The sequence below is a fragment of the Halomonas sp. R57-5 genome (genome assembly GCF_900070345.1).
In the GTDB taxonomy this organism is placed as follows: Bacteria; Pseudomonadota; Gammaproteobacteria; order Pseudomonadales; family Halomonadaceae; genus Vreelandella; species Vreelandella ventosae_B.
In genome coordinates, this window is the sequence record NZ_LN813019.1 from 2,363,451 (window position 1) to 2,478,793 (window position 115,343).

Annotated in this window: 106 protein-coding genes, 4 tRNA genes and 3 rRNA genes (2 of these 113 cut by a window edge); 76 read left to right on the forward strand and 37 right to left on the reverse strand. The window is 55.0% G+C overall.

Features of this window, described 5'->3' with window-relative positions:
* The 14 genes from HALO_RS10815 to HALO_RS10880 all read left to right on the forward strand — a co-directional run.
* Positions 1 to 393, forward strand: partial view of a DUF899 domain-containing protein gene (locus tag HALO_RS10815; protein WP_035579755.1) — the 3' portion only. 354 nt of this gene lie to the left of the window's left edge; the window shows 393 of its 747 coding nt (coding positions 355-747); its start codon lies beyond the left edge, outside the window; it ends in the stop codon at positions 391 to 393.
* Between the two features lie 58 nt (positions 394 to 451).
* Complete coding sequence (locus tag HALO_RS10820) at positions 452 to 1,084, forward strand: LysE family translocator (RefSeq protein WP_035579752.1); 633 nt, start codon at positions 452 to 454, stop codon at positions 1,082 to 1,084.
* Positions 1,047 to 1,274, forward strand: a complete 228-nt coding sequence (locus HALO_RS10825; protein WP_081899078.1) for a DHCW motif cupin fold protein — start codon at positions 1,047 to 1,049, stop codon at positions 1,272 to 1,274. The genes HALO_RS10820 and HALO_RS10825 overlap by 38 nt, the downstream gene beginning before the upstream one ends.
* A gap of 37 nt (positions 1,275 to 1,311) precedes the next feature.
* Complete coding sequence (locus HALO_RS10830) at positions 1,312 to 1,935, forward strand: SagB/ThcOx family dehydrogenase (protein WP_050713420.1); 624 nt, start codon at positions 1,312 to 1,314, stop codon at positions 1,933 to 1,935.
* A gap of 14 nt (positions 1,936 to 1,949) precedes the next feature.
* Entirely contained in the window at positions 1,950 to 2,564 is a 615-nt protein-coding gene (locus tag HALO_RS10835; RefSeq protein WP_035579749.1) for a LysE family translocator, read from the forward strand.
* A 75-nt stretch (positions 2,565 to 2,639) separates the two neighbouring features.
* Complete coding sequence (locus HALO_RS10840; RefSeq protein ID WP_050713421.1) at positions 2,640 to 3,113, forward strand: hypothetical protein; 474 nt, start codon at positions 2,640 to 2,642, stop codon at positions 3,111 to 3,113.
* 220 nt (positions 3,114 to 3,333) lie between these two features.
* Entirely contained in the window at positions 3,334 to 3,789 is a 456-nt protein-coding gene (locus HALO_RS10845) for a GFA family protein (RefSeq protein WP_035579746.1), read from the forward strand.
* A gap of 248 nt (positions 3,790 to 4,037) precedes the next feature.
* Positions 4,038 to 4,367 carry a DHCW motif cupin fold protein gene (locus HALO_RS10850; RefSeq protein ID WP_081899077.1) on the forward strand — a complete coding sequence of 110 codons (330 nt, stop codon included), beginning with the start codon at positions 4,038 to 4,040 and terminating at the stop codon, positions 4,365 to 4,367.
* A 15-nt stretch (positions 4,368 to 4,382) separates the two neighbouring features.
* Complete coding sequence (locus HALO_RS23740) at positions 4,383 to 4,550, forward strand: addiction module protein (RefSeq protein ID WP_442905669.1); 168 nt, start codon at positions 4,383 to 4,385, stop codon at positions 4,548 to 4,550.
* A 332-nt stretch (positions 4,551 to 4,882) separates the two neighbouring features.
* Positions 4,883 to 5,257 carry a VOC family protein gene (locus tag HALO_RS10865; protein ID WP_035579736.1) on the forward strand — a complete coding sequence of 125 codons (375 nt, stop codon included), beginning with the start codon at positions 4,883 to 4,885 and terminating at the stop codon, positions 5,255 to 5,257.
* Between the two features lie 61 nt (positions 5,258 to 5,318).
* The gene (locus tag HALO_RS10870; RefSeq protein WP_035579733.1) at positions 5,319 to 5,891 is read left to right on the forward strand and encodes a nicotinamidase; all 573 of its coding nucleotides are present in this window, start codon (positions 5,319 to 5,321) and stop codon (positions 5,889 to 5,891) included.
* A 115-nt stretch (positions 5,892 to 6,006) separates the two neighbouring features.
* On the forward strand, positions 6,007 to 6,555 hold the full coding sequence (locus HALO_RS10875; protein ID WP_035579731.1) for a macro domain-containing protein: 549 nt from the start codon (positions 6,007 to 6,009) through the stop codon (positions 6,553 to 6,555).
* A gap of 118 nt (positions 6,556 to 6,673) precedes the next feature.
* Complete coding sequence (locus HALO_RS23100) at positions 6,674 to 7,180, forward strand: GFA family protein (protein WP_094584611.1); 507 nt, start codon at positions 6,674 to 6,676, stop codon at positions 7,178 to 7,180.
* A 212-nt stretch (positions 7,181 to 7,392) separates the two neighbouring features.
* A complete protein-coding gene (locus HALO_RS10880; protein WP_035579728.1) occupies positions 7,393 to 7,812 on the forward strand; it encodes a GFA family protein in 420 nt (139 codons plus the stop codon).
* Positions 7,813 to 8,003: 191 nt separating this feature from the next.
* Here the strand turns inward: HALO_RS10880 and HALO_RS10885 are convergent, their stop codons facing one another.
* Positions 8,004 to 8,900: a LysR family transcriptional regulator gene (locus HALO_RS10885; RefSeq protein WP_035579725.1), complete on the reverse strand. Its 897-nt coding sequence runs from the start codon at positions 8,898 to 8,900 to the stop codon at positions 8,004 to 8,006.
* A 158-nt stretch (positions 8,901 to 9,058) separates the two neighbouring features.
* On the opposite strand from HALO_RS10885, the gene leuC reads away from it, so the two are divergent.
* From leuC to HALO_RS10960, 15 genes are all read left to right on the forward strand, one after another.
* Positions 9,059 to 10,510 carry a 3-isopropylmalate dehydratase large subunit gene (gene leuC, locus HALO_RS10890; protein WP_050713422.1) on the forward strand — a complete coding sequence of 484 codons (1,452 nt, stop codon included), beginning with the start codon at positions 9,059 to 9,061 and terminating at the stop codon, positions 10,508 to 10,510.
* Between the two features lie 3 nt (positions 10,511 to 10,513).
* Entirely contained in the window at positions 10,514 to 11,161 is a 648-nt protein-coding gene (gene leuD / locus HALO_RS10895; RefSeq protein WP_035579722.1) for a 3-isopropylmalate dehydratase small subunit, read from the forward strand.
* 99 nt (positions 11,162 to 11,260) lie between these two features.
* Positions 11,261 to 12,340, forward strand: coding sequence for a 3-isopropylmalate dehydrogenase (leuB, locus tag HALO_RS10900; protein ID WP_035579719.1), 1,080 nt, complete (start codon positions 11,261 to 11,263; stop codon positions 12,338 to 12,340).
* Between the two features lie 221 nt (positions 12,341 to 12,561).
* Positions 12,562 to 13,674, forward strand: coding sequence for an aspartate-semialdehyde dehydrogenase (gene asd, locus HALO_RS10905; RefSeq protein ID WP_035579717.1), 1,113 nt, complete (start codon positions 12,562 to 12,564; stop codon positions 13,672 to 13,674).
* A 191-nt stretch (positions 13,675 to 13,865) separates the two neighbouring features.
* Positions 13,866 to 15,845: a FimV/HubP family polar landmark protein gene (locus HALO_RS10910; protein ID WP_035579714.1), complete on the forward strand. Its 1,980-nt coding sequence runs from the start codon at positions 13,866 to 13,868 to the stop codon at positions 15,843 to 15,845.
* Positions 15,846 to 15,854: 9 nt separating this feature from the next.
* Positions 15,855 to 16,793, forward strand: a complete 939-nt coding sequence (gene truA, locus HALO_RS10915) for a tRNA pseudouridine(38-40) synthase TruA (RefSeq protein WP_050713423.1) — start codon at positions 15,855 to 15,857, stop codon at positions 16,791 to 16,793.
* Positions 16,790 to 17,428: a phosphoribosylanthranilate isomerase gene (locus HALO_RS10920; RefSeq protein ID WP_035579709.1), complete on the forward strand. Its 639-nt coding sequence runs from the start codon at positions 16,790 to 16,792 to the stop codon at positions 17,426 to 17,428. The genes truA and HALO_RS10920 overlap by 4 nt, the downstream gene beginning before the upstream one ends.
* A gap of 147 nt (positions 17,429 to 17,575) precedes the next feature.
* Positions 17,576 to 18,763 carry a tryptophan synthase subunit beta gene (gene trpB, locus HALO_RS10925; protein ID WP_171051224.1) on the forward strand — a complete coding sequence of 396 codons (1,188 nt, stop codon included), beginning with the start codon at positions 17,576 to 17,578 and terminating at the stop codon, positions 18,761 to 18,763.
* An 8-nt stretch (positions 18,764 to 18,771) separates the two neighbouring features.
* Positions 18,772 to 19,575, forward strand: a complete 804-nt coding sequence (gene trpA / locus HALO_RS10930) for a tryptophan synthase subunit alpha (RefSeq protein ID WP_035579702.1) — start codon at positions 18,772 to 18,774, stop codon at positions 19,573 to 19,575.
* A 94-nt stretch (positions 19,576 to 19,669) separates the two neighbouring features.
* Positions 19,670 to 20,689, forward strand: a complete 1,020-nt coding sequence (gene accD, locus HALO_RS10935; RefSeq protein WP_035579698.1) for an acetyl-CoA carboxylase, carboxyltransferase subunit beta — start codon at positions 19,670 to 19,672, stop codon at positions 20,687 to 20,689.
* Positions 20,682 to 22,025: a bifunctional tetrahydrofolate synthase/dihydrofolate synthase gene (gene folC, locus HALO_RS10940; RefSeq protein ID WP_035579696.1), complete on the forward strand. Its 1,344-nt coding sequence runs from the start codon at positions 20,682 to 20,684 to the stop codon at positions 22,023 to 22,025. The genes accD and folC overlap by 8 nt, the downstream gene beginning before the upstream one ends.
* Positions 22,012 to 22,749 carry an SPOR domain-containing protein gene (locus tag HALO_RS10945; protein ID WP_035579693.1) on the forward strand — a complete coding sequence of 246 codons (738 nt, stop codon included), beginning with the start codon at positions 22,012 to 22,014 and terminating at the stop codon, positions 22,747 to 22,749. The genes folC and HALO_RS10945 overlap by 14 nt, the downstream gene beginning before the upstream one ends.
* A gap of 3 nt (positions 22,750 to 22,752) precedes the next feature.
* Positions 22,753 to 23,328, forward strand: coding sequence for a CvpA family protein (locus HALO_RS10950; protein WP_035579691.1), 576 nt, complete (start codon positions 22,753 to 22,755; stop codon positions 23,326 to 23,328).
* Between the two features lie 80 nt (positions 23,329 to 23,408).
* A complete protein-coding gene (gene purF / locus HALO_RS10955) occupies positions 23,409 to 24,929 on the forward strand; it encodes an amidophosphoribosyltransferase (RefSeq protein WP_035579689.1) in 1,521 nt (506 codons plus the stop codon).
* A 12-nt stretch (positions 24,930 to 24,941) separates the two neighbouring features.
* Entirely contained in the window at positions 24,942 to 26,153 is a 1,212-nt protein-coding gene (locus HALO_RS10960) for an O-succinylhomoserine sulfhydrylase (RefSeq protein ID WP_035579688.1), read from the forward strand.
* Between the two features lie 117 nt (positions 26,154 to 26,270).
* Here HALO_RS10960 and HALO_RS10965 read toward each other — a convergent pair whose 3' ends face one another.
* Complete coding sequence (locus tag HALO_RS10965; RefSeq protein ID WP_035579686.1) at positions 26,271 to 26,549, reverse strand: hypothetical protein; 279 nt, start codon at positions 26,547 to 26,549, stop codon at positions 26,271 to 26,273.
* 354 nt (positions 26,550 to 26,903) lie between these two features.
* Here HALO_RS10965 and HALO_RS10970 point away from each other — a divergent pair, with 354 nt between their 5' ends.
* From HALO_RS10970 to HALO_RS10980, 3 genes are all read left to right on the forward strand, one after another.
* Entirely contained in the window at positions 26,904 to 27,476 is a 573-nt protein-coding gene (locus HALO_RS10970; protein WP_035579683.1) for a cytochrome b, read from the forward strand.
* A 93-nt stretch (positions 27,477 to 27,569) separates the two neighbouring features.
* On the forward strand, positions 27,570 to 28,154 hold the full coding sequence (locus tag HALO_RS10975) for a YceI family protein (RefSeq protein WP_035579682.1): 585 nt from the start codon (positions 27,570 to 27,572) through the stop codon (positions 28,152 to 28,154).
* Between the two features lie 93 nt (positions 28,155 to 28,247).
* A complete protein-coding gene (locus tag HALO_RS10980; RefSeq protein ID WP_050714163.1) occupies positions 28,248 to 29,582 on the forward strand; it encodes an MATE family efflux transporter in 1,335 nt (444 codons plus the stop codon).
* On the opposite strand, the gene HALO_RS10985 is transcribed toward HALO_RS10980, so the two are convergent.
* From HALO_RS10985 to HALO_RS11000, 4 genes are all read right to left on the reverse strand, one after another.
* Positions 29,579 to 31,063: a uracil permease gene (locus HALO_RS10985; RefSeq protein ID WP_050713424.1), complete on the reverse strand. Its 1,485-nt coding sequence runs from the start codon at positions 31,061 to 31,063 to the stop codon at positions 29,579 to 29,581. The two genes, HALO_RS10980 and HALO_RS10985, sit on opposite strands and share 4 nt — an antisense overlap.
* Positions 31,064 to 31,215: 152 nt before the next feature.
* Positions 31,216 to 32,406 (reverse strand): amino acid aminotransferase, encoded by a 1,191-nt coding sequence (locus tag HALO_RS10990; RefSeq protein WP_035579677.1) that lies wholly within the window; start codon positions 32,404 to 32,406, stop codon positions 31,216 to 31,218.
* Positions 32,407 to 32,745 carry a 4a-hydroxytetrahydrobiopterin dehydratase gene (locus tag HALO_RS10995; protein WP_035579674.1) on the reverse strand — a complete coding sequence of 113 codons (339 nt, stop codon included), beginning with the start codon at positions 32,743 to 32,745 and terminating at the stop codon, positions 32,407 to 32,409. It lies immediately after the preceding gene.
* Between the two features lie 29 nt (positions 32,746 to 32,774).
* Positions 32,775 to 33,677: a GGDEF domain-containing protein gene (locus HALO_RS11000; protein ID WP_035579672.1), complete on the reverse strand. Its 903-nt coding sequence runs from the start codon at positions 33,675 to 33,677 to the stop codon at positions 32,775 to 32,777.
* 245 nt (positions 33,678 to 33,922) lie between these two features.
* Between HALO_RS11000 and cobA the strand changes: the two genes are divergently transcribed.
* From cobA to dcd, 4 genes are all read left to right on the forward strand, one after another.
* Entirely contained in the window at positions 33,923 to 34,744 is an 822-nt protein-coding gene (gene cobA, locus HALO_RS11005; RefSeq protein WP_050714164.1) for a uroporphyrinogen-III C-methyltransferase, read from the forward strand.
* 203 nt (positions 34,745 to 34,947) lie between these two features.
* Positions 34,948 to 36,150, forward strand: a complete 1,203-nt coding sequence (locus HALO_RS11010; RefSeq protein WP_050713425.1) for a hypothetical protein — start codon at positions 34,948 to 34,950, stop codon at positions 36,148 to 36,150.
* A 174-nt stretch (positions 36,151 to 36,324) separates the two neighbouring features.
* Positions 36,325 to 37,125, forward strand: coding sequence for an iron-sulfur cluster carrier protein ApbC (gene apbC, locus HALO_RS11015; RefSeq protein WP_050713426.1), 801 nt, complete (start codon positions 36,325 to 36,327; stop codon positions 37,123 to 37,125).
* Positions 37,126 to 37,136: 11 nt separating this feature from the next.
* On the forward strand, positions 37,137 to 37,703 hold the full coding sequence (gene dcd / locus HALO_RS11020; RefSeq protein ID WP_035579668.1) for a dCTP deaminase: 567 nt from the start codon (positions 37,137 to 37,139) through the stop codon (positions 37,701 to 37,703).
* Positions 37,704 to 37,789: 86 nt separating this feature from the next.
* Here dcd and purN read toward each other — a convergent pair whose 3' ends face one another.
* Both purN and purM read right to left on the reverse strand, forming a co-directional pair.
* Complete coding sequence (gene purN / locus HALO_RS11025) at positions 37,790 to 38,557, reverse strand: phosphoribosylglycinamide formyltransferase (protein ID WP_035579666.1); 768 nt, start codon at positions 38,555 to 38,557, stop codon at positions 37,790 to 37,792.
* A complete protein-coding gene (gene purM / locus HALO_RS11030; RefSeq protein ID WP_035579665.1) occupies positions 38,554 to 39,621 on the reverse strand; it encodes a phosphoribosylformylglycinamidine cyclo-ligase in 1,068 nt (355 codons plus the stop codon). Before purM ends, purN begins: the two co-directional genes overlap by 4 nt.
* Positions 39,622 to 39,920: 299 nt before the next feature.
* Here purM and HALO_RS11035 point away from each other — a divergent pair, with 299 nt between their 5' ends.
* Together HALO_RS11035 and hda are read left to right on the forward strand one after the other, a co-directional pair.
* The gene (locus HALO_RS11035; protein WP_050713427.1) at positions 39,921 to 41,051 is read left to right on the forward strand and encodes an AI-2E family transporter; all 1,131 of its coding nucleotides are present in this window, start codon (positions 39,921 to 39,923) and stop codon (positions 41,049 to 41,051) included.
* Positions 41,048 to 41,755, forward strand: coding sequence for a DnaA regulatory inactivator Hda (hda, locus tag HALO_RS11040; RefSeq protein WP_035579662.1), 708 nt, complete (start codon positions 41,048 to 41,050; stop codon positions 41,753 to 41,755). Before HALO_RS11035 ends, hda begins: the two co-directional genes overlap by 4 nt.
* A gap of 102 nt (positions 41,756 to 41,857) precedes the next feature.
* Here the strand turns inward: hda and HALO_RS11045 are convergent, their stop codons facing one another.
* Positions 41,858 to 42,232: a phasin family protein gene (locus HALO_RS11045; protein WP_035579661.1), complete on the reverse strand. Its 375-nt coding sequence runs from the start codon at positions 42,230 to 42,232 to the stop codon at positions 41,858 to 41,860.
* 266 nt (positions 42,233 to 42,498) lie between these two features.
* Here HALO_RS11045 and HALO_RS11050 point away from each other — a divergent pair, with 266 nt between their 5' ends.
* Positions 42,499 to 43,875, forward strand: coding sequence for a class II fumarate hydratase (locus HALO_RS11050; RefSeq protein WP_035579659.1), 1,377 nt, complete (start codon positions 42,499 to 42,501; stop codon positions 43,873 to 43,875).
* Between the two features lie 36 nt (positions 43,876 to 43,911).
* Here the strand turns inward: HALO_RS11050 and HALO_RS11055 are convergent, their stop codons facing one another.
* Positions 43,912 to 44,982, reverse strand: a complete 1,071-nt coding sequence (locus HALO_RS11055) for an endonuclease/exonuclease/phosphatase family protein (protein WP_035579657.1) — start codon at positions 44,980 to 44,982, stop codon at positions 43,912 to 43,914.
* A 220-nt stretch (positions 44,983 to 45,202) separates the two neighbouring features.
* Here HALO_RS11055 and HALO_RS11060 point away from each other — a divergent pair.
* Together HALO_RS11060 and HALO_RS11065 are read left to right on the forward strand one after the other, a co-directional pair.
* Positions 45,203 to 45,279: transfer RNA gene (locus HALO_RS11060), tRNA-Val, on the forward strand.
* Positions 45,280 to 45,302: 23 nt separating this feature from the next.
* A tRNA-Val gene (locus HALO_RS11065) sits at positions 45,303 to 45,379 on the forward strand.
* A gap of 55 nt (positions 45,380 to 45,434) precedes the next feature.
* Here HALO_RS11065 and HALO_RS11070 read toward each other — a convergent pair.
* From HALO_RS11070 to HALO_RS11085, 4 genes are all read right to left on the reverse strand, one after another.
* A complete protein-coding gene (locus tag HALO_RS11070) occupies positions 45,435 to 45,920 on the reverse strand; it encodes a GAF domain-containing protein (protein ID WP_035579655.1) in 486 nt (161 codons plus the stop codon).
* A 100-nt stretch (positions 45,921 to 46,020) separates the two neighbouring features.
* A complete protein-coding gene (locus HALO_RS11075) occupies positions 46,021 to 46,812 on the reverse strand; it encodes a MetQ/NlpA family ABC transporter substrate-binding protein (protein WP_007114419.1) in 792 nt (263 codons plus the stop codon).
* A gap of 103 nt (positions 46,813 to 46,915) precedes the next feature.
* The gene (locus HALO_RS11080; protein ID WP_050713428.1) at positions 46,916 to 47,569 is read right to left on the reverse strand and encodes a methionine ABC transporter permease; all 654 of its coding nucleotides are present in this window, start codon (positions 47,567 to 47,569) and stop codon (positions 46,916 to 46,918) included.
* Complete coding sequence (locus tag HALO_RS11085) at positions 47,550 to 48,593, reverse strand: methionine ABC transporter ATP-binding protein (RefSeq protein ID WP_035579653.1); 1,044 nt, start codon at positions 48,591 to 48,593, stop codon at positions 47,550 to 47,552. The genes HALO_RS11080 and HALO_RS11085 overlap by 20 nt, the downstream gene beginning before the upstream one ends.
* 316 nt (positions 48,594 to 48,909) lie before the next feature.
* On the opposite strand from HALO_RS11085, the gene HALO_RS11090 reads away from it, so the two are divergent.
* The 10 genes from HALO_RS11090 to moaE all read left to right on the forward strand — a co-directional run bounded on the left by HALO_RS11090 (position 48,910) and on the right by moaE (position 56,804).
* The gene (locus HALO_RS11090) at positions 48,910 to 49,557 is read left to right on the forward strand and encodes a riboflavin synthase (protein WP_035579651.1); all 648 of its coding nucleotides are present in this window, start codon (positions 48,910 to 48,912) and stop codon (positions 49,555 to 49,557) included.
* Positions 49,558 to 49,770: 213 nt separating this feature from the next.
* Positions 49,771 to 51,069: an NCS2 family permease gene (locus tag HALO_RS11095; protein ID WP_035579648.1), complete on the forward strand. Its 1,299-nt coding sequence runs from the start codon at positions 49,771 to 49,773 to the stop codon at positions 51,067 to 51,069.
* A gap of 38 nt (positions 51,070 to 51,107) precedes the next feature.
* Complete coding sequence (locus HALO_RS11100) at positions 51,108 to 51,653, forward strand: adenine phosphoribosyltransferase (protein WP_035579646.1); 546 nt, start codon at positions 51,108 to 51,110, stop codon at positions 51,651 to 51,653.
* Positions 51,654 to 51,659: 6 nt separating this feature from the next.
* Positions 51,660 to 52,139, forward strand: a complete 480-nt coding sequence (gene gpt / locus HALO_RS11105; protein ID WP_009286932.1) for a xanthine phosphoribosyltransferase — start codon at positions 51,660 to 51,662, stop codon at positions 52,137 to 52,139.
* A gap of 2 nt (positions 52,140 to 52,141) precedes the next feature.
* Entirely contained in the window at positions 52,142 to 52,825 is a 684-nt protein-coding gene (ung, locus tag HALO_RS11110; RefSeq protein ID WP_172821709.1) for a uracil-DNA glycosylase, read from the forward strand.
* A 95-nt stretch (positions 52,826 to 52,920) separates the two neighbouring features.
* On the forward strand, positions 52,921 to 53,550 hold the full coding sequence (gene upp / locus HALO_RS11115; protein ID WP_035579641.1) for a uracil phosphoribosyltransferase: 630 nt from the start codon (positions 52,921 to 52,923) through the stop codon (positions 53,548 to 53,550).
* 87 nt (positions 53,551 to 53,637) lie between these two features.
* On the forward strand, positions 53,638 to 54,870 hold the full coding sequence (locus tag HALO_RS11120) for a uracil-xanthine permease family protein (protein ID WP_050713429.1): 1,233 nt from the start codon (positions 53,638 to 53,640) through the stop codon (positions 54,868 to 54,870).
* 84 nt (positions 54,871 to 54,954) lie between these two features.
* On the forward strand, positions 54,955 to 55,533 hold the full coding sequence (mobB, locus tag HALO_RS11125) for a molybdopterin-guanine dinucleotide biosynthesis protein B (RefSeq protein WP_035579637.1): 579 nt from the start codon (positions 54,955 to 54,957) through the stop codon (positions 55,531 to 55,533).
* Positions 55,534 to 55,537: 4 nt separating this feature from the next.
* Positions 55,538 to 56,335 carry a cyclic pyranopterin monophosphate synthase MoaC gene (gene moaC / locus HALO_RS11130; RefSeq protein WP_035579635.1) on the forward strand — a complete coding sequence of 266 codons (798 nt, stop codon included), beginning with the start codon at positions 55,538 to 55,540 and terminating at the stop codon, positions 56,333 to 56,335.
* Between the two features lies 1 nt (position 56,336).
* Positions 56,337 to 56,804, forward strand: coding sequence for a molybdopterin synthase catalytic subunit MoaE (gene moaE, locus HALO_RS11135; RefSeq protein ID WP_268746283.1), 468 nt, complete (start codon positions 56,337 to 56,339; stop codon positions 56,802 to 56,804).
* A gap of 25 nt (positions 56,805 to 56,829) precedes the next feature.
* Here moaE and HALO_RS11140 read toward each other — a convergent pair whose 3' ends face one another.
* Positions 56,830 to 58,440 carry a ribonuclease J gene (locus HALO_RS11140; protein WP_050713430.1) on the reverse strand — a complete coding sequence of 537 codons (1,611 nt, stop codon included), beginning with the start codon at positions 58,438 to 58,440 and terminating at the stop codon, positions 56,830 to 56,832.
* A gap of 230 nt (positions 58,441 to 58,670) precedes the next feature.
* Between HALO_RS11140 and purU the strand changes: the two genes are divergently transcribed.
* Together purU and HALO_RS11150 are read left to right on the forward strand one after the other, a co-directional pair.
* On the forward strand, positions 58,671 to 59,525 hold the full coding sequence (purU, locus tag HALO_RS11145; RefSeq protein ID WP_035579631.1) for a formyltetrahydrofolate deformylase: 855 nt from the start codon (positions 58,671 to 58,673) through the stop codon (positions 59,523 to 59,525).
* 24 nt (positions 59,526 to 59,549) lie between these two features.
* Complete coding sequence (locus HALO_RS11150) at positions 59,550 to 60,221, forward strand: energy-coupling factor ABC transporter permease (protein ID WP_035579629.1); 672 nt, start codon at positions 59,550 to 59,552, stop codon at positions 60,219 to 60,221.
* A gap of 18 nt (positions 60,222 to 60,239) precedes the next feature.
* Here the strand turns inward: HALO_RS11150 and lexA are convergent, their stop codons facing one another.
* A complete protein-coding gene (lexA, locus tag HALO_RS11155; protein WP_035579627.1) occupies positions 60,240 to 60,920 on the reverse strand; it encodes a transcriptional repressor LexA in 681 nt (226 codons plus the stop codon).
* 267 nt (positions 60,921 to 61,187) lie between these two features.
* Between lexA and HALO_RS11160 the strand changes: the two genes are divergently transcribed.
* From HALO_RS11160 to HALO_RS11175, 4 genes are all read left to right on the forward strand, one after another.
* Positions 61,188 to 61,880, forward strand: a complete 693-nt coding sequence (locus HALO_RS11160; protein WP_035579625.1) for a TetR/AcrR family transcriptional regulator — start codon at positions 61,188 to 61,190, stop codon at positions 61,878 to 61,880.
* Positions 61,858 to 62,394, forward strand: a complete 537-nt coding sequence (locus HALO_RS11165) for a L,D-transpeptidase (protein WP_035579623.1) — start codon at positions 61,858 to 61,860, stop codon at positions 62,392 to 62,394. Before HALO_RS11160 ends, HALO_RS11165 begins: the two co-directional genes overlap by 23 nt.
* 63 nt (positions 62,395 to 62,457) lie before the next feature.
* Positions 62,458 to 63,489 (forward strand): beta-N-acetylhexosaminidase, encoded by a 1,032-nt coding sequence (gene nagZ / locus HALO_RS11170; protein ID WP_035579621.1) that lies wholly within the window; start codon positions 62,458 to 62,460, stop codon positions 63,487 to 63,489.
* A gap of 48 nt (positions 63,490 to 63,537) precedes the next feature.
* Positions 63,538 to 64,116: a hypoxanthine-guanine phosphoribosyltransferase gene (locus HALO_RS11175; protein ID WP_050713431.1), complete on the forward strand. Its 579-nt coding sequence runs from the start codon at positions 63,538 to 63,540 to the stop codon at positions 64,114 to 64,116.
* A 31-nt stretch (positions 64,117 to 64,147) separates the two neighbouring features.
* Here HALO_RS11175 and ppsR read toward each other — a convergent pair whose 3' ends face one another.
* Positions 64,148 to 64,981: a posphoenolpyruvate synthetase regulatory kinase/phosphorylase PpsR gene (gene ppsR, locus HALO_RS11180; protein WP_035579619.1), complete on the reverse strand. Its 834-nt coding sequence runs from the start codon at positions 64,979 to 64,981 to the stop codon at positions 64,148 to 64,150.
* Positions 64,982 to 65,252: 271 nt separating this feature from the next.
* On the opposite strand from ppsR, the gene ppsA reads away from it, so the two are divergent.
* Both ppsA and ggt read left to right on the forward strand, forming a co-directional pair.
* Complete coding sequence (gene ppsA / locus HALO_RS11185) at positions 65,253 to 67,628, forward strand: phosphoenolpyruvate synthase (RefSeq protein WP_035583407.1); 2,376 nt, start codon at positions 65,253 to 65,255, stop codon at positions 67,626 to 67,628.
* A 107-nt stretch (positions 67,629 to 67,735) separates the two neighbouring features.
* Entirely contained in the window at positions 67,736 to 69,526 is a 1,791-nt protein-coding gene (gene ggt / locus HALO_RS11190) for a gamma-glutamyltransferase (protein WP_035579617.1), read from the forward strand.
* An 8-nt stretch (positions 69,527 to 69,534) separates the two neighbouring features.
* Here ggt and HALO_RS11195 read toward each other — a convergent pair whose 3' ends face one another.
* The 3 genes from HALO_RS11195 to acnB form a co-directional block, all read right to left on the reverse strand.
* A complete protein-coding gene (locus tag HALO_RS11195) occupies positions 69,535 to 71,478 on the reverse strand; it encodes a glycerophosphodiester phosphodiesterase family protein (RefSeq protein WP_035579615.1) in 1,944 nt (647 codons plus the stop codon).
* Between the two features lie 42 nt (positions 71,479 to 71,520).
* Entirely contained in the window at positions 71,521 to 72,018 is a 498-nt protein-coding gene (gene rraA / locus HALO_RS11200) for a ribonuclease E activity regulator RraA (RefSeq protein WP_050713432.1), read from the reverse strand.
* A 186-nt stretch (positions 72,019 to 72,204) separates the two neighbouring features.
* Positions 72,205 to 74,808, reverse strand: a complete 2,604-nt coding sequence (acnB, locus tag HALO_RS11205) for a bifunctional aconitate hydratase 2/2-methylisocitrate dehydratase (RefSeq protein ID WP_035579611.1) — start codon at positions 74,806 to 74,808, stop codon at positions 72,205 to 72,207.
* 608 nt (positions 74,809 to 75,416) lie between these two features.
* Here acnB and HALO_RS11210 point away from each other — a divergent pair.
* Together HALO_RS11210 and HALO_RS11215 are read left to right on the forward strand one after the other, a co-directional pair.
* Positions 75,417 to 76,046: a tRNA-(ms[2]io[6]A)-hydroxylase gene (locus tag HALO_RS11210; protein WP_035579609.1), complete on the forward strand. Its 630-nt coding sequence runs from the start codon at positions 75,417 to 75,419 to the stop codon at positions 76,044 to 76,046.
* A gap of 27 nt (positions 76,047 to 76,073) precedes the next feature.
* On the forward strand, positions 76,074 to 79,973 hold the full coding sequence (locus tag HALO_RS11215; protein WP_035579607.1) for an AAA family ATPase: 3,900 nt from the start codon (positions 76,074 to 76,076) through the stop codon (positions 79,971 to 79,973).
* On the opposite strand, the gene HALO_RS11220 is transcribed toward HALO_RS11215, so the two are convergent.
* The 4 genes from HALO_RS11220 to queC are packed head-to-tail and all read right to left on the reverse strand — an operon-like array spanning position 79,970 to position 82,439.
* A complete protein-coding gene (locus HALO_RS11220) occupies positions 79,970 to 80,227 on the reverse strand; it encodes a YkgJ family cysteine cluster protein (RefSeq protein ID WP_035579605.1) in 258 nt (85 codons plus the stop codon). The genes HALO_RS11215 and HALO_RS11220 overlap by 4 nt on opposite strands.
* Before the next feature lie 6 nt (positions 80,228 to 80,233).
* The gene (locus tag HALO_RS11225; protein WP_035579603.1) at positions 80,234 to 81,082 is read right to left on the reverse strand and encodes a 6-pyruvoyl trahydropterin synthase family protein; all 849 of its coding nucleotides are present in this window, start codon (positions 81,080 to 81,082) and stop codon (positions 80,234 to 80,236) included.
* On the reverse strand, positions 81,082 to 81,726 hold the full coding sequence (gene queE, locus HALO_RS11230; RefSeq protein WP_035579601.1) for a 7-carboxy-7-deazaguanine synthase: 645 nt from the start codon (positions 81,724 to 81,726) through the stop codon (positions 81,082 to 81,084). Before queE ends, HALO_RS11225 begins: the two co-directional genes overlap by 1 nt.
* The gene (gene queC, locus HALO_RS11235; RefSeq protein WP_035579599.1) at positions 81,726 to 82,439 is read right to left on the reverse strand and encodes a 7-cyano-7-deazaguanine synthase QueC; all 714 of its coding nucleotides are present in this window, start codon (positions 82,437 to 82,439) and stop codon (positions 81,726 to 81,728) included. Before queC ends, queE begins: the two co-directional genes overlap by 1 nt.
* Before the next feature lie 221 nt (positions 82,440 to 82,660).
* Between queC and HALO_RS11240 the strand changes: the two genes are divergently transcribed.
* Positions 82,661 to 83,077, forward strand: a complete 417-nt coding sequence (locus tag HALO_RS11240; RefSeq protein ID WP_035579597.1) for an SRPBCC family protein — start codon at positions 82,661 to 82,663, stop codon at positions 83,075 to 83,077.
* Positions 83,070 to 83,735 carry a TVP38/TMEM64 family protein gene (locus HALO_RS11245; RefSeq protein ID WP_035579595.1) on the forward strand — a complete coding sequence of 222 codons (666 nt, stop codon included), beginning with the start codon at positions 83,070 to 83,072 and terminating at the stop codon, positions 83,733 to 83,735. The genes HALO_RS11240 and HALO_RS11245 overlap by 8 nt, the downstream gene beginning before the upstream one ends.
* 10 nt (positions 83,736 to 83,745) lie before the next feature.
* On the opposite strand, the gene HALO_RS11250 is transcribed toward HALO_RS11245, so the two are convergent.
* The 9 genes from HALO_RS11250 to HALO_RS11290 form a co-directional block, all read right to left on the reverse strand.
* Complete coding sequence (locus HALO_RS11250) at positions 83,746 to 83,985, reverse strand: DUF2789 domain-containing protein (protein ID WP_035579593.1); 240 nt, start codon at positions 83,983 to 83,985, stop codon at positions 83,746 to 83,748.
* 87 nt (positions 83,986 to 84,072) lie between these two features.
* Positions 84,073 to 85,143: an asparaginase gene (locus HALO_RS11255; RefSeq protein WP_035579591.1), complete on the reverse strand. Its 1,071-nt coding sequence runs from the start codon at positions 85,141 to 85,143 to the stop codon at positions 84,073 to 84,075.
* A gap of 17 nt (positions 85,144 to 85,160) precedes the next feature.
* Positions 85,161 to 86,372, reverse strand: coding sequence for an MFS transporter (locus HALO_RS11260; RefSeq protein WP_035579589.1), 1,212 nt, complete (start codon positions 86,370 to 86,372; stop codon positions 85,161 to 85,163).
* 25 nt (positions 86,373 to 86,397) lie between these two features.
* Positions 86,398 to 86,901, reverse strand: coding sequence for a hypothetical protein (locus HALO_RS11265; RefSeq protein WP_035579587.1), 504 nt, complete (start codon positions 86,899 to 86,901; stop codon positions 86,398 to 86,400).
* 95 nt (positions 86,902 to 86,996) lie between these two features.
* Complete coding sequence (locus HALO_RS11270; RefSeq protein WP_035579586.1) at positions 86,997 to 88,253, reverse strand: DEAD/DEAH box helicase; 1,257 nt, start codon at positions 88,251 to 88,253, stop codon at positions 86,997 to 86,999.
* Between the two features lie 279 nt (positions 88,254 to 88,532).
* A complete protein-coding gene (locus tag HALO_RS11275; protein ID WP_035579584.1) occupies positions 88,533 to 89,039 on the reverse strand; it encodes a helix-hairpin-helix domain-containing protein in 507 nt (168 codons plus the stop codon).
* 65 nt (positions 89,040 to 89,104) lie between these two features.
* On the reverse strand, positions 89,105 to 89,692 hold the full coding sequence (locus tag HALO_RS11280) for a PqiC family protein (RefSeq protein ID WP_035579583.1): 588 nt from the start codon (positions 89,690 to 89,692) through the stop codon (positions 89,105 to 89,107).
* A 10-nt stretch (positions 89,693 to 89,702) separates the two neighbouring features.
* A complete protein-coding gene (pqiB, locus tag HALO_RS11285; RefSeq protein ID WP_050713434.1) occupies positions 89,703 to 91,388 on the reverse strand; it encodes an intermembrane transport protein PqiB in 1,686 nt (561 codons plus the stop codon).
* On the reverse strand, positions 91,381 to 92,754 hold the full coding sequence (locus HALO_RS11290) for a paraquat-inducible protein A (protein WP_231896840.1): 1,374 nt from the start codon (positions 92,752 to 92,754) through the stop codon (positions 91,381 to 91,383). Before HALO_RS11290 ends, pqiB begins: the two co-directional genes overlap by 8 nt.
* Before the next feature lie 342 nt (positions 92,755 to 93,096).
* Here HALO_RS11290 and HALO_RS11295 point away from each other — a divergent pair, with 342 nt between their 5' ends.
* The 11 genes from HALO_RS11295 to rrf all read left to right on the forward strand — a co-directional run bounded on the left by HALO_RS11295 (position 93,097) and on the right by rrf (position 106,809).
* Positions 93,097 to 94,074, forward strand: a complete 978-nt coding sequence (locus HALO_RS11295; RefSeq protein WP_050713435.1) for a calcium/sodium antiporter — start codon at positions 93,097 to 93,099, stop codon at positions 94,072 to 94,074.
* A 256-nt stretch (positions 94,075 to 94,330) separates the two neighbouring features.
* On the forward strand, positions 94,331 to 95,746 hold the full coding sequence (locus HALO_RS11300; RefSeq protein ID WP_035579577.1) for a cytochrome ubiquinol oxidase subunit I: 1,416 nt from the start codon (positions 94,331 to 94,333) through the stop codon (positions 95,744 to 95,746).
* Between the two features lie 2 nt (positions 95,747 to 95,748).
* Positions 95,749 to 96,750, forward strand: a complete 1,002-nt coding sequence (cydB, locus tag HALO_RS11305; protein ID WP_035579575.1) for a cytochrome d ubiquinol oxidase subunit II — start codon at positions 95,749 to 95,751, stop codon at positions 96,748 to 96,750.
* 3 nt (positions 96,751 to 96,753) lie between these two features.
* The gene (gene cydD / locus HALO_RS11310) at positions 96,754 to 98,427 is read left to right on the forward strand and encodes a thiol reductant ABC exporter subunit CydD (RefSeq protein WP_050713436.1); all 1,674 of its coding nucleotides are present in this window, start codon (positions 96,754 to 96,756) and stop codon (positions 98,425 to 98,427) included.
* Positions 98,424 to 100,130 carry a thiol reductant ABC exporter subunit CydC gene (gene cydC / locus HALO_RS11315; protein WP_035579572.1) on the forward strand — a complete coding sequence of 569 codons (1,707 nt, stop codon included), beginning with the start codon at positions 98,424 to 98,426 and terminating at the stop codon, positions 100,128 to 100,130. Before cydD ends, cydC begins: the two co-directional genes overlap by 4 nt.
* Positions 100,131 to 100,172: 42 nt before the next feature.
* The gene (locus HALO_RS11320; RefSeq protein ID WP_035579571.1) at positions 100,173 to 101,165 is read left to right on the forward strand and encodes an adenosine deaminase; all 993 of its coding nucleotides are present in this window, start codon (positions 100,173 to 100,175) and stop codon (positions 101,163 to 101,165) included.
* Between the two features lie 355 nt (positions 101,166 to 101,520).
* Positions 101,521 to 103,052, forward strand: a 16S ribosomal RNA gene (locus HALO_RS11325).
* A gap of 84 nt (positions 103,053 to 103,136) precedes the next feature.
* Positions 103,137 to 103,213: transfer RNA gene (locus HALO_RS11330), tRNA-Ile, on the forward strand.
* Between the two features lie 119 nt (positions 103,214 to 103,332).
* Positions 103,333 to 103,408, forward strand: a tRNA-Ala gene (locus tag HALO_RS11335).
* A gap of 260 nt (positions 103,409 to 103,668) precedes the next feature.
* A 23S ribosomal RNA gene (locus tag HALO_RS11340) occupies positions 103,669 to 106,559 on the forward strand.
* Between the two features lie 134 nt (positions 106,560 to 106,693).
* Positions 106,694 to 106,809, forward strand: a 5S ribosomal RNA gene (gene rrf, locus HALO_RS11345).
* The 16S, 23S and 5S rRNA genes sit together here with 2 tRNA genes alongside, the layout of an rRNA operon.
* Positions 106,810 to 107,041: 232 nt before the next feature.
* Here rrf and guaD read toward each other — a convergent pair.
* Genes guaD through xdhA form a run of 4 tightly spaced genes read right to left on the reverse strand, consistent with a single transcriptional unit; the run spans position 107,042 to position 113,096 of the window.
* Positions 107,042 to 108,361 (reverse strand): guanine deaminase, encoded by a 1,320-nt coding sequence (gene guaD / locus HALO_RS11350; RefSeq protein ID WP_035579570.1) that lies wholly within the window; start codon positions 108,359 to 108,361, stop codon positions 107,042 to 107,044.
* A 1-nt stretch (position 108,362) separates the two neighbouring features.
* Positions 108,363 to 109,235: a xanthine dehydrogenase accessory protein XdhC gene (xdhC, locus tag HALO_RS11355; protein ID WP_035579568.1), complete on the reverse strand. Its 873-nt coding sequence runs from the start codon at positions 109,233 to 109,235 to the stop codon at positions 108,363 to 108,365.
* Positions 109,232 to 111,655, reverse strand: coding sequence for a xanthine dehydrogenase molybdopterin binding subunit (xdhB, locus tag HALO_RS11360; RefSeq protein WP_035579567.1), 2,424 nt, complete (start codon positions 111,653 to 111,655; stop codon positions 109,232 to 109,234). Before xdhB ends, xdhC begins: the two co-directional genes overlap by 4 nt.
* Positions 111,639 to 113,096, reverse strand: a complete 1,458-nt coding sequence (xdhA, locus tag HALO_RS11365) for a xanthine dehydrogenase small subunit (protein ID WP_035579566.1) — start codon at positions 113,094 to 113,096, stop codon at positions 111,639 to 111,641. Before xdhA ends, xdhB begins: the two co-directional genes overlap by 17 nt.
* Positions 113,097 to 113,285: 189 nt before the next feature.
* Between xdhA and HALO_RS11370 the strand changes: the two genes are divergently transcribed.
* Positions 113,286 to 113,948, forward strand: a complete 663-nt coding sequence (locus HALO_RS11370) for a TetR/AcrR family transcriptional regulator (protein ID WP_050713437.1) — start codon at positions 113,286 to 113,288, stop codon at positions 113,946 to 113,948.
* 7 nt (positions 113,949 to 113,955) lie between these two features.
* Positions 113,956 to 115,343, forward strand: the 5' portion of a protein-coding gene (gene hrpB / locus HALO_RS11375; RefSeq protein WP_035579563.1) for an ATP-dependent helicase HrpB. 1,051 nt of this gene lie beyond the right edge of the window; only the first 1,388 of its 2,439 coding nucleotides appear in the window; its start codon is at positions 113,956 to 113,958; its stop codon lies beyond the right edge, outside the window.

The window sequence follows — 115,343 nt, forward strand, 5'->3', positions numbered from 1 at the left end:
CCGTTGGAAAAGCTGGAAGCCTATCGGAGGCGTATGGGCTGGACAGCCCAGTGGGTGTCCTCCCAGGGCAGCGATTTCAATTTTGACTTTCAGGTCTCTTTCGCACGGGAGGATCTTGAGGCTGGTCGGCTCCACTACAATTATCAAACTATCGAGGATCCGAAATACTTCAGCGAAGAATTGCCCGGTCTTAGCGTTGTCTACAGGGATGAAAGTGGCGCTGTGTTCCATACCTACTCCAGCTACGCCCGTGGCAATGAAGAGGTTATTGGCGCCTTCGTTTATCTCGATATCACGCCGAAGGGCCGCAACGAGAAGGAAATCATGGACTGGGTTCGTCGCCGCGATGAGTACGATGTGAGTCCGGCAGAAGCGGTCTGTCACACCTGCTGATTGCCGCCCGTCGCCGTTAGCTCCATCCCAGGGGGGTATAATAATAGAAGGAAGGTAAATGGGCATTGAGCTTATTGGCTTCATCGCAGTCGTATTGCTGGCATACCTTATTCCCGGTCCGGATTTTCTGCTAGTCAGCCGATATGCGGTACAGCATCGTCGACTCGGTTTAGCTGCTGCGCTGGGTGCTCAGAGCGGACTCTGTATACACATGCTGACGGCCGCTCTGGGCCTTTCGGCCATTGCGGCTCGCTCCGCTGAGCTGTTTATGCTGATTCGATGGGCAGGTGCGGCTTATTTAATCTGGATGGGGCTAGCAGTTCTGTACAGCAGTCGTAGCCAGCACCGTAGTGCACAGGCAGACGCGCAAGAAAACATTGATGCCACTAGCCGTAGCCGTGCTTTTGCCAATGGCTTTTTGTGCAATTTGCTCAACCCCAAGGCGGTCATCTTTTTCCTCAGTGTCTTACCCCAGTTCATCGATCCCACGGTTAGTGCCGCTCGGCAAATTTTGATACTCGGGGTGCTTGATGTACTGATTGGTGTCGCTTGGTGGTGGGGCGTTGTCATACTTATGGAGCGCGTAGCACAGGCATTACGCAGGCCGCGCATTCGGCAGTGGTGGGATTGGGTTACAGGCAGTTTGATGATCGGTGCCGGCGCTCTCTTGGTGCGCAACAGTCCGAGTTAATAATGCCATATACGATCACTGGTGTGCTAAAGGGCACATATTACTCTGCCTAGAAGGTGAGCTTCTTACTGAGCTAGACGATGGGCGTTGCTTTGTTCTTACGCCTGGTTCGAGCTATCAAGTTGCCGACAATGCCGAACTTCATCGTTCGTCGACGGAGCTGGGAGCTAAATTGTTTGTCGTCGACTAGCATCACATAATCACTGTTATACATAGGGAGTAAACGCATGGTCTTCGACTTACCTGCTCCAGAACAGCAAGGCTCCAAGTCATTGGTTGGTAGTATTGCGGCTCGGCGCAGCGTGAGGGAATACACGAATGCACCGCTCCCTATCGGTGTTTTGTCTCAATTGCTTTGGTCGGCCCAGGGCGTAACAGGGCCGGATACAAAAAGAGCAGCGCCATCGGCAGGTGGATTATACCCGCTACACCTAAAAATCTTGGTGCAGCGGGTATCGGAACTTGAGCCCGGTATCTATGAGTATCAGGCTGATAATCATTCGTTAAAGTTAATTGGGAACCGTGTTCCGGAAGGTGCAGTGCAAGCGCTAGGGATTGGCGATCAACCATGGTTGAAAGAAGCGGCTCTTGTCATTGGAGTTGCCGCGAATCTTGGAGAGGCAGTTCGGCACTTTGAAGCTCAGCCACCCCAGGGAGAGCGCGGCGCTCGCTATGTCTATATGGAAACGGGGGCTCTAGCACAAAATGTTCATCTTCAGAGTACAGCGCTCGGAGTTGGTTGTGTTTTAGTGGCAGGTTTCGATGATCCAGGGGTGAAGGAAGTATTGAGATTGCCTTCAGACTTGGAGCCTACTGCGCTGCTGTGCATCGGGCAGCGGCGTGTCCCATAGAGGAGTCGTCATTCATGTTCTCTGCTGAGTTCTTGCTTACCTCGTTGGTTGTCGTACTTATCCCAGGTACAGGCGTTATCTTTACCGTTTCCATTGGCTTAATGTATGGGCGCCTGGCAAGTCTCTATGCTGCTATCGGTTGCACACTTGGTATTGTGCCTCACCTGCTGGCTACTGTTCTGGGCCTAGCGGTCATCATGCATACGAGCGCGATAGCATTTCAGGCGCTCAAGTATGCGGGGGTCGCATATCTTCTGTACCTTGCCGTCGTTACTTGGCGTGATCGAAGCGCTTTCTCTGTTCATGAGTTGAGGCGAAAAGGTGATGCCTTTTCGCTTATGAGCAAGGCGTTCCTGCTGAATATCCTAAACCCCAAGCTGACCATTTTCTTCTTGGCCTTCTTGCCGCAGTTCGTTGCAACTGACGCCCAGTCATCATTAGGGCAGCTACTCGGACTGAGCGCTATTTTCATGGCGATGACCTTTGTTGTCTTCGTCATCTACGGGCAGCTTGCCCATGCGTTTAGAGCAGTCGTTATTGAGTCACCGAAGATTCAGAGTTGGTTGCGCAGGAGCTTCTCAGCAGCGTTCGCGGGATTAGGCTTACAGCTCGCTCTGACTGAGCGGTAAGGCTTAACAATTCATTTAAACCGACGCCGCAAAGCGGCGCGGCTTAATTCAGCGCTAGGTAAAAAGAGAGAGGGAATGAGCGCGACACGAATAATGATCATCGGGGGCCCTGGCGCAGGTAAATCTAGGTTGGCTCTTAGACTGTCGAGAATTCTAGACATAGCTGTTTATTGTGTTGATGAGGCCGTTCATGATGAGAAGGGGAAGCTTCGGCCAAGCTCCGAAATTGATTGCACAGTAAGATCCTGGGCATCAAAACATCAATGGATCATTGAAGGAGGAAACTCCAGAACCTATTCGGATAGAGCATCGAGAGCTACCATTCTTGTATTCATGAAGCCGCCACGTTGGCTAAGAGTCTATCGAGTGGCTATTCGGGATAAGCTCAAATTTTCATTGATTTATTGGCCTTTTAAGTATGATGAGATTTTTGGGTTGAAGGATGAGTTGATATTAGGCTCATCAGGCAAAGATATTGCCACTTATACGATTAGAACAAACAAGGATGCAGATGAATTGTTGAAAATATTGGGGCATAAAAATTGTTAGTCTTGCTGTGAATGAAGGTGTTGTAGTAAAGGGACAAGATTTCCATTGTTCGAAACCAATGATCGTAGCCTAAAAACGCGGACAACGGATACTACATTGCGGCTTCGCACCATATTGTAGCCACGCGTGCTGAGCGGCGTTACGTGCCCTACAGCGGCTAGCATTTCCCAGGCGAAGAATGGGTAAGGCCCTAAAAGATTGAACTTGGAGATAGAATACGATGAACAGTGCGTCTCATAATATTAAAGGTCGTTGCCGTTGCGGACAGGTTGAATTTGAGGTTAGCACAAAGCCAATGGTCACAATGGCTTGTCACTGCACAGGGTGTCAGCAAATGACTTCCAGCGCGTTTAGCCTTAGTTCGTTATTTTCGAGCGCTGCCTTTTCGATTACCTCTGGGGTGCCTGTTATCGGTGGGCTTCACGGTAAAACGCGTCATTTTTTCTGCGGGCATTGCATGAGCTGGCTGTTCACGCGTCCTGAAGGTATGGATGACTTTGTAAATGTACGTTCAACGATGCTAGAGAACTCTCGAACCTATAAGCCGTTCATTGAAACTTACACGGATGAAAAACTGGAGTGGGCGATTACTGGTGCAGAGTATAGTTTTGGTAAGTTTCCACCACAGGAAAAATTCCCAGAATTGCTCCAGGAATATGCGCAAAAACATGAGTAAATATAGCATTTAAAAGTGGGGTTGAGCACACAATAATCAGTTGCAGCGGAGTAATTTACGCGGCACTTCAATCGCCCACTGAGCTGTGTGTTAGATTGCATGCGAACCCTTCCAGTCTGATCTTGTGGAGCCTCAAATGACGGCCTCAGTAATTACCTTCGCAGCGTATGCTTTCGACTCCCGACTCAGTGACTCCTGCGCGCTCTGGCGCAGCTCAAACTCATGTTATGTGCCAATGAGGAAGAACTTTGAACATTACAGATTTACCTTTCGGGGTCACCGATTGGTCTGAAGTTGAGAGGACTGAACACTCCGGAGAGCATGGAGTTGCTTATTGGAGGACTCGAAATTTCGGGGATATTCGGGTTCGTATGGTTGAGTATAGTCCTGGGTATCTGGCTGATCATTGGTGCGCTAAAGGGCACATATTGCTCTGCCTTGAAGGTGAGTTGCATACTGAGCTAGACGATGGGCGTTGCTTTGTTCTGACGCCTGGTTCGAGCTATCAAGTTGCCGACAATGCCGAACTTCATCGTTCTTCGACGGCGCAGGGTGCTAAGTTGTTCGTTGTCGACTAGCATCGCATAAACGCTGTGTTGATCCGGCGATTGGTCTTTAGTCTTGAATCTCCGACAGAGGAAGAGCTGAAATCCGACTGGTTATTTGAGGCTCGCAAGAGAGCAGAAGAACTTGATAATGGGTCGGTGCAAGCTGTGCCCGGTGACGACGTTACGAGGACGGCTCGAGCACTGATCAAATGAACTATTTTTTTCACCCGGCAGCGGAAGCCGAGTTTCTGGAATCAGTCGGTTACTACGAGTCGAAAGTTCTAGGGTTGGGTGGTGCCTTTGTAGAGGAATTTGAGGCCCTGGCCGTATTGATTGACGAGTCGCCAGAAGTTTGGCAAATCCAGCTTGAGCCAGACATTCGCAGAGCTCCCCTTCATCGATTTCCACTATCAATCGTCTACCGAAAGCACCCTGGAGGTTTCCAGGTTCTTGATGTTGCACATGACCGACGACGCCCATATTACTGGCTGACCAGGCTTTAACAAGGGCGTTATGAGTGAGCATCCACGAGGAAGGAGCCAACGATGTTTGAGGTAAAAGCAACCCAACATGTGCTGGCGGTTAACGATCTTGAGGCGACCGAGAGCTACTTTCTCGACAAGCTTGGATTTTCCCTACGTTTCCGTGTGGATGGCTGGTCGTTCCTTAGCCTTGGCAGTTTTCACATTATGTTGGGGCACTGGCCGGACGAACTTCCTGCCCGTGATACGCACGAGCATTCCTATTTTGCGTATCTAAACTGTGAAGGTATAGATGAACTTTACCAAAATTATCAGCAGCGTGGCGCCGAAATTTTCCAGGCAATAGCTGATAAGCCTTGGGGGCTACGTGAGTTTGGTGTAGCAACCCCAGAGGAGCATCGAATCATGTTTGGTCAAGATCGCCAACTGGGTAACTGATGCCTGCGGCGTTATTATGTCGGTACGTGTTGCAACGCCGATAAGCTAAAAGGAGCTGTTTATGCGTGCTGCGGAAACACTTTGCTCACAGGATGCGGTGATCGCCGTGGATGTGCAGAACGATTTCTGCCCTGGCGGCGCGCTGGGTATTGACGGTGGCGATGCGGTGGTGCCGGTGCTGAATGATTGGTTGGAAAAGGCCGCCCAGCAGGGTGCTCTGGCCGTGGTTTCCCGGGACTGGCACCCGGTGGATCATTGCTCCTTTGAGTCCCAAGGAGGTCCTTGGCCACCACATTGCCTTCAGGATACAGAAGGCGCTGCTTTTCATCCGGACCTGCAATTGCCGCCGAATACCGTGCGCGTTAGCAAGGGTACGGCATTTGATCGCGACGCCTACTCCGCTTTTGATGGCACCGGCCTTCAAGGCTTTCTAGAAAGCCGGGGGATCAAACGCGTTTGGATTGGAGGGCTGGCCTGCGATATCTGCGTTAAGGCTACCGTGCTAGATGCCTGCAAGTTCGGTTTTGAAACCCACTTAATCGCCGATGCCACCCGCGCAGTCAATGCGGAGCAATTGGGCGCCGTGATGGATGAAATGCGCGAAGCCGGGGCGATTATCGAAGACAGCGCGTGAACTGTAGTTGAGCGGAGCTGCTCTGTTCAGACCGCATTTCCGGTATTTGCCGCAGTAAAGGATGGCCTTCATCAGCGAGTGTGACGCAATGCATCGTATATAGACGGGGGAGTTTATGAGCGATAAGAGCCGAGTCAGCGTTCAGTGCGTGGTGGGCGATATTGCCCAACAGTCCGATGTAGACGCTGTGATTAATGCTGCCAATGCGCAATTGCGAACCGGTGGTGGTGTAGCAGGGGCGCTTCATCGCGCAGCCGGGCCCGGCTTAGCGGAAGAGGGGCGGCTTATTGCGCCCATCGTCCCGGGCCAAGCGGTACTCACTGGCGGCCATAACCTGCCCAATCGCTGGGTGATTCACTGCCTGGGCCCGGTATACGGCGTCGACAAGCCGGGGGATCAACTGCTGGCGGACTGCTACCGCAACGCGCTGAAACTTGCCGAGGAGAATGATATTGAGCGGCTGGCTTTCCCGGCACTCTCTACTGGCGCCTTTGGCTATCCAACGGAAGAAGCCGCTCAAGTGTGTGCGGCTACCCTTGAAGCCACACTCCCCAGCTTGCATAAAGTGCGCCTGATCCGTTTCGTACTGTTTAACGAAGCGGCTCGGCAGACTCTCCACAAAGCATTGGCTCAACGCTTGACCATTGATCCAGTAGAACCGTAGTTTCGGTGTCTTTTGGGCGAGAGTTACATAACCCTGCGCAGTGATTGGATTATTTGTCAGCAGGCGCTTTATTGCCGCTGGCGAGCTTAGACGCTAGTGTCCACTTGGAGGTAATCGGATGCCGGTTGATCAATCTTTAGTTGAGTGTTCATGTGGCCAAGTTGCCGTTGAGCTAGAGGGCGCGCCAATCTATTGCACTGTGTGCCATTGTGATGATTGCCAATTTGCGGCAGATGAACTTGCAAAACTCTTGCCGCCGGAGCCCATCATGGACCCATTTTTAGGTACCCAATATGTGCTTCATCGTAATGACCGATACGCCGTAGTGCGCGGTCATGAGTATCTCCATCCTTATAAATTTCGGGATAAATCGCCAACGAGTCGTATGGTGGCAACATGCTGCAATTCACCTCTTTTTGTCTCCTTTGAAAATTCGCAGCACTGGATCTCGTTGTATCGCCAACGATTTGTAGACGAAGCACCGCCTCTCCAGTCACGTATCGCCACCAAGTTTCTCAAGGATCCCAGCACTCTTCCAACTGATCCGCCTGCCTATAAGTCATTTCCTTTGAAGCTGATCGTACGCCTAGTTGTCAGTAGGCTTCAGATGATTATTGGCCGCTAACGTGAGACGCACCAACAGGGATAGGCCATCTTCGTTGCGCCAGTGCCTTGGCGACAAAGCTAAGCGTGCTGTTATCTACCCATTTGATCCAAGATACACGCGCTCTTAGCGGAAGTTCTCATAGATTAAAGGGGGGGGGGCAATATTGAAGGATCAATTTTGAGCTATCTTGGCTTTTGAGGGTTGAACACGAATATCTGAAGGAGATAAATATGGCATCCACCACACAGCTTCATGGGGCCTGTCTTTGCGGGATTGTCAGCGTTACTGTTGCCACCAAAAGCAACCATGTCGGCGTTTGTCACTGCTCGATGTGTAGAAAGTGGGGTGGTGGCCCGTTGTTTGCGGTTGAGTTTGCCGGTGGTGTGGACTTTAAAGGCTCCGAGTATATATCCACCTTCAGTTCCTCTGAGTGGGCTGAGCGTGGTTTCTGCCAGAAATGTGGCACCCACCTTTTTTATCGCTTAAAGCAGGATGGGCATTATGCGCTTCCCGTTGGGCTTCTTGATGGTGCGGATGATTGGAAAATAACCGAGCAAATATTTATCGATCAAAAGCCGCGTTACTATTCACTAGCAGAAAAAACCAAGCAGTTGACCGGCGAAGAAGTGTTCGCCCAGTTTGGTGAATAGGGAGGCAATTCAGGAGCCGGCTGAACGACGCCCGGTGGCACCTCAGCTAAACCCCGGCACCGCTTCGCGCTGCTCCCGCGGGTGCGCCTGAGGCTTACCACGCGCTACAAAAACCCACAAAGCCAGATGTGTGCACATACCGTAGCGTGTGGCCATGAGAAAGCGAGTTCTACGAGCGCTACACATAGGGCTTATTTTATAGGGCTCTCACCCCGCGTATTTTCCAGCTCCTCAATCATCATTTGCGCCGCATTGGACAGCGTTCGGTTGGTATGCACCAAGTACCCCAGCGGGCGGTAAATAGGCGGGGTGTCTACTTTTAGCTCAACCAGTTCGCTGTCGATCATTTTTTCCGGTAGCAGGCTCCAACCTAAGCCCACGCTGCACATCATCTTTAGCGTTTCTAAATAGTTGGTTGCCATGCTCACCGGCAGTTCCAGGCCCGCTTGGCTAAAACGCTGCGCGATAAGGGATCCTGTAAAGGTCTTCGCCCCCGGCATCACGCAGTTGTATTCGCATAGATCGGTCAGTGACAGAACGCTTTGAGAGACCTGGTGGGTAAGAGGGTGATCGATAGCGCAGGCAAAACAGAGCCGGTCGCGCCACAGCTCTACCACCTGCAGTTGCTCATGAGGGTGGGGCGCCAGCGTCACCACGGCCATTTCCAGGGTGCCGTCCAGCACTCCCTGGTAAGCCTGTTCGGAATCCAGAAAGTGCAGGTCTAGCGTAACCTCTGGGTGGCGCTGGGTGTACTGCTTTAATAGCGGTGGTAAGCGATGCAGGCCAATATGGTGGCTAGTGGCCAGGGTGAGTTTGCCGCCTACTTGGCCAGAAAGGTTGGCCAACGCGCGGCGGCTATCTTCTACGCTAAACAGTATCCGCCGCGCTTGGGGTAGCAGCACGCTACCGGCTTCGGTTAACGCAATACGCCGACTAATACGATCAAACAGCCGTGTACCCACCTGGGACTCTAGCGTGGCAATGCGTTTGCTTACCGCAGGCTGGGTTAGGTGCAGCTGTTCAGCCGCGCGTGAGAAACTTTGCGTATCTGCCACGGCCAAAAAGGCTTGTAAGCTTTGGGTATCCAAGGGCTGCTCCCTAATTAGCTATTCCAGTTTGGAATCTAAACTATGAATAACATGAATTGCTTTTATGCGCGAGTCGCGTGACACTGACCCACAAGCAATTTAAGCAGCCCATAGAGGCGGCCATACCGAACTAGCAGTGCACTGCCCAGGAGAGTCACATGTCAGGTCAAACCCTTTACGACAAGCTTTGGAATCAACACTTGGTGAAGCAGCTCGATGACGGCACTGCGTTGATCTACATCGACCGCCAGTTGCTTCATGAAGTGACCTCGCCTCAAGCGTTTGAAGGCCTGCGTTTAGCTAATCGTAAGCCGTGGCGTTTGGATGCCAATTTAGCCACGCCCGACCATAACGTGCCAACGACCATTAAAGAGCGTGCCGAGGGCAACAGCGGGATTAAAGATCCGGTGTCACTGATTCAGGTGCAAACCCTGGACGACAACTGCCTTGAGTACGGCATCGAAGAGTTCAAAATCAACGATCCGCGCCAGGGCATTGTGCACGTGGTTGGCCCCGAACAGGGCGCAACGCTGCCAGGAATGACCGTGGTGTGTGGCGACTCTCATACCGCCACCCACGGGGCTTTTGGTGCCTTGGCCCATGGTATTGGTACCTCGGAAGTTGAGCACGTCATGGCGACCCAGTGCTTGCTGGCGCAAAAAATGAAGAATATGCAGGTGCGCGTGGAGGGTGAATTAGGCCTGGGCGTGACTGCCAAAGACGTAGTGCTGGCGATTATCGGCAAGATCGGCACCGCAGGCGGCACTGGCTACGCCATTGAATTTGCTGGAAGTGCCATTGCCTCGCTCTCTATGGAAGGCCGCATGACTGTGTGCAATATGGCCATTGAAGCGGGCGCACGGGTCGGTCTGATCGCCGTAGACGACACCACCATCGATTATCTTGGTAAGCGCCCCTTTGCGCCGACCGCAGAACAGTGGGAAGCCGCAGTAGCCGACTGGCGCAATCTGGTCTCTGATGACGATGCGCAGTTCGATAAAGTGGTTACTTTGCAGGCTGAAGAGATCGAGCCACAGGTGAGCTGGGGTACCAGCCCGGAAATGGTCACCGGCATTTCCGGCCAAGTGCCCGACCCGTTAGCCGCGCTGGATGAAACCGTACAGCGCAGCCATACGCGAGCGCTTGAGTATATGGGCCTTCAGCCCAACCAGAAAATTACCGACATTAAGCTGGATAAGATTTTTATCGGTTCCTGCACCAACTCGCGTATTGAAGACTTGCGTGAAGCCGCCAAGGTGGCCAAGGGCAAAAAAGTCGCTGACTCTATCAAACTGGCCATGGTGGTGCCGGGCTCTGGCTTGGTGAAGCGCCAGGCAGAAGCGGAAGGGTTGGATAAAATCTTTATTGAAGCGGGTTTTGAGTGGCGTGAACCGGGCTGCTCCATGTGTTTGGCCATGAACGCGGATAAGTTGGGTGCCGGCGAACACTGCGCTTCGACCTCTAACCGTAACTTTGAAGGGCGGCAGGGCTACGGTGGCCGCACCCACTTGGTCAGCCCTGCCATGGCAGCGGCAGCGGCAATCGCCGGTCACTTTGTCGATGTCCGCAGCTTGCCCGCTAACGACGCCACTCACGCTCAGGAGGCCTAAGCCATGAAAAAATTTGAACGTTTTGGAGGTGTGGTTGCGCCCCTTGATCGCGCCAACGTCGATACCGATCTGATTATCCCGAAGCAGTTTTTGAAATCAATCAAGCGCACCGGCTTTGGCGTTAATCTGTTTGATGAATTGCGTTATTTGGATGAAGGCCAGCCGGGGCAGGATTGCTCGCAGCGCCCGCTCAATCCTGATTTCGTCTTGAACCAGCCGCGCTTCAAAGGTTCTGAAGTGCTGCTGGCGCGGCGTAACTTTGGTTGCGGTAGCTCCCGCGAACACGCGCCTTGGGCGCTGGAAGATTTCGGTTTCAAGGTGGTGATTGCGCCTAGCTTTGCCGATATCTTCTACAACAACTCGTTCAAGAACGGCATTTTGCTGATCACCTTCCCAGAAGATGTGGTCGATCGCCTGTTTGCTGAAGTGGAAGCCAACGAAGGCTACCAGTTGGATGTGGATTTAGAGAACCAGCGGGTGGTTACTCCCAGTGGTGAGATTTTAGAGTTTGAAGTGGATGAGTTCCGCAAACACTGCCTGCTGGAAGGGCTGGACGATATTGGCCTGACGCTAAAAGACGAAGACGCCATTCGTGCTTTTGAGCAGAAGCATAAAGCCGCGCGCCCCTGGTTGTTCCGGCAGTCTGCCTAAACGCTTTCCAGTTTTCACAGTCAGTTTGATAGCGCGTTGCAACCCCATTGCAACGCGCAAAGCGGCCAAAGTCGCTTGATAACACGTTAAGGATTCAGCATGACGCATAAGGTTTTATTGCTGCCGGGTGATGGTATCGGCCCCGAGATTGCTGCTCAGGCGGCACGTTTGTTGAAGGCGTGCCAGGAAGCGGGCTTGGATATTGAAGTCGAAGAAGGCCTGGTGGGCGGCTCGGCCTATGATGTGCACGGCGAGCCGCTGCCTGCGGAAACCCTTGAAAAAGCCAAAGCCGCCAGCGCTATTCTGCTGGGGGCTGTGGGTGGTCCCAAGTGGGACAAAATTGAAGACCTCTCCAAGCGTCCTGAAAAAGGCCTGCTGGGTCTGCGTAAAAACCTGGGATTGTTCGGCAACCTGCGCCCAGCAATGCTTTACCCGCAGTTGGCCAGCGCTTCCAGCCTGAAGCCTGAGCTAGTGGCCGGGCTGGATATTATGATTGTCCGTGAACTCACCGGCGGTATCTATTTCGGCCAGCCCCGTGGCATTGAAGTGCGCAACGGTGAGCGAGTGGGCTTTAATACCTATATCTATTCTGAAAGCGAGATTGAGCGTATTGGCCGAGTGGCGTTTGAAATGGCCCAAAAGCGCGGCAAAAAACTTTGCTCAGTAGATAAAGCCAACGTGCTGGAAGTCACCATCTTGTGGCGGGAAGTGATGGAGCGTTTGGCGCCAGAGTACCCAGACGTAGAGCTCTCCCATATGTACGTGGATAACGCCGCCATGCAATTGGTGCGCGCGCCCAAGCAGTTTGACGTAGTGGTGACGGGCAATATGTTTGGCGACATTCTTTCCGATGCTGCCGCCATGCTCACCGGCTCCATTGGGATGCTGCCTTCAGCATCGCTTAACGAAAGCGGACAGGGCATGTACGAGCCTTGCCACGGCAGCGCGCCGGACATCGCCGGTCAAAACGTGGCTAATCCGCTGGCCATGATGCTGTCTGTTGCCATGATGCTGCGCTACTCATTAAACGAGAATGCCATGGCTGAGCGTATTGAAGCCGCTGTAGGCAGCGTGCTGGATGACGGCCTGCGCACGGCGGATATCGCCTCTGAAGGTATGCAGGCCATTGGTACCGATGCCATGGGCGATGCGGTGTTGGCTGCGTTTGCTAAGCAGTGAGTAAAGTCGTCGGGCTACTCCGGCGATAGGTCTACGAGGGGGCGCTGTAAACCCCTCCCTGGGCGCTACATTTGCCATCCATGGCAAATGACCCCCTCTACGACCTATCCTCGGCACCTTTGTTTGCTCAGCCATTAACATTAGCTGTTCAGTGCGGCTTCAAAATCACCGTAAAGAAGTGTGTATAATACAAGGACTCATTCTTTGCAGGAGGACTTCATATGTTGAAAGTCGGTTTCGTGGGATGGCGCGGCATGGTGGGTTCAGTGCTGATGCAGCGCATGCAGGAAGATGGTGATTTTAACGGCATTGAGCCGGTGTTTTTCACCACCTCCCAGGTAGGTCAGCCCGGCCCCGACATCGGTGTAGACGTCCCTCCGCTGAAAGACGCCTTTGATATTGAAGCGCTCAAGGCGCTGGATGTCGTTATCACCTGTCAGGGTGGCGATTACACCAAGCCGGTTTATAAAGATCTGCGCAGCGCAGGCTGGAAAGGCTACTGGATTGACGCTGCCAGCACGTTGCGTATGGAAGATGAAGCGACGATTGTGCTGGATCCGGTTAACCGCAGGGTGATCGACGACCAGCTAGCCAAAGGCGCCAAAACCTTTGTCGGTGGCAACTGCACCGTGAGCCTGATGTTGATGGGCTTGGGCGGTCTGTTTGAAGCCGATATGGTCGAGTGGATGACCTCCATGACCTATCAGGCGGCTTCTGGCTCGGGCGCTAAGCACATGCGCGAGTTGCTCAACCAAATGGGTACGCTGCGCGATAGCGTTGGCGAAGAGCTAAAAGATCCGTCAAGCGCAATTCTGGATATCGATCGTAAAGTCACCGCAGCGATGCGCAGCAACGACTTCCCGACCGATAACTTTGCCGCACCGCTGGCGGGTAGCCTGCTGCCGTGGATCGATACCAAGCTGGATAACGGCCAGAGCCGTGAAGAGTGGAAGGGCAGCGTTGAGACCAACAAGATTCTTGGTCTCGACAACAACCCGATCCCCATCGATGGTCTATGCGTGCGTATTGGTGCGATGCGTTCGCACAGCCAGGCGTTCACTATCAAGCTCAAGCACGATGTGCCGCTGGATGAGATCGAAGATCGCATCGCCAAGCACAACGAGTGGGTCAAGCTGATTCCCAACGATAAAGACGCCACCATTGCTGGCCTAACGCCTGCAGCTGCGACTGGTACGCTACAAGTGCCGGTTGGCCGTCTGCGTAAGCTGCAAATGGGCGGTGAATACCTCTCGGCATTCAGCGTGGGTGACCAGTTGCTGTGGGGCGCCGCAGAACCGCTGAAGCGGATGCTGAAGATCCTGCGCGAGCAGTAATTATTTGTTGTAGTACGGTATGTAGTACGCCAGTCGAAAACGGGAAGCTGCTCGCAGCTTCCCGTTTTTTTTGCTCTTATTCGCCACGTTAGTGGGAAAAACCGCTCTATTTCGTTAAGTTATGATAAAAAAGACGTAATACAATAATTGGGTATCAATGGTTAAAAGTAAGTGGGCATCAGGGAACATTCATGAAAAAAACACTGACATGGATGACATGGCTCTCGTTGAGTGCAATGAGTCCTATCGCGCTAGCCATTGGCTTAGGGCAGGCGAGTGTCAGCTCGTACCTGAATGCGCCTTTAGATGCCTCGATCCCGCTATTGGAAAGCAGTGATTACGCACTAGACAATATTCGTGTAGAGATTGCCGACCCCTCTGATTTCGCCACAGCAGGCCTTGAGTGGACGCCGTTAGCTGCCAGTGTACGTGCTCAGGTGGTGGAGTATCAGGGGCAGCGTCAGGTGCGCTTAAGTTCTGACCAAGCGATGCAGGAGCCCTGGCTTGATGTACTGTTAACGGTTGAGTATCCGGGCGGGCAACAGTTTCGCGATATCACATTGCTGTTTGATCCCCAGGGCTATTCTCAACAAGGCTATTCTCAGCAGGGTCGGTCGCAACAGGGCCAGGCTCAAACCGCTAGCCCCGTAGCGGTTGCCACTCCAGTTGCTGAGACTGGGCCCGCGACGCCTGCTCGTGCCAGCGGGAGTGCCCCCGGAAATAGCCGCGCTTACATAGGCAGTGGCGATACGTTATGGAGTGTTGCCGAACGTATTAAGCCCGACAAAGCAAGTGTTCAACAGATGATGGTTGCGCTACTGGAGGCCAATCCTGAGGTCTTCCCATCAGGCAATATAAATGACATGCGTGCCGGCCAAACGTTAGAAGTGCCTTACGCTGAACGCATTCTGGCACGCTCTCATGCTGATGCCGACACGGCGATTAAAGCCATGAATGAAGCCTGGCGGGCACGCCGCAATGGCTCGTTGCAGGCAGTGTCGCTACCCAAGGCTGAAACCGCCCCCGTTGCTGATGCCGCCATAGCCGACGCCCAAACCCTACAGACAAATGGGTCTAACCAACCTGATAGCGCGCTTGTCGCTGGCGGTTCGAAAGCGGTCTTGTCGGATGGTTCGGAACCCGACGAGCCAGAAGCGTTAACTCGTGCAGAGCTGACCGAGCAACTGCGCCTTAGCCAAGCGACGCTTCAGCAGGTGCTTGAAGAGCGTGAGTTGATGCGCGCAGAGCTTAACGAACTGCGTGGCGAGGTCACCTCGCTGACCCAGGCGCTAAGCGAGGCATTGGCGGCTCAAGAGCCATCGCCAGAGCCACTCGCTGCCACTTTGAATGTTGTGGACAGGGACGAGACGGATGGCCCGGGTATCGCTGCTTTAATTGAACGCTACCAGTGGTCGCTGGCGTTGGCGGCCATTGCACTGCTGGTAGCGCTATTAGTGTGGCTACGTAAACGCCGGGAAGAGACCTGGGATGACGTTCCGCTTGTTGAGCCAGTGGTGAAGCCAACGGTGTCGCCCAGCGCCGCGACTATGCCTGACAACGAACCAGAGCCCCAGGCTGAGGCCGCCGATGCTCCGGCCACTAACGACGAGCAGCCATTAGATACCGACCAGTGGCTGGTCGACGATCAAGCGCAGATGCCAGCGCAAGATGACACTCTACGCTATGAAAAAAGCCAAGCGTCGGGACTGGCTGAGCAGGGGCGTCAGCGACGGTTCGGGCTGCATGCCGTGGCCACTGACAGCTCTGAAAGCGTTTCATTGGCGCCTCCGCCGAGTGCTGCCCCCATGAGCCAGCGGCTGGCTTCTATCGGTACGGGTTTACCCGCGTCTGAACCAGCGGCGGCTGCGCAGCCAACCGAGAAGCCATCGGTTGCCGCTGAGGATCCCGGCCATCGCTTTATCGATTACCATCCGCCGATCTTAAACAGCGCTTCCAATAGCCCTTCAAATAGCTTTTCAGACAGCCAGGATGGCCCTCGCATTGAGACCCCAATGCAGCCCACGGTAGCGCTTGCCAGTGAGCCGCATGCGGAACCGGTGCCTCCGGCGAAACACCCGCGTCGGCCGGTCGAGGAGGAGTGGGAAATTGAAGAGGTAGCATTCAAGCCGCGAGGGCTGGATAATAGTGATCCTTCAAAATCTTCAACATGATGTGGCTTGATGACGCTGTTCTATCACTTCGATGAGAAAATTCCGCTTACTGGCCGCTTGGCAATGGGTATCGAGTACGACGGTACCCGCTACTGCGGTTTTCAGCGCTTAAACCACGCCGCATCGGTTCAGGCGTCGCTAGAGGATGCGCTGTCCAAGGTGGCCAATGAGTCCATTCGGGTGAACGCTAGCGGGCGCACAGATTCGGGTGTGCACGCGACGCGCCAAATCGTTCATTTTGACCCGCCGGTGGGGCGCTCTGAAAAAGCCTGGATCTTTGGCGCTAATACCCAGTTGCCCCGCGATATCGCCGTGCGTTGGGTAAAGCCCGTAGGCGACGACTTCCACTCACGCCTGTGTGCCCTGGGGCGCCGTTACCGCTACGTGCTGCTGAACCAGATTAGTCGCCCCGTATTAGAGCGGGCCAATGTGMCCTGGTGCCGGGATCCGTTAGACGCCGATGCCATGCACCGGGCCGCCCAGGCGCTGGTAGGGGAGCATGATTTTTCCAGCTTCCGCGCCGCTGGCTGTCAATCGAAATCCCCCTGGCGGCATATGCACTTTGTCGACGTAAAGCGCTACGGCCAACTGGTGATGATCGATATTCAAGGCAATGCGTTTTTGCACCATATGATTCGTAACATCGCCGGGGCACTGGTGAGTGTAGGGCGTGGTGCTCAGAGTGAGACCTATATTGGCGAACTGCTGGCGCTGCAAAACCGCCGCAAAGGCGATGTCACCGCGCCTGCTTGTGGGTTGCATTTTGTCGATTCGGTTTACGATGAGCGCTTTGATCTGCCCAAAGAGCCGCTGGGGCCGCATCTGCTCTCATTTACCGGTGAATGGACCGGGGAGCGCGAGTTGCCTGATACGCCGCGGATAGCTTATCGGCGCAATCGTTCGCTTCGCCATCCGGCTGCTAACCCTGAGCAGGAGGTGCCGTCATGAGTGCTGCTGCGCTAATCCGTACCCGCATCAAGTTCTGCGGCTTTACCCGCGGCGAGGATATTGACCGCGCCGTGGCGCTGGGCGTGGACGCCTTGGGGTTCGTTATGTGGCCGAAAAGTGCCCGCAGCGTGAGTGTTGAGCAACTGGCCGCGCTGTCTGCCCGGGTACCCGCCTTTGTGACCCGGGTGGGGCTGTTCGTTGACCAGCCTGCTGAGCTCATCGAGCAGTGCTTACCCTATCTCGATATGCTCCAGTTTCACGGCAATGAAACGCCCGAGGAGTGTCAGCGCTTTGCGCTACCCTGGATGAAAGCGCTGCGTATGCGCGATGAGATAGATCTAGCCCATGAGGCAGAGCGCTATCATCAGGCCCAGGCGCTGCTGTTAGATGCCTATCGACCGGGAACGCCGGGGGGCACGGGAGAGATCTTTGATTGGTCGAGAATCCCCGCAAATCTTGCAAAACCTGTTATCCTCGCCGGTGGGTTGAGTGCTGCTAACATTGCTGACGCTGTGCGTCAGGTAGCGCCTTATGCAGTGGATGTGTCGGGTGGTATTGAAGCCTCCCACGGCTGTAAAGATGCCGACAAGATGGCGTCTTTCGTTCGTTATGTAGCGTTAGCCGACGCTCGTTAGAGTACGCTGCGCAGTGACGTGTACTGAATCTGCTGCGTTATTAGTGAGTTCATTTATTGTTTGCCTGTTCTGGCGATCTTGTGAGGTATCTCTGTGACAGTTTCTGCGACGCCTGCTCCGAAAACTAAATTCAGCGATCTGACCCGAATGCCGGATGCCCGCGGTCATTTTGGCCCCTACGGCGGTCGGTTCGTGTCAGAAACTCTCAGCTTTGCGTTGGAAGAGTTGGAGAAAACCTACTTAAGCCTGCGTGATGACCCCGACTTCCAGGCCGAGTTTGACTACGACCTTGCCCACTACGTAGGACGTCCGTCACCGCTTTACCACGCCAAGCGCTGGTCGGCGAGTCTTGGCGGTGCGCAGATTTGGTTGAAGCGCGAAGACCTGAATCATACCGGCGCTCACAAGGTCAACAACACCATTGGTCAGGCACTACTGGCCAAAAAAACCGGCAAGCCGCGGATTATCGCTGAAACCGGGGCGGGCCAGCATGGCGTTGCCTCTGCGACCGTGGCCGCTCGCTTAGGGCTTGAGTGCGACGTCTATATGGGCGCTGAAGATGTCCAGCGCCAGAAGCTAAACGTCTATCGTATGCGCCTGCTGGGCGCTCGGGTCATTCCGGTGGAGTCCGGTACCCGTACCCTTAAAGACGCCATGAACGAAGCGCTGCGTGACTGGGTCACCAACGTTGATAACACCTTTTATATCATCGGTACCGTGGCTGGCCCGCACCCTTATCCACTGCTGGTGCGCGATTTCAATGCGGTGGTGGGGCGTGAAGCGCGCCGCCAGTCGCTTGAGCAGATTGGCCGTCTACCCGATGCGCTGATTGCCTGTGTGGGCGGTGGCTCCAACGCCTTGGGTCTGTTCTACCCCTTTGTGGAAGATGACGACGTGGCCATGTACGGCGTCGAAGCCGGTGGTGATGGCGTGGAAACCGGCCGTCATGCGGCGCCGCTGGCATCCAATGCCCCCCGCGGCGTGCTGCACGGTAACCGCACCTACTTAATGTCAGATGAAGCCGGGCAGGTATCTGATACCCACTCGATTTCGGCCGGTCTGGATTATCCGGGCGTGGGCCCAGAGCACGCGCTATGGAAAGACGTGGGGCGGGTCTCCTACGTGGCGGCAAACGATAAAGAAGTGCTCGAAGCGTTCCGCGAGCTGACCCACATGGAGGGTATTATGCCCGCCCTTGAGTCAGCTCACGCGTTGGCTCACGCCAAGGTATTGGCGCCTACCATGCGTCCTGACCAGCATATCGTGGTCAACCTCTCCGGGCGTGGCGACAAAGACATCATGACAGTTGCTAAGATTGATGGCATCGAATTTTAAGGGCGAGCATGAACCGTATTGATCAGCGTTTCAGTGAACTTAAGCAGCAGGGTCGCAAGGCCCTGATCCCTTACATTACCGCAGGGGATCCGGCGCCGCAGTACACCGTGGGCTTTATGCATGCATTGGTGGAAGCAGGCGCCGATGTGATTGAGCTAGGTGTGCCTTTTTCCGACCCCATGGCCGATGGCCCGGTGATTCAAAAAGCCTGTGAACGTGCTTTAAAGCAGGGCACACGGCTGGTTGACCTCATGCAAATGGTCAAAGAATTCCGCCAAACCGATACCACCACGCCGGTGGTGCTGATGGGGTATTTGAATCCTATTGAGCGGATTGGCTACGAGAACTTTGCCGATCAAGCCGCCAGCGTAGGCGTTGACGGCGTGCTGATAGTGGATATGCCCCCGGAAGAGGCCGAAGAGATTGGGCCGCTGCTGAAATCTCGGCATTTAGCAGCGATTTTTCTCGTTGCGCCTACCACTTCGCACCAGCGTGCCGCTACAATATGCGCCCATGGTGAAGGCTACCTCTACTATGTTTCGCTGAAAGGCGTGACCGGTGCCGCCACCCTGAACGCAGACGATGTAGCCGAGCACCTGGCGCCGCTGCGGGGGATGACCGATTTGCCGCTATGTGTTGGTTTCGGCATCCGCGATGGTGTGACTGCTGCGGAAGTCGCTAAAGTCGCCGATGGTGTGATTGTAGGCAGCGCTTTGGTTAACCGCATTGCTGAAAGTGTCGATGCGCCGGAAACCATTGCAGGCCAGTTGAAAAGTGTATTAGCAGAGATGCGTACGGCGATGGATGCCTAAAGCAGCACGCTTTATCGCCTATACTGAATAGATTAACGACACTCATCAAGCCTGGTTTTGCCGGGCGTTGACGTATAACGGAAGCCTTTTTGATATGAGCTGGTTAGACAAGATCGTACCCTCCATGGGTCGTATCCAGCGTAAAGACCGTCGCGCTAGCGTGCCCGACGGCCTCTGGCGTAAATGTCCCAAGTGCGAAGCGGTTCTCTATCTCCCTGAGCTAGAGAAACATAACAGCGTATGCCCCAAGTGCGATCATCACCTGCGCTTGACGGCACGCAAACGCTTGGACTGGTTCTTGGATAAAGCAGGACGCGAAGAGATTGCGGCGGAAATCGAACCTGTTGATCGATTGAAGTTCCGCGACTCTAAAAAATACAAAGACCGCCTGACCGCGGCGCAAAAAGACACTGGCGAGAAAGATGCGCTGGTCGCTATGCGCGGTGAGTTGGATGGTCTGCCGGTGGTCGCCGTTGCCTTTGAGTTCACCTTTATGGGTGGCTCAATGGGGGCGGTGGTCGGCGAGAAATTTATTCGCGCCGCTACCCTGGCCCTGGAAGAGAATATCCCGCTGGTGTGTTTTGCCGCCTCTGGTGGTGCGCGCATGCAGGAAGCGCTGTTCTCGTTGATGCAGATGGCTAAAACCTCCGCCGCGCTCGAAAAGCTCAAGCAAGCGGGTGTGCCGTACATTTCGGTGCTCACTGATCCCGTCTTTGGCGGTGTTTCAGCCTCGTTGGCAATGCTAGGTGATTTGAACATTGCCGAACCCAATGCCTTGATTGGTTTTGCTGGCCCGCGGGTTATCGAACAAACGGTGCGTGAAACCTTGCCGGAAGGTTTCCAGCGCAGTGAGTTCCTGCTCGAACACGGCACTGTCGATATGATCGTCCATCGCCATGAAATGCGTGCTCGCGTGGGCAGTGTGCTGCGTAAGCTAACGCACCACGATGCGACCCCGGTGAGTTCGATAACCCCTGATGATGCTGACGTAGTGGAGCCGATCGTCGAGGAAGCTACCTTAGCGGATACTGCTAACGTCACTTTTGAAAAGGTCGATGCGACCAAGCAGGATACCACTTCCGCTAAGAGTGATGATCATTCACGCAATGCCTGACTCTCTAGAACCACACGCTCTACAGCCATACTCTTTACAGCAGTGGCTCCAGCATTTGGAAACGCTGCACCCGGTAGGGATTGATATGGGCCTGGAGCGGGTCTCTGAGGTGGCAAAACGTATGGGGCTGCTCGCAAGCCCCATCGCCCCTCGCGTTATTACGGTAGCAGGCACCAATGGTAAGGGCTCAACCCTTGCCATGATTGATAGCGTTGCCCGTGCCCATGGTTGGCGTGTGGGTACCTATACTTCCCCTCATTTATTGCGCTACAACGAACGCGTTAAAATCGACGGTCAGGAAGCCGACGACCAACTGCTTGTGCAGGGGTTTGAGCAGGTGGAGCGTGCGCGCTTGCAGGATAGTGAAATCAGCCTCACCTATTTTGAAGCGGGTACGCTGTGTGGTCTGTGGTGCCTGGTCAATGCAGAGCTTGATCTTGCGGTACTGGAAGTCGGGCTGGGTGGGCGCCTAGATGCGGTTAATATTGTTGATGCGGATGTGGCTATCGTCACCACCATCGCTCAGGATCACGCTAACTTTTTGGGCACCGACTTAGCCCAGATAGGGCGTGAAAAAGCCGGTATTTTTCGGCCCAATCGGCCCGCCGTGTTAGGTAGTCAAACGTTGCCAGAAAGCGTTGCTGAGTGTGCCCAGGCGCTTACCGCGCCCACGTTTAGTTTGGGCCAGCAATTTACCCATCAGGCGATGGCGGGTGAACGCTCCCAATGGCGCTGGCAGGGGCAGTATCTGGATGGTCAACCCATTGTTATTGAGGAACTTCCCGATCCTGGGCTGCCTGTTGATAACGCTGCCAGCGCTTTACAGTCGCTTGTGCTTGCCGGGCTTGAGTTAGAGAAATCACGTGTGCAAGCAGCGCTTGGTTCGGTGCAGTTGGCAGGACGGTTGCAATGGGTTGGCCCCTGGTGCCTGGATGTGGGGCATAATCCTCATGCCGCCGAGTATGTCGTTCGCCATTTGCCATCACCGCCGGAAGGTGGTCGCCAGTGGGGTCTTATCGGCATGTTGAATGATAAGGATATTGACGGTGTCATACAGGTGTTAGCGGCCCGCATTAATGATTGGGTGTGCGTGTCGCTTGGTGGCGAGCGAGGTTGCCAGGCAAGCGAGTTGTCGCAACGTATTATAGCTCAGGGAGGGCGGGTGCATTTTCGCGCCGATTCGCCGCAAGCAGGCGTCGATTGGCTCGCGCAAATGTTAACGCCCAATGATCGTGTCTTGGCCACCGGGTCGTTCTTTACAGTAGCGGCACTGTTAGCTCGGCCACTGCCAACAGGCGCTGCGTCGCTTGATGGAGACGGAAATGAAATACGGTAAAACGGAACGCATTAGCGGCATTGTGATTCTACTCGCGTTACTGGCGATCTTTGTGCCGTGGCTAATGAGTGATCCCGCTCCGAGGGAAGAGCGCCCCCAGCCGAGCTTTGTGATTGAACAGCCGGTTGAAGTGGAGCGCCGTGACGTGCCCGCGCCAGAAAGGCCTTCAACCATTGGTGAATCGTCGCTATCGTCGACCTCTCAAGGGGAGAGTGAAGAGGGCGATATCCCTATTGACGCCAATCCGCGGTTGCCGGAAACCGATCAAATCGCGGCTTCCAATCAGTCTTCCCGCCCAGAAGCGGCGGCCACCAGTGAAGCGGAAGAAACTCCGGCAACCCCCAATAGCGACCCTATCGCTGATTTAATCGCCAGTAATAGCAGCAGTGGTCAAAGCAGCGCTGGAGGCTCGGCGCAGAGCTCTTCAGTAGGCTCTTCACAAGGTTCATCGCAAAGCTCGTCATCTAGCGCATCGAGCCCCTCATCCAGCGCTCAGGGAGAGTGGGCAGTGCAAGTCGGCAGTTTTGGAGAGCCCGATAATGCACAGCGCCTTAGCGAACAGCTCTCTGGTGAGGGTTTTACTGTTTATCAGCGTGAGCGCGATAACAATATGACCACCGTCTTTGTGGGCCCTTATGCCACTTCTGAAGAGGGTGAGTCCGCCATGTCTTCGATTAAAGAGCGCGCTAATGTGCAGGGCCTGCTTGTTCGGGTAAGAGACTAACCCATGGCATTAACCTGGATTGATGCGCTGTTCTTGGCCGTGCTGGCGCTGTCGATGCTGGCCGGCTTCGTCAGGGGGTTTGTTCGCGAAGCGTTGGGGCTGGCCGCCTGGGTGGTGGCGTTAATGGTTGCCCGAGTGCTCGCTGAGCCGGTGGCCGAACTGATGAGCGGGTTTATCGATAGCTTTGATGCCCGCTTAGTACTCGCCTTTATATTAGTGATCTTTGCCGTTATTTTGCTTTGTGGCATCGTGATTCGCTTGGTGCATGCCGCGATAGAGTGGGTGGGCATGGGGCTTTTGAACCGCGTGGCGGGGGCCGCATTTGGCGTTGCCCGCGGGGCGGTTATTTTGCTTATCGCTACGGTGCTGATTACCCTTACGCCGCTGGCGGAGCTACAGGCATGGCAGCAAGCCGAACTGCGCCCGACCTTTATTCAACTGCGCGATTGGGCGGTAAGCCAGTTAGATCAGTGGGATCGAGAACTGCCTGAGGCGCCAGCGTCGCTGCGCGACATTTCGCTACCCGAACTGCGCATGCCTGGCGCGGCGGAGCGAGAAGTTATCCCGACAGGTGATTGACCTGTTACTGAAGTTGATTCTACCAACGTTCGGGCTTGCTTAGGTATAGGCAAGCCATGGCATTAAGTGAGGTAACGTGAATGTGCGGTATAGTGGGCCTTCTGGGCAAGCAAGCGGTAAATCAGGGAATCTACGATGCCCTGACCGTACTTCAGCATCGTGGCCAGGACGCTGCCGGCATGATGACATGGAGCGAGGGACGCTTCCTACTGCGCAAGAGTAACGGCTTGGTACGTGATGTCTTTCACACCCGCCATATGGCCCGCCTAAAAGGTAATCTAGGCATAGGTCACGTGCGTTACCCGACGGCAGGCTCTTCTAGCGAAGCCGAGTCGCAGCCGTTCTATGTTAACTCTCCTTACGGTATTGCGCTGGCGCATAACGGCAACCTGACCAACTCAGAGCAGTTGAAGCAGGAGCTGTTCTCCACCGATCTGCGTCATATCAATACCAGCTCCGATTCCGAAGTGCTGCTCAACGTATTTGCCCACGAGCTTGGCAAACAGGGATTGCACCTGGAAGCGGAAGATATTTTTGACGCCGTGCGTCGTGTTCATCGTCGCTGTAAAGGTGGCTATGCCGCCGTGGCGATTATTAACGGCTTTGGCATGGTGGCATTCCGTGACCCCTTCGGTATTCGCCCGGTGGTGTTTGGTACCCGCGAAGAGGAGAACGGTCAGGCGGTAATGATCGCCTCTGAATCCGTTGCCTTGGACGTGGGCGGTTTCGAGCTTGAGCGTGATTTGTCGCCCGGCGAAGCCATCTTTGTCGATATTGAGGGCAATATTCATACTCAAGTATGCGCTGACCGCCCGCAGCTGCGTTCGTGCATTTTTGAGCACGTGTATCTAGCGCGTCCGGATTCCCTATTGGACGGCGCCTATGTGTACGGCACCCGGATGCAGATGGGCCGTAAGTTGGGCGACCGCATTCTCAACGAGTGGCCGGATCACGATATTGATGTGGTGATTCCTATCCCCGATACCTCGCGCACCTCCGCTCTTGAAATGGCACAGCACCTGGGGGTGACCTACCGCGAAGGGTTTATGAAGAATCGCTATATTGGCCGCACCTTTATTATGCCGGGGCAGACCCAGCGTAAAAAATCGGTACGCCAGAAACTCAACGCCATCGACGTTGAGTTTAAAGGCAAAAACGTCCTGCTAGTGGACGACTCCATAGTGCGGGGCACCACCTGTAAGCAGATTATTCAAATGGCCCGTGATGCCGGGGCGCGTAAAGTTTATTTTGCCTCGGCGGCGCCGCCGGTGCGTTTCCCCAATGTGTATGGCATCGATATGCCAGCGGCGTCTGAGTTGATTGCTCATGGCCGTAGCGAAGAGGAAGTGGGTGATCTAATCGGCGCTGATCGCATCTTCTATCAAAACCTGGAAGATCTAAAATCGGCCTGCCGTGAAGTGAACCCTGAGATGGAAGAGTTTGATTGCTCGGTGTTTGACGGTAACTACGTGACTGGTGATATCGACGACGCCTACTTGGCTGCCTTGGAAGCTAGCCGCAATGATTCCGCCAAGGATCAAAGCGCCGGTGACCATGCCCTGGTCGATATGCACAATCAGGACGATGACCTGGACGATTAGGAGAGACGCCTTATGCATGATGACAATCACCAGGAAGACAATCACCAGGATGAGTGGTCGCTAGAGACGCTGGCTATTCGGGCTGGCCATCAGCGCACCTTCGAGCAGGAACACTCGGAGCCTATTTTTCCGACCTCAAGCTTTGTCTACGAAAGCGCTGCCGAAGCGGCGCGTAAATTTGGTGGCCAAGAGCCTGGCAATGTTTACTCGCGCTTTACCAACCCAACGGTGCATACCTTTGAGCGCCGCCTAGCGGCCCTTGAAGGCGGCGAACGCTGCGTGGCTACCAGCTCGGGCATGTCGGCTATTCTCTCCACCGCGCTGGCGCTGCTTTCTGCGGGAGACGAGATTGTCGCTTCCCGGTCGCTGTTTGGCTCTACGGTGAGTCTGTTCGATAAGTATCTCGGCAAGTTTGGAATTACCACGCGCTACGTGGAGCTTTCCAACATGTCTGCCTGGGAAGCGGCGATTACCCCTAAGACGCGTCTGCTGTTTGCCGAAACGCCCTCAAATCCGCGCTCAGAAATTGCCGATATTGCGGCTCTGTCCGCGTTGGCAAAGCGTCATGATGTGCTATTGGCCATCGATAACTGCTTTCTGACTCCGGCACTTCAGCAGCCGCTAGCGTTAGGCGCTGATTTGGTTATTCACTCGGCGACCAAGTATCTGGACGGTCAAGGCCGCGCCATTGGTGGCGCCGTGGTAGGAAGCCATGCGCTGCTTGAGGAGGTATTCGGCGTGGTGCGCACCTGCGGGCCTTGCCTTAGCCCCTTCAACGCCTGGATTTTTACCAAGGGCCTGGAAACCCTGTCGCTACGCATGAATGCCCACTGTGAAAACGCCTTAACCCTGGCGCGCTGGCTCGATGCTCACCTAGCGGTTAAGCAAGTGTTTTACAGCGGCCTGGAAGATCATCCGCAGCACGCCTTGGCTAAACAGCAGCAAAAGGGCTTCGGTGCCGTATTGGGCTTTGAAGTGAAGGGCGGCCAGGAGGGGGCGTGGCAGGTCATTGATGCGACCCGCATGTTGTCCATCACAGGTAACTTAGGTGATGTTAAAACCACCATTACCCATCCTGCGACGACGACCCATGGCCGTTTATCGGATATGCAGAAAGATGCGGCGGGTATTGCGCCAGGGCTTATTCGCGTGGCGGTAGGCCTTGAGAGCCAGCACGATATCCAGCGTGATCTTGCCCGTGGGCTGGATGTTCTGGCTAGCTAGTGGGTGTTAAGCAATCCAGCGCAGAAACGAAAAACCCACCTTTATGAAGGTGGGKTTTTTCGCACTTCTGAAACCTAATGGGTCATATGCTTTGTAAGTAAAGCACCATTATTTGTTTCAAGAAGCGTTGCGGTGGGGCAGATCTGACAGCGCAATCTGGTCTTCACTATCGGAAGAGCGATTGGCGTGAGAGTTCGGAGCAGCAACGCTATTTTTCTCTGCATCGCCGTTAACTAAAGGCAAATCAGCCGGCGCCATGTATAAGCTGTCCGTGCTGTGATTCGCTGAAGAGCCAGGGTGAACAATCTGGTTTAGTTCGCCAGAGCCCTGTTCAGCTAGAACGGCAGTAGAAGTTAATGTCATGGCAATAGCGGTGATAAGGGTAATTTTTTTCATGATTGGCGCTCTCTAATAGAAAATTTGTGTGCAGCTTTTGAGATCGTTGCACAATGTCTCTTAGGACATGCGCTAATAGTAAGCCTGCAAACAAAATTATAAAATTGATTAAATTTGCTCTATTTGTTCGATTTTGTAGGATGGATTGTCTTTGATTTTTTAGAAAGGCGAACTGCGTAAAAATTGTCATCTGGTTATTCAATGGTTTTTACGAATGAAAGATTCTGCTTTTTTCAGCGGTTTTCGTTAGCTTCTAGCGGTAAGGTTCTGGGCGTGGGTGAGTAGCGTCATCCAAGCTCTGATAGACGCGTTGGCGAAGTTGAAGCAGCCATAGATAACATGAGGAATAGCACAATGTGGCGTAACAGTCGCAACGGTTGGGGATTGGTCAGTATTCTATTTCACTGGCTAAGCGCGTTGACCATTATTGGTCTATTTGCACTAGGCTGGTGGATGACCGACCTGGGCTATTATGACCCTTGGTATAATCAGGGGCCTTGGGTGCATCGCTCGATTGGTATCTTGCTGCTGTTTGCTACCTTTGCACGTTTGGTATGGCGCTTCCTCCAGCCGACACCCCACGCAGAGGGCAACCGTTTAGAAACTATTGCGGCCCATGTCGGTCACATTGCTCTCTATGTGCTTGTATTAGTGGTTATGGTGAGCGGTTACCTGATCTCTACCGCCGATGGACGTGGCATCAGTGTGTTTGGTTGGTTTGAGGTGCCTGCGCTGCTACACGACTTACCCAACCAGGCAAGCCTTGCAGGTGAGGTTCACTGGTATAGCGCTCTAGTGCTAATGATTTTAGCGGGTGGGCACGCGCTCGCTGCCTTCAAGCACCACTGGTTAAATCGACATAAAGCGTTGGTACGTATGCTGAACCCAGCGCATAGCCAAGCTGGCAATCAAAACGCACCAAGATAATGACGTTGTCTGTATACAGGTTTTTCTAAACACTGCGGGTAAGATAATTGAATGCCCGCGGTGCCTATTAAGTAAAGCAAGGAGCAATTCAATATGTTCAAGAAGACAGCATTTGCATCAGCGATCGCCGCTTTAGCGCTGGTACCTTTGAGCCAAGCGCAGGCAGCTGATTATCAGATTGATACCGAAGGCCAGCACGCTTTTGTCCAGTTTAAAATTTCACATCTGGGCTTCTCCTACATTCTCGGCAGCTTTGAAGAGTTCGATGGTCAGTTTGCCTATGATCCTGAAAATCTCGACGCGTCTTCTGCTGAAATCGAAGTGCAGGTGGATAGCCTGACCAGTAACCACGCCGAGCGTGATCGCCATATCTTGAGCGAAGATTTCCTCAATGCCAGTGAATTCCCTACCGCCACATTCAGCTCCACAGGCTTTGAATCAACGGGTGAAAATGAAGGCGTCTTGACCGGTGATCTAACCCTGCACGGCGAAACTCAAGAGATTGAAATGCCGGTTACGCTGATGGGTGAAGGCGATGACCCTTGGGGCAACTACCGCGCTGGTTTTGAGGGCAGCACCACGCTGACCCTGGGCGATTACGGCATCGATATGAGCGACTTCCCTGAGTCCATGCATGAGCTTGAGCTATACGTGACGTTTGAAGGTATTCGTCAGTAAAGAGTACTTTTAGTTAAGCGCCATCACCCCGCTAGGGGTGGTGGCGTTTTTGCGTTAAAGGCGAATAAAAGGAGACTTGGCTTGGCAATTGATATGCAGCAACGCGAGTTGGCGATAACCCTATGGCGCCAAACCTGGCCGATGGCCATTGGGGTGTTGGCGTTATTKGGTTTTCAACTTGTTGATAGTGCGTTTATTGCCCGCTTGGGTACCGCGCCCCTCGCCGCGCAGTCGTTCACCTTTCCGCTGTCCTTTCTGATTATTGGCATTCAGGTGGGTATGGGCATTGCCATCGCGGCGCTTATTTCCCGGGCGCTAGGCGCAGGAGAGGGGGAGCGCGCTAGGCGCTTAAGCAGTTTGGTGTTAATGGCGGGCGGTGGCGTGATCGGTCTGTTAGCGATCGCTTTATGGTTATTTCATGTGCCCATTTTTCGACTGCTGGGTGCGGATGACACCACGCTCTCGTATATCCGTATCTACTGGGGGCCTCAGCTGTTATCTGCGTGGCTGGGAGCGCTGCTCTACTTTAGCTATAGCGTCTTTCGCGCCCACGGCGATACCCGCCTACCGGGCAAAATGATGGTGCTGAGTAGCCTTGTTAACCTGGTGCTCGATCCTCTGCTGATTTTTGGGGTAGGCGATTGGGAAGGCTGGGGGTTGCCTGGCGCTGCCTGGGCAACGGCAATTGCCTTTTCAGTGGGGCTGTTGGTGACCACGCGCAAATTACTCAAACGCGAGTGGGCATCGCAACAGGGTTTGTGGCGAGAAGCGAAACAGTCGTGGCGGCCTTTTACGGGCATTGCCGCCCCCGCTATGGTCAGCCAACTAATGCCACCCCTGGCGGCGATGCTGGCTATCTCAGTGGTGGCGGGCCTGGGTGAAAGTGAAGTAGCGGCGTGGGGCTTGGCGAGCCGTTTGGAGACGCTTTCGCTGATGGTCATCCTGGCCATGACCATGTCGCTGCCACCTTGGTTAGGGCGCTGCTACGGCGCCGGTGATTGGGGACAGATACAGCAGCTTATGCGCTTGGCGGTAAAGGTCGCACTGGTCTGGCAGCTTAGCCTTGGCGTGGTATTGGCCCTGGGAGCTCCCTGGCTGGCCATGGCCTTAGCGGGCAATCCAGAGGTACAAAACGAGCTGACTCTGTTGATTCGCTTTCTGCTGCCTAGCTACGCAGCACTGGGCGTGTGTATGCTCGTGGTCTCGGCGGGCAATGCCTTAGGTTGGCCGCTGCGAGCGATGCTGCTATCCAGCGCTAGGCTGTTTGTTTGCTATCTCCCTTGCCTGTGGTTAGGTTCACAGTTCTTCGGTTGGTGGGGGCTGGCGGCAGGCGCCGCCGTAGGCAACCTGCTGGCAGGCTTGATGGCGTGGCAGGTCATGCGGCGCATTCTGTCCCGCCCGCATCGGCAGGCGGGATTCGTCAATTAACGCAGGCGACCAGCTTCTTGAAATGAGAAGTAGATAAACAGCAGTGCCATGCCCAGGTAGCCCATCACGAACTCAGGGGCAGCATTGAGTGACAGCTCCGGGGCATGCATTAGCCCTACGAAGGAGAAGCCTGCAGCTATAGCTGCAAAGGCAGCCGCGCGTCGGAACTGGTGGTCGATCACCGACACCGTCATGGCGCCGAGCAGTATGGCCATAAACATGGCCCCTTGGCCCATCACCACAATGGCGCTAGAGATATCGGTAACGACCTCACCAGCCCCGCGGTTAAAGCGCGTCATCACGTAGTTGGCGAAGTAGGGCAGCATGGCCAGCGCCACGGCAGGATAGTAGCGCGTGTCGTTGGCTTGAAACGCGGTGGCAATCATCGACATACCGACAAAGACCAAAATCGGGGCGACCACTGAAACGGGAATAATCGCGGCCAGGGCGGCGATTAAACCGAACATGGTGGCCAGCGCATAGACAGCGCCGTTGAGCAGGCTATAGCCGCGGCCAGCGCCCATCCATTTGGCCCCCACGGTGGCAATATAGACCGTGGTCGGAAACACGCCGCCAAACAGGGCGCCGATCATGGTGCCCGCACCGTCGACTGCCTGACACTCGCGTACATCGTACTTATCGCCCGCGGCTTCCATCGCCTCCACGTTGTTCATCGTCTCAATAGCGTTATACAGCGTGATCGGCAGAACGACGGTCAAGACTGCGAGCATGCTGGTGAACAGTAAACCCAGCCCTTCAAACCAGGCTAGATTGGGAAGCAGCGGGKAAAAGCCTAGGTGGGTAAAGGCATCGCTAAAGCGTTCGGTACCGGCATCGCCAATCAAATAGGCCATGGCAGTACCGACGATAATGGCGAATAGCGAGGTGGGCAGTTTAAACGGCATGCTCACTCTGGCGACCAGCCCAACAATAATGATCGCTAACACCAGCAGGCCAATAACCGGCATTTCCAGGGTTTTGAACAGCATTTCACCGGCGATAAACGTCAGGGCGACACCGGCAACGGCACCCAGCATGGCGGCGCGCGGCAAGTGATACTGCACCCAGCGGCCAATCACGCTGATCGCGGCTTCAATGGCGCCGCTAATAAAGCAGGCGGCGACCGCCACCTTCCAGGCCATTTCAGCATCACCAGTGAGCTGTTTGGCGGGCAGCAGTACGCCGAATAGGAACACAAACATGACCGGCGTTGAGATACCGTAAGAGAGCGCCGTTACATCGGCACGGTTCTCCTTACGGGCCAGTCTTGCCGCGCTCCACGCATAGTAGAAATTACCCACCATTACCGCGACTGCCGCGCCCGGCAGCACTTGACCATAGACAATAGAGGAGGGAAATCCCATGCCCAGCATAGTGATGGCGATAATCACAAAGTTGGCAATGTTGTTTTGAAACAGGGCGAAGAACGCGTCGGTGTCTTCTTTTTTGTACCAGGGATAAGGGGTGCTGGCAGCCGCCATGATAGGCCTCTTGGTTATAGTGGGTTGTATACAAGGCGATGCTGAGTGTGCCGAAGAGCTGACTGATCGGTCAAGCGCCTTGCACACAAAAACGCCCAGGAAGGCCTGGGCGTTTTTAGTGCGGTAGTACTTGTTAAGTGCTCGGAAGCTACCTAGTCGTTGACAGCGGCGATCGCTTTAGCCAGGTAGGGCAGGTTCTCCTGGGAGAAGCCCGCGACGTTGGCGCGACCTGAGCGCACCATGTAGATGCCAAACTCATCGCGCAGACGATCTACCTGTTCCGGCGTTAAGCCGGTGTAGGAGAACATGCCACGCTGCTCGGCAACGCAGGCGTACTTCTCGTCAAGCCCGTAGGGTTTTAGCGCTTCTACGAAGTCGCGACGTAGGGTATTAATACGATCGCGCATTTCGGTGAGCTCTTCACGCCATAGCGCGGTAAGCTCGGCGTCATGGAGAATCTCGCTGACGATAGCGCCACCGTGAGCAGGCGGGTTTGAGTAGTTTTCCCGGGCAACGATGGCGGCCTGTGAGCGAATGTTATCCATCTGCTCGCTGTCTTTTGCCACCATGATCAAGCAGCCGGTACGCTCACAATAAATACCGAAGTTCTTCGAGCAAGAGCTGGTGATGATCGCTTCGTCGAGGTTTTCCGCCAGCAGGCGTACCCCGTAGGCGTCTTCATCCAGACCTTCGCCAAAGCCCTGATAGGCAAAGTCGATCAGCGGCAGTAGCTTGCGTTCACGGACAATCTCTAGCACTTCCTGCCACTGGGCGTGGGAAAGATCAAATCCGGTCGGGTTGTGGCAGCAGGCGTGGAGTACCACTACATCGCCTTCCGGAATACTTTTTAGCGCTGCACGCATGCCGTCAAAATCAAGACGGTTGTCGGGGTCAACGTAGGGGTACTTGTGTAGCTCAATACCTGCCGCGGTAAAAATACCGTGGTGGTTGGGCCACGTAGGGTCGCTGACCCAGATACCTTTGCCCGGCAACTGTGAGGAAATGAAGTCGGCTGCTAAACGCAGGGCGCCGGTGCCGCCAGGCGATTGGGTAGCGCTGGCACGGTTAGCTTTCAGTACCGGTGACTCAGCGCCAAACACCATGGGAAGGACAACTTCACCGTAGCTGGGGGCGCCGTGAGAACCGATATAGGTTTTCGTCGTTTCATTCTTGAGCAGGCGAGCTTCTGCTTCCTTAACGGCGCGCATTACCGGCGTATTGCCTTGGGTATCGCGGTAAACACCGACACCTAGATCCACTTTTTGCGGATTGGTATCTTTTTTGAAAGCTTCGATCAGCCCGAGAATGGCGTCTCCTGGGACTCGCTCAATATGCTCAAACATTTATTCGGCTACCTCGTCGGTTCTGGCGGCAAGAATGAAGTCATTAAGATGCAGGCCTTTAATAGCGTGAGACCACCACGTGACGGTGGCTTTGCCCCACTCAGTCACGATAACGGGGTGATGGCCAGCCTGCTCGGCAATATCGCCAACGCTTTGGGTGAACGCCAATGCGCTGACAAAGTCACGGAATTTAAAACTTCGCGACAGCTTCATGATGCCATCGTGCTCGACAATCTGCCACTGGCTGAGGCTTTTTAGCCGCTCTTGGGCTTCATCTTTGCTTAGCGGCTGAGCATCTTTGCTGCACGGTTCACAAATAGCGTTGGCTAAAGTGGTCATCGTTTGCCTCCTGCGCTTGGGGATTTCCTTTAGCGTAGATGGCAAACGCAGTCGCGACCAACGTCTTTGGCACTATACAGCGCTTGGTCGGCGCGTTCGATCAAACTGGTGAGAGGCTCACCGCAGCGGTATTCGGCAACCCCTATGCTCAGCGTTACCTGACCGGCACCCATGCCGAAGTCGCGTACACTAATGGCTTGGCGTAAGCGGTCGGCAAGCGCATGGCATTGCTGCAGCGGGGTGAGCGGCAGCACGACCATAAACTCTTCCCCTCCCAGCCGGGCAACCATGTCTTCACAGCGCAGCAGCGACTGGGCGTCCAGTGCCAGCTGTTTAAGCACGTCATCGCCATGCAGGTGGCCCCAGCGGTCGTTAAGACGTTTAAAATGATCGATATCGATCATCATGATAGAGAGCGGTGTGCCGTGACGGGTGCTAAGCGATGCAACATGGGTTAAGTGCATCATCAGTTTGCGTCGATTGGGCAGTTGGGTCAGCGGGTCTGTATCGCATAGTTTGCGCAGTCGCTGCTCTTCGCCGACCTGATCGCTAATATCCATCATTATGCCGTTCCACTGGACACCGTCGACAACGGGCTTCGGCTGGGCGCTAACCGCAATCCAGTGTGGTTTGCGTCTGGGAAACGGTAGCCGAAAGCGTGTAGTGAGAGGCAGCATCCAGCGCGCCGAGCGTTCGATCGCCGACATTATCTTGGGATGGTCGTTGCCGGTCAGTTGCTCAACCAGCTGGCCAGCATTTTCAGCGAGCAGATCGCGGTCAATATGTTTGAGAGCCGCGCCGCCGCCCTCTAAATAGGGGAACCGCATGTGACCATTGCGAGCGCGGTGAAACTGGAAGATAACGCCAGGTATGTGGGCAACAAGGTGGTCTGCGCTGACTCGCTGGGGTGCGTCTATATCATTCACGGGCATGCGTGAATCTCCAAGCATATGCCAATTTAAATTCGATCGTGAAGATTAGCCCTAAATACGTAATCAGGATGTAAGCCATTGCAGACAAAATGGCTATTATCTATATTTTTTTAGAATATATATGTTCTATTCTTATATATATTCGATTGTATTCTAAGCAACAGGCAAGGCGTTATTGGCATTTAGTGGTAAAATTAATTACTTTTTTGCATATCAAAAACCTTTTTTATTCCTGGGGTGGTTTCTTGGAAGCAGGACGAGAGCAAACGTCTCAGCCATACGGCTTGGTCAGTTTAGTGGGCGCAGGCCCTGGCGATCCAGAGTTGTTAACGCTAAAAGCGTATAAGCGCCTTCAGTCCGCTGAAGTGGTGCTGTACGACCGCTTGGTGAGCGATGAAATTGTCGCCTTTATACCGCCACAGGCGCAGCGCTTTTATGTGGGTAAGGCACGCTCGCTGCACAGCGTTCCCCAAGAGGGGATTAATCAGGCGCTAGTTAAGTGGGCTCAGCAGGGTAAACGTGTCGTGCGCTTGAAAGGCGGCGATCCATTTATTTTTGGCCGCGGCGGAGAAGAGCTTGAAGCACTGGTGGCGGCACAAGTGAGCGTGGAAGTGATTCCAGGGGTGACCGCAGCCTCAGGCTGTGCCGCGTATGCAGGCATACCCTTAACCCATCGCGATCATGCCCAGTCGGTGCGTTTTGTCACCGGGCATTTGCAGCAGGGCGAGTGTGAGCTTGACTGGGATGCGCTAGCGCGGCCTGGGCAAACCTTGGTGTTTTATATGGGGCTGGGCAGCGTTAGGGTGATTAGCCAAGCGCTGATTGAGCACGGCTTAGCGCCCGAAACACCGCTGGCGCTCATTGAGCAGGGAACCACCCGCCAACAGCTTACCCACGTAGGGTCGCTATCGGCGCTACCTGATACTTTCTTGGCGGGTCATATTAAGCCGCCTACGCTGATGATAGTGGGCAGCGTGGTATCCCTGCATACCACGTTGGATTGGKTTGATGTGCTGAATGGAGAGGCCTCTGGCTTTCATGAGGGCAAGCATCCGCCGTCCGGCTAAACAGTGGGTATGCCTGCCCAGCTGGTAACACTGCTGCAACATTTGTACACGATTTTGCAAACAGACTGGCTAGATGCAGAGAGCTGTGTATGCTGAAAGGGGAGATCATCCACGGCTAGCGCATTATTTAGGTATTTGATCATTACGCATTTGATCATCGCTAGCTTGGACAAACGTTAGCTTAGACCATAGAGGAACGCATAATGTCGGAAGCAAACCACTCGGATCACCAGCCGCCTACCAACAAGCCAGAGCCGGCTAAAAAGCCAGGCATGAAAACCCTTTTTCAAGATAACCGCGTAAAGGCGATTGCCGGTATCGCCGCCATCGCGGTTATCTGGGCGATTATGGCGCAGTCTAATGCAGGCTCCCGCCAGGATCGCGTCGATAGCTTAGAAGAGCAGCTTGCCAGCGCTGAGCAGGAAAACAGCCAAATGAGCCAGCGCATTAGCGAAATTGAGGAAGCTGAAACCAATTTAGCCGCGCTGCAAGAGGAGATGGCGTCCCTTGAGGCTCAGCAGCAAGAGGCCAGCTCGTCGCTTGAGAGTGCTCAAACTAATGTCAGCGATGTGCAGTCGCGGTTAGAAGAACTTGAATCCGAGCGAAATGCGTTGGAAGAGGAAATCGCTTCTCTTAATGAGCAAGTAGAGAGCGCTGACAGTGAGATGAGCGCGCTGCGCGAAGAGCGCGATGAGATCACCAGTACTCGCGATGAGGCGGAAAGTACTCTCCAGCAAGTAGAAGAAGCGCGTTCTAGCGCTGAAGAAGCTCGTCAGGAGGCTGAAGCCGCCCGTCAGGAAGCCGAGGAGCAGCGTCAGCAAGCGGTTGAAGAGCTGGACAACACGGAAGAGGAGCTGTCCGGGCTAGAAGAGCAGATTAGCCAGTCAAATGAACAGCTAAGCAGTTTAGAAGAAGAAATCTCAACTGCCCAAAGCGAGCTTGATGAGTTAAAAAGCGAGCGTGATTCCATCACTAGCGAACGCGATGAGCTGCAAAACGAAGTTGATTCGCTAACGGCGCTTCGCGAAGAGGAAGAGCAGAGCTTGAGCGATGTGCGCAGCGAGCTCGATGACGTTATGGTCGCTTTGGAGATGGGCCGCGAGGAAGTGTCGAGTGTTGAAAGCGATATTGAAGAGCGTGAAAGCCAGCTGGAGCGTTTAGAGGGCCAGTTAAGCGAATGGCGCGATGAGTTGTCCACGCTCGACAGTCGCTTGGCCGATGCGGAGCAGTCAGCGGGTGAGGATGCCTCATCTTCACAGGGCAGCTCTTCACAGAACGGCGGCTCTGAAGATGGTTCCTCAGAAGATAGTTCGTCAGAGAATGGCTCGTCAGATGAAGGCTCTTCTAGTGAAAGCGCCAACGACAGCGATGGTGGCAGTGAAGAGGCGCAGCAAAACGCTGGCTAATAGTTGGCTAAAGAGTAATACGCTGACGCACCTTTCATGTTAGCAAAGAGAGGGCGGATGTCGGGGAACCGGCATCCGCCCTCTTGTGTTGGTTTATGATTGGGGCTACGAGGCGTATCATTCACACAAATCCAAATGCAGTTGTTAACAGCATCAAACGAGGAGTGCCATTGAATGGATGGGGTTAAGCATATTATTGCAGTGGCATCGGGCAAGGGCGGTGTGGGAAAATCCACCGTCACCGTTAATTTGGCGTTAGCCTTGGCAGCACAAGGCTACCGCGTGGGTGTCCTGGATGCGGATATCTACGGGCCCAGTCAGGCGCAAATGCTCGGTGTTAAAGAGGGCACGCGCCCTCAGGCGGCCAGTAATGACAAATTTCTACCGCTCCAGGCCCATGGTATTCAGGCTATGTCGATGGCGTTTATGGTCAATACTCGCGAGCCAATGGTGTGGCGTGGGCCGATGGTGGTGGGCGCATTCCAGCAGATGCTGACGCAGACCCAATGGGATAATCTCGATTTTCTGTTGATCGACATGCCCCCAGGCACCGGTGATATCCAACTGACCTTGGCTCAAAAAGTGCCGGTTGCAGGCGCGGTAATTGTGACCACCCCCCAGGACATCGCGTTGTTAGATGCCCGTAAAGGGATCGAAATGTTCCGCAAGGTTAATGTGCCGGTGCTTGGTGTGGTGGAAAATATGAGCCTCTACCACTGTGAAAATTGCGGCCACGAAGCGGCTATTTTCGGCACCGGCGGTGGCGACAGTATCGCCCAGGAATACGATACCCAAGTGCTTGGACGATTGCCGCTGACGCTCTCCATCCGTGAGCTAACGGATTCGGGGCGTCCGAGCGTCGTCTCTGAACCTGAAGGCTCGGTGAGTCAAACCTTCGCTGCTATCGCCCAAAAAGTCGCTGAAGCGGTTAGCGCGAACCAAGGCGACGGCCCAACTATTTCTTTTAGTGAGTGATAACGAAATAAATGAGTATCAAATCTGATAATTGGATTCGTCGCATGGCCAAAAGCGACGCGATGATCGAGCCGTTTGAAGCCGAGCAAGTGCGCTATGTGAATGACCAGCGGGTGATCTCCTACGGCACGTCTAGCTATGGCTACGACGTGCGTTGCTCAGATGAATTTAAAGTCTTCACTAATATTCACTCAGCGATTGTCGACCCCAAAGCGTTCGATGCGAAAAGCTTCGTCGATATTAAAGGCGACGTATGCATTATTCCGCCCAACTCTTTCGCGCTGGCGCGCACGGTGGAGTACTTTCGTATTCCCCGTAACGTGCTGACTATTTGTTTGGGTAAATCCACTTACGCGCGCTGTGGCATTATTGTCAACGTGACACCGCTGGAGCCCGAGTGGGAAGGCCACGTTACCCTGGAATTCTCTAACACCACCAATCTGCCGGCAAAAATCTATGCCCATGAGGGCGTCGCGCAGATGCTGTTCCTAGAGTCCGACGAAGTGTGCGAAACGTCGTATAAAGACCGAGGTGGGAAGTATATGGGGCAGCGTGGGGTGACCTTGCCGCGTACCTAGTTATACGCAATGCGTTGCTACAAAAAAATGCGCCTTACGGCAAAACCGTAAGGCGCATTTTTAATGCTTATAGCGACGATGCCAGTCTAGCCCTGGGGCTCTTCGTCGACTTCTTCATCAAGGTCTTCATCAAGCTCTTCCGCTGCGTCGGCGTGGGAAAGCCGCATCCCATGTTCTGGCAGCAGATGGCCATCCATCTTGGCGCCTTCGGCGCTGAACTGCAGCCGGCCTTCCAAAAACCACTGCACTGCAATGGGATAGATCAGATGCTCGCGGGCGCGAACCTTCTCTTGCAGTGTTTCCGCGCTGTCGTCATCGCTGACCAGCAGCTCCGCCTGCAGTACTACCGGGCCACCGTCTAGCTCTTCGGTGACGAAGTGAACGCTACAGCCGTGGCTGGCAACGCCGTCTGCCAGGGCACGGGCGTGGGTGTTGAGCCCTTGGTAAGCTGGCAGCAGCGAAGGGTGGATATTCAGCATTCGGCCTAGGAAGCGCTGCACAAAGCGAGGCGTCAAAATGCGCATAAAGCCCGCCAGGATGATCAGGTCCGGCTCGTGGCGCTCAATGACTTTGATCAAGGCACCGTCGTAGGCTTCGCGACTATCGTACTCCCGATGAGGAAGCGCGACCGCTTCAATGCCCGCTTCATGGGCGCGCTTCAGGCCATAGGCGTCAGCGATATTGGAAATTACCGCGACAATCTCACCGCCGCCTAAGCGGTCGTGAGACTGAGCATCAATCAGCGCCTGAAGATTGCTGCCACTGCCTGAGATAAGTACCACGATACGGCGTGCGCCGAGGGGCTCTGGCGTTACGTCTTTAATGGTATCGCTCTGGTAGTCCGTATTGGTCATGCCGAGAGGTTCTCCAAAATAACGGCGTCCCCTTGGCGCTCAACGATCTGGCCTAGGCGATAAACGGATTCGCCTTCGGCTTCCAGATGCGCCACCGCCTGCTCTGCTTGCTGTTGCGGTACCACCACCACCATGCCAATACCGCAGTTAAGCACGCGGTGCATTTCGGTTTCACTCACGTTGCCGTTTGCCTGCAGCCAATCAAATACGGCTGGGCGCTGCCAACTGGCAATATCAATGTGCGCCGCGAGGTTGTCGGGCAGTACGCGGGGAATGTTTTCAAGCAGCCCGCCACCGGTGATGTGCGAGAGCGCGTGTACGGCAATATCGCTGCCGCGCATTAAGGAGAGCAGTGATTTAACATAGATGCGGGTAGGAGCCATCAGCGCATCGCCGAGGGTTTTGCCGTCGATGTCGGTTGCTAGCGAAGCGTCGCTGACCTCGAGAATTTTACGAATCAGCGAGTAGCCGTTGGAGTGTGGCCCCGATGACGCAAGCCCCAAAATGACATCGCCTTCGGCCACTTTACTGCCATCTAAGATGTCGGCTTTTTCAACGACGCCCACGCAAAAACCCGCTAAATCGTAGTCACTACCTGCGTACATGCCCGGCATTTCGGCGGTTTCGCCGCCTACCAGGGCGCAGCCTGCCAGTTCGCAACCAGCGCCAATGCCGGTGACAACGTCAGCAGCAATATCCACATCAAGCTTACCCGTGGCATAGTAGTCGAGAAATAGTAGCGGTTCGGCGCCCGCTACGATGAGATCGTTGACACACATAGCAACCAAGTCAATACCGATGGTGTCGTGTTTGCCAAGGTCCATCGCCAGGCGCAGCTTGGTGCCGACGCCATCGGTACCTGAGACAAGTACGGGCTGCCGGTAGCCCGCGGGTATTTCGCATAGCGCGCCAAAACCGCCAAGGCCACCCATGACTTCTGGGCGAGTCGTGCGTTTGGCAACGTGTTTAATGCGGTCAACCAGGGCGTTACCGGCATCAATATCGACGCCTGCGTCCTTATAGCTGAGGGAAGGAGTAGACGAAGAAGAGGAGGTCTCGGTCATGACAGATCCTGTGAAGCAAATAGCGGTGCTAGTAGTGCTGGCGACGAGGCCAGTGCTGGAAGTAACTGGAGCGGATTGTAACACTCAGAGGTCCGTGTCGCACCGCTGTTGCATAGGATGAAAAGCGTACGAGCGACTTTCCTTAATATCCGGCATAGTAGGCAAGTGAGAGTAAGTAAGTGAGAGTAGGTAAGTAAGCGTAGATGAGCCAGAGTATATGAGTAACAACAGTAGCGATAAGCGCACATAGCCACGATAAGCGAAAAACAGCAGTTTAAATTCACGTTAGAGAGGGAACTATGCGGAATTCTTGGTGGGGTGTCCTATTTTTGGTGGTGATAGGCGGTTTAATCTATTTGTTAGATGCGGTTCTGATGCCTTTTATTGCTGGGATGATTCTCGCTTACTTAGCTGATCCGCTGGCTAATCGTTTCCAACGCTGGGGCATGAATCGGCCAGTCGCGGTGAGTAGCGTGTTTTTAGTACTGTTGGTCGTGCTTGTGGCGAGTTTGTTGATATTAATACCGCTGCTTGTTCAGCAGCTTAAACAGCTGGGCGAGGCTATTCCTGGTATCTTTAATTGGGTAGAAAATACTCTCGCTCCTCAGGTACAAGAGTGGACAGGCTATGACTTAACCGCTGAGTTAACCAATGTGCGTGAGACGCTGGTCGAAAACTGGCGTGATGCTGGCGGCTACTTAGCGCAGGCGCTTGGTCACATAGGCCGTTCCGGTATGGCCTTTGCGTCTTGGATCACCTATGTGGCACTGATCCCGGTGGTTACCTTCTATTTGCTGTTGGACTGGMACCGGCTGCTGACCAATATCGCTAACCTCATACCCCGCCAGTGGGCGGACGACACCTTCCGGCTGGCGCGTCGCTGCGATGAGGTGCTGTCGTCGTTTTTACGTGGACAGCTGCTGGTGATGCTCTGTTTAGGGATTATTTATGCAGTGGGCTTAACACTGATGGGGCTGAATTTTGGTCTGTTGATCGGCTTTGTGTCCGGGCTGGTTAGCATTGTGCCGTTCTTGGGCTTTATTGTTGGCTTGGTAATTGCGCTTGTTGTCGCGCTGTTTCAATACGCCACCTGGTGGGCGGTGCTAGGGGTTATCCTGGTGTTTAGTATTGGTCAAATGGCCGAGAGCGTGATTCTGCAGCCTAAATTATTGGGTGATAAAATTGGCCTGCACCCGGTCGCGGTTATATTCGCCGTATTGGCGGGGGGCAATCTGTTCGGCTTAACAGGGGTGTTGTTGGCGCTGCCGGTGGCCGCGGTGATCCTAGTGCTGCTAAAAGAGGTGAAGGTTCGCTATCAGGATAGCGAGCTATACGACGAAAATAATACCGATAAACATAGCTCAATCATTGAGGTCAGTTCTTCGCACCATGATGAGCTGGGACATCATGATGGACGGGAGTCACCATGAGCCGAGTACCGGCACAGCTTCCTCTGGGAATTGGCCTGCGCGATGACGCGACCTTTGATAACTACTATGTAGCGCGTTCGAATACCCCGCTGGTGGAACACCTTACCCAGCAGCTCACCCCTGAGGGGGAGCAGTTTCTTTACTTATGGGGGGCGCCAGGGGTGGGGCGTAGCCATCTGCTCCAGGCAGCGTGCCATGCGGCATCAGATGCCGATAAACGCGCGCTTTACTTACCGCTGGATGACTTGGGCCACTTCCCGCCATTAATGCTGGAAGATATAGAACGCCTGGATATTGTCGCCATTGATGACCTGGAGTGCGTGATGGGTCGCAAGCGCTGGGAGGAGGCGCTGTTTCACGCCTTTAACCGGCTAAGAGATGCGGGCAAAAAATTAGTGATTGCCGCCAGTGCCTCCCCGCGACAGCTTAACGTGGTGTTACCCGATTTGGCGTCGCGGTTGACCTGGGGAGTGACGTTCCACGTTCACCCTTTAGACGATGACGATGAGCGTTTGGCCGCTTTAAAACTGCGCGCCAGCGTGAGGGGGATGCAGCTACCCGATGACGTTGGGCGCTATATTTTACATCGTGGCCCCCGCGAGTTGGGTGAGCTGTGTCGCGCAGTGGAAACGCTGGATAAAGCATCGCTGTCAGCCAAGCGCAAGCTAACCATTCCGTTTGTGAAATCTGCCCTCGGATGGTGAGGCCGCTGGTTAAAAGCCAGACACTAAAACGCCCCTGTCAGCGAGGGCTAACAGAGGCGTTTTATACATCTTAACTGACCAGCTTGCTTAGTCGATAGGCGGTTAAGCGGTTTTGCTTAACTTGCTAGCGGCGGTTTGGGCCTGCTTGACGTTGTCTTCGGTAATTTTCTGACTTTTCTGGATAAAGTCCTGCTGCAGCGATACTACTTTATCGGTATCGCCCTTAACACGCTCAGCCAGCTCTTTAGCCACTTTTTGCTGACCTTCCATGTAGCTGCGCAGACCTTCCGCGTCTTTCACGTCCATCATCTGACGCATTTGCGCAATGCCGGTATCGACGTAGGCTTTGCTGGCGTCCATCTGAGCGTTGATCATTTTTTCGCTGTAATCGATGCTCAGCGCCATGTAAGCGCGTACCGGCGCCATAAACATGTTGTCAAACTGCTGAGTCATTTCGTTAGTATTTAATGTGCGCATCGTCATACCCTCCAGGGTTTGGTCTTGCCAAAAGCAGCTATCCAGAGGTTGGCGCTGCTTGTTGAGTGGTTAGCTTTTTAAGCTATCTTGCGTTGCAGCATAGCAACTGTTTTTGTGCAGTGCAACATTTTAGCTTTTAGCATTTACCCGCCTCGCCTAACCCGCTAGCTTGAAGGTGGCCGATGTGGTTTTGCGCTAGCGAACGAAAGAGTGGTTCTAGGCTCAGATAGACAGCTCTACTAATCTCACTGATGGGAGAAAGAGCAATGGCAACACGGATGGAACGCGATAGCATGGGCGAACTGGAAGTACCTGCTGAAGCCCTTTATGGCGCGCAGACCCAGCGGGCAATTAATAACTTTCCCGTCTCTCATTCGCCTATGCCCCCAGCCTTTATTCACGCCGTCGCCCGCATCAAACTCGCGGCAGCCCGGGCAAATCAAACGCTAGGGGGGCTTGATAGCGCCCGCGGTGAGGCGATTCAAAAAGCCGCGCGCGAAGTATTAACGGGCAAGCACGACCAGCATTTCCCCATCGACGTATTTCAAACCGGTTCGGGTACCTCCACCAATATGAACGTCAACGAAGTGTTGGCGACATTGGCCAGCCGAGAGGGCATTGAGGTCACCCCGAACGATCACGTCAATATGGGGCAGTCCAGCAATGATGTGATTCCCACAGCGATTCATCTGTCGGCTGCCATTGCGGTGCACGAATCGCTACGCCCAGCTCTGGTTCACCTGCGCGACACCATCGACCAGCGCGCCAGTGAGCTGAGCCACGTGGTTAAAACCGGCCGCACTCACCTCATGGATGCCATGCCACTACGTATGGATCAAGAGCTGGGCGCCTGGTCAAGCCAATTAAGCCAGGCCATTGAGCGCTTTGATAGCGCCATGAAAAGGCTGTGTCGGTTAGCCCAGGGCGGCACCGCCGTAGGTACCGGGATCAACGCTCCTATCGGTTTTGCTGAGCAGATCGCGCAAGAGCTGAGCGAACAGACGGGATTGATGTTCACCCCTAACGACAGCTTCTTTGCCAGCCTCTCGTCACAGGATGCAGCGGTAGAGCTTTCCGGGCAGTTAAAAGGCTTGGCCTGCGTCATTATGAAAATTGCTAACGATTTGCGCTGGATGAATTCAGGGCCGCTGGCTGGGCTAGGGGAAATTGAGCTCGAGGCGCTACAGCCCGGCAGTTCGATTATGCCAGGGAAAGTTAACCCGGTTATTCCCGAGTCGGCCGCTCAGGCCGCCGCACAAGTCATAGGCTTGGATGCCGCGATTACCGTCGCAGGCCAGAGTGGCAATTTTCAGTTAAACGTAATGCTGCCGCTGGTGGCTTCCAATTTGCTTACCTCAATTAGCTTGATGAGTAATACCGCACGGCTGCTGGCTGACCGTGCGATTGCCACCTTTAAGGTTCGTGAAGATAACTTAAAAGGCCCGCTGGCAAGGAATCCCATCTTGGTGACGGCGTTAAATGGCGCCATTGGCTACAACGCCGCCGCGGCGATTGCCAAAGAGGCTTACCAGGCGGGGCGGCCAATTATTGATGTGGCAGAGGAGAAGACTGACCTTGACCGAGAGACGCTAGAGCGCCTGCTGGATCCGGCCGCGTTAACTCAGGGAGGCATCCCCGAGTAACGCGAATCAGGTTAGCTGACGTAAGCTCGCCAGCGCTCAGGTTTCCTGCTGTTCGGTTTTACCTTCCTGTATCGTTTCGCTGGCTTCGCTGCGCTCCTCGGCATCGGCTTCAGGCGTTTCATGCTCGTCTTGGCGCGAGGGTCGATAGCAAAAGGTGGCCAGTATCGGGAAGTGGTCGGAACCGAAGTAGTGAAGCCGCTGCATGCCGACCAAGGTAAAGTGCTCGGTGACAAAGATATGATCGAGCGGCCAGCGCAACGCGGGGTGTTTAGCGTGAAAGGTGCTGAACAACCCGCGTCCCCGGCGTGGGTCTAGCATGCCGCCAACACGGCAAAAAAGTCGTGTAGTACGCGACCACGCCACATCGTTCAGATCCCCAGCAACCAGCGTTGCACGCGGATCCTCATGAATCTTTTTACCCACCAGCAGCAGCTCAGCATCCCGCCACAGGGATTTTTCACTCTCGCTGGGCGCCGGTGGCCGGGGATGCAGCGCGTAGAAGCGAATACTCTCGCCGTTGGCTAGCGTTACTCGGGTATGAATGGACGGAATGTCGTCTTGAATCAGCCACTCAACGGAGGTGTCGGTGAGCTCCAGATGCGAGTAAAGGTGCATGCCGTAGAGATTGTCGAGCGGAATTTTAACACTGTGCGGCCACTGCTCAGCGAGTGCTGGATCCAACTGATCCTGCCACCACTGGTCGGACTCCAGTGTTAATACAATGTCTGGCTGATGCTGTTTGATCATATCGATCAGCGCTTGGGCCTGGCGATTAGGGGTCAGCACATTGGCGATTAGCAGCGTGATCTTTTTATCGGCATCGTCACTCTCTGCCGTTTTAACCTGCACAGGCCACAGCGGCGTCCATGGCAGGATATAGTAGACTTGCACCAGTAAAGTGATGCCCGAGGCGAGTAGGGCCACCCATAGCCATGGGCCCGTTTCAACCAGGGTAACGGTTAATATCCAGGTGATTAAGGCTAGAAACGCGATCTGCAGGCGTGGAAATTCAAAACTGCGAATCCACCACCAGTGTAAATGTATGCGTGCGATCAACGTCGCCAATAACAGCGCGATCGCTATGCTTCCTAGCAAAATCCCCAGCATGGTTTATCTCCCTATCGATAACACTCTGCACATTGAAGCGCTAAGCCTAGCGCTAGAAGGTTGCAGGTGTCGAATTGAACATCTATTCGTAATGGGGTTAATGCTTGGAAGAGGGAGGGGCGCAAAAGAAAAGAGCTTGCAATTCAGTGATGAAAGCGTAAGATATGCATCCGTTGCAAGGCGTGCCGCCGTCAAAATAGCGCACTCCAGATAGACCAATAGAACCATAGCTCAGTTGGTTAGAGCGCCACGTTGACATCGTGGAGGTCGGCGGTTCAAATCCGCCTGGTTCTACCAATCTAGCGCCAACACCTCTTTTCAGGACCATAGCTCAGTTGGTTAGAGCGCCACGTTGACATCGTGGAGGTCGGCGGTTCAAATCCGCCTGGTCCTACCAGCTTTTATCAAAAACGCCACAGGCATTTGCTGCTTGGGGCGTTTTTGCGTGGGTGTTATGTGGCGGGTTCAATCAGATTGGGCAGATCAGTTTGACGCATAAACGTTGCTACCAGTGCTTCAAGGCCTGCTTGGTCTTGTTGGCTGAAGCGGGCATGTAGCGGGCTATCCAGGTCGAGTACGCCCCACAGGCGGCCATCCACCACGATGGGAACCACCAGTTCAGAGCGAGAGTTGGCGTCGCAGGCAATATGGTCGGCGACCGCATGCACGTCGTCCACTCGCTGGGTGGTTTGTTGACGAGCGGCCGCCCCGCATACGCCTTTGCTAAAGGGTATCGGATGGCAGGCGGGCTGCCCCTGAAATGGACCTAGGCCTAATACATCAGGCTGGCGCTGAAGATAAAAGCCTACCCAGTTAAGGTCGCTAAGCTGTTGCTGAATAAAGGCGCAGGTTTGCGCGCTGTTGGTGAGCCAGTCGCGTGTATCGAGCAGCGCTTCAAGCTGGCGATTGAGGAAGGGGTAGTCAATACTGTTTTGCATTTGGCTTCCTTGGCTACTAACGCAACAGGCCGACACTTTTGCATAGGGGATTGCCTATGCGTGCCGGCCTGTTGTTATCTATTGATGGCGAGTTCTGGTGTTACTCGATCCAGCCAGGAACGGCTGCGCCTTTGAACAGTTCTTCGGCTTTCTCGATCACTTCATCACGCTGATAGGCGTCGACCAGCTGGCGAATCTCTTCACGCTCTTCGTCGCCGCCGCGTACTGCGATTAGGTTGACGTAAGGGGACTCGGGGCCCTCTTTGATCAAAGCGTCATCCAGGCTTAAGCCGGCCGGCTGTGCAAAGGTGTTGTTGATGAACGCCATGTCCACATCGGGCAGCACGCGGGGTAGTTGGGCGGCTTCAATTTCACGGAAACGGAAGTCGCGGGGGTTTTCCGCGATATCGATAGGCGTAGATTCAAGGAATTCTGGGTCGTTAAGGGTGATCAGGCCTTCGTTGTGCATCAAAATCAGCGCGCGACCTTCGTTGGAAGGGTCGTTGGGCAGCGCGATTTGTGCGCCGTCAGGCAGGTCATCAATGCTGTCGTATTTTTCTGAGTAAGCGCCAATCGGGTAAACGAACGTATAGCCAGCGATGGCCAGGTCATAGCCACGGTCATCGACCATCGACTGTAAGTAGGGCTCGTGCTGATAGGCATTGGCATCTAAGCTGCCGTCGGCCAGGGCGGCATTCGGAGTGACATAGTCGGTAAACTCGATGATTTCCACATCAAGGTCGTACTCTTCTTTGGCAATGCGCGCTGCCACTTCCATCACTTCTGTTTCAGGGCCCGCAACGGTGCCCATTTTGATGCTGCGCGTTTCAGCATTGGCGACGTTAACCGCAAGCGCCAGGGCGGTAAGGCTACCAATAATTAGTTTTTGCATAAGAACTCTCCAGTGGCGTTGTGCTTAATGATGCAATGATGCGGCAATAAAAAACTGCTGTCTAATGCATTTTTGTTATAAGGGATGATTGATGAACGCAATGTCACTTGCGGTCACTTTTGCGTACCAAGTAGTCGCCCAGGCTCTGAAAGCCCTGCACCATGATGACCAAGATCACCACCGTAATCAGCATAATGGTAGGGTTGAAGCGGTTGTAACCATAGCGAATGCCCAAGTCGCCGAGGCCGCCGCCGCCCACTGCGCCTGCCATGGCAGAGTAGCTGACCAGCGTCACTACGGTAATGGTTAAGCCTGTCATGATCCCGCCGCGAGCCTCTGGGATCAGCACTTTGCGAATAATTTGCCAGGGCGTTGCGCCCATGGCTTGGGCGGCTTCGATTAATCCCGGTGAGATTTCATTAAGCGCCGCCTCTACCAACCGAGCGACAAACGGAATAGCGGCAATCGTCAGCGGTACCGACGCAGCATTAATACCAATCGAGGKGCCCACCAGCATGCGGGTAAAGGGAATAATCGCCACCATCAAAATAATAAACGGGATGGAGCGGCCAACGTTGGTAATAATGCTCAGCACCTGATTAAGAACCGGCTTCGCCAATATTTGCCGGGGACGCGTAACGTAAAGCATTACCCCGAGAGGGAGGCCGACGAGGGTAGAAATCAGCCCTGAAACGGCCACCATATAAAGGGTATCCAGCGTGGCCTGTAAAATTAAATCAATCATTGCGCTGGACATGGCCGAGTACCTCCACTTGTAATTGATGAGATTCGAGATAGTGCATGGCTTGCTGAGTTTGCGTCGGCGAGCCCAGCAGCTCCGCAATCATTAGGCCCAGGGTGCGCTCCTGAATGGACTCTACTTTTGCTTGCAGAATGCTGACATCGACGCCGCATTCGCGAGCTAGGCGCGAAATCAACGGGGTCGAGACCGCGTCGCCCGAGAAGGTTAGGCGTACCACAGGGTGGGTGTTTTCGCCTGGGGCATCAAGGAGTCTCTCAATCAGCTCTTTGGGCGGTGTTAGCTGGAGGAAGTCGTTAAGAAACTCACGACCAAGCTGGGTACGCGGGGCGGTAAAGAAGTCGCCGACTTCTGAGTCCTCCACCAATTCGCCGTCCGAAATCAGGCTCACCCGTTGGCAAATCGATTTGACCACTTCCATCTCATGGGTGATCAGCAGGATGGTAATGCCCAGTTGGTGATTAATATCGCGCAGTAGTTCTAGTATGGAGCTGGTGGTTTGTGGGTCTAACGCAGAAGTTGCCTCATCACAGAGCAGTACCTGCGGTTTGCTGGCTAGCGCCCGGGCGATCGCAACCCGTTGCTTTTGGCCGCCGGAAAGCTGGGCAGGGTACTGATTGGCTTTGTCTGCCAGGCCGACCATTTCCAGCAGAGGAACCACGCGCTCTCGAACGGTACTCCGTTGTTGCCCCATTAATTCAAGCGGGAGTGCAACGTTATCGAAGACCGTGCGTGTAGTGAGCAGGTTGAAGTGCTGAAAAATCATGCCAATACGATGGCGTGCCCGGTTTAAGGCCGCGTTGCTCAAGCGGGTCATTTCTTGACCATCTACTGTGACGCTGCCGCTTGTCGGGCGTTCTAGCAAATTCACGCAGCGAATCAACGTGGACTTACCTGCGCCAGAAAGGCCGATGACGCCGTGAATGGCGCCTTTAGGCACAGTGAGGTTGGCTGCTTTAAGCGCATGGACGGCGCTTGTGCCGCTACCATATGTTTTACTGACGTTGCTAAGTTCAATCATAGCGTCTGCCTTACTGGTAGGCCGAAGACGAAGTGCGGGAGAGTAGGAGCAGGCGTAGGGTGGGAATAAAAAAAGCCACCCTTGTGGGTGGCCATTAACGCTGGACACACCCTTTTAGCTGCACTTCACTAGGCTTCTGGCCTGGTGGACGCCCGCAAGATGGGTACAAATCGGCGTCGTTACATTTGCGCCAAAAGTCTAAAGATAGGTGGTTTGCATGTCAATTAGAAGCGAGGTGACTGCACAAAGATGAGGCACCAGTAGTAAGCTGGCGGATTACATCCATTATTTTTACGAGTTCAAGGAGCAAGGCGCTATGTTTACCGGCATTGTGCAGGGTGTGGCTAAAGTAGTGGCAGTGCGCGAGCTAGAAGAGTTCCGTGTTCATGTGGTGGAGCTGTCATCTTCTATGCGCAAAGGGCTTGAGATTGGTGCGTCGGTGGCACATAACGGGGTTTGCTTAACGGTAACGGCGATAGAAGGCGATAGCGTTAGTTTTGATCTAATGCGTGAAACGCTGCGGTTGACTAATCTTGGTGCAATTACCCCTGGGCAATGCGTCAATATAGAGCGCGCGGCGCGCTTTGGTGATGAGATTGGTGGACACTCGATGTCGGGGCACATCATTTCCATGGCAGAAGTGGTGGCCATCGAAGAGGCGCCTAACAACCGTCGACTGTGGTTTTCACTGCCGGAAAGGCTGGGCCGATTCGTGTTTGAAAAGGGCTATATTGGGGTAGACGGTATCAGCTTGACCATTGGTGATGTGCGCTACGCTGAGAGCGGAGCTGTGGAGTTTAGCGTCAATTTAATCCCTGAGACGCTGTCGCGCACCACGCTTCAGGAGCGAGCACCTGGGGATCAGGTCAACATCGAAATTGATCCACAAACTCAGGTGATCGTTGAAACCGTTGAGCGCGTGCTTGCTAAGCAAAACGGGACTAAGCAAGACGCGGAACAGTAACGTTAATCAGCTTTATTGGCTTCTGGTTGACCGATCGGTTAGGTTGTGGCCTGAAGATTGCTTGGTATTCACTGGCGGGGCTGCCCCCGTCAATATTGGTCGCCATACTAAGGCGCTCGCATCAGGGCGAGCGTTTCGGTAGTATGTGCGGCTTTTCTCAGCACCCGAACGCATACATATCATGCGGCGTTAGCGCTAAGGACAACAAACTTCATGAAACTTCTGGATAACTATTTCAAGCTCTCCGAGCAAAAAACCAACGTGAAGACAGAAGTTATCGCCGGGATCACCACTTTCCTGACGATGGCCTATATCATCTTTGTTAACCCGAGCATCCTTTCCGAAGCGGGTATGGACTACGGCGCGGTGTTCGTGGCGACTTGCCTAGCGGCAGCGATTGGCTGTTTCGTTATGGGACTTTGGGCCAATTACCCGATTGCCCAGGCGCCAGGCATGGGGTTAAACGCCTTTTTCACCTACGGCGTTGTGCTGGGCATGGGGTATACCTGGGAGGCCGCATTGGGGGCGGTCTTCTTCTCCGGTTTAACCTTCTTCTTGTTAAGTATTTTTAAAATTCGCGAGTGGATCATTAACTCCATTCCCATGACGCTTAGGCTAGGTATCGCCGCCGGTATCGGTTTGTTCCTGGCGATGATCGCGTTGAAAAACGCCGGCATTGTGGTTGCCAACCAGGCTACCTACGTGACGCTGGGTGACCTTTCTCAGCCGCCAGCTATTTATGCGCTATTGGGGTTCTTTGTTATTACCGCGCTCTCATACCTGCGAGTGACTGGTGCGGTGATGATCGGTATTTTAGGCATTACCGTGATCGCGATGGTGCTTGGCCATAACGAGTACGGTGGCCTGATGTCGATGCCACCCTCCATTGCGCCTACCTTTATGGCGATGGATTTAATGGGCGCGCTGGATGTGGCGATGCTTAGCGTGATCTTTGCCTTTCTGTTTGTTGATCTATTTGATACTTCAGGCACGCTGGTGGGTGTTGCCCATCGTGGCAAGCTGCTAGACAAAGATGGCAAGCTACCGCGTATTGGTCGTGCCATGATGGCTGACAGTACTGCGTCAATGGCGGGTGCCGCTTTGGGTACTTCCACAACGACCAGCTATATTGAATCAACTGCGGGTATCGCGTCGGGTGGCCGTACTGGCTTAACGGCGGTGGTGGTGGGTGTGTTGTTCCTTGTCAGCCTGTTCTTTGCACCGCTGGCGGGTTCGATTCCGGCTTACGCTACCGCAGGTGCGCTGCTGTATGTGGCTGTACTGATGGCGGGTAGCTTGGCCCACGCGAATTGGGAAGACCCCACCGATGCTGCGCCGGTGCTGATTGCTGCGCTGGCGATGCCGCTGACGTTCTCAATTGCCGAAGGAATCGCGCTAGGCTTTATTAGCTATGTGGCGATCAAGGCGCTGTCAGGCCGTTTTAGCGACCTGAATCCGGCGGTGATTATCTTGTCACTGCTGTTTGCGGCTAGATACCTTTTCTTGGTTTGATTAATCATTACCCTTTTTATTACTCAATGAGAGACGCGATGAGCATCTACGGCGACTACATTAAGTCGGTTATTCGCACGGTTCCCGATTGGCCTGAACAGGGCGTGAATTTTCGCGATATTACCCCCTTGCTGCAGAACAGTGCGGCCTTTCGCAAGCTGATCGATAGCTTCGTTCACCGCTATCAGGAGATGAACCTGGATGCCATCGCGGCTATCGATGCGCGTGGTTTTATTATTGGTGCGCCGCTCGCCTATGAGTTGGGCTGCAGCTTTGTCCCGGTGCGCAAAAAGGGCAAGCTACCCTTCAAGACGATTAGCGAGACCTACACGCTGGAGTACGGTCATTCTGAAGTGGAGCTGCACTCCGATGCGTTCCAGAAAGATGACCGTATCCTGCTGATGGATGACTTGATCGCTACCGGTGGCACCATGCTGGCAGCGGCCAACCTGATTCAGCGCAGCGGTGGTCAGGTGGTCGAGACGGCCACCATTATCGATCTACCTGAGCTTGGCGGTTCACAGAAAATTCGCGATGCCGGTTACAGCGTATTCGCAGTTTGTTCTTTCACCGAAGACGAGTAATTCCCCATGAGCAGCGATCGCTATCACCAACATTTCACTGTCTCCTGGGATCAGTTGCACCGGGATGTGCGCACCCTGTGTCATCAGATGATCGAGCGTGATTTTAAAGGCATCGTAGCGATTACCCGCGGCGGTTTAATTCCCGCTGCACTGATTGCTCGCGAGCTTAATATTCGGTTGATCGATACCGTGTGTATTAAGAGCTATGACCATATGGATCAAGGCGGCCTGGATATCATGAAAGGCGTCGATCATGACGGCGAAGGTTGGTTGCTGGTCGATGACTTGGTGGATACCGGTAAAACGGCGCGGGCAGTACGTAAAATGCTGCCTAAAGCTCACTTTGTGACTATCTACGCCAAGCCGGATGGACGTCCTTTGGTGGATCAATATCTGACCGAAGTGGCTCAGCAGTGCTGGATTCAATTCCCCTGGGATATGGGCGTTGCGTACGTTGAGCCGCTTGTCGATCAAATGAAGAGGTAATGATGGCCAATCCACTTCCCGACGATTGGAATCAGTGGCTGGGTAATGAGTTTCAGGCTGACTATATGCTGGCGCTAAAAGATTTTTTGGCGCAGCAAAAGGCCGCGAAGAAGATCATATATCCCCACTCAACGCAGTGGTTTCGTGCCTTTGAACTGACCCCGTTGAATGAAGTGAAGGTGGTTATTTTAGGCCAGGATCCCTATCACGGGCCGAATCAGGCCCATGGGTTATGCTTTTCCGTGCAGCCCGGTGTACCCGTGCCGCCGTCGCTGGTCAATATCTACAAAGAGTTGGCCACCGATGTCGGTTTTACCCCCGTGCGCCACGGCCATCTGGAAGCATGGGCCAAGCAGGGCGTGCTGTTGTTAAACACCTCGCTGACCGTGGAGCAGGGCAATGCGGCGTCGCATCGCGGTAAAGGGTGGGAGCCGTTCACCGATCGCGCGATTGAAACGGTCAGCCAGCATGCGCCGCCGTGTGTGTTTCTGTTATGGGGAAGTCATGCGCGCCAGAAGAAAGCGTTAATCGACCAGGGGCGCCACTTAATACTCGAAGCTCCGCATCCTTCTCCGCTCTCCGCACACCGGGGGTTTTTTGGTACCCGGCACTTTTCCCAAGCCAATCAATTTCTGCAAGCGCAAGGGCGAGCACCTATCGAATGGCAATTGCCGGAAACCCCTTAACCTTGTAAGTGGTTGCGGGTAGAATACGCGCAATTTTGTGCCTAGCTGATGCAACCTTGGTTGCCATTCTGAATCCCCTGCAGTGAGGAAGTCCCATGAGTGTTTACGCCATTAACCATCCGCTTGTACAACATAAGCTGGGTCTGATGCGCGAAGTTGACCTGAGCACTAAGAGCTTTCGTGAACTGGCAGGTGAAGTCGCCAAGCTGCTGACCTATGAAGCAACCAAAGGTCTTGAACTGGAAGATCATGAAATCCAGGGATGGAACGGTGAGCCAATTGCAACGCGCCGATTAAAAGGTAAAAAAGTCACCGTCGTTCCTATTCTGCGTGCCGGGCTTGGCATGCTGGAGGGCGTAACGGATCTAATACCGAGTGCGCGGGTAAGCGTTGTAGGGCTTTACCGCGATGAAGAGACGCTGCAGCCGGTGCCTTACTTTGCCAAGTTTGCCAACGATATCGAAGAGCGCATGGCGATCGTGATTGACCCCATGTTGGCGACGGGCGGCTCGATGGTGGCAACGCTGGACATGCTGCGTGAACGCGGCTGTGAAAGCATGAAGGTGATAGTGTTAGTCGCCGCCCCTGAAGGCATCAAACGGGTGCAGGATGCTTACCCGGATATCGAAATTTACACTGCTTCAATCGATGACCGACTCGACGAAAATGGCTATATCGTCCCCGGATTGGGTGACGCTGGTGATAAGATTTTCGGGACACGCTAAGCATCGTTACTGACATTGCCCCTTACGCCCAGCGTCAGGGGCATTTTTTTGCACACCTACAATCGAATAATCACTAGGAATTCAGTTATGCGTGAAGCTGCCAGTCAGGCTGAGTCGTGGCCGAAAATCATCTTAACCGGCGCGCAAATGCTGTTTGTGGCGTTTGGCGCCTTGGTGTTAGTGCCGCTTTTGACAGGACTCGACCCAAGCGTTGCGCTGTTCACTGCTGGGGTCGGAACCTTGGTATTTCATGGGGTGACCAAGCAGAGCGTGCCGGTGTTTTTAGCCTCATCGTTTGCCTTTATAGCGCCTATTCAAGGCTCTGTCGCGAGCTTTGGGGTTTCGGCTACCATGGGCGGGCTGATGGCGGCGGGGCTGGTTTATGTGGCGATCTCTCAGGCTGTGCGCTTAAAAGGCACTGCCTGGCTGCACCGCTTGCTGCCCGCTGTGGTAGTGGGGCCGGTGATTATGGTGATTGGCCTGGCGCTGGCGCCGGTGGCGGTTAGCATGGCAACCGGTGAAACCAGCGACAACATCGGCTATGGCGCGGCGATTTTCCTCTCGATGACTAGTTTGCTGGTGACGCTGGTGCTGGCGGTATTTGGTCGCGGGCTGCTTCGTTTGGTGCCGATCATGGGTGGCATTGTCACCGGCTATTGTTTGGCGCTGGTGATGGGTGTCGTCGACTTTACGCCGGTGCGTGAGGCGGCGTGGCTATCAATACCAAGTTTCACTGCTCCGAGTTTTCATTGGGCTGCCATTCTATTTATGATTCCGGTCGCGATTGCCCCGGCGGTAGAACACATTGGCGATATGGTGGCGATTGGCTCGGTGACCCGCAAGAACTACCTGGAAAAGCCCGGCCTGCATCGCACGCTGTTAGGCGACGGGKTGGCAACCAGCGTCGCCGCGCTATTCGGCGGGCCGCCGAATACCACTTACTCGGAAGTCACCGGGGCGGTGACCCTCACTCGGGCATTTAATCCCAAGTATATGATTGTTGCCGCGATTATTGCCATTGTGCTGGCATTTGTATCCAAGCTGGGTGCGCTACTGCAGACCATTCCGGGCCCGGTAATGGGCGGCATTATGACGCTGTTGTTTGGCTCCATTGCGGTGGTTGGTATGAACACTCTGGTGCGCGCTGGTCAGTCGCTGACGGCACCCCGCAATTTAGTGGTGGTCTCACTGATACTGGTGTTCGGTATTGGTGGCATGCAGTTTGGCGGTGGCCAGTTTACGCTGCAGGGCGTTAGTCTTGCCGCCTTGGTGGGTATTGCGTTGAACTGGGTATTACCTCGCGAGCAAGAGGGCGAGTAAGCTAACCGCCAGTAACGCCGTATGCATCGTAAGGATGGCATTACTTGTAACGTGCGTTTATAGATCATTAGGAGTGTCGGCAGCATGGAAAACGAACTAACCGCACCCTTTCCTATTCTAGGGATTGCTGCTTGGAGCGGCACCGGTAAAACGACGCTGTTAGAGAAGCTGCTGCCACGCTTAGCTGAGTATGGGTTGAAAGTCGCTGTGATCAAGCATGCGCACCACTCGTTTGATGTCGACCAGCCCGGCAAGGATAGCTATAAGCTGCGCAGCGCAGGTGCCGCACCGGTACTGGTGGCTTCCCGTCAGCGCTTTGCGCTGATGCAGGAAACCCCTGACCAGGACGAGCCTGATTTAGCCCAGTTAGTTGCCATGATGGCACCGCACGATCCCGACTTGGTGATTGTCGAAGGTTTTAAAGCCTGGCCGATTCCCAAGCTGGTGCTTTACCGCGATGGCATTGGCGATCCGGCTATTTTAACCGGGCCTTGGGTTGAGGCAGCCGCGCTCAGCGCGCCACCGCCCATCGACTTAGCGACTGCGGTGATCCGGTTAAATTTAGACGATAGAGATGCAATAGCGCGCTGGATAGTCAGTTGGGTGAGCGCGAAAAACGACGCTATATTTTTAAGTGCTTCGGCTTCAAAAAAGGAACGGTGACAACATGCATCTGACCCACCTCAATACCCGTGGCGAAGCCAATATGGTGGATGTTGGCGATAAACAAGAAACCCGCCGCGAAGCCGTCGCTTCGGGGCGTATTGTGATGCAGTCGGAAACGCTGAAATTACTTAGCGACGGTGAATTGCCCAAGGGCGATGTGCTGGCTACCGCGCGAATCGCCGGTATTCAGGCGGCCAAACGCACCCATGAGCTGATTCCACTCTGCCACTCCCTGGCGCTATCAAAAGTGTCGGTTGAGTTTGATATTGATGTAGCTGAATCCTGCGTTCATGTGACCTCACTGTGTCGTTTGAATGGACGCACCGGGGTTGAAATGGAGGCGCTTACCGCCGTCTCGGTGGCTTGTTTAACGCTTTACGATATGTGTAAAGCGGTAGATAAAAATATGCGTATTGAGGCCATTCAGCTTGATAGTAAGCAGGGTGGCCAGCGCGGTGATTACCAGCGCATAAACGCGCAGGCGCCGATAGTGACAGGCGATGGCATGGCCGGAGAGGTCAGCTTGGGTGAACGCTGCCCATCGCCCTGCGTGCGGGTTAAGTTTTTAGCCGAACTGCGCGAGCGGCTAGGTGAGAGTGAGGCAGTAGTGAGTCTCGATCAATTGGCCAGCCGTGATATTGGCGGATTGAAAGCAGCGCTGGCCGAGCGCGATAGTCGCTTTAAGCAACTCACCGACCAGCGTACGCTATGTGCCATCAATCAAGTCATGGCCAATGACGATGCGTTAGTGACCGATGATGACGAAGTAGCGTTTTTCCCACCGGTCACAGGGGGCTAGAGTGGATATTAAGCTGGATATTAAGGTGGCGATTCAAGCCGCCCCGTTCTCGATGGCCTACGGCTATGACGATGCATTGGCGGGGCGTAGCGATATTGGCGCGGTGGTGAGTTTTACCGGCTTAGTGCGTGATTTTAATGAAACGCCTGACGTCACGGGGTTAACGCTGGAGCACTACCCCGGCATGACTGAGCGCACGCTGACAGATATTGGCGAACAGGCCTGGCAGCGCTGGTCGCTCCAGGCGGTGCGGATTATTCATCGCGTTGGCTACCTGGAACCGGGCGATCCGATTGTGCGGGTGTTAGTTGCTAGTGCACACCGCCGTGAGGCGTTCGAAGCCTGCGATTTTATTATGGATTTCCTTAAAACCCAGGCGCCTTTCTGGAAGAAAGAGCACTCTACCCAGGGTGAGTACTGGGTCAAAGAGCGCCACTCTGATCAACAAGATGCGGCGCGTTGGCGTTGATGTTGGCCCAGCGCGAGCAACTCTTCTAACGATTGGCGGCGTTGTCCAGAATAATAGGATCTGGCATTTCGGCGGCCATGATTTGTAGGTGCACGTCGGGTAGGTGCTGCATATGCTCCGCCAGCCAGTGAACCAAGCGGGGCTGCAATGCCTGTCGCAAGTCGGCCAGCGTCTCTGCGGCAATCTCCTCAAGCTGATCATCCAGCCAATCGCTAAAGCTATCTTCATCCAGCGGGCTGGCCCCTGAGGCATCCAGCATCAAGCGGCCAATGCGCGCCCAGCCAGTGTCAGTCGCGGTCACTGGTAGCGCTAGGTACAAGCTGCCGCGACGGGCTTTATTGGCATCGTTCACCTCCAAGCCAGGGTGGGGCACGACGCTGTTTTGACTGACAATGCAGGGTGGCTGCGGATAGCGTGCTTCACAGTGCAATCCGTGGCTATCAAAACTGATCAGATCGCCGTTTACCGGCGTCAATGGGGCGCTAATACCTAGCTGCTTGGCAATGGCCTGGKGAGCCTGCTGATGGCGTGCTTCGCCATGCACCGGCATAAGATGCTTGGGCCTGACCCACTGATAGAGCTTGATCAGCTCATCCTGAGCAGGATGCCCTGTGGCGTGCAGTTCAGGGTGATTGAACTCGTCATAGATGCTGACACCTAGGTGCGCCAAACGCTTTTTAAGCTGCTCAATGGGTCGCTCATTGCCGGGAATGGCTTTGGCCGAGAAGATGACGTTATCGCCTGGCTGAAGATCCACATAGGGGTGACGGCCCTGGGCTAGGCGCTGTAACGCGGCGCGGGGCTCTCCCTGACTGCCGGTGGCGATAATCACCACTTCATCCGGGGGCAGGTAGCCAAGGTCGTGATTGGGCACCAGCGGCGGTAAATCATCCATATAGCCGAGCCCCCGCGCGACGCTGACCATGCGCTCCATGGAACGCCCCATCAAGCTGATACGACGGCCACATTGATGGGCTGCGCGTCCTATCGCTAACACCCGGGCAAGATTGCTCGCAAAGCAGGAGACCACCACCCGGCCCTGGCAGTTGCTGAGGGTTTTTGCCAGCGCACGGGCAACATCACCCTCGCTGCCTGAGTGGCCGGGCATGGGAGCGTTGGTGGAGTCGCCCACCACTAAATCCACTGGGGCGAGCGCCTTGAATTGGGTCGCGCTTATCGGCGTGCCGATGATCGGTTCAGGGTCGAGTTTCCAGTCGCCGGTATGTAAGACGCGGTAGCCACCGACGCTCATGATCAACGCACAGCTTTCGGGTATAGAGTGCGTTAACAGCAAATAACGCAGCGTGAACGGCCCGCTTTCCAGCGCCTCGCCAGGTTCAATAACATGGATGGCCGCGCTGCTAAGCTGATGCTCGGCAAACTTCAGTCGCAACAGCCCAGCCGCTAGCGGGGTGGCATAAATAGGGCAGTTCCACATCGGCCAAAGCCAGGCAGCTGCACCAATGTGGTCTTCATGGCCGTGGGTGATAAAGAGCGCTTTGGGCACGATCCCCAGTGCTTTCGGTGTATCGAGATTGGGTACCTGCAGTGGAGAGTTGGGAAGATCCTGACGGATCATCATGCCGCAATCGACGGCTATCCAGTGATCGTCGTAGCCGTATAGCGTTAGATTCATTCCAATCTCACCGCATCCCCCCAGCGGCAACATGCGCAGCGGTGGACGACGACGGGGACGAATTTGAACGCGTGGTGAATGCATCTGTTATGAAAAACCTAAAAAGTAGTGACTTAACTATACGGGAAGGCAGGGGCGGCTAACAATCTTCCATGCCCTTCCGATACACTATGCGACCTAAGCCGCTGGTTTGTCATAATTAACTTAGCAATAGGTCAAGAGTAGCTCACATGTCTCATTATTATCGTTTAGTGGTTTCCTGTCCTGACCGGGTGGGGATTGTTGCACGGGTATCGAGCTTTATTGCCCAGCAGGGCGGCTCCATTACCGAAGCCAGCCAGCACTCCGATTTAGAAACCGGCTGCTTTTTTATGCGCTACGAAATTCTGGCGGATTCGGTCGGTATGTCGGTGGAAGCCCTGCGCGCGGCGTTCGAGCCGGTGGCCAGCGAATTCAATATGCAGTGGTCCCTGGTGGATACCCAGCTGCGTCGGCGTGTGGTGCTGATGGTGTCGCGGGAGTCGCACTGCTTGGTCGATCTACTTTACCGCTGGCAGGCGGGTGAGCTGGATTGCGATATTGTCGGTGTTATCTCCAACCATGACGATATGCGTTCGCTGACCGAGTGGTACGGCATTCCTTACCACCACGTCCCGGTAGACCCCGAAAATAAGCAAGCGTCGTTTGCCAAGGTACAGGCCGAAATCGATAGCGCTCGCGCTGACTGCGTGGTGCTGGCGCGCTATATGCAAATACTGCCCCCCGAGCTGTGCGCGCGCTATGCGGGACGAGTGATCAATATTCATCACAGCTTTTTGCCCTCCTTTGCCGGGGCAAAACCCTACCACCAGGCATACCAGCGGGGCGTTAAGCTGATAGGTGCTACTTGCCACTACGTGACCGAGGAACTCGACGCAGGCCCCATCATCGAACAGGATATTCATCGCGTAAGCCACTGCCATACGCCCACTGACTTAGTACGTTTTGGCCGTGACGTTGAAAAAGCCGTACTTGCTCGCGGTTTGCGCTGGCACTTAGAGGATCGCGTGCTGGTCCACGGCAATAAGACAGTGGTCTTTAGTTAACCCTCATCAACCTGAGAGGCCGCCATGTCGTTTGCGCAAAGTGTATTAGCACCCTGGGCGCTGCTGCTCACCTGGCTACTCTCGTTAGCAGTGATCGCGTGGGCACTTTGGGGGCGGCCCTGGCAGGTGTTAATAGCGGATACCGCGCTTCAGCACCGCTGGCTGGGCGCCACGCTGGCGGTGATGCTGATGTGGCAGCTGCGTGCGCAGGCGGTTGATTGGCTAACGCTGCACCTTGTTTTCACGGTTTTAATGACACTCGTTTTTAAAGCGCCATTGGCGCTGATTAGCAACGTGCTGATTAATATCGCCATGGTGGTAATTGGGCGCAATGAATGGCTGCTGCTGGGGGCAAACGTGCTGGTTACCGGTGTCGTCCCGGCGGCCGTCATTGGCACGGTATGGCGGCTGGTAGATCGCCGCCTGCCGGATAACCTGATGGTGTTTTTGTTTGCCTGCGGCTTTTTTGGTGCGGCGCTGGCAACGCTGGGAGGAGGGCTGGCAGCGGTGCTGCTGATCATCGTTGCGGGGACTGACCCTGAGGCGATTTATCTCGCCCAGGAGTATGCGCGCTTCTTACCGCTGTTAATGCCTTCAGAGGCGTTTATCACCGGCATGCTGCTGAGTATTCTGCTGGTTTATCACCCCCATTGGGTGGCCACCTTCAATGACCACCGCTATATCGATCTGCAGTAGGGATGGCCAGGGCGGCGACTAGCCGAGTGCCTGGCCGTTGCCGCCACGAATCACACCAACGCCGACGCCTTCGATATCGAGCGACTGGGAGCGCAGGTCGATTTCAATGGGCGCAAAGTCAGGGTTCTCGGCAAATAGCGTCACTTGGTGGCCCTGGCGCTTGAAGCGTTTAACCGTTACTTCATCCTCTAGGCGTGCCACTACAATCTGGCCATCGCGTACCCGGTCGGTACGGTGAACTGCCAATAAATCCCCTTCCAAAATGCCAATATCCTTCATCGAAAGGCCGCGCACGCGCAGCAGGTAGTCGGCTTTGGGGGTAAAGTACTCGGCTGGTAGCGGGCAGTAACGGTCAATATGTTCAGCGGCCAAAATGGGGCTGCCTGCGGCCACTTCACCGATCACGGGTAGGCCCGTTGGCAGCGTTTCAACGTTGGCTGCGGGTAAGGCGGTGGCAGCACTCTCCATGACTTCTTGCGGTTCCTGGTTGGGCAGGCGGATACCGCGAGAAGTGTTGCGAATAATGCGAATAACGCCTTTGCGTTCCAGCGCGCGCAGGTGCTCTTCGGCCGCGTTGGGGGAGCGGAAGCCAAGCGCCTTGGCAATTTCGGCGCGGGTAGGAGGGTAGCCAAATTCGCCCATCGTTTTAACGATAAAATCGAACACGTGCTGTTGGCGAGCGGTTAGCGGACGCGACATACCAGACTCCATAAATAGTGAATAGACAGTAACAAATTAAATGGCAACTTAATCAATCAGTGGTTAAGTATACAGTATGTTCCTCTGTCCAGTATATGCCTTGTCAGTGGCTATCTTCGATGTCTATGCAATTTTTCTAATCGTTTGAAACTAAGCTTCTGCTTATTTAACGGGCTGTATTTTGTTAATAAATCAAGCGTTGAGACCGCCATGGTTATGGCATAGTATTTTGCTATGTTTTAAACACCTGTTTCCCTGGAGAGCGACATGGCTCAATCTGATACGGTGACCCGTATACTCGATACTGCCGAGGTGCTGTTTGCAGAGCGGGGTTTTGCCGAAACTTCGCTGCGCAACATCACTAGCAAAGCGCGCGTCAATTTAGCCGCTGTGAATTACCATTTTGGCTCCAAAAAAGCCTTGATTCAGGCCGTCTTTGCCCGCTATTTGGACCCCTTCACCCAGCGTTTTCACACCGCCCTTGATGAGCTGGAAGGACAGCATGCTGGGCGGGTTATTGAGCTTGAAACCCTGCTCGAAACCATGGCAACCACCGTTCTTGCAGTGCCCGCTGAACGCAATAGTTTAAAAGTGTTTATGCGCTTGCTCGGCCTTGCCTACAGCCAGGCACAGGGGCATCTTAGGCGCTATATCCAGCAAGAGTATGGCGATGTGTTTACCCGCTTCACCGAGCTGGTGCGACAAGCCACGCCGGACCTACCTGACGCGGAGCGCTTTTGGCGGCTACACTTTATGCTTGGCACGGTAATATTTACCCTGTCCGGCCTTGATGCACTGCGTGATATCGCTGAAAAAGATTATCACGAACAGGTTTCAGTACGTGATTTAGTCAAGCGATTGCTGCCGGTCGTTGTGGCGGCCATGAATGCACCGTTACCGCTCGCCCTTGAAGAAGCCAAGCCAGAAGAAGGAAAACATGCGAACGCCTACGCTAGCTGAGCTACCCCCGGCTGAGAATATCTGGCTGGAGATTGATACTACCCAGCAGCTGCTGCGCTGCTGGCGAGGGCCGAAAGTGCTCCATGAGTGTGCGATCTCATCCGCTGCCGCCGGTGTCGGGGAGCGTAATGGTAGTGGTAAAACCCCCTACGGCTGGCACTATGTGCGCGCCGCCATTGGCGGTGATATGCCCGACAACGCAGTGTTTCGAGGCCGCCGCTGGACAGGCGAGACGTTTTCATCCGCGCTAGCCGAAGCGCATCCAGAGCGTGACTGGATTTTGACCCGCATTCTGTGGCTTTGCGGATTAGAAAAGGGCGTGAACCGCGGCGGTCAGGTGGACTCGCAACGGCGCTATATATACCTGCACGGCACACCGCCTGACGAACCCATGGGCGTTGCGGCCTCCCACGGCTGCATTCGTTTACGTAATAGTGATTTGCTAACCCTCTTTGCGCTCGCGTTACCGGGCACCCCGGTTTGGTTGCACGGCGGACGGCAATCCTTTGATTGATAAGTTTTTGACACCGCTAGACGATCGTCTAGAATCATCGCCCCTTTTCATGGACCTATCACGATGACTCAACCGTTAGGCCCGGTCATGCTTGACCTTGAAGGCCCAAAATTGACGGCGGCAGAAAAACGCCTGTTGCTGGAACCGACGGTAGGGGGCGTTATTCTATTTGCCCGCAATGTCGAAAATGGCTACCAGGTGCGCCAGCTGTGCAGCGATATTCGCCGCGTGCGGGCTGATTTACTGCTCGCAGTGGATCAGGAGGGCGGTCGCGTTCAGCGTATTAAAGAGGGCTTAACACGCCTGCCTGCCATGGCGCGTATCGGCGAGTGCTACCGCGCTTCCCCGGAAGACGGTCTGGCGTTAGCCAAGGACGCCGGTTGGCTGTTGGGGATGGAGATGGCCGCCTGCGGGCTGGATCTTAGTTTCGCTCCGGTATTGGATGTTGAGAGCGGCCTCTCCAGCGTTATTGGTGACCGCAGTTTTAGCAGTGATCCCCAGCACGTGGCCCAGCTGGGCAGCGCCTTTATTCAAGGGCTTCACGATGCCGGTATGGCCGCAGTGGGCAAGCACTTCCCCGGCCATGGTGGGGTGGCGGCGGACTCCCATGTTGCCCTACCGATAGACGGTCGCCCGCTAGACGTGATTAAACAGCACGATCTTGTGCCCTTTACCCAGTTAGCCTCGCAGTTAGATGGGGTCATGCCTGCGCATGTTATTTACTCCGCTTTCGATACACGCCCCGCAGGATTTTCACCCAATTGGTTGGGTATGTTACGGGAGTCGCTAGGCTTCAAAGGCTGCATTTTTTCTGATGATCTGAGTATGGCGGGCGCCCACGAAGCGGGCGAACCCAAGGCGCGTGCCCAAGCCGCGCTCGCAGCAGGCTGCGATATGCTGCTGGTGTGTAATGACCGAGCCGCCGCGCTTGAGGTCATGGAGGCGTGCCAAGGGATCAATAACAAGCGCCCCGCCAAGTTGCGCTATAGCCGCGCGCGGCCAGACCTGGATGCACTGAGTGCGCTGGGACGTTGGCGGCGTGCCCACGCTAAGTTGGAAGCGCTGGCGGATAAGCCCAAGCCCAGCGCTGAATAAATCGCTTGCTCAAATAAATGAAGCTTTTCACCCGCGTGGAGTTGGTAGATGTCAAAGCTGGATAAAGAAGCCTTAGAGTCGTTGGACTCGATGCGCGAACTAATGGATAACGCCGACTGCTTAATTTCGCAGCAAGAAGTAGAGCGGGCGCTTGACCGCATGGCAGAAGCTATCACCCGAGATTTAGGCGATAAACTGCCGGTGTTTTACTGCGTGATGAATGGCGGCTTAATTACCACGGGGCACCTGCTGACCCGCTTGGGCTTCCCGCTGGAAGTGGATTATCTGCATGCCACTCGCTACCGCAACGAGCTACGTGGCGGCGAGCTATTTTGGCGGGTTTCTCCGGAAGTGCCGATGGCCGGTCGTCATGTTGTTATCGTCGACGATATTTTGGATGAAGGCGCGACCCTGGCGGCGATTTTGGCCTACTGTGAAGAAGCCCAGGCCGCCAGTGTTACCACGGCGGTGCTGGKGGATAAACAACACAACCGCAAAGCAGTGCCCGGTTTAAAAGCTGACTACTGCAGCCTGGAAGTGGCCGACCGCTATGTGTTTGGCTTTGGCATGGATTACAAAGGCTACTGGCGCAACGCACCGGGAATTTTTGCCCCCAAGGGCATGTGATCCGCTGAGGGCTTGTGGTGATGTTTTAGGCTTAGCGGGGCGAGAAGCGCCTCGCTAAGCCGGTTTCGGCAATCATTCGTGTGGAAATCTCCTCGACCGAGAAGCGTGTCGCATCAATATAGGGAATGTGCATGGTGCGGTAGAGCGACTCTGCCTGTTCCACTTCTTGCAGGCACTGATCCATCGAGCTATAGCGGCTATTGGGACGTCGCTCGTTGCGAATCGCCGATAGGCGCCGCGCATCAATGGTTAAGCCAAACAGCTTTTGCCGATGGGGCACGAGCGCCTTGGGTAGCTTGAGCATGCCATCTTCGTCTAAATCATCTTCTGTCAGCGGATAGTTAGCCGCTCGAATGCCGAACTGTAAAGCCAGGTAGAGCGAAGTAGGGGTTTTGCCGCAGCGCGAAACGCCGACCAGAATGATATCTGCCTTATCGTATTGATGCGTCCGGGCACCGTCGTCGTTATCCAGCGCAAAGTGCACGGAGTGTATGCGGTCCATGTAAACGTCATCACTGCCAATCGAATGGGTGCGGCCAACGCTGTAGGAAGAGTGCGTCTCTAACTCCTGCTCCAAGGGCTCCAGGAAGGTGGAAAAAATATCGACTTTAAACCCGGATGCCTGACGAATAACATCGCGAATCTGTTGATCCACAATGGTATCAATGATGATCGGGCGATGGCCGTCGCGGTTGGCCGTTGACTCAATAATTGCGGCTAACGCCTGAGCTTTTTCCAACGTATCGATATAGGGCTTGGTCAGCATATCGATCTCAACATCGCTGAACTGAGCCAGCAAGCTACGGCCTAAACTTTCCGCCGTGATCCCGGTACCATCTGAAATAAAAAAAGCCGTACGTCTCATAACGAAATCCACTGATGAGTGATCCGCCTATTGTGTGCCGAGGCGTTTGCCAGCACAACGTGTCATCGGCCGCTATGGCTGCGTCGGATGGGCCTGACTACATAAATAGCCAAAAAAGCGCCGCTGTTGTAAAAATCCTCCACTCTCTTCGCTATTAGACCAATGGCGAATGTATTGGCGCGGTGCTAGGGTAGCCATTGAATTATCCATGGCCCACGGCATTAATGCCCATATCAGTGGCCATGCCGATATCTATGAGCGAGGGGGTTACGTGGAAGAGTACATTCTGTGGTTCGATCAGCTGGGCATGGCCGACGTCGAACGCGTAGGTGGTAAAAACGCCTCGCTGGGTGAAATGATTTCCAACCTCTCCGGTGCTGGCGTAACGGTGCCCGGTGGCTTTGCCACTACCGCCCACGCTTACCGTGAATTTCTCTCCCACGAAGGGTTAAACGAGCGTATTAATGCCACCCTGGCTCGCCTGGATGTCGACGATGTTAAGGCGCTGGCCGAGGCGGGTCGCAATATTCGCCAATGGATCATCGATACACCGCTACCCCCTAGCTTTGAAGCGGCCTTGCGCGATGCTTACGGCCAGTTGCAGCAACAACACCCGCAGTTGAAAGTGGCTGTGCGCAGCTCGGCGACCGCTGAAGACCTGCCCGATGCCTCCTTCGCTGGTCAACAGGAAACCTTCCTTAATATTGAGGGCTTCGACAATATCAAGCGTGCGGTGCACGAAGTTTTCGCCTCGCTATTTAATGATCGCGCAATCTCTTACCGTGTCCACCGCGGCTACGCCCACGAAAATGTCGCCTTGTCGGCAGGCGTGCAGAAAATGGTGCGTTCAGAGACCGGCGCGGCAGGTGTTATGTTTACCCTAGACACCGAATCCGGCTTTAAAGAGGCCGTTTTCGTCACCGCCTCGTGGGGCTTGGGCGAAACCGTGGTGCAGGGCGCCGTCAACCCTGACGAGTTCTACGTTCATAAACCGACCCTGGCGGCGGGCCGTCCGGCGGTGCTGCGGCGTAACTTAGGCTCCAAGCTGATCAAGATGGTTTACGGCCAGGACGCCAGCGCCGGTAGATCGGTGGAAACCGTCGATGTGCCGCACTCGGATCGCGGCCGTTTCTGCCTTAATGATCAGCAAGTCATGGATCTGGCCCGTCAGGCGATGACCATTGAGCAGCACTACCAGCGCCCCATGGATATTGAGTGGGCGTTGGATGGCGACGACGGTGAGCTCTACATCGTTCAAGCCCGCCCTGAAACGGTGGTCTCCCAGCAAGAGGGCGGCAAGCTTGAGCGCTTCCAACTGCGTGAAAAGGGTCGCACATTAATCACCGGTCGGGCGATTGGTCAGCGCATCGGCCGGGGTACTGTCAAAGTCGTACTCAGCCCTGACGATATGGATAAAATCCTTGATGGCGATATCCTGGTCACCGATATGACTGATCCGGATTGGGAGCCGATCATGAAGCGGGCTTCCGCGATCGTCACCAACCGCGGCGGGCGGACCTGCCACGCGGCGATCATCGCCCGCGAGCTGGGCATCCCCGCGGTGGTGGGCTGTGGTGATGCGACGACTCAGTTAAAAGAGGGTATCGACGTCACGGTCTCTTGTGCGGAAGGCGATACCGGCAATGTGTATGAGGGGCTGCTGGAGTTTGATTGCAAAGTCTCCAGTGTCGATGCCATGCCGGAGATCCCCTTCAAAATCATGATGAATGTGGGCAACCCCGACCGCGCCTTTGGCTTTGCCAGTCTGCCTCACGCAGGTGTTGGCTTGGCGCGTCTCGAATTTATCATTAACCGCATGATCGGCGTCCATCCCAAGGCGTTATTGGAGTACGACACGCTGCCGGTGGACTTGCAGCAGGTGATCGATTTACGTACCGCGGGCTATAGCGACCCGGTGAGTTTCTATGTCGATAAACTGGTTGAAGGCATCTCTACGCTGGCGGCGGCTTTCCATCCCCAGCGTGTCATCGTGCGGCTGTCAGATTTCAAATCAAACGAATATGAAAACCTGATTGGCGGCAAGCTCTATGAGCCGGGTGAAGAGAACCCCATGTTGGGCTTTCGGGGGGCATCACGCTATATTTCAGAGGCATTCCGGCCCTGCTTTGAGCTTGAGTGTCGGGCACTGAAGCGGGTGCGCGAAGAGATGGGCTTCGAGAATATCGAAATCATGGTGCCCTTTGTGCGCACCACCGACGAAGCGCGTGAGGTGGTAGAACTACTGGCCGCGAACGGCCTGGAGCGGGGCGGCCCCACAGGTTTGAAAGTGATTATGATGTGCGAGCTGCCGGCTAACGCTTTGCTGGCCGACGAGTTTTTGGAGTATTTTGACGGTTTCTCCATCGGCTCAAACGACCTGACTCAGCTAACGTTAGGCTTGGATCGTGACTCGGGTATCGTGGCGCATCTGTTTGACGAGCGTAATGGGGCGGTTAAAAAGCTGCTCGCAATGGCAATTCAGGCGTGCAAGGCGAAAGGCAAGTATGTGGGTATCTGTGGGCAGGGGCCGTCAGATCATCCTGACCTGGCTAAATGGTTGATGGAGCAGGGTATTGACTCTGTATCACTTAATCCCGACGCGGTACTGGAAACCTGGTTTATGCTCGCAGGGCAAAAAATCGAATAGTTATATTTATTTTGACTAATTTACGCCCGGCCATTGTGCCGGGCGTCGTTGTTTTTATAGGCTACTCTTCTGGAGTGGTTTTTTAATTTGTCGCGGAGAGCGCTGAGATGTCCCCAAAGTCAATTAAGTTCGCGCTACCTGTTTTGCTGGTGGCGCCATTATATAGCTGGGGGTTTAGCTATGAGACTCCTTCAATTTCACCCGAAAGCGAGTCTGGTTACGAAGAGAAGCCGGGCTGGGCGGCGGAGTCGTTTGCGGTGGCCGCGGCCAATCCGCTAGCCACCGATGCTGGTTATCAAGTCCTTAAAGCCGGTGGTAACGCTATTGATGCGGCCATTGCGGTGCAAATGGTGCTGAATTTGGTGGAGCCGCAATCCAGCGGTATCGGCGGCGGCGCTTTTTTGATGCTCTACGACGGCGACGAAGTGCGTGCCTACGATGGGCGTGAAACGGCCCCCCAGGGCGTTAATGGCGAGCTGTTTTTACAGGATGGTGAGCCGATGGCGTTTAACGACGCGGTGGTTAGCGGTCTATCAGTAGGCGTGCCGGGCACGCTGCGTATGCTTGAGAAGGCTCACGCTGAGCATGGTGAACTGGCGTGGGCGGAGCTGTTTAAACCGGCGATTACCTTAGCAGAAGAGGGGTTTGCCGTTAGCAACCGGCTGCACACCAGCCTTGAAAGCGATGAGTTCCTGCGACAAGACCCTCTGGCGAGCCAATTTTATTACGATGCTGAAGGCGAGCCCATTGCCGTCGGTGAAACGCTCAAAAACCCTGCCTTGGCAGCGGTTTTACGCCAAGTCGCTGAGCAAGGCAGCGCCGCCCTGCATGAAGGGGCCGTAGCCGAAGACATCGTTGAGCGCGTTCAGAACCACCCTGAGCGCCCAGGCAGCTTGTCGATGGAGGACATGAGTGGCTATGAGGCGCTTGACCGCGAGCCGCTGTGTACGCCTTGGCAGCAGTGGGAAGTGTGCGGCTTCCCGCCGCCTTCGTCGGGTCATCTGACCGTGATGCAGATTTTGGGCATGCTTGATCAGCAGCCGTTGCTTGAGGCCCCGCTAGATGATGGTGTTTCCAGCAGCGGGTGGCTGCACCAGTTTTTAGAAGCGTCGCGCTTAGCATTTGCCGATCGTGGCCGCTACATCGCCGACCCTGACTTTGTCGAGGCGCCGGGTGGCGACTGGTCGCTGATGCTGGCGCCCGATTATCTTGAGCAGCGCAGTGCGCTTATCGAAGAGATGAGTATGGGCGATAGCGCGGAACCAGGTAATCCTGGCGAGCTAAGCGTTAGCTGGGCTAGCCAGCCCGAGCAGCCCGAGTACGGTACCAGCCACATCAGCATCGTCGATGAGGAGGGCAACGCGGTTGCGATGACCACCACCATCGAGCAGGCGTTTGGCTCGCGGATTATGTCCGATGGCGGCACGGGACTAACCGGTGGTTTCCTGCTTAATAACGAACTCACCGACTTTTCATTTGTGCCTGAGGTCGATGGCGAACCGGTGGCAAACCGAGTCGAGCCCGGCAAACGTCCACGTTCCAGCATGAGTCCGACCCTGGTATTCAATCAGGACAGCGGTGAATTAGTGGCAAGTCTTGGATCGCCGGGCGGTGCTGCCATTATTCATTATACTGCGCGTACGTTAGTGGCGATGCGTGACTGGGGCTTGAGTGCGCAGGAAGCGCTCAACCTTCCCCATGCTATAACACTTGGCGGGGATGTCTATGTGGAGGAGGGGCGTTTTCCTGAGGCGACCATCGAGTCACTGCGCGAGCGCGGCCACACGGTCAGCGAGCGAGAACTCACCAGCGGGCTCCAAGCCATTATGCGCCTTGAAGATGGCAGCCTGTTTGGTGGCGCTGACCCCCGTCGCGAAGGCGTGGTCATGGGCGATTAAGTGAATGCCTATTGGCGGAGCCAGTTACGCAGCTTGACCAGCATCAATGCACCGTCGCTTAATTCGCGGCGGTCATGAATTAGTTCGGTTAAGCGATCTGGGTAGTCGGTGATGATCGCATCGACACCCAGATCAATCAGCGTCGACATTCGGGCTCGATCATTGACGGTCCAGGCGTGTATTTCGTACCCATATAGGCGTGCTAAGCGTATTTCCCCTTCCGTAATACGGTTATGTCGTAGACCCAGTGCATCAAAGTCGCGCCGATCCAGTGTGCCGGGCAGAATAAGCTGGGCCAGTAAGGTCACGCGCAGCGCTGGTGCACGCTCATTCAGATATTCCAGCAGTGTTGGCGACATGGTGGCCATGCGCATATCCATTAGCGCATTAGGGAAACCGCACGCCGTATAGCCGTCGAAAGCGCTTTGTTGGGTCGCCCAGCAGCGATAGCGTACGTCGCTCTCTGCATTTAAGGCGTCAATAACGGCCTCGGCTAACGCCTGTTCTTGACCTGGCAGCGGCTTGATATCAATCATTAACCCCGCTTTGCCACGGACTCTTTCGAGAGCTTCGTCCAAGCCGGGAATATTCTCGCCTTGAAAAGCATCGCCAAACCAACTGCCCACATCGAATTGACTAAGCTGCTCTCTGGTCAGTTCGCCAAACTCGCGGTTATCGCCGGTGAGCCTCGCCATGCTGCGGTCGTGGTAGAGCATTACCTGCTGGTCACTGCTCAAGCGCACGTCAATTTCGATATAGTCAGCGCCATCGATCAGGGACTGTTCTAACGCGGAAAGGGTGTTTTCAGGCGCGACCATGGAGCTGCCACGGTGGGCAATGACCGCGACATTGTCACGTATCTCAAAGCTATTCAGAATCCACCACGCTTGAAGTCCGGCAAAAATCAGCACGCTGAGTTCAACTGCCCAGGCCAGCTTGCCTGCGTTAATGTCCTCAGCAGGGGCTGCTGGGCGGGGTTCGCGGTGGGCTAACTGCATATACAGACAGGCGGAAAGCAGCGCATTGGCGGCAATACCGATAAAGGTAATGGCCAGTGTGACCAGGACATAGCCGAGTAAGTAGGCGAGCATCGCCGGGATAAGCACGGCATTATGCTCTGGTAGCCACCACAGTAGCGGCGTAAATAACCGGTCAAACAGCAGCGTCACCAGCAGTGGCAGGCTGATAATCAGCACCAGGAGCAGCAGCACCGCAGCGCCAATAGAGCGGCGCCAGCCACGGGTTAGGGTGACGCTACGCTTAAGTGCCTGCCACGGGCTGCAGCGTTCCAGGGCCACTAGAGGCAGTGCTAACAGCCAGCGCAGGTAGAGCCATGACGCTGCCCACGCCCAAGCGATTATCAGCGGCAGTGCGCAGGCAACGAAATACCACAGTACGGGGGGGCGCACGCGCTGCAGGTAGTAGGGGTCTATACCGCCTAGCCAGACATCGTAAAGCCATGCTAACCCGGCCATAAAGGGTGCCAGCAATAATAAGTGGGTGCCTACCTGGAGTATCACCAGACCCGCCAAAGCGGGCAGCCGTCGGGTACTCAGCCAGAGCGCTTCAAGAGCTAGCCGATAGTGGTTATCGCGGGGTCTGACGGCCACCTGCAGCATGCCCGCCTGCTGCCAATAAATAATCACAAACGTGAAGCCAAGCCCTACCAGCATGCCGATCAGCCCCAGCGGGCTGAAGAGTAGCCCAATCAACTCGTCGTTGGTGACCACGGTACGGTTAAGCTGCGCTAGCAGTCCACGCGTCACCCAGGTGATCGCTGGCAGCAGCAAGGCTGAGGCGAGCAGGGTAAAAAACAGGTGGTAGGCGATCAGTGGGCGAAGATGATCGCGTAATGTGCGCAGTAAGGCAGAGCCAAGGTAGGTCAAAGGCTGCATCGTCATGAAACGGTAAGAATGAGCCACCAGGGTGGCAGTAACCGCCACACCTGGCAAGGGGCTCTATTTAAAACAATCTTCGTTAATAAAGCGTTGTTCTCAAGCAAGCGGCAGCTCATGGTCAGCAACAATAATGCCGTTGTTATCGGCATACAGCCACTGGCCGGGCTGCAGGGTGGCACCGGCAAAAGTGACATTGATATCACGCTGACCGTCACCGCGCTTTTCACTTTTGCGCGGGTGGCTGCCCAACGCCTGAACGCCAATCGGCAGGGCGGCGAGTATATCCACATCGCGCACGCAGCCGYACATGACGACGCCCGCCCAGCCATTGGCGACCGCCTGTTCAGCGAGCATATCCCCCAGCATGGCGCAGCGGTGGGAGCCACCCGCATCAACCACCAGCACCGCGCCGTTACCCGGCTCGGCGACGGCCTGCTTGACCATGGAGTTATCTTCAAAGCACTTTATCGTACGAATAGGGCCGTAGAAGGCGTCAAGCCCACCAAAATTGGCAAACAGCGGTTCCAGCACTGCGACCTCCGGGTGTGCATCGCAGAGATCGGGCGTCACGATATCAATCGAGTTCGTCATCATAGGTTCCTGTTATGAAAGGTTAGTATCAGCATAGACAGCTAAGCGGGCCGTGCAAAAAAAACGCCCCGCCCTGTAAAACAGTGGCGGGGCGTTCGGTCATCGACTCAGAAAATGCAACCTGTCACATCTTCTGCGATGTTGCGAGCATCGGCGATGGGGCGGTCTATCTCAAGTGCTTAACGAACGTTAGGCTTCTTGAGCGACCGGTATCACGTTTGAGGCGATCTTTTGATACTCCTCAATCTCGTGAAAGTTCATGTAACGATAAATCTCGCCCGCCATAGCGTCAAACTCACCCATATAGCGTTGATACTCTTCAACGCTGGGTAGGCGTCCTTCTACTGCGGCAACGGCCGCCAGTTCCGCTGAGGCTAGGTACACATTGGCACCGTCGCCCAAGCGATTCGGGAAGTTACGTGTAGACGTAGACACCACGGTGCTCTTAGCAGCAACGCGGGCCTGGTTACCCATACACAGTGAACAACCCGGCATTTCCATGCGGGCACCGGCACGGCCGTAAATGCCGTAGTAGCCCTCTTCGGTCAGCTGATGCTGATCCATTTTCGTCGGTGGTGCCAGCCACAGGCGGGTTTTTAAACTGCCGGCAGGCTGCTTTTCAAGCAGTTTGCCGGCAGCCCGGAAGTGGCCGATGTTGGTCATGCATGAGCCGATAAAGACTTCGTCGATTTTCTGGCCTGCCACTTCAGACAGCAGGCGCGCATCATCCGGGTCATTCGGCGCACAAAGAACCGGCTCTTTAATTTCAGCCAGATCAATTTCGATAACTTCGGTGTACTCGGCGTCTTGATCTGCGCGCATCAGGCTTGGGTTGGCCAGCCACGCTTCCATGCCTTCAATACGACGGCTGATGGTGCGCTCGTCGCCGTAACCGTTGCCCATCATCCACTTCAACAGAGTGATGTTGGACTTGAGGTACTCAGTAACGCTCTCTTCTGACAGGGTAATGGTACAGCCAGCGGCAGAGCGCTCGGCGGACGCATCAGAAAGCTCAAAAGCTTGCTCTACGGTCAGATCTTCCAGACCTTCAATTTCCAACACCCGCCCAGAGAAGGCGTTTTTCTTGTTGGATTTATCAACGGTCAGCAAGCCTTGCTTGATGGCGTAGAGCGGAATAGCGTGAACAAGGTCGCGCAGGGTTACGCCAGGCTGGCGCTTGCCTTTAAAGCGAACCAGTACCGATTCCGGCATATCCAGCGGCATGACGCCGGTGGCAGCGGCAAAGGCGACTAGGCCCGAACCGGCTGGGAACGAGATGCCGAGCGGGAAACGGGTGTGCGAGTCGCCGCCGGTGCCCACTGTATCGGGCAGCAGCATACGGTTCAGCCAGCTGTGAATAATACCATCGCCAGGGCGCAGCGAAACGCCGCCGCGGTTCATGATGAAGTCGGGCAGGGTGTGGTGGGTATCCACATCCACCGGCTTCGGATAAGCGGCGGTATGACAGAACGACTGCATGACCAGGTCAGCCTGAAAGCCCAGGCAGGCCAGGTCTTTCAGCTCGTCACGGGTCATCGGTCCGGTGGTGTCTTGCGAGCCAACGGTAGTCATCTTGGGTTCGCAGTACATGCCAGGGCGAACGCCGTCCAAACCACACGCCTTACCCACCATTTTCTGCGCTAAGGTAAAGCCTTTGCCAGTATCTTTGGGCTGATCAGGTAGGCGGAAAACGTCAGAAGTGGGTAGGCCCAGCGACTCACGCGCCTTGCCAGTGAGCCCGCGACCAATGATCAGGGGAATACGGCCGCCAGCGCGTACTTCATCCAGAATCAGCTGCGTTTTAAGCTCAAAGGTGGTGATAACGTCATCGCTATCGTGCTTGCACACTTTACCCGCGTAGGGGTAAACATCGATGACATCACCCATGTTGAGGTGGGTGACGTCCATCTCAACCGGCAGGGCTCCCGAATCTTCCATGGTGTTAAAGAAGATAGGCGCAATTTTGCTGCCAAAGCAGAAACCGCCAGCGCGCTTGTTGGGAGCGTAGGGGATATCGTCGCCGAAAAACCACAGTACGGAGTTGGTGGCTGACTTACGCGATGAACCGGTGCCCACAACGTCGCCTACATAAACGACTGGGAAACCTTTGGCTTTAACGTCTTCGATCTGCTTGAGCGGGCCAGTGGTACCCGGAACCACTGGCTCAATGCCGTCACGCTCGTTTTTGAGCATAGCATTGGCGTGGAGCGGAATATCCGGGCGTGACCAGGCATCCGGCGCAGGAGAGAGGTCGTCGGTATTGGTTTCGCCAGGAACCTTAAACACGCTAAGGGTGATTTTTTCCGCCAGTGCTGGTTTTGACAGGAACCACTCGGCGTCAGCCCAGGACTGGATAACCTCTTTCGCGACACTGTTGCCGTTTTTGGCACGGCTTTCCACATCGTGGAAGGCGTCGAACATCAGCAGTGTGTGCTTGAGCTGTTCGCCTGCTTCGCGGGCCAGCTCCTCATTATCGAGTAGCTCTACCATCGATACGATGTTGTAGCCACCCTGCATAGTGCCAAGCAACTTAACGGCGTGGATCTTGTCGATCAGCGGAGAGCTTGCCTCACCTTTAGCGATGGCAGTGAGGAAACCGGCTTTTACATAAGCGGCTTCGTCAACACCCGGCGGAACGCGGTTGGTGATTAAGTCGAGAATAAATTCTTCTTCACCGGCCGGTGGCGTCTTCAGTAGCTCAACCAGTGAGGCGACTTGTTCGGCGGTTAGGGGTTTGGGCGGGACGCCCTCAGCGGCACGTTCCTCTACATGTTGGCGGTAAGCTTCAAGCACGTTGGGGCCCTCTCATTGACGTTCTCATTTGACGTTCTCATTAAGCTTATGGTGACGGCCTCGTTGCACGCTGTGGGTCATACCGCGTTGGGCAATGGGCCGACCACATACGACATACGCTTGACAAACAGCGTGTGGTTGGATGGCTGAGATTCTACGCCAAACTGTCGACAATGTTAAGCTGGCAAGCAGCGACGGCTGTTGTACTTTATGTTGATGCCACGATTTAAACGGGTCAAAAAAGCGCTTTTTATAGACCAATTGGCTCAAAATCAGGAAAGTTTTTTCCATTTCATCGCCAACCACCCGCGGTGTGGGTGTGATTGTGGTTACAGCGCGTTACCATAGTCCTCACTTTATAACCTTAGCGCCACGCTAATGACTGCTGGTGCTGATAGCAGCGTGCCAATAAAAGTGTGTGGAGCATTTTTAAACGCACAGCTACATTAGTTATAGACGATGAAGGCTATGAAGAACGCAATGCAACAGGGAACTAAGCGCCTTGTGCGCTTATATGTTGTACAATAGTGAGATATAAGATTGGTAATGGTATTATGTTGATACAACCTGGTATATCACAGCCCGCTACACAAGCGAGTGCTTTGCAAATGGCTGATCACGCGGTGAAAGCGGATGATCTGCTGCCGGAAAGTTTGCACCAGTTTTTGGCCTGCTCGACCCCCGAAGCGTGGCTACAATGGGCGCTTGAAAACCCGGAAACGCTATTGATTGACCATGCGCAGTGCGAAAAAAAAGCGGCTTCTACGGCGATGAGCTTGCTTTATCGCTACGTTGATCAGCCTCTTTTGCTTAGCAAAATGTCGCAGTTGGCGCGTGAAGAGTTGCTGCATTTTGAACAGGTGGTCGCACTAATGGAGGCCCGTGGCGTGGCCTACCGGCACCTAACTGCTTCACGCTATGCGGAAGGCTTAAGGCAGCACTTACGCAGCAACGACCCCGAACGGCTCATCGATGTGTTAATCATTGGCGCCCTTATTGAGGCGCGTAGCTGTGAACGATTTGCTTGCTTGATTCCTTATTTAGATGAAGAGCTTGCTAGGTTTTATCGCACTTTGGTGAAGTCAGAAGGTCGTCATTTTGAGGACTATCTGTTACTGGCTCGCCAGCAGACATCGGACTCGATTGATGAGCGAATCACTTTTTTTGTAGCGCGTGAAGCGGAGCTGATTACTTCGCCCGATACGGCTTTTCGTTTTCATAGCGGTGTGCCAGCTTAAGCCGCTTAGCCCGGCAGGATGTTTATCATGCGCGATGCTCGTGAAACAGATCAGTTAACTCTCTTCGGTCACTTTTCGCTTACCCAGGGCGAAGACGTCTTAACCCACTTTAGTTACGACAAAGTGAAGGCGCTGCTCGTTTATCTGCTGCTGCACCGACAGCCGGTTAACCGGGCCGCGCTGGCCGAACTACTGTGGCCCGACCAGGGATTATCTTCTGGTCGAACTAACCTGCGTCACGCGCTGCACTGTTTGCGCCAGTCGCTAGGTGAGAGTGCCGACCAAGTGTTGAGTGTCTCCCGGCAAACGATTGCCTTCCAGCTTCCAGCTCATTGGAAAGTCGACCTGCATACGCTGCAGCAGCTGCTCGAAGGGCCGCGCGACTTAGATACGCTCGAAGCGCTGATGGCTTGCTACCAAGGCGATCTGATTGAAGAGCTTCAATTGGCGAGCTGTAGTGAATTTCAGCGCTGGCTAGTCCAGGTACGCAATGAGTGGCGTCAGCGCGTCATCCGTTTTGCTGAACAGGTGCTCGACGCTCACAGCGATGTGCCGGACCTGATTCTGGAAACCTTGGTGAGTCGTTTTTCAGGCTACGGCCCCTTTCATGAGCGTCTGGTGCGCCAGCTTGCCGAGCAGAACCAAATGGCCGCCGCTCACGAGCAGTATAATAGCTACTTGCAGTTACTTGCGTTGTCAGGGCAGCAGCCTGAGCCCAGCTTTTTGCAGTTGGCCAGCTATTGGTCCGACGGTCACCACGACCCTCGCATGATGAGCCCCCAAGGCGCTTTTTCACGTGCGCTGGCGGCGGACAGCAAGCCTCTGCGTGAAGATGAAATTGAGCTGCGACAGCTCTCCGTGATGGCTATCCGGCTACGTTTAAAAGGGGAGTGGCAAGACCGAGCTGCAACGCGCCACTGCCTAACGCTACAGTTAGAGTTGCTGCGTTGGTTAGAGCAGCAGTGCCATCACCTAGGCGGTTTTTGGTTGCCCGGCGCCACCGGTGGCTTGGGGTTGGCGTGTTTCGGCACCCATGGACCCGCTCACCAGTTGGCGGAGTTGGTGGCGCTCTATGAGCACTGCCGCCAGGCGCTTCCCCAAGAGAGCGCCCGTCACTGGTCTGGCGAAGACGAAGTGCCGCAGTTCGAACTGGCGGCTGGTTTGCACAGCGGGCGCGTTGTTTACTTGCCCGAGCGGCAGTTGGCCGATCCCCTTGGACAAGTCACCCAAACCTCTCTGGAATTAATGAGTGCGGCCGAAGGCAGTGAGCTGGTGATCTCACAGGAGGCCAGCCAGCATATGCCGCCAGCGCTTGATCTACAGCCACGGCTGGTATCGCGCTTGGTGGCTAGCGACGGCCGCGTACGTTTGCGTGCGCTGGTGTTAGGCCAAAACGAAGGCGGCCGCGATGCGCTGCCGCCTAGCCTGGTTGGGCGTGAAACCTCGCTGCGTACCCTGCGTGATGCGCTGGCGCGGGCAGGTATTGGCTTGCGTCAAAGCGTTTTGGTGCGCGGCGCATCGGGTATGGGCAAATCAGCGCTGATGGTCGGATTTCGCCAGTTAGAGCTTAGCCGCGATGCGGCTATTTGCTGGCAGCCCACCACGCGGCTGTCGGTGCTCGATCCCTACGGGGTTGCCCGCACGCTGGTGGGCTGGTACCTCCAACAACCGCTGACCGTCGAGGCGATTCACGCGCTTCAGGCAACGCTTGAGTTTGATCAGCTTACACCTGAGCGTCAGCAGCTGTTGGAAGAGGCGCTTGGGTTGCACGAAGTTCAGGAGATTACCCAGCTTGCCCAAAGCGGTGAAGCCGTTGAGCTGGTGGTGATGTTCCTGCACCGCTTAATCGAGCGCCAGGCGACTACTCATACCCTGGTGCTGATGGTCGACGATCTCCAGTGGCTGGATGAGCCTTCCTTTAAAGTGCTCGCCGGGCTACAGGCACGCTTGCCCATCAATACTGCCTTTATGCTGGTGGCTAGCCATCACGGTCGCGAACTGCTGCCGGTAAAACTGCATTGGGATCAGCAAATTAGCTTGGGTAATCTGGATGCGCAGCAGTCCTCACGGCTATTGTCACAGCTTTCGCGGCGTTATCGTATTCACATGAGCCCGCGGCTACGTAACCAGATTATTGAACGCTGCGATGGCGTGCCGCTGTATATGCAGGAGATTTGTCGCCGCTTGGATATGGATCGTCGCGAAGGGCGCAGTGTCCAGTTCGACGAACTCCCCAAAGGGCTGCTGGGTCTATTGGCCAGCCGTATTGATCAACTGGAAAGCGATCGAGAAATTGCCCATGTGGCAGCCGTGCTGGGTAAGCGCTTCCGGTTGGATTTCTTACAGGAGTGCAGCGGCTGGGAAAAAGGGCGGCTGAACCAAGCGCTCGAGCATATGCGCGTTTTGGAGATCATAGAGCCGGTCGATAAAGACAGCGGTGAGCACGAGTACCAGTTTAGCCATCAGCTGTTGCAAGAAGCTGCTTATCTTTCCTGTCCGCGCGATGTGCGGGTAAAACTGCACCAGCAGGTGGTGACCTTAATAGAGGAGCGCTTCCCGGTATGGATTAGTCGCCACCCCGGTGATTTTGCCACCCATCTGCGTCGTAGCGGTCACTACGCCCGTGGCGCTCGCTACTTTGAGCTAGCTGCACGAGAGGCGCTGAAAGTCAGCGCTAACCGAACCGCGCTACGCATGGCCGATTTTGGTTTGGCGAGCCTGCGCCACGTTGAGCATGAGATTGAGCGTGAAGTGAGCCTACTCACCGTGCGTGGTCAGGCGGCGTTTTCATTAGAGGGACACGGCTCGCCAACCGCTCACGAAAGCTTTGTGCGTGCCCGTGAGCTGCTGCGCGAATCGGGCACCGATAGCCTGGAAGATCCAGAAGATCTAGAGCAGATATTCCTGGTCAAATGGGGGCTTTGGGTGGGGCGTAGCCAGCGCTATGCCCATGCTGATGCCTTCGCCCTGGCGTCGACGCTCGCCGATATTGCCGCGCGCCTTGAAGACCCACGCTATCGCCGCTTGGCCGACTATGCGCGTGCCAACTGCGAGTATTGGGCCGGTCGTATTCAGCAGGCCCACGACCATCTGGATGAAATCGACCCGCTCAATGCGCAGATGATGATCGAATGGCTGCCGTTCTCCGATCACCCGCAAGTCTCGGCCGCCTGTTTCCAAGGCTGGGCGCTGTGCCTGCGGGGTGATTATCAACGCGCCGAGCGTCAGGTATCGGCAGCGATCCGTTTGGCGGAGAAGATTGCCCACCCCGGCACCTTGGCGCTGGCACTACTGTTTGCCGCGGCACTCTATCGCCAGCTTGGCCACGTTCACTTGGCCACACGGCATGCGGAGCGGGCGGCGGCAATGACCGGCACGCCAGATTTACAGCTATGGCAAATTTCCAGCCAGTGTATTCTCGGCTGGCAACGCGCCCTGGCGGGTGATGCCACTGGCTTGGCTCAATTGCGTGATAGCCTGGATCAGATGGCGGAATTGAATGGTCGCGACCGCTACCAGCGGCCGGTGTTGTGGTACTCGGATGCCTGTATTGAGCTGGGTGAGCTAAATGCTGCAGAGGAGTACCTTGACCAGTGCTTGGTGATTGCTCGGGAGCGCACCACGCTGTTTCTGCCCGAATTAGCCACCCAGCTGGCTAAGGTGCGTGAGCTGCTTGGGCATCCTGCCAATGAAGTCAAAGCACTGGCTGAAATGGCAATTAACCAGGCCCGCGAGCATGGCAATCGCCACCAAGAGTTGGCAGCTCTTGAGCTATGGCTAACGCGCATTGAGCCTAACGACCAGCAGGCTAAGGAGAGCTTTAGGCGGTTGTTGAGCGAAGTCAGCCACAGCGATGCCCCGGTGCTGACCCGCTGGATCAGCTTGCTGGATCGGCGCTTGCCGCACCCTGTGGGCATTGAAGGCTAACCGGTATCCCGTTCTAGCCACGTCAAGGTGGCGAGCGCCTCTTCCCGGTGTTCGCCACATACGCTGGCGTCAAAGTTAAATCGCTCGCAAACCCTGGGGCGGCTTGGGTCGCCAAATAGACGGCACAGGTTATGCTCATCTAATTGCACGCAGCGAACGCCCGCCGGCTTGCCCTCTGGCATGCCGGGGATGGCGGAACTGATGGAGGGCGCGATGCAGCAGGCGCCACACCCCGCCCGACAGCCTTCACTCATAGCCTGTCACCTGGGTATAGCACTGGGTGAAAACGCGGCAATTGCGCCCTTGTTAATGCCCTCAAAGGCCTGGATGCGTGTGGTTACCCCACTTTGCGTGGCAACCTCTTTTGCCAGCCAAGCGGCAATATTTTCTACCGTGGTAGGGCCGGGGAGAACTGCGCATAGCGACTGTGGCAGCGTAATGGAGAAATCACCTTGGGCGGCCCGGTAGCCGCAGGTAAGGAAGTTGTTATCCCTTGAGGTGATATCGGCCTCTTCAAGCAGGTAGCGATTATCCAGCCACGCCGCCCACTGCTGTTCGAGCTCGGCTTGACGCACCCCCTGCTGAAAGATATGTAGCCGCGAGCGGTGGCCGTGGGCGATACGCTGGCAGTTGCCCAGGTGGCGCTTCAGGCCATGCGTGTAGCCATAGGCAGCGCCGTTGATAGTTTCGTCACTAAGCGTCAGAGTGACTTGATGGACATTCTCTGGGCGCTGCTCGGTGAGCTGCTGGCTTAAATGCTCGGCCACCGTGTTCATATCAATAGCCTGCCAGGGCAGTAAACTAAACGCCTCTTTCGGCCCGCGTACTTCCATGGGGTAGGGGGTGGTGGTACGTACGCAGACACCCTCAGGGCACTCCGTCACCGTGACCCCAGGTGCTTGAGTGGGCACCAGCAGGGTGTGGTCGAGTCCGCTGTCGAGCGTGCGTTTGATCCATGGTTTAACTTCACCAAAGTCGAACAGCATGCCATCTTCGCCCAGCTCGCCATCCAGCACTGCGTCTACCTGCCAGCTACAGCCGACTAAGCCGCGCTGAGAACACCAGAGGGATACGTCAATATGGGTCAGTTGTTGAACAAATAGGGACATTAATCAAAACCTGCTAATTTGTGCATTTGCAGCGACAGTCGCCACTGGGGGTTAGCCATACAGTAAGCAGTCGCTTCAGCGACGGTGGTCTTAGCCTGATTGAGAGGAGCAAGATCCATCGGCTGTAGAAAGAAATGGTGAAACCCAAGGCGTGAAAACTGCTCCGGGGGAGCATCTGCCTGGGGGTAAACGAGCTTTAATTCGTCACCTTGGGTAACGACCAGCGGATTGCTGCCCTTGGGGCTTACGCAGAGCCAGTCTATGCCTGGGGGTGGGGGTAGCGTTCCGTTGGTTTCGACAGCCACCTCAAACCCATGGCTATGCAGGGTGGCAATCAGCGGCGCATCGAGCTGCAGCAACGGTTCTCCGCCGGTAAATACCACATAGGGCGTCGCATTGTCGCTCTGGCTGGGCCAGAGCGCAGCAATATGCTCGGCCAGGGCAGCGGCGGTGGCAAATTTCCCGCCATTGATGCCGTTAGTGCCGATAAAATCGGTATCGCAAAAGGTGCATTTAGCCGTTGCCCGGTCAACCTCACGGCCCGACCACAGATTGCAGCCGCTAAATCGACAGAAAACGCTTGCTCTGCCGGCCTGGGCGCCTTCACCTTGCAGGGTATAAAAAGCTTCTTTGACCTGATACATCAGCACTGACCTGCTGTGCTGTTCACGCTATAAGCTAGTGGGTCGGTGACACCGTTGGCCGCAAAGGCGGCCAGCCGTTCGCGGCAACTGCCGCATACGCCGCAGGCGAGCTCACGGCCTTCGTAGCATGTCCAGGTATGGGCGTAGTCCAATCCCATGGCAAGGCCTTCGCGCAAAATATCGGCCTTGCTTGTGTATAAATAGGGGGCGTGTAACTTTACCGGCTCGAAGTTGGCAATGCCCGCTACTTGATTCATTGCCTCGACGAATTCGGGGCGACAGTCAGGGTAGAGAACGTGGTCACCGCCATGGGCGCCGTAGTCGACTCGCTCCGCACCAATATTAACGGCCTTGGCAATCGCCAGGGAGAGCAGAATCATATTACGGTTAGGCACCACGGTGGCGCGTAGATTGTCCGCGTCATAGTCGCCCTGGGGCATCGCTTGCTCGGGATTGGTGAGCGCCGAATTATCAATCAAACCGTGTATCGCACGAATATCGACCACTTGATGGGGCAGCTCAAGAGAGGTGCAAACCTGGCGCGCAGTATCGAGTTCGCGGGCATGGCGCTGACCGTAGTCAAACGAAAGCGCGTGTACGTTAAGCCCTTCCCGCAGCGCGCGGTGAAGTACGGTAAAAGAGTCCATTCCACCGGAATAGATAACAACGGTCGTGGTGGCTGTGTCAGCAGCCACTGGGGGTATTGATGACATGAGAAAACACTCTTTGTCGGAGAATTTATTAATCGCGAGCAGCGTTGAGCTGGCGCGGCGTTCCGGGGTCCGGTCCGGAAGTGCGGCAGTTTACGCAATAGTCGTGAATCTGGCCAGTTCTAGCGCCAATCGACGTACCCTGTTGAGGTAAAAAAAGCGTAGGCAGGCAGCATGAATATCAACATGCTACGCTATCTCTCCATGCTGTTAGAGGCGAACCAATGGCAACGATTGAACATAGTGAAATCATTAACGCGCCGCCCGAACGCGTGTTCGAACTACTGCGCCGTGTCGAAGATTTTGCCGATTACTCAGACCTGATTCGCTCAATTGAAACCCTGGGCGAAAATCGCTATCGCTGGCATGTCCGCGCCGTGGGTATGTACTGGTCGTTTGATGTCATGGTGACCGAGATTCAGCCCCCCCATGTGCTTGCCTGGGAGTCGTTGGATGGCGTAAAAAACCAGGGGCGTTATCGCCTTCGCGAGGTGCCCGAAGGCACCGAGGTGGCGTTGACGCTCACTTATGAGATCCGCAATCGTCTGATGGAAAAAGCCGTTAACAAAGCGGCGAAGCCGTTAGTAGGAAAAGTCAGCCGACAAATTCTTGAGCGCGTGGAAGCTCGCTTGAATGAATAGCCCACCACGACATCCTTGGCGCTGGGCGCTAGGGTTTGCAAGTTTTGCCATGCTGGCCTACGTGTGGCTATGGTATTCGCCCGATTTGATGGCGGTTAAGCAATGGGCTTCTCAGGCGTCTCATTATCCGATGGTGATTATGGGGGTGATGCTAATCATGGCCGTTACCTTGGCCATAGGATTGCCGGGCAGTATTGGGCTGTGGCTTATTGCGCCTTTTTACCCGCCGCTTATCGCCACGGTAATGCTGACACTCAGTAGCGTGGCGGGAGCATGGGGGGCTTATCAAATAGCGGCGCGGGCAGGGCGGCGTTGGAATCCTCAAGGGCTGACCTTAAAAGTCATGCAGATGTTAGAGCAGCGAAGCGATGTAATGACCCAGTGCGCAATGCGTATATTGCCCGGCTTTCCCCACTCGGTTATCAATTTTGCCGCAGGTTTACGCCATCTGCCTCTTAAGACGTACCTAGTGGCAGCGGCTTTGGGTTTGTCGATAAAATGGGCGGTTTATAGTAGTGCGATATACGGCGCCTTAGAGGCTATCGAAGACGAGGATGCGCTGCAGTTTGATGTAGTGCTGCCTCTGATAGCACTGGCGCTACTGCTGCTGGCAGGGGCGTGGTACAGGCGCCGCGTTGAAGCGGCGCGGGGCGCCTAGCAAACCGGTTCTAGCGAGCTTTGTGCATTGAGGCGTCGAGGTGGTCGACCACTTCGGCCCAGTCGGCGTCCTCTTCCACCGCTTCTTTTAAAAATTCCGCCTGCCCCTCGTTCCAGCAGGGGGCCTCAGCCAGTGGCATTGTTTCCGGGAGCGGGGCGTTGCGCTGGATAAAGCGCTCAATTGACTCTGCATCGGATGCCAAGCCTAACTGTTCGAATAGTTCGCTGAAATGGTGTACCGGTTTTTCCATAACCTGTTGCTCCTTCAAACGCTTAGAATCGTTTCTATAACATAGCTTGATTCTCAGCCTACGCCACCTTTCAACCGCTTTGGCGGGCTAGCGTTCACCGATTAGCGAGGTTAAAAAACGCTGACGCTGATCTTCTAGTGCGAGTGGTTGCGCCACTAAGTGGGCTAGCTTGGTGAAAGCCGCTTCTGGCGTCATATCATCACCGGCGAGAACGCCTGCATCGCTAAGGCCATGCCCCGCAGCGTAAGCGCCCAGATGGAGACTACCCTGCGGGCACTGGCTGATGGCGGCAAGCAATTTGCCTTCCCCGCTGGCCTTGGCGAGTACGTCCAGTAAGCTTGGGTCGTCGGGCAGATTACCGGCGCCCCAGAGTTGTAGTAACGCCCCTTTAACCCGTGGATCACTCAGCCAGGCGCTTAACTGCCATGCCGAAATGCCCGGCCAAAGGGCGATGCGGACGACCTCTCCTTGATTAACCAAGCGGTAGTCGGGCAGCTCGAAACGCGGTGCGCCGCGCTGCTGAAGGCCAAGTCCACGGCTGGGGTAATAAACGAAGTCGTCGCCTACCCGCTCACCCAGCAATGGATAGTTGGGGCTGGCGAACGCGTTGGCTGCTTGACTGTGCTGCTTAATGGCGCGGGCGCCCCGCAGCAACTGCCCGGCAAAGTAAATAGCCACCTCTTGGAGCGCGGGCTTGGCGGCGAACTGCAGCGCGCCATACAAATTGCCTAAGGCGTCGCTGCCGGGCGCTTCCAGTGGCAACATGGAGCCTGTTATTACCACCGGTCGGTCCAGTCCCTGGAGTTGGTAGGCAAGGCTAGCAGCCGTCCAGCTAAGCGTATCGGTACCATGAATAATGACGAAGCCGGCGTAGGCCGTTAGCTGGTCGCTCACATCGCGGGCGACCTGTTGCCAGGTAAGCGGCGTGGCCGCGCTTGAATCAATTAATGTCGCGTAGCTAACTAGATCATAGCCGGGTAAAGCTTGCTGTTGGGTAAGGGGTAGCTGGTTCAGCGCCGTTGCCATGCGAGTGGCAAAGTCACCGCTAGGCGCAAGTCCATCGGCATGCTGCTGCATACCGATTGTTCCGCCTGTGTAAATAACCAGAATACGCTCTTTATTAGGGGGCTTGTCAGCTAAAGGGGAGTGGGAGCTCATTGCCTTTTCCTGGAGGGTCAGTAAGTACGAGTAACGTGCTCTACCAAAAGTCCACCGCTTTGGTCATCTAAGCGCTGGTTGCGACCCGCCAGTAGGGCAAAGCCACAGCAAACCGTGATCAGAACGATCAATAGCCAGGCGATATGTGATATGTCGGCGCCTGACTGCAGCATAACCCCCACACCGAAAGGGCCAAGTGCTGCCAGTGTATAACCACCGCCCTGGACGAGCCCAGAGAGCTGACCGGCAAGGCGTGAGTTGGCTGTGCGCAAGACTAACAGGCTCAGCGCCAGGCTAAAGCTGCCGCCTTGGCCGATGCCGAGGAGTGCGGCGCCGGGCCATTTCCATATTAATGGCGCGATAAGCAGCATCCACAGACCCATGGCGGTGCTAATCAGTACCAGTAATAGCGCGGGCCGCTGGTCACGACCCAGGCGCGCAACCCAGGGGGCGCCCAGCGCGGAGACTAGCTGGCACATAATCGAAACCGCCATGGTCCAGCCTGCATCGGCTTCGTTGTAGCCGCGATCAACCAGTAGCGTGGGCAGCCAGCCAAATACGATATATGCCATGGAAGACTGAATGCCCATAAAGAACATAATGTGCCAGGTAAGCGGCTGCTTAAGTAGCCGTAAAATGCCGCTTTTGGGTGGTGTGGGTATGTCTGCCCTCGTAGTACTGGGCATTTGAAAGTGCCACAGTAGCAGTGCGAAGAGCGCTAGTAGAGACCAACTCATTAAGCTTGCTTGCCAGCTGCCCAATAGTTGGGTTAGAGGAACGCTAAACCCGGCTCCTAAGGCGCCGCCTAAACAGAGCGCCATGGTGTATAGACCGGTGAGCAGGTCGGCGCTGTCGGGAAGTTCACGCTTAACCAAGGCCGGTAGTAGAGTGCCACCAATGCCAATTGCACAGCCTGCCATTGCCGAGCCGACAAAGAGTCCGCCGGGAAGTGGCAAACCACGCAGAATAAGCCCTGCTGCCAGTAGTGTCAGCGCTGCACTCAGTGCTCGTTCGCTGCCTATGCGTTTAGCCAGCGTCGGAGCAAGTGGCGCGGAGAGGCCTAAAAACAGCACTGGAAGCGTGGTGAGTAGCCCTGCGGCGGTAGCGGAAAGCCCCGCACTCTCTTGTAGCCGGGTGAGTAAGGGGGCGACCGAAGACATAGCGGGGCGTAGATTTAGCCCCACCACAACCATCAGCAAAATAAACGTAATTGAACGACGCGATGCCATATTTATACTTATTTAAAATCCGCTTTTACTTAAGGTGGGGGCGCAAGTCTCCACGAACGGCATCGAGTAGCGTGATGAAATGGTAATCCTGGGGGGTATCCAGGCAGTCCACCCTGACGTTGGTGCGCATACCTTTATCCATATTCAATTGATCGAATATTTCCAACGTTAACTTGCGTGCAGGTTTATCGCCTGGCGCCATGATGCCGTCTTCAAGGGTAAAGGTTTCAAGCAGCGTGACGCGCACACGGGTACTGTTGCCTTCGCTAAGTACGCGGCGCACAAACAGCCAGCCTTCGCAGGGAAGGGCGTGGTTGTCCTCCCGCTGGCGTAAGAAGATCGTGCGGTAGCAAGCGCCTTCAACCGACGCTTTTTCAGCCATGCTGCGGTAGGCTTGAACTACTTGATTAGCTGACGCCCGGGCGTCCTCTAAGCGCTGCACGATCCCTTGATGTTCGCGGCTGAGCTGCTCTTGACGTTGAAACGTCAGCCATTGGCGGTACTCGGCCATTAGTTGAGAAGACGCCATATTCACTCCGTGAAAGGTGTTGGCTGAAATAGCTGCTGGAAACAGCGGCTTGGAATATACGAAGGGGGCACCTTCGCATATTCCTGCGCTCTGAGCTAGCGGCGAACGCGTCGTTTACGCTCACCACCCGTATTGGCACTCTGGCCATCGGGTTTGCGCTTGGCACGCGGCTGGCGCTGATTGCGTCGGCCATTCTCGATAGGCTCAGGTTTGATGCTGGGGTCGGGCTCAAAGCCTGGTTCAATATGTTTTGGCAGCGTCTGTTTGATGAGTCGCTCAATACTGCCCAGCAGGGCGTCTTCGTCAACACACACCAGCGAGACGGCTTTGCCATTGCTGCCAGCACGGCCGGTACGGCCAATGCGGTGGACGTAATCTTCCGCCACATTGGGGAGATCAAAATTGACGACGTGGGGCAGCTCATTGATATCCAGACCACGGGCAGCAATATCGGTGGCCACGAGTACCTGCAGGTCGCCACTCTTAAAGGCGGTTAACGCGCGGGTGCGCGCCCCCTGACTTTTGTTGCCATGGATCGCCATGGAGGGAATATCCTGCTTGGAGAGCTGCTCGGCCAAGCGGTTAGCGCCATGTTTAGTGCGCGTAAATACCAGCACTTGAAACCAGCCGTTTTGCTGGATTAAGTGGGCCAGAAGCTCGCGCTTCTTCTCGCGATCAACGCGGTAAATAGCCTGCTCAATTTTCTCGGCGGTGGCATTGCGCGGCGCTACTTCAATCATCGCCGGGTTATCCAGCAGCTGTTGTGCTAGGGCTTGGATCTCGTTAGAGAACGTTGCTGAGAACAGTAGGTTTTGGCGCTTTTTAGGCACCAGCCGCAGCAGGCGTTTAATATCATGGATGAAGCCCATATCTAGCATGCGATCCGCTTCATCAAGCACTAGAATCTCAACGCAGGAGAGGTCTACATGCCCCTGTTGGTGAAGATCCAGCAGTCGACCGGGGGTGGCAACGAGTACATCCAAGCCGGCTTTTAGTGCATCGATTTGAGGCTGTTGGCCAACGCCGCCAAAAATAATGTGAGAGCGCAGGGCCAGATGCTGGCCATAGGTCGACACGCTTTCGCCTACTTGAGCGGCAAGCTCACGGGTCGGGGTTAGCACCAGCGCCCGTACCTGACGTTTCGCAGGTCGTTTGCCGGTGTTCAGGCGTTGCAGCATTGGCAGCGTAAAACCAGCGGTTTTGCCAGTGCCGGTTTGGGCGCTGGCTAGCATGTCACGACCTTCTAATACGACGGGGATGGCCTGTCGTTGTATCGGGGTAGGTTCGGTGTAACCTTGCGCTGTGACAGCGCGTAACAAATCGGCGTGCAGGCCAAGTTCAGAAAAGCTCATGCGTTCTCCGCAATCACCTAGTGAATTAATACCGTTAAGTGGTTGTTATCACTAGGTGTAATGTTCAAAAAGCGAGGTTGATTCACCATCGCGGCAGCGAAGTGTGCCAGATAATTCAGTGTGCCGCGATGGTCGTTGGTTAGCCGTGGATGACAGGAGACGTGAAGGAGATAGCGCCAAGGCGCACTATCATCTGATGTGCACGGACACACCAGTAAACCTAGGCGTTAGTAACACGTGTCAGTAATAAGACGAATAGTGTAACACGGTTATGCAGCGTCAGCTTGTTTCGCTGTCACGTGTCAGTGATGGGTGCTGGGCATGCAGTGGAATTACCCGAGCTAAGGTAGCGGGCGGTAGTTGTAGTTGTGCCACCTGTTTAGGCGTTAAGGCAAAAAAGTGCTCAGGGGTGAAAACCCCCAGTTGAAAGAGTTGGCGCGCAGTGGCTGGCCCGACACCGTCGAGCGCCAATAGCTGTCGCGCAAAGAGGGCGATAAAGCGGCCGCTTTGCTGTTCATCAAATTCGCCGTTAACCGTTTGATAGTAGTGCCCAGCTTGAACAGTAATAAATTGCTCGATGCGCTGGAGCGCGGCCAGTGTTGAGGTGTCGAGTGTGCGTGCTGCTAGCTGATCGCGAAGGGCGTCGTGGCTATTGAGGGCTGTTTCAAAAACCCCTTGAGACGCTTCGCCCTCTATCAGCGCCGTTACTGTTTCCATTAGGGCGTTAATGGCATCACGCAGTTGTTCAACCGGCACTTCAGTCGTTTGGTTCGGTTCATCTGTCATGTGGGCACCCCAGAGAGGAATAGCATTAAGCTTAGTGCAGCAAGCCCCGTTTAGAAAAGCGCTGACTAATCAAAATAGTCGCCCTGGCGTATTGCGTTGGCGATAAGCTCGGCAGCCTGATCCCAGCTATCGCTTAATGCGCGCACCAGAGCGGGGTAGCCATCCTCTGCAAGGGCTGTTTCCGTGTGGAAATTTTCCATCGCTAGCAGTTCACCCACAGCGTTAAGCAATTGCCATTGGCCGCTAGCCACGGCGACACCGTCAAAGCGGCCCTGGAATTGATCAACGTTGAGGCGCAGGGTCAATGCGTTGGCCTGTTCACCTTCCTCACGCATAACCCTAAGCCTTGGCAGCGCTTGCGCTAAGTTAGCGCGCACCCTTCGCTCTAGCTGTCTGCCCAACCCTTCGGCCCACTGGTGTTCCCGCGCAGCGTTCAGGGTAATATCGTCGAGCTGCATCACGATGCCATCGACATCAAGGTAATGGGCAAGCCGAGGGGAGCTGACCAGTAGCGTGCCCTGTGGCTGTTGGGGAGTGCTTGCCAATGGCGCGCTCGGCAGCATATAGCGTGCAGGGGGCGTGACGCTGCTGGCGCAGGCGGAGACCAGTAAGCAGACCAACAGCAGCAGCAAATACCTAATCCATATCAACATACTTTGCTCCTTAATCACGCGGCGCACGCGGAATGGGGTCTTGGGCATCCAGATTGTCAAACAAAAGTGCTCTGGGGTTGTCATTGAGCGTTCGAGTGAGTGGCTGCAGGTCACGCATCAAGCGATCCAACCGTTCAATCGCCGTTGTAAGCTCCTGGTAGGCAGGCGATGAAGGGGATAAGCCCTGTAGCGTGCTGCGCAGTTCTTCTAGCGTCGCGTTTAGGTTGCCCCCAACAGCTTGTGTTTCCGGGTCATTGAGCAACTGGTTAAGGGAGGTGCTCACATCGCGAACCTCATTCAGCATACTCTCAGAAGCCTGCAGATTACGATCCAAGCCGGTTAACAGCGGCTCGACCTCAAGGGCGTTTAACTTCTCGAGTAAATCCGTCACCTGAGCTTGTATCTGGGCAAAGCCGCCAGGCACGGTGGGGAATACGGCTCGATCCGAGAAGCGTTCGGCAACATACTCATCGGCAAGATCACGCTGGAAGTTTAAATCGACAAACAGGGCGCCCGTCAGCAGGCTGCCACTTTTTAGCGAGGCGCGCAGCCCCAAGCCAAACATGCGCTGGAAGCGTGCCTCCCACTCTTCCAGGTCAATATCGCTATTTTCTATGCCCAGGCGCTGAGGCTCAATCCTAATCAGGACGGGAATCGCAAAGCGTGCGCGCGAGTCGGGCTGGGGTGCGGTAAAGTTCCAGGGCACTGCGGCAACGGTGCCCAGTCGCACGCCGCGAAACTCTACCGGCGCGCCTTTGGAAAGTCCGCGTACCGTTTCGTCTACCAGCAGCACATACTCCAAGTAGCGGTTAAAGGTGCCTTCCCGTGCGGCGTTTTCATCGGCATAGAGGGTGAAGTGCGTATTGGCTTCAACGGGKTGTCCCATCGGCAGGTCTTCGGGTACGCCGAAGGTAACACCGCCCCCCAGTAGTGCTTCTAGGGATTCAACGTTAACCCGAACACCGTCGGCGTCTAAGCGGAAATCAACACCGCTAGCGGTCCAGAAACGGGTGCTATCGGTGACTAAATTGGTATACGGCTCTTCAATAAACACCTGATGCTTCATGGTGCGTGACTCGGGCTCAAAACTATTCTCTTCGATACGGCCTACGGTGTAGCCTTGGTAGGAGACTGGATCACCTACCCGCAGTGAATTGCCCAGTTGACTCGTTAAGCTAAGACGCAGGCCTGCTTGGCCTGCTGGCGCAACAGGGGGGATATCGCTTACCGGGAATTCTCGCCGGGGTGCTGTCTCTGTGCCTGGTTCAAGCTGAATATAAGCGCCAGAGAGCACGGTGCCCAGCCCACTAATACCTTCACGGCCAATGCGCGGCTTGACCACCCAAAAGCGGGTGTCTTCGCGCAGCATATCCTCTACCTCTGGCTGAATGCGGGCGGTTAACACCGCATGGGAAAGGTCGTCAGACAAGCGCACGCTCTGCACTCGGCCAACTTCAACATTACGGCTGCGAATCAGCGTATTGCCCGCTTCGATCCCCTCGGCGCTCTCCATGGTCAGCGTTACTTGGGTGCCACGACTGGCGTAGTTGTCATAAACCAGCCATAAACCGATAGCGATCGCGACGATAGGCACGACCCAAATGGGCGAGAGCCGGGTCTGGCGTGATGTTTTGGCTTTATTTAGATCCTGACCGTTTGTTGGGCTGGGATTTGACGATGCTGGTTCGTTAGCCATCAACAGGTTCCTTGGTGGCCGCTTTACGGCGAAGAAGAGAGTGACGAGGTGGGAGTGGAGTATCCCAAATCAAGCGCGGATCAAAGCTCATAGCCGCCAACATGGTTAACACAACCACAGAGCCAAAGGCGAGTGCCGCCGGGCCTGGTGTAATGGACATCAAGGAGCCCGCGCGAATCAGCGCTACTAAGATGGCCACCACGAAGACATCGACCATTGACCAGCGGCCGATAAATTCTGTTAAGCGGTACAGCCGGGTGCGGCTTTGGGCGTTTAATGCACTGCTACGCCTGACGACTAAGCAAAGCCAGGTTAACGCCACCAATTTGCCGACGGGGACGATCACGCTGGCAATAAAGATAACTACTGCAATCGGCCATGAGCCCATCTGAATCAGTTGCACCACACCGCCAATAATGGTCGAAGGCGAGGAGTTGCCTAAGCTGGTGGTGGTCATAATAGGGTATACATTGGCTGGAATGTACATGATGGCCGATGCACCGAGAAGTGCCCATGTGCGCTGCAAGCTGTTCGGTAGCCGCTGATGCAGTTTTTCATGGCAGCGAATGCAGCGCCCACGGCCCTGTGGCGATAGCCTGTTGATCAGCCCGCAGGTGGGGCAGCCGGTTAGCCCTTGTTCGCCAGCCGGTAGCCCTGTCTGAGTGCCTTCGGGAGCCAGTGGTTCTCCCTCTAGCGAGAACCACATCCAATCGGCGTCCAGGGACTGACTGGTCATCAGTAGCAGTAGTGCAAAAGCACAAAATGCCCAGAAGGAGATGCCTATGGTCACGTCGGCCAGGCCGGCGATTTTTATCAGGCTGACCAATGCGCCGATAATAAACACATCGGCCATCATCCACGGCGTTAAGTGCGCTAATGACCTGGCAATATCACGGCTAAAGGGCAGGGGGCGATCGCGGAGTAGCCCAAACTGCAGCCAGATAACGCCCAGTAGGTAGACCGCGGGCAGTACCACAATGGTCATAATGACCGCTATGGCGACCACCGGCTGGTGAAAGCCGATCAACGTGGTGGCCGTCTGTGTCAGTTCAATGCGGTTACTCACTCCGCTGACAGTAAAGCTAATAAACGGGAACGACACTGCCATTATAAGGGCCGCAAGCGAGGCAATGGCTAGAGCCATGCTGCGCTGGGCTGGGTAGCGGTGGCGTTTAACCAGCACGTGTGAGCAGCGTGGGCAGCTGGCTTTCTCGCCAGAGTTTAACGGCGTCAACGCCGATACCCAGTCACACTCATGACAGGCACGCAAACGCCGTCGCTGAGTTCTGGCCTCAGGTGGCAAACGGTCAACGAGGGGGGCGTTGACCGGCAATGTAGGGCGTTTAATCAATCGTTGTGGAGGCAAAAACCAAAACTCTCAGTGCGAGCCCCTAGCAAAACTACTAGGATGTGGCGGATTAAGCTGTCAAATACGTAGTTTAGCAACTCTATGTCGCTGAAATAATCTTCAAAAACATAGGCTAGCCGCTTGACCAAGGCGTTAGTTTAGACAACGATGCTGCGGCGCAGTGACGAGCTGTTAAATATGCTCGGGATGGCCGCGTAATTCTGCGTCGGATTAGCTTCTCAGTGTCGCAATATAGTGGCAAGGATTGCTAGTAATAGCATCTTACTACCGTCGCTATGAAGTGTTATTTAGATCAGAATCTGTGAGCAGTGCCAATCATTATGCCACGAAGGAAACGAAATGTTGCTTCCCACATTAGCGGTTGTGTTTGGATTAGTCCTATTGGTTTGGAGTGCCGAGAAGTTTATCGACGGTGCTGCGGCAACGTCGCGTTGGCTTGGCTTGTCACCACTGTTGATCGGGATACTGGTTATTGGTTTCGGTACCTCAGCACCGGAAATGATGGTGTCGGTTCTTGCGGCGCTGGACGGAAATCCCGGCTTGGCGGTCGGTAATGCTTACGGTTCAAATATAGCCAATATTGGTTTGATACTCGGTTTGATAGCGCTTATCGCGCCCCTCTCGGTTCACTCTAGTGTTATTCGTAAAGAGATGCCGATATTAATGCTGGTGATGCTAGCAACAGGCTTGATGCTGCTGGACGGGTTTGTTGCGCGCTGGGAGGCTGTTGTTCTTTTGCTGGCGTTGGTTGTTTTTATTGTTGCCAGCATTTTGCGGTCTCGGAATCAGCCCGAAGATTCAATCGTATCTGAAGTGGCAGAAACCCTGGAMAACAAGCCGATGTCCAGGGGGAAAGCCATTATGTGGACGTTAGTGGGGCTAGTGCTGCTGATCGCTAGTTCACGTCTACTGGTATGGGGCGCCGTTGAGATTGCGCTGCGCTTCGGTGTGAGCGACTTGATTATTGGTCTGACCGTGGTAGCTATAGGTACGTCACTGCCCGAGCTCGCATCCTCTATCACCGCTCTGCGTCGCAAGGAGCATGATATGGTGCTGGGCAATGTGGTTGGTTCTAACCTGTTTAACAGCTTGGCGGTCGTTGGTCTTGCGGGGTTGATTGCGCCTATCGAATCAGGGCGAGAGGTGCTGGTGCGGGATTGGAGCGTGATGACCGGCATGACGCTACTGATGATCCTGTTTGCGTTTTCTTGGCGCGGCCGCCCACGGCGCATTAATCGTCTGGAAGGGGGCGTTCTGCTGGCCCTATTTGTCGCTTACACCGGCTATATGGTCAGCGTGGTGATAATGTCTCGGTAGTGCTTTTATCGTCATGGCGTGCCGCTATGGTATTTAGGCCATCAAGGTTGGCGCAGGCTGATCGGTGCGTCAATGCGACTCATCTTGGGCAGTGAAGGCTTGTTGTATAATAATTGTCCAAGAGGGGCGCTAGTGACAGGGTCCTGGCGTAAAGCAATAAGCTTAGTGCTTATAACTAAAAGTGTCGTGCCATAAAGGCTCTACTAAGCTTGTGTTAACCCATATGGGATACCGATTCAGGTCTTAGGAGAGTGAAATGGAACTTGATCCGCTGGTATTATCGCGATTGCAATTTGCATTCGTTGTGTCGTTTCACGCTATCTTCCCCGTGTTCACGATTGGCTTGGCGTCCTATATCGCGCTGCTCCATGGCCTGTTCTTCAAGACGAAGAATCCTGCGTGGGATCGCCTCTCGCTATTCTGGACAAAGGTGTTTGCCGTTGTCTTTGGCATGGGGGTGGTGTCAGGCATCGTAATGTCCTTTCAGTTCGGCACGAACTGGAGCAACTTTTCTCAGGCCTCTTCGAATTTCCTCGGGCCCATGCTTAGCTATGAAGTCGTCACGGCGTTCTTTTTAGAGGCAGCCTTCTTGGGCGTGCTGCTATTTGGGCGCGGTAAAGTCCCTCAAGGGGTGCACCTATTTGCGGCGATTATGGTGGCGGTGGGCACCTTTATCTCTTCCTTCTGGATTCTATCGGCTAACAGCTGGCTGCATACTCCTGCCGGCGTTGAGCTGATCGACTTTCGCTTCCACGTGACTTCCTGGAGCGAGGCGATCTTTAACCCTTCGTTTCCTTACCGCTTTATGCATATGGCCGTTGCCTCGTTTTTGACCGGTGGCTTTGTTGTGGCAGGGGTGAGTGCTTGGTTCCTGTTACGTGACCGTGACCCCGAAGCGAATCGTCGTGCACTCTCCATGTGTCTCTGGCTGTTGCTGTTTCTGGCACCGACCCAGGCGGTCATTGGCGATTTCCATGGCATTAACACCTTAGAGCACCAGCCGACGAAAGTGGCTGCCATGGAAGGGCACTGGGAGACCTCTGGCAATGTGCCGCTGTTGCTGTTCGCCATCCCTGACCAGGACGCACAAACCAACCACTTTGAGCTGGGTATTCCGAACCTGGCCAGTATCATCTTGACCCACTCTCTTGATGGGGAAGTGCCTGGCATTAGCGAGGCGGCGCCTGACGAGCAGCCGCCGGTGCTGATTGTATTTTGGGGCTTCCGCGTTATGGTCGGGATTGGTCTGCTGATGATTGCGGTGGCGTTGACGGGGTTAATCTTGCGTCGCAAAGGTCGTATCTACGACAAGCGGCTATTTTTAAAAGGCCTGACGGCGATGATTCCCATGCCGTTTGTGGCTGTTTTGGCGGGCTGGATCGTCACAGAGTCAGGCCGTTCGCCGTGGCTGGTTTACGGCATGATGACCCATGCCGAGGGCTTAACCCCGTCGCTCACCGGCCCTATGGCGCTGTTTACGCTGATTGGCTATGCCTTGGTCTACGGCGTGGTGTTTTACGCGGGCATTTATTACCTCACCCGTGTGGTGCGTAACGGCATGCTGCCGGAAGAGGAACGCGAAACCACCGACGAGAACTTCAAGCGCCCCATGCGGCCTATGTCGGCGGCGCATACGCCTTTTGATGATGACGTTGACCCGGTGAGGAGCTAGACATGGAAATGTTTGATCTAACGTTAGTTTGGGCCTTCATCATCGGTTTCGGCATCATGATGTATGTGCTTATGGATGGGTTTGATTTGGGGTTGGGTATTCTCTACCCCTTTGCTCCCGATGAAGATGCTCGGGATGTGATGATGAACTCGGTGGCGCCGATATGGGACGGCAACGAAACATGGCTGGTACTCGGCGGTGCTGGCTTGTTAGGCGCCTTTCCGCTGGTTTATTCGGTGTTCTTGCCTGCGCTTTACATCGGCGTCTTCTTAATGCTGGCCGGGTTGATCTTTCGCGGCGTTGCCTTTGAATTTCGTTTCAAGTCTCGCCGCAACAGGCGTTGGTGGAACCGCGCTTTTTGCTGGGGGTCGGCGGTCGCCGCCTTCGCTCAAGGGGCTGTGGTAGGGGCCTATATTCAAGGCTTTCCGGTTGAAGATTTCGCCTATGTAGGCGGTGCCTTTGACTGGCTAACGCCGTTCTCAGTGCTAACTGGGCTTGGCTTGATGGCGGGCTACGCGCTGCTAGGGGCGACTTGGCTAATACTCAAATCAGAGGGCCATGTGCAGGATTGGGCCTACAAAATCACTCCGCTGCTGCTGGCGCTGGTGCTGTTTGTTTTCGCCGTGATTAGCCTCTGGACGCCGTTTGTGAATCCTCTGGTCTGGGAACGCTGGTTCGGCAATATTCAACTGATTTGGGTTTTTCCCTTTGCTGCCTTGGCTTGCGCTTTTGTGGTTTTCCGTTCGGTACAGAAGCGTCGTGAAGGGGTGCCTTTCCTGGCGACTATCGGCATTTATGTTTTCACCTACCTGGGTTTGATCGTCAGTAAATGGCCGGTGATTGTGCCCCCGAACTACACGCTGTGGGACGCGGCTTCATCACCCGAGTCACAGCTATTCCTGCTAGTCGGTATGGTGTTTGTCATCCCGATTATATTGACCTATACCGCCTGGACCTATTGGGTGTTCCGCGGCAAGGTGCGTGTAGGCGAGGGATATCACTGATCCATGGTAACTGAAGTCGCGCTTTCTCTTACGCCGCGCAGTTGGCTACAAACGTTGGCTAAGGGAGAGCGCAAGCGCCTGCTGGGCGCTGCTCTTTGCGGCGTGCTGGCAGGTAGTCAAACGATCGTTGTGGTAGTGGGTCTTGCCTGGCTGATTGATCAGTTGGTGGTTCACGATCAATCGCCCATGTCCCTAGTGCCGATATTTTCCCTGCTGGTGGGTTGCGTGCTGTTACGCGCTGCCTTTCAGTGGGGGCATGAAACGCTGAGCCTGGAAGCGAGCCTGCGCATTCGTCAACGTGCCAGGGCCCAGCTACTGGATAAACTATCTGCCTTAGGCCCGGTTTGGCTTACCAGTCAGCACAGCGGCTCCCTGGCCAACCAAGTGGTTGAACATATTGATGCGCTTGAAGGTTATTTCGCGCGTTTTTACCCCCAACTGCGTATCACGCTCTGCTTGCCGCTGTTGATATTGGCGGTGGCAGGTTGGCTCGATTACCTGGTGGCGCTGTTTCTACTTCTTTCTKCACCACTTATTCCGCTTTTTATGGCCTTGGTCGGCATGGGGGCTGAGCGCCTTAACCGTGATCAGTTTGTGGCCGTATCACGATTGTCAGCGCATTTTATTGACCATGTGCGCGGTATGACCACACTGCAGCTATTTGGCCGTACATCAGCCGCGCAGCAGGATGTTTGGTATGCCACCGATGGCTATCGGCGCCTTAGCATGCGTACTCTTCGGTTGGCGTTTCTCTCATCGGCAGTGCTGGAGTTCTTTTCCTCAGTGGCGATTGCGGTTGTGGCCATGTATGTCGGTTTTGGCCTGCTCGGCTACATCGAGTATGGGCCGTCGCAATCACTGACGCTTTTTTCGGGCCTGGCGGTGCTGCTGCTTGCGCCCGAGTTTTTTCAGCCGCTACGCACCCTTTCTCAGCACTACCATGACCGCGCAGCGGCCTTGGGTGCCGCTGAGAGCGTGGTGAATATACTCAATCAGCCAAGCTTGGTGAGCGATTATGGCGCTATGGCGCCGCTGTCGGATAGGTCGGTCATTGAGTTAATGGCGGCTTGCGTTGCTTATCCTGGCCGAGGGCAGGTGATAGGCCCTATCGATTTCACCCTTCAGCGGGGTGAAGTAGTGGCGCTTAGCGGTGCCTCCGGTAGCGGTAAGTCGACGCTGCTTGCTTTACTCGCGGGCTTTATCTCACCCAGCGCTGGAGAGTGCCGGCGGCAAAAAAATAGCCCTTACGCCTGGCTGGATCAGCAGCCCTGTCTCTTGCACGGTAGTTTGATTGATAATCTGCGCTTGGCAGCACCTGAAGCTAGCCGCGAAGAAATGGCCGCTGCACTACATCGCGCTGGTTTTGGACCTCTGTTAACCCAGCTACCCGATGGCTTGGATACGTTAATCGGCGAGCGTGGAGTCGGGTTGTCAGGCGGGCAAGCCCAGCGCTTGGCGCTTGCCCGCGTATATCTTAGCGATGCGCCACTGCTGCTATTAGATGAGCCTACGGCGAGTTTAGACCAGGAAACTGAGCAGTTTGTTTTGGCGGCGTTGTTAGCGCTTGCCCAAGAAGGGCGTACCTTAGTGATAGCGACCCATCATCCGGCGGTGATTGCTGTTGCTAATCGTCACTTGGCGTTTGAGCAGGGTGAGCTGGTCGAGGTGGTCTTATGATGGCTATTTATCGCGACTTTCGTCCCTGGCTGTTACTTTTAGTCCGGCGGCGCCGGCGCTTTTTATTGGGCGCTCTGCTGGTTTGGATCACCCTAATGGCTGGGCTTGCCCTGCTGGGCTTATCCGGTTGGTTTATTACTGCCAGCGCTCTGACCGGTATTGCCCTGGCTCTTGGCATTCCTGCGCGACTCGATGTTTATGTGCCCGGTGGCGGCATTCGTTTCTTCGCCTTGGCACGTACCGTCGCGCGCTATGTTGAACGTCTTTATAACCATAATACGGTGTTAACGCTGCTTGCCGATTTGCGCTATCGCGTATTTGGTTATTTAACACGCCTCGACGACGCTCGCTTGCACGGTGAGCGTGCCAGCGACTGGTTGAGCCGGTTAACGGCGGATATCGACACCCTGGATAATTTTTATCTGCGTCTCTTGGTGCCACCTTTGGTGGCGCTACTTGGCGTGGTGGCTGTGTCGCTTTTTGTGGCTATTTGGTTGCCGGGCATTGCCATGCTGATGGCGGTGACACTGAGCTTTCTCTGGCTAGTGGCGACACTATTGGCGGCTGTCTGGGGATTTTCGCAAAGCTATCAGCAGGTGGTTGACCAGCAGTCGCTGCGGCGTTTAGTGGTCGACCAAGTGCAGGGGGCTGCTGAGTTGATGAGCTATCAAACGACCCAGTGGCATCGGGCCCTGATCGCTAGTCAAGAGCAGCAAGCGTTTAGCAACCAGCGCCGTTTAGGGCGTAAGGCAGCGTTGATTAACTGCCTGGTGAGTGTTGTCAGCGGATTAATGGTGGTGGCAGTAGTGTGGTTCGCTAGCTGGGTGTTTAGCCAGCAGTTGGTTACAGGACCTATTTTGGTGATGGCGGCATTGATAGCACTGGGGGCGAATGAGTCGTTCATTACGCTACCGGCTAGTTTTGTCAAGCTGGGTGCTAGCTATGCAGCGGTGCGGCGGTTAAATGTGCTTACCGGCGATTCATCGTCGACGCCCCCCACTGTTACGCTGCCAAACGGTGTTGGTCTAAGCATTCAAGTTGAACGGCTCTCTCTGCGCTATGCGCAGACATTAGCGCCCGCGTTAAGCGATGTTGATTTCCAACTACCTGCAGGCAAACGAGCGGTGATTACCGGCAATTCCGGTGCCGGAAAATCGTCTTTAGCCAGGGTATTAATGGGGCGCTTAAAAGCGACCGAAGGTAAGGCGCTGGTAGGCGGCATACCATCCTGGCAGCTTTCCACCGAAAACCGTGCCACTCACTTTGCCATGCTGACCCAGCAGGTCGATCTGTTCGATGCTTCTATCGCCGAAAATCTGCGTATCGCCAACCCCGCGGCTAACGATGACATGCTTTGGGCGGTATTGAATGGAGTGGCCTTGAAAGGCTGGGTTGAGCAATTGCCGCAAGGCTTAGCTACGGCGGTGGGCGAGAAAGGCCAGCAGCTTTCAGGGGGGCAAGGCCGGCGTTTGGCATTAGCCCGCCTGATGCTATGCAACCCTCAAGTGGTCATTCTTGACGAGCCGTTTGCAGGCGTTGATGCGGCGACGGCCAAGCACATCGCGGCGACCCTGGATAAATGGCTGGTTGACCGAACGGCTATTTTCTTTGTCCATCAGGTTAGTTCGCTGACTCTATTGCCTGGGGTCGAGTACCACTGGCATCTAGATGCCGGTAAACTTGAGCAATGCCCGCTTAAATAATGAGTGGCATTGATCAATTGATAAGACAGCTAGGAGCCATTCATGCACGAATTTTTACGTGATCTTCCCAAAGTAGAACTCCATTTGCATATCGAAGGCTCGTTGGAACCTGAGTTAATGTTTGCTTTAGCGCAGCGCAATGGCATTGAGTTGCCCTATGCGACAGTTCAAGACGCCAAAGATGCCTACCACTTCAACGATCTGCAGGGTTTTTTGAATCTCTATTTTCAGGGTATGAGCGTACTTCGTAATGAAGAGGATTTTTACGACCTGGCGATGGATTATTTCAAGCGTGCACGGGGGGAGGGCGTTGTGCATATCGACATGCACTTTGACCCCCAGGCGCATCTTCAACGTGGCGTACCCCTTGAAGTGGTAATGACCGGGCTATTAAAAGCCAAGCAGGAGGCTGAAGAGACTCTCGATCTCTCTATCGGCATGATTATGGCTTTTCTACGCGATCGTCCGGCAGAAGAGGCCTTACATGTACTTGAACAGGCTGCGCCATATTGGAAGATGCTGGATGCCATTGGCTTGGATAGCGCCGAGCTAAACAATCCTCCCGCTGACTTTGTCGGCGTATTTGAGCGCGCTAAGCAGCTTGGATTGGTGCGCGTAGCCCATGCGGGGGAGGAGGGGCCTGCTGAGTATATTACAGAGGCCCTGGATCTACTTGATGTTCAGCGCATTGATCATGGGGTGCGCTGTATAGAGAGTGATAAAGTAGTTGGGCGGTTGCGCCGCGAGCAAATTGTTCTAACGGTCTGCCCGCTATCTAACGTCAGTTTGAAGGTGGTAGAGGATCTTCGTGATCATCCGCTCCCGAAACTTTTGGCTGAAGGGCTCAAAGTAACCATTAGTTCCGACGATCCCGCTTACTTTGGTGGTGGTATGCTGACCAATCACCTTGCCTGCGCTGAAGCGTTTGGCTGGGATCAGACAGTCTTTCGTCAGCTAACCCGCAATGCCATCGAAGAAGCCTTTGCTACCCCTGAGCGACGGGAAGAGCTCATGGCTCGCTTGGCTGCAGCGTAAAGGGTTCACGCCTAGTTTATTGGGTCGGTGTGACGGCTATTAAATACAGGACTAGGTTTTTGCTCATAAATGTTCAAATCGCTGTTGACCCTGACGGTGAATCGGGTAGTATACGCACACGTCAACGGGGCACGGCCTCTGCGACCAGCTCTTTAACAATTTGATCAGGTAATTCATGTGGGCGCTTGCTGGCGTTGGTGGCAAATCACCAAATATCAAGGCAAGCGACTCAAGCAATAAGGTTTTAAAGGATTCGTCCTTTGGGATCTGTTTTGAATGAATTCGTTTGAACCTTGAGCCAAGTTTGATCCGCTTTTGTTCCCTTCGGGTGACATGTAAGGATCACATAGATCTTAAACTGAAGAGTTTGATCATGGCTCAGATTGAACGCTGGCGGCAGGCCTAACACATGCAAGTCGAGCGGTAACAGATCTAGCTTGCTAGATGCTGACGAGCGGCGGACGGGTGAGTAATGCATAGGAATCTGCCCGATAGTGGGGGATAACCTGGGGAAACCCAGGCTAATACCGCATACGTCCTACGGGAGAAAGGGGGCTCCGGCTCCCGCTATTGGATGAGCCTATGTCGGATTAGCTAGTTGGTAAGGTAATGGCTTACCAAGGCAACGATCCGTAGCTGGTCTGAGAGGATGATCAGCCACATCGGGACTGAGACACGGCCCGAACTCCTACGGGAGGCAGCAGTGGGGAATATTGGACAATGGGGCAACCCTGATCCAGCCATGCCGCGTGTGTGAAGAAGGCCCTCGGGTTGTAAAGCACTTTCAGCGAGGAAGAACGCCTATCGGTTAATACCCGGTAGGAAAGACATCACTCGCAGAAGAAGCACCGGCTAACTCCGTGCCAGCAGCCGCGGTAATACGGAGGGTGCAAGCGTTAATCGGAATTACTGGGCGTAAAGCGCGCGTAGGTGGCTTGATAAGCCGGTTGTGAAAGCCCCGGGCTCAACCTGGGAACGGCATCCGGAACTGTCAGGCTAGAGTGCAGGAGAGGAAGGTAGAATTCCCGGTGTAGCGGTGAAATGCGTAGAGATCGGGAGGAATACCAGTGGCGAAGGCGGCCTTCTGGACTGACACTGACACTGAGGTGCGAAAGCGTGGGTAGCAAACAGGATTAGATACCCTGGTAGTCCACGCCGTAAACGATGTCGACCAGCCGTTGGGTGCCTAGAGCACTTTGTGGCGAAGTTAACGCGATAAGTCGACCGCCTGGGGAGTACGGCCGCAAGGTTAAAACTCAAATGAATTGACGGGGGCCCGCACAAGCGGTGGAGCATGTGGTTTAATTCGATGCAACGCGAAGAACCTTACCTACCCTTGACATCTACAGAAGCCGGAAGAGATTCTGGTGTGCCTTCGGGAACTGTAAGACAGGTGCTGCATGGCTGTCGTCAGCTCGTGTTGTGAAATGTTGGGTTAAGTCCCGTAACGAGCGCAACCCTTGTCCTTATTTGCCAGCACGTAATGGTGGGAACTCTAAGGAGACTGCCGGTGACAAACCGGAGGAAGGTGGGGACGACGTCAAGTCATCATGGCCCTTACGGGTAGGGCTACACACGTGCTACAATGGCCGGTACAAAGGGCTGCGAGCTCGCGAGAGTCAGCGAATCCCTTAAAGCCGGTCTCAGTCCGGATCGGAGTCTGCAACTCGACTCCGTGAAGTCGGAATCGCTAGTAATCGTGAATCAGAATGTCACGGTGAATACGTTCCCGGGCCTTGTACACACCGCCCGTCACACCATGGGAGTGGACTGCACCAGAAGTGGTTAGCCTAACGCAAGAGGGCGATCACCACGGTGTGGTTCATGACTGGGGKGAAGTCGTAACAAGGTAGCCGTAGGGGAACCTGCGGCTGGATCACCTCCTTAAACGATGCGTCACAGTCGGTAAGCGTCCACAATGAATTACCTGATCAAAGATAGAGCAAACGGTAAAAAGCACGATCCCCTCTTGGGTCTGTAGCTCAGTTGGTTAGAGCGCACCCCTGATAAGGGTGAGGTCGGCAGTTCAAGTCTGCCCAGACCCACCAAATTTTATCTATCGCTGCGTTATTTTATAACTCGCATAGCAGGCTATGCGTCGTCATAAAATGTCTTGCGCTAAATAAAATTGGCCAGAGGTGACTGTGACGAAGAGTGACTACTAGATGGGGCCATAGCTCAGCTGGGAGAGCGCCTGCCTTGCACGCAGGAGGTCAGCGGTTCGATCCCGCTTGGCTCCACCATTTAGTACTACTTTTTACCTTAAATACCGTTTGTGAACGTTTCGTGACCATTGATAAGTCGCTGCGCTGTAGTCGCTATAAGTGTTGTTATAGCTACAGAATGCCGCTTTATCACTGTTCATTGAACAGCTGCTCTTTAACAATGTATATCATGCTGACAAGAACACTTCGCAAGAAGTGGTCTTAAATTGTGATACGCGTCAGCGTATCCGGCAAAATGAAACGTGATCATTGCGAGTCCAGACTCCTTCGGGTTATAGGGTCAAGCAATGAAGCGCACACGGTGGATGCCTAGGCAGCCAGAGGCGATGAAAGACGTGGTAGCCTGCGATAAGGTTCGGTGAGGTGGCAACAACCTGTGACCCGGACATCTCTGAATGGGGAAACCCACTCATCATAAGATGAGTATCGTGCACTGAATACATAGGTGTACGAGGCGAACCAGGGGAACTGAAACATCTAAGTACCCTGAGGAAAAGAAATCAACCGAGATTCCCCTAGTAGCGGCGAGCGAACGGGGACCAGCCCTTAAGCATGTGACTGATTAGGCGAACACGTTGGGAAGCGTGGCCGTAGCGGGTGATAGCCCCGTAGTCGAAAATCTGATCATGTGAAATCGAGTAGGTCGGGGCACGAGAAACCTTGACTGAAGACGGGGGGACCATCCTCCAAGGCTAAATACTCCTGGCTGACCGATAGTGAACCAGTACCGTGAGGGAAAGGCGAAAAGAACCCCGGAGAGGGGAGTGAAATAGATCCTGAAACCGTGTGCGTACAAGCAGTAGGAGCAGACTTGTTCTGTGACTGCGTACCTTTTGTATAATGGGTCAGCGACTTATATTCAGTGGCGAGGTTAACCGTATAGGGGAGCCGTAGGGAAACCGAGTCTTAACTGGGCGACACAGTCGCTGGATATAGACCCGAAACCGAGCGATCTATCCATGAGCAGGGTGAAGATTGAGTAACATCAATTGGAGGCCCGAACCAGGATCTGTTGAAAAAGATTTGGATGACTTGTGGATCGGAGTGAAAGGCTAATCAAGCTCGGAGATAGCTGGTTCTCCTCGAAAGCTATTTAGGTAGCGCCTCMCGTAGTACCGCCGGGGGTAGAGCACTGTTTCGGCTAGGGGGTCATCCCGACTTACCAACCCGAGGCAAACTCCGAATACCGGTGAGTAACGCGTGGGAGACACACGGCGGGTGCTAACGTCCGTCGTGAAAAGGGAAACAACCCAGACCGTCAGCTAAGGTCCCGAAATCCTGGTTAAGTGGGAAACGATGTGGGAAGGCTCAGACAGCTAGGAGGTTGGCTTAGAAGCAGCCATCCTTTAAAGAAAGCGTAATAGCTCACTAGTCGAGTCGGCCTGCGCGGAAGATGTAACGGGGCTAAACCAGGTACCGAAGCTACGGGTTCATCCTTTGGATGAGCGGTAGAGGAGCGTCGTGTACGCCAATGAAGGKGGATTGAGAAGTCTGCTGGAGGTATCACGAGTGCGAATGCTGACATGAGTAACGATAAAGGGAGTGAAAAACTCCCTCGCCGGAAGACCAAGGGTTTCTGTTCGACGCTAATCGGAGCAGAGTGAGTCGGCCCCTAAGGCGAGGCCGAAAGGCGTAGTCGATGGGAAACGGGTCAATATTCCCGTACCGGACATGGTTGCGATGGGGGGACGAAGAAGGCTAGGTGAGCCAGGCGTTGGTTGTCCTGGTGAAAGTGAGTAGGCTGAGGGTTTAGGTAAATCCGGACCCTTTCAAGGCCGAGACACGAGATGAACTGACCACGGTCAGGAAGTCACTGATKCCACGCTTCCAGGAAAAGCCTCTAAGCTTCAGATCATGTGCGACCGTACCCCAAACCGACACAGGTGGTCAGGGTGAGAATCCCAAGGCGCTTGAGAGAACTCGGGTGAAGGAACTAGGCAAAATGGTGCCGTAACTTCGGGAGAAGGCACGCCGGCGTAGGGKGAAGAGACTTGCTCTCCTAGCCCGAACCGGTCGAAGATACCAGGTGGCTGCAACTGTTTATTAAAAACACAGCACTCTGCTAACGCGCAAGCGGACGTATAGGGTGTGACGCCTGCCCGGTGCCGGAAGGTTAAATGATGGTGTTAGCCGCAAGGCGAAGCTCTTGATTGAAGCCCCGGTAAACGGCGGCCGTAACTATAACGGTCCTAAGGTAGCGAAATTCCTTGTCGGGTAAGTTCCGACCTGCACGAATGGCGTAATGATGGCCACGCTGTCTCCACCCGAGACTCAGTGAAATTGAAATCGCCGTGAAGATGCGGTGTACCCGCGGCTAGACGGAAAGACCCCGTGAACCTTTACTATAGCTTCACACTGGACGCTGATGTTGCCTGTGTAGGATAGCTGGGAGGCTTTGAAACTCGGACGCCAGTTCGGGCGGAGCCAACCTTGAAATACCAGCCTGGCATCATTGGCGTTCTCACTCAGGTCCGTTATCCGGATCGAGGACAGTGTGTGGTGGGTAGTTTGACTGGGGCGGTCTCCTCCTAAAGAGTAACGGAGGAGCACGAAGGTACCCTCAGCACGGTCGGACATCGTGCATTGAGTGCAAGAGCATAAGGGTGCTTGACTGCGAGACAGACACGTCGAGCAGGTGCGAAAGCAGGTTCTAGTGATCCGGTGGTTCTGTATGGAAGGGCCATCGCTCAACGGATAAAAGGTACTCCGGGGATAACAGGCTGATACCGCCCAAGAGTTCACATCGACGGCGGTGTTTGGCACCTCGATGTCGGCTCATCACATCCTGGGGCTGAAGTCGGTCCCAAGGGTATGGCTGTTCGCCATTTAAAGTGGTACGCGAGCTGGGTTTAGAACGTCGTGAGACAGTTCGGTCCCTATCTGCCGTGGGCGTTGGATGTTTGAGAAGGGCTGCTCCTAGTACGAGAGGACCGGAGTGGACGACCCTCTGGTGTTCCGGTTGTCACGCCAGTGGCATTGCCGGGTAGCTATGGTCGGACGGGATAACCGCTGAAAGCATCTAAGCGGGAAGCCCCCTTCAAGATGAGACATCCCTGAGGCCTAGAGCCTCCTGAAGGGCCCAGCGAGACCAGCTGGTTGATAGGCACGGTGTGGAAGCGCTGCAAGGCGTTGAGCTAACGTGTACTAATGGCCCGTGAGGCTTGACCCTATAACACCCAAGGGGTCTGGTCGTAATGATGACGCAACATTAAAACACCGGATACGCAGCGTGTGGCCTGACTCAAACGAGCAGGCGGCACAATGAGACGATCACAAACAGCATGATGTACATTAACAGTTACGCCTGACGACCATAGCACGCGTGAACCACCTGATCCCTTGCCGAACTCAGAAGTGAAACCGCTTAGCGCCGATGGTAGTGTGGGGTCTCCCCATGCGAGAGTAGGTCATCGTCAGGCACTTATTTGAAAAATCCCTCAGGGCTTACGCCTTGGGGGATTTTTTTTTGCATGGGCGTGAGGGGTAAATAGTGAGGAGTGAGGGGGAATAGTGAGTAGAAAACGTTGGTGTAGGGGTATCTAACGAATATCCTGTTCCGCCTCACGCCTCACGCCTCACGCCTCACGCCTCACGCCTCACGCCTCACGCCTCACGCCTCACGCCTCACGCCTCACGCCTCACGCCTCACTTCTATAAATCCCTGCGGTGTTGGCAGATGCCACCCGCCCAGGTTTCATAAATCGCGCGGTCATCGGCGAGCATCATTAATGCAAAAAGTCGCTCGCCAAGCGTAGTGCAGTGGCTGATGCGTCGAGAAAGTAATGACGTCGCTTGAGTATCAATCACCACAAAATCTGCTTCCAGCGTGGGAGCCAGTTGGCCAATTTGGCTATCCAGCGAGAGTGCTTTTGCATTCCCCTTGGTTAAACCATAAAAGCCTTGCCAGGCAGTAAGCGGTTGTCCACCTAGTTGACCCACTTGATAGGCCGCTTTCAGCGTACCAAAGCCCGATAAGTCAGTGCCTGCACCTATATCGCTGGCAAAGGTGAATGCCATACCCGTCTGTTTGGCGGCCTCACGGTCAAATAAACCGCTGCCAAGAAAGAGATTGGAGCTGGGGCAAAAGGCAATATTGGCGCCTCGATCCGCCAATCGCTTGCGCATACCGTTATCGAGATGAATACCGTGGGCAAAGGTACTGCGTGGGCCAACGAGGCCTGCTTGCTCATAAACGGCCAAGTAGTCGCGGCTACCTGGAAACAGTTCGGCTACCCAGTCCAACTCACCGCTGTTTTCAGCCAAATGGGTCTGTAACCAGAGACTTGGATCATTACGAAGCAGGGCGCCTGCCGCATCCATTTGTGTTTTGGTCGATGTAGGCGCAAAACGCGGGGTGACACTGTAGCCGAGTCGCTCCTTGCCGTGCCAATCTTCAATTAGCCGCTCGCTATCGGCAATGCCCGAAGCACCGTCCATTAGGGCCTCTGGCGCGTTACGATCCATCAATACCTTACCCACCAGCATACGCAACTGGCGCTTTTCACAGGCGGTGAAAAAGGCATCCACGGAACCAGGGTGGCTAGACCCAAATACCTGAGCCGTTGTAGTCCCTGCGCGTAGCATCTCATCCAAAAACGCGTTAGACAGCGCTTCTGCATGGGCGTGACTCGCAAAACGACACTCTTCCGGAAAGGTATAGTCGTTTAGCCAGTCAAGTAGCTGACGGCCATACGACGCCATGATATCCAATTGAACGTAGTGCACATGGGTGTCAATAAACCCCGGCATAATAAGTTTGTCACGGTAATCGAGAACTTCCGCACCTTTGGGTAGCGACGGCGCCAATTCAGGAAAGTGGCCGACGGCATGAATATGCTGGCCTTTCAACCAGAGTAAGCCATCACCGTAGTGCTCTAAACTGCCCGGTTGAGGCGTATCGCCATCTCCAGGGTCGCGGGCAAAACTGATCAGTTCGGCACGAATAAACGTATCGGTAGAAGAAGTCGTCATATTAACTCGTGGTCGTCGGAGAATCGGTCAATAGCGTTCGCAGAGACTGGGAGTCCAGCCCGCGGTTATCTTGAGAAGTGGGCGTGTCCGTTAGCCAAAGCAGCTCAGCCACTACCGTTAGCGCAATCGCATAGGGGGTTTTATTATTCAGCTTAGTGGCGTGGATGCGCCCAATGGGGCTACGTACCCGCGCCATTTGTTCGTCAGAGTACCCGTCGCGTTTCAGCCGCCCGGTAAAGCTTGCCCACTTGCTGTCTGAACCAATCAATCCAATCGACGCGATGTCGTCGCGCTGAATTAACGCTTGGATCAGCGCATAGTCTTCGTCATGGTTGTGCGTCAACACCAGCGCATGGGTATCTGCAGGCAAGTTTGCGACACATTTCTCTGCATCATGAAGCGGATAACGGTGAAGTCGCGGTTGCTGCTGCCCGACGACAAACGCATCACGACGGCTATCGTACCAGTGCAGTTGCCAGGGAAGCGGGGCGCCTAGCTTGACGATCTCTTGACCGACGTTGCCTGCACCAAAGATAGCGATGTGAGCCGTAGCGCCGGGAAACGCTTCCAGAAGAATATTCACGAAGCCACCACAGCACTGGCCGCTTCGTCCACCTAGAGAGAAGGCTTCTAAGCTGAGTCCGTAGCGTTGTTCAGCCAAACAGGCCCGCGCGGCGGAAATGGTTTGCCACTCAAAGGTACCGCCTCCCAGCGTATCAAAGATGGCATCATCAGTGATCACCATGCGAGCGCCAGGCTCGCGGGGCGTTGAGCCTGCGCTGGTCACCTGGGTGGCTAGCACATGGGGGATGCCGTCGCGCTGTAAACGATGCAGTGCCGCATGCCAGGTTTCCGGTACTTGAAGTTCACTCACAGCGCTCTCTTCCTGATGGCATTGGCCGCGAGCATAACCCGCTCAGGCGTGGCCGGTGTGTCTAAGTGCGGTGATGTGGTGTAATCGGTAAGGCTCGAAAGGGCGTCACGCAACGCCGACCAGACACAAATGCCGAGCATAAAAGGGGGCTCACCGACTGCTTTTGAGCGGTAGAGACTGGCCATGGAGTTGGGATGGCCTTCCAATAGCGCAACATTGAAGATAGGCGGTAGGTCGCCAAAGGTGGGGATTTTATAGGTCGCCGGCCCATCGCTGACCAGCACGCCTTTATCGTTCCACTTCAGCTCTTCGCTGGTCAACCAGCCCATTCCCTGAATAAAGCCCCCCTCCACTTGGCCAATATCGATAGCGGGATTAAGCGAGTCGCCCACATCGTGCAAGATATCAACGCGGTCAACCTGATACTCGCCGCTCAGGGTATCCACGCTCACTTCAGCCACTGCCGCGCCAAATGCATAGTAATAAAAGGGGCGACCCTGGCCGACTGAGCGGTCATAGTGAATCAGCGGTGTAGCATAGAAGCCTTTTTCAGACAGCGATATCCGATGCAGATAGGCCGTTTGCACCAATTCTCCCCACGGAATACTGCGCTCGCTTTCGCCGAACCCGGCCACTAACATGCTGTCTTCCAGGCGCATGCCTTCCCGATCCAAACCCTCGGGATAGTGCTCGGTAGCAAAATCGAACAGACGTTCACGTAGTTTGCTGGCCGCATCCCGGGCAGCCATGCCGTTTAAGTCAGCACCGCTGGAAGCGGCGGTCGGGGACGTATTGGGGACTTTATCGGTTCGCGTAGCGGTAATGCGCACTTTGTCTAAATCCAGCCCCAGCTCCCTGGCTACTACCTGACAAATCTTGGTATGCAGCCCTTGGCCCATCTCGGTACCGCCGTGATTAATCATCACGCTGCCGTCGGTGTAAACATGCAGAAGGGCGCCCGCCTGATTCAGATGCTGGGCGGTAAATGAAATGCCAAATTTGACCGGCGTAAGTGCCAGGCCTTTTTTTATCACTGAGTTCGTGGCATTGAAGTCACTGACCGCTTTGCGCCGCGACCAGTATTCGCTGTCACTTTCTAGCCTTTCAACGAGTGTGTGCAACAGCTGCAACTGATCGACCTGCTGGCCGTAGTGGGTGACGTCGCGACCCTCGCGGTAGAAATTGCGCTTACGCACGGTGAGCGGATCTTCGCCAATCTGGCGGGCAATATCATCCATGGCCGCTTCAATGATCATCATCCCTTGGGGGCCGCCGAAGCCCCGGAATGCGGTATTGGAGGCGGTATGGGTTTTGGCTCGATGCCCGACTACCTGGGCATCCCCCAGCGAGTAGGCGTTGTCGGCATGAAACATGGCGCGATCAACGATGGCGTCAGAAAGATCCGGCGAGTAGCCGCAGTCACCGATCACCGTGATCTCACCCCCCTGAATAACGCCTTCAGCGTCAATGGCGAGCCGGTAGCGATTATGGAAGGGGTGGCGTTTCCCCGTGGCATGCATATCGTCGCTGCGTGGTAAGCGCAGGCGAACCGTCTTGCCGGTGCGGCGAGCAATAATTGCGGCAATACACGCCCAGGGAGACGCCTGAGTCTCTTTGCCACCAAAGCCACCGCCCATACGACGGACTTCGACGGTCACCGCATGAAAAGGGATATCGAGCACCTCCGCCACCAACTTTTGGGTTTCGCTGGGGTGCTGGTTGGAGGTGTGAACAATAACACCCTCATCCTCGGTAGGGTGAACCACACAGGCCTGGCCTTCCAGATAGAAGTGCTCTTGACCGCCAACAAACAGCTCACCTTCAACCCTCTGTTCCGCCTGGTCGAGTGCCTGTTGCCAATCACCCCGCGTCTGCACATGAGTGGGGCGAACAAACTCTTCCCGCTCTGTTGCGGCCACCGGGTCTAAACTAGCTGGCTGCTCATCGATGCTGATAGTGGCAAATTTGACGGCACGGCGAGCTGCCTGCAGCGACGTTGCCGCCACGGCGAACAGGCACTGGCCTGCATAGCTGATCTCATGATCGACAAAAATGGGATCGCCCGGAAAGACCGGCCCGATGTCGGTATGCCCCGGCACCTCATGAAAGGTGATCACATCGACCACCCCTGGCGCCTCTTTCACCTTGCTGAGATCAAGCTGCGTCAAGGTGCCGTGGGCGACAGGTGATAGGCCCAGCGCCACATGTAGCGCATCGGCCGGTACGGCTAAGTCGTCAATATAAGCCGCCTTGCCGGTGACGTGCTTTTCGGCACTCTCATGAAAACTTGCGCTACCCGCCTGGCGTTGGCCAGTACTGTCGACCGTATGGCGCGCCAAGGGGCCAGAGCCTTGAATGTGGTCGTGCAGTTCACGGCGGGCACGGCTACTATCGCCGTCCAGTTTAGTGAGCGTACGCATGGAGCATCACCTCTTGGTCGGGCACTGAGAGAGAAAGGTAGAGCCGTTCAATTAGATTCTGGGCAGCTTGCTGGCGATAATGTTGGCTACCCCGCACGTCACTCATAGGTTGGAAATCATCTTCAAGTGCCTGCTGAGCGGCGCGAAACGCCTCTGGGGTAATAGCGCTGCCCTCAAGCGCTGCTTCGGCTGCTAGCGCGCGTTTGGGAGTAGCGGCCATACCGCCAAAAGCGATTCGTACATCACGCATAACACCCTGCTCAACGCGGTAGCAAAAGGCGCCGAGTAGCGCGGAGATATCATCTTCGCGACGCTTGGAGAGTTTCCAAACGCGCAGTTGACTCTCTTCAGCCGCTTGCGGGATGAAAATTCGTGAAACAACTTCATCGGTCGCCAAGGCGGTCTTTTTATAATCCAGGAAGAAATCCTCAAGCGCTAAGCAACGCTTGCCGGTTACGCTAGCAAGCTCTACCTGGGTATCCAAGGCCAGTAGCACGGGGGGCGTATCGCCAATAGGGGAAGCATTGGCGATATTGCCCCCCAGGGTTCCCCGGTTGCGAATTTGCTGGGAGCCCAACCGGTGCAGCAGATGTGCAAATGCTGGGAAGTGCGCATTAAACAGGGGTTCGAGTTGGGTATAGGTCACCCCGGCGCCTATCCACCAGCCGGTTTGATTCTCAAACAGGGCCTCTTCAATGGTGAGTAGCTCGGCAACCCTAGAAACGTCAATCAACTGATCAAGGGGGGCCAAACGCTGAGTGCTCTCTAGCCAGAGATCCGTGCCGCCGGCCACCAAGCGCGCCTGGGGGAAGGCTTGGCGTAGCTGCGCTAGCGCGACCAAAGACGTCGGTTGGGCAAAAAATACAGCCGTTTCCGCTAAGTCTGTGATCTGCGCATCGCTTTCTGAATCTGGCAATGTAGCGTCAAACCACTGAGGGCGCAGGTAAGGAGTCGCATTCATACTCAGCGCTGCATCCCGAATCGGCCGATAGCCGGTGCAGCGGCACAAGTTACCGCCTAGAGCGGCTTCGAGTCGCTCGGGTGTTAGCGGAGAGGGGCGCTGGATAAGATCGCTATGCAGAGTGAAAAGCGACATGACAATACCCGGCGTACAAAAACCACATTGGCTACCATGGCATTCGATCATCGCTTCCTGAGCGGGGTGCAAGTGACCCTGTTCCGACAACCCTTCAACGGTCACCAAGTGCCTGCCCTGCAGTTGGTGAGCAGGCGTAATGCAGGCATTAGCGCTGGTATATCTGTGTGTGCCTGACGTTGGCTCGCTAATCGCCACGGTACAGGCGCCACAGTCACCTGAAGCGCAGCCCTCTTTGGTGCCCGTTTGGGCCAAATGCTCGCGCAAAAGGGTTAGAATGCTGGTGTCGGGTGAAACGTCACACCGCTGGGGGGTACCATTGAGCAGGAACGCAATCGTTGCCATGCCGAACTCCACTGTGATCGTATAGATCGGGATTGTGCTGACCGATCGGTCAATATGAGTTGAGCTTGGGACAAAACGTCCTCTCTTGCAAGTATTTGCTCGCTGCACAGGAGTGGGGCAAGCTTATGCTAAATGCCACTATTTGGGGCGATTAGCCTATCCACCGACTCTTATCAAGGAACACTGTTAATGACCGCCGTATCCGTCCCTTCTGAAAGCCCAAGCCGGGAAAAAATAGAGACAAGTATCCTGATTGCCGCGGAGCAGGTGTTTTCTCAGCACGGTTACCGCGGGGCAAGCTTGCAAGTGATCGCTGACCGAGCAGGTCTCCCCAAAGCCAATATTTTGTACTATATGGGCAGTAAACAGGCGCTTTACGTGCGGTTGCTTAACCGCATGATGCTTCGCTGGAATGAAGTGCTTGAAGACATTACCCCAGAAAGCGATCCAGCGACGGTGCTCAGTGATTTTATCCGCACTAAAATGGTGCTTGGTCAGCGCTATCCTGAAGGCTCAAAACTCTTTGCGGCAGAAATTTTAGCCGGTGCTCCCTTTTTAAGTGAGTATCTGGCGGGTGAGTTACGCGATTGGGKGGCTTCTCGCGCGGCAATCATGCGCCAGTGGTCGGTACAGGGCAAAATGGACGATGTCGATCCGCGCTGGCTAATCTTCCTGATTTGGTCTGCGACGCAGCACTACACTGAATATAGTGCCCAAGTGTCCGGTATTCTAGGTCGCGAGGCATTAAGTGACGATGACCTTGAGTCTATATCGGCTTTTCTTGAGCACGTTATCCTTAAAGGCTGTGGCATAACTCAGCCTGTTGCTAAAGCACGCCCGCTGGAAAAGTGAAACGAGAATGAGTGTGCTCCCAATTGACCAGCATCTTGATCATTTAAAAGATAGCTTAGCTGCCCACAATCGTCTGGTGCTGATTGCTCAGCCAGGGGCGGGTAAGACAACCCGCATTCCGCTGAGCTTATTGGCGAGCCACTGGGCCGAGGGTCAAAAACTACTGCTGTTAGAGCCACGTCGAGTCGCTGCTCGTTTGGCCGCTACGTTTATGGCCCAGCAGTTGGGTGAGAACGTTGGCCAAACGGTGGGTTATCGCATGCGCGGCGATAGCTGTGTCAGTGCACAAACCCGCTTGGAGGTAGTGACCCAGGGCGTACTCATCCGCATGCTACAAGATGACCCGCTGTTAGAGGGCGTTGCCGGGATTATTTTTGATGAATTCCATGAGCGCAGCCTAGAAGCCGATGTGGGCTTGGCGCTAACGCTGGATGTGCAAACCAGTATTCGCGACGATTTGCGCTTACTGGTGATGTCGGCAACCCTGGATATCGCGGCGCTCAAGCGAGTGTTGGGCGAGCAGGTGCCGGTCATTGAGTGCCATGGGCGCCAATTTCCGGTGGAGACGGTTTATCGTCCTGCTCAAAGCGGCGAGGAGAGCTTGAATCACGCACTTAGAGTGGTCAATGAAGTGCTTTGCATGCCTGATAGTCAGGATATATTAGTGATTTTGCCCGGTGTGGCGGAGATCAATCGTCTAGTACAGGCGTTGGAAAGAGCCTTGCCCGCTCTGGCGGTCAGACCATTGCACGGCAGAATGAGTATCGCTGAACAGCAGGCAGCCCTGGCAGCGAATACATCAAAACAGCGAATTATTGTGTCCACCGCGATCACTGAGTCGAGTATTACCGTGGATGGCGTGAATGTGGTGATTGACGGTGGTCTAGAGCGCGTGCCGCTTTTTCAGCCGCGCACCGGGCTAACCCGTTTAACCACGCGACGCATTAACCGCGCCAGCGCTGATCAGCGGCGGGGGCGGGCAGGGCGTCAGCGAGAGGGCAGCTGTTTTCGGCTTTGGGCTCAGGATCAGACGTTGGTGCCTTACGGTGAGCCGGAAATACAACAGGCGGATCTCTCGTCGCTGGCGCTGGAACTGGCGTGCTGGGGTGTTGCATCGCCCCAAGCGCTAAACTGGGTAACGCCACCGCCAGAGGGCGCCTGGCGAAGTGGCCAAGCGCTGCTGGTGCAACTGGGGGTATTAGATGAGCAGCACACACTAACCCCTCTGGGTAGTCGCTGTGCCCGCTGGCCAGTTGAGCCGAGAATTGCCGTGATGCTGGAGCGAGCAGCAGACTTTAATGCTGTGCCTCTAGCCTGTGGGGTTGCGGCACTGCTAGAGGAGCGTGACAGCAATGAGCGCTCGCTGCACGATGCGTTAGCCCTGCGGCTTCGCCA

Coding starts and splice junctions, on each gene's coding strand:
- HALO_RS10820 (WP_035579752.1), top strand. CDS start 452: ATGGGCATTGAGCTTATTGGCTTCATCGCAGTCGTATTGCTGGCATAC.
- HALO_RS10830 (WP_050713420.1), top strand. CDS start 1,312: ATGGTCTTCGACTTACCTGCTCCAGAACAGCAAGGCTCCAAGTCATTG.
- HALO_RS10835 (WP_035579749.1), top strand. CDS start 1,950: ATGTTCTCTGCTGAGTTCTTGCTTACCTCGTTGGTTGTCGTACTTATC.
- HALO_RS10840 (WP_050713421.1), top strand. CDS start 2,640: ATGAGCGCGACACGAATAATGATCATCGGGGGCCCTGGCGCAGGTAAA.
- HALO_RS10845 (WP_035579746.1), top strand. CDS start 3,334: ATGAACAGTGCGTCTCATAATATTAAAGGTCGTTGCCGTTGCGGACAG.
- HALO_RS10865 (WP_035579736.1), top strand. CDS start 4,883: ATGTTTGAGGTAAAAGCAACCCAACATGTGCTGGCGGTTAACGATCTT.
- HALO_RS10870 (WP_035579733.1), top strand. CDS start 5,319: ATGCGTGCTGCGGAAACACTTTGCTCACAGGATGCGGTGATCGCCGTG.
- HALO_RS10875 (WP_035579731.1), top strand. CDS start 6,007: ATGAGCGATAAGAGCCGAGTCAGCGTTCAGTGCGTGGTGGGCGATATT.
- HALO_RS23100 (WP_094584611.1), top strand. CDS start 6,674: ATGCCGGTTGATCAATCTTTAGTTGAGTGTTCATGTGGCCAAGTTGCC.
- HALO_RS10880 (WP_035579728.1), top strand. CDS start 7,393: ATGGCATCCACCACACAGCTTCATGGGGCCTGTCTTTGCGGGATTGTC.
- leuC (WP_050713422.1), top strand. CDS start 9,059: ATGTCAGGTCAAACCCTTTACGACAAGCTTTGGAATCAACACTTGGTG.
- leuD (WP_035579722.1), top strand. CDS start 10,514: ATGAAAAAATTTGAACGTTTTGGAGGTGTGGTTGCGCCCCTTGATCGC.
- leuB (WP_035579719.1), top strand. CDS start 11,261: ATGACGCATAAGGTTTTATTGCTGCCGGGTGATGGTATCGGCCCCGAG.
- asd (WP_035579717.1), top strand. CDS start 12,562: ATGTTGAAAGTCGGTTTCGTGGGATGGCGCGGCATGGTGGGTTCAGTG.
- HALO_RS10910 (WP_035579714.1), top strand. CDS start 13,866: ATGAAAAAAACACTGACATGGATGACATGGCTCTCGTTGAGTGCAATG.
- HALO_RS10920 (WP_035579709.1), top strand. CDS start 16,790: ATGAGTGCTGCTGCGCTAATCCGTACCCGCATCAAGTTCTGCGGCTTT.
- trpB (WP_171051224.1), top strand. CDS start 17,576: ATGCCGGATGCCCGCGGTCATTTTGGCCCCTACGGCGGTCGGTTCGTG.
- trpA (WP_035579702.1), top strand. CDS start 18,772: ATGAACCGTATTGATCAGCGTTTCAGTGAACTTAAGCAGCAGGGTCGC.
- accD (WP_035579698.1), top strand. CDS start 19,670: ATGAGCTGGTTAGACAAGATCGTACCCTCCATGGGTCGTATCCAGCGT.
- folC (WP_035579696.1), top strand. CDS start 20,682: ATGCCTGACTCTCTAGAACCACACGCTCTACAGCCATACTCTTTACAG.
- HALO_RS10945 (WP_035579693.1), top strand. CDS start 22,012: ATGAAATACGGTAAAACGGAACGCATTAGCGGCATTGTGATTCTACTC.
- HALO_RS10950 (WP_035579691.1), top strand. CDS start 22,753: ATGGCATTAACCTGGATTGATGCGCTGTTCTTGGCCGTGCTGGCGCTG.
- purF (WP_035579689.1), top strand. CDS start 23,409: ATGTGCGGTATAGTGGGCCTTCTGGGCAAGCAAGCGGTAAATCAGGGA.
- HALO_RS10960 (WP_035579688.1), top strand. CDS start 24,942: ATGCATGATGACAATCACCAGGAAGACAATCACCAGGATGAGTGGTCG.
- HALO_RS10965 (WP_035579686.1), bottom strand. CDS start 26,549: ATGAAAAAAATTACCCTTATCACCGCTATTGCCATGACATTAACTTCT.
- HALO_RS10970 (WP_035579683.1), top strand. CDS start 26,904: ATGTGGCGTAACAGTCGCAACGGTTGGGGATTGGTCAGTATTCTATTT.
- HALO_RS10975 (WP_035579682.1), top strand. CDS start 27,570: ATGTTCAAGAAGACAGCATTTGCATCAGCGATCGCCGCTTTAGCGCTG.
- HALO_RS10990 (WP_035579677.1), bottom strand. CDS start 32,406: ATGTTTGAGCATATTGAGCGAGTCCCAGGAGACGCCATTCTCGGGCTG.
- HALO_RS10995 (WP_035579674.1), bottom strand. CDS start 32,745: ATGACCACTTTAGCCAACGCTATTTGTGAACCGTGCAGCAAAGATGCT.
- HALO_RS11000 (WP_035579672.1), bottom strand. CDS start 33,677: ATGCCCGTGAATGATATAGACGCACCCCAGCGAGTCAGCGCAGACCAC.
- HALO_RS11010 (WP_050713425.1), top strand. CDS start 34,948: ATGTCGGAAGCAAACCACTCGGATCACCAGCCGCCTACCAACAAGCCA.
- apbC (WP_050713426.1), top strand. CDS start 36,325: ATGGATGGGGTTAAGCATATTATTGCAGTGGCATCGGGCAAGGGCGGT.
- dcd (WP_035579668.1), top strand. CDS start 37,137: ATGAGTATCAAATCTGATAATTGGATTCGTCGCATGGCCAAAAGCGAC.
- purN (WP_035579666.1), bottom strand. CDS start 38,557: ATGACCAATACGGACTACCAGAGCGATACCATTAAAGACGTAACGCCA.
- purM (WP_035579665.1), bottom strand. CDS start 39,621: ATGACCGAGACCTCCTCTTCTTCGTCTACTCCTTCCCTCAGCTATAAG.
- hda (WP_035579662.1), top strand. CDS start 41,048: ATGAGCCGAGTACCGGCACAGCTTCCTCTGGGAATTGGCCTGCGCGAT.
- HALO_RS11045 (WP_035579661.1), bottom strand. CDS start 42,232: ATGCGCACATTAAATACTAACGAAATGACTCAGCAGTTTGACAACATG.
- HALO_RS11050 (WP_035579659.1), top strand. CDS start 42,499: ATGGCAACACGGATGGAACGCGATAGCATGGGCGAACTGGAAGTACCT.
- HALO_RS11055 (WP_035579657.1), bottom strand. CDS start 44,982: ATGCTGGGGATTTTGCTAGGAAGCATAGCGATCGCGCTGTTATTGGCG.
- HALO_RS11070 (WP_035579655.1), bottom strand. CDS start 45,920: ATGCAAAACAGTATTGACTACCCCTTCCTCAATCGCCAGCTTGAAGCG.
- HALO_RS11075 (WP_007114419.1), bottom strand. CDS start 46,812: ATGCAAAAACTAATTATTGGTAGCCTTACCGCCCTGGCGCTTGCGGTT.
- HALO_RS11085 (WP_035579653.1), bottom strand. CDS start 48,593: ATGATTGAACTTAGCAACGTCAGTAAAACATATGGTAGCGGCACAAGC.
- HALO_RS11090 (WP_035579651.1), top strand. CDS start 48,910: ATGTTTACCGGCATTGTGCAGGGTGTGGCTAAAGTAGTGGCAGTGCGC.
- HALO_RS11095 (WP_035579648.1), top strand. CDS start 49,771: ATGAAACTTCTGGATAACTATTTCAAGCTCTCCGAGCAAAAAACCAAC.
- HALO_RS11100 (WP_035579646.1), top strand. CDS start 51,108: ATGAGCATCTACGGCGACTACATTAAGTCGGTTATTCGCACGGTTCCC.
- gpt (WP_009286932.1), top strand. CDS start 51,660: ATGAGCAGCGATCGCTATCACCAACATTTCACTGTCTCCTGGGATCAG.
- ung (WP_172821709.1), top strand. CDS start 52,142: ATGGCCAATCCACTTCCCGACGATTGGAATCAGTGGCTGGGTAATGAG.
- upp (WP_035579641.1), top strand. CDS start 52,921: ATGAGTGTTTACGCCATTAACCATCCGCTTGTACAACATAAGCTGGGT.
- mobB (WP_035579637.1), top strand. CDS start 54,955: ATGGAAAACGAACTAACCGCACCCTTTCCTATTCTAGGGATTGCTGCT.
- moaC (WP_035579635.1), top strand. CDS start 55,538: ATGCATCTGACCCACCTCAATACCCGTGGCGAAGCCAATATGGTGGAT.
- purU (WP_035579631.1), top strand. CDS start 58,671: ATGTCTCATTATTATCGTTTAGTGGTTTCCTGTCCTGACCGGGTGGGG.
- HALO_RS11150 (WP_035579629.1), top strand. CDS start 59,550: ATGTCGTTTGCGCAAAGTGTATTAGCACCCTGGGCGCTGCTGCTCACC.
- lexA (WP_035579627.1), bottom strand. CDS start 60,920: ATGTCGCGTCCGCTAACCGCTCGCCAACAGCACGTGTTCGATTTTATC.
- HALO_RS11160 (WP_035579625.1), top strand. CDS start 61,188: ATGGCTCAATCTGATACGGTGACCCGTATACTCGATACTGCCGAGGTG.
- HALO_RS11165 (WP_035579623.1), top strand. CDS start 61,858: ATGCGAACGCCTACGCTAGCTGAGCTACCCCCGGCTGAGAATATCTGG.
- nagZ (WP_035579621.1), top strand. CDS start 62,458: ATGACTCAACCGTTAGGCCCGGTCATGCTTGACCTTGAAGGCCCAAAA.
- ppsR (WP_035579619.1), bottom strand. CDS start 64,981: ATGAGACGTACGGCTTTTTTTATTTCAGATGGTACCGGGATCACGGCG.
- ggt (WP_035579617.1), top strand. CDS start 67,736: ATGTCCCCAAAGTCAATTAAGTTCGCGCTACCTGTTTTGCTGGTGGCG.
- HALO_RS11210 (WP_035579609.1), top strand. CDS start 75,417: ATGGCTGATCACGCGGTGAAAGCGGATGATCTGCTGCCGGAAAGTTTG.
- HALO_RS11215 (WP_035579607.1), top strand. CDS start 76,074: ATGCGCGATGCTCGTGAAACAGATCAGTTAACTCTCTTCGGTCACTTT.
- HALO_RS11220 (WP_035579605.1), bottom strand. CDS start 80,227: ATGAGTGAAGGCTGTCGGGCGGGGTGTGGCGCCTGCTGCATCGCGCCC.
- HALO_RS11225 (WP_035579603.1), bottom strand. CDS start 81,082: ATGTCCCTATTTGTTCAACAACTGACCCATATTGACGTATCCCTCTGG.
- queE (WP_035579601.1), bottom strand. CDS start 81,726: ATGTATCAGGTCAAAGAAGCTTTTTATACCCTGCAAGGTGAAGGCGCC.
- queC (WP_035579599.1), bottom strand. CDS start 82,439: ATGTCATCAATACCCCCAGTGGCTGCTGACACAGCCACCACGACCGTT.
- HALO_RS11240 (WP_035579597.1), top strand. CDS start 82,661: ATGGCAACGATTGAACATAGTGAAATCATTAACGCGCCGCCCGAACGC.
- HALO_RS11245 (WP_035579595.1), top strand. CDS start 83,070: ATGAATAGCCCACCACGACATCCTTGGCGCTGGGCGCTAGGGTTTGCA.
- HALO_RS11250 (WP_035579593.1), bottom strand. CDS start 83,985: ATGGAAAAACCGGTACACCATTTCAGCGAACTATTCGAACAGTTAGGC.
- HALO_RS11255 (WP_035579591.1), bottom strand. CDS start 85,143: ATGAGCTCCCACTCCCCTTTAGCTGACAAGCCCCCTAATAAAGAGCGT.
- HALO_RS11260 (WP_035579589.1), bottom strand. CDS start 86,372: ATGGCATCGCGTCGTTCAATTACGTTTATTTTGCTGATGGTTGTGGTG.
- HALO_RS11265 (WP_035579587.1), bottom strand. CDS start 86,901: ATGGCGTCTTCTCAACTAATGGCCGAGTACCGCCAATGGCTGACGTTT.
- HALO_RS11270 (WP_035579586.1), bottom strand. CDS start 88,253: ATGAGCTTTTCTGAACTTGGCCTGCACGCCGATTTGTTACGCGCTGTC.
- HALO_RS11275 (WP_035579584.1), bottom strand. CDS start 89,039: ATGACAGATGAACCGAACCAAACGACTGAAGTGCCGGTTGAACAACTG.
- HALO_RS11280 (WP_035579583.1), bottom strand. CDS start 89,692: ATGTTGATATGGATTAGGTATTTGCTGCTGCTGTTGGTCTGCTTACTG.
- HALO_RS11300 (WP_035579577.1), top strand. CDS start 94,331: ATGGAACTTGATCCGCTGGTATTATCGCGATTGCAATTTGCATTCGTT.
- cydB (WP_035579575.1), top strand. CDS start 95,749: ATGGAAATGTTTGATCTAACGTTAGTTTGGGCCTTCATCATCGGTTTC.
- cydC (WP_035579572.1), top strand. CDS start 98,424: ATGATGGCTATTTATCGCGACTTTCGTCCCTGGCTGTTACTTTTAGTC.
- HALO_RS11320 (WP_035579571.1), top strand. CDS start 100,173: ATGCACGAATTTTTACGTGATCTTCCCAAAGTAGAACTCCATTTGCAT.
- guaD (WP_035579570.1), bottom strand. CDS start 108,361: ATGACGACTTCTTCTACCGATACGTTTATTCGTGCCGAACTGATCAGT.
- xdhB (WP_035579567.1), bottom strand. CDS start 111,655: ATGCGTACGCTCACTAAACTGGACGGCGATAGTAGCCGTGCCCGCCGT.
- xdhA (WP_035579566.1), bottom strand. CDS start 113,096: ATGGCAACGATTGCGTTCCTGCTCAATGGTACCCCCCAGCGGTGTGAC.